The following is an 86023-nucleotide window of genomic DNA, read 5'->3' as shown; positions in this document are numbered from 1 at the left end:
GCTCAGGCCGCTGGCCGGGTCCGGGCGCAGCCCTTCCAAGCGCCCTTCCACCACCAGTACCTGCAGATGACCCGAGGACAGGTCCTGCTGCGGCAGGTAGGCACGGCTGGTGACCAGGCCGCGGCCCAGGTAATGGTCGGTGATGGCCTTGAGCAAGGCGTTGAGCTGGGTGACGCCCAGGCACTGGTCGATAAAGGGCTTGAGCAGGCTGTCGCGGTCGGCGGCGGACAGGCTGTCGGCGCCCTTGAGTTCGATGGTGTGGATGGTGAAGCAGCGGCTGTCGGTCGCCGGTTGCGCTTCACCGGGTTCGGCGGCCTTGCCGGGCAGGTTGCGCAGCTCTTCGAGGCGGCGCTGCTGCTCTTCGAGCAGACGGTCCTGGCGGTCGCGGATCAGGTCCTGGTCGCCGGGTGAAACGGCCCAGGCCGCAGGGCAGCACAGCAGGCTGACAAGCGCACAGAGGGCCGTTTTGCGCCCTGAAACTAGACGTCCCGCCATGACCAATCCCTGGTGAACAGTGCAAAGTGGCGGGCATACTATTTTGCCATCATATTGGCGTCAATTTGCCATCATCCGGTTTTTTGTAACACCGCTCTCCGTGTTGAATGAAACCATTGAGATAGAGCTATTGCGCTACAGAGAAAAATTTTTGCCCTGTCGCCGTGAACGATGTGGAGCTGCCGTGCAGCTCCACGACTTGGGCCTTACGGCATCACCGGCGGCACATACTGCAAGGTCGTGCCCAGCGCCCACAGCAACACCAGCACCAGCGGCACATGCACCAGCAACTGCACGAACGAGAAGCCGATCAGGTCGCGCGCCTTTAGCCCCAGCACCCCCAGCAGCGGCAGCATGTAGAACGGGTTGATCAGGTTCGGCAGCGCCTCGGCGGCGTTGTAGATCTGCACCGCCCAGCCCAGGTGGTACTGCAGGTCGTTGGCCACCAGCATCACGTAGGGCGCCTCGATGATCCATTTGCCGCCGCCGGACGGAATGAAGAAACCGAGCACCGCCGAGTACACGCCCATCAGCAGCGCATAGGTGTCATGGGTGGCGATCTGGGTGAAGAACACCGAGATATGGTGCGCCAGGGTCTGGGCGTCCGCGCCCTTGACCTGGGTGAGGATGGCGGCGATCGAGCCATACAGCGGGAACTGGATCAACACCCCGGTGGTGGTCGGCACGGCACGCGTCACCGCGTCGAGGAAGCTGCGCGGACGCCAGTGCAACAAGGCGCCGAGCATGATGAACAGCAGGTTGTAGGTGTTCAACCCGGAAATCGCGGTGATCGCAGGCTTGGTGGCGAACTCCTGGTACAGCCAGCCGGCGGCCAGGGCAACCAGCAGCAGGATCAGGATCGGGCTGTATTCCAGCCACTCGCCCGGGCGGGTGCGCTGTGGCGAAGGCGGCGCGCTGAAGCTCGGGTCGACGCCGCAGTCCTGGGCGCTGCGGGCGCTGTTCGGCCCGGGCGCGGTGGCATAGGCCACGACCAGCGAGACGACCACCAGCGCGGCAAGCATCACCCCGGACTGCCAGAGGAAGATGGTCTCGGTGAACGGGATCACCCCGGTGATCGACAGGATCGATGGCGGCAGGCTGGCCGGGTTGGCCTGCAGCTGCGCGGCCGACGACGACAGGCCCAGCGCCCACACCGCGCCCAGGCCCAGGTAGGCGGCGGCACCGGCGGCGCGGTAGTCCATCTTCAGGTCGCTGCGACGGGCCAGGGCGCGTACCAGCAGGCCGCCGAACACCAGCGACAGGCCCCAGTTGAGCAAGGAGGCGAGCATCGAGATCAGCGCCACCCAACATACCGCCGAGCGGCCGTTCTTCGGCAGGCGCGCCAGGCGGTCGATCAACCGGGCAGCGGGTGGCGAGCTGGCCACCACATAACCGCCGATGACCACGAAGGCCATCTGCATGGTGAACGGAATCAGGCTCCAGAAGCCGTCACCGAAGGCCTTGGCGGTGTCGGTGGGCTTGCCGCCCATGGCCAGGGCGCCGAGGGACACCAGCATCACCGCCAGGGCGGCGAACACCCAGGAGTCGGGGAACCAGCGTTCGGCCCAGTTGGAGCAGCGCAGGGCAAAGCGGGCGGAGCGGCTGTCTTGGATATCAGCGGCCACGATGTTTTCCTTTTTCTGATTTTTATAGGAATGAAACGGCGTCGCCCCATCGCGGGGCAAGCCCGCTCCCACGAGGGATGCGTGGTCCTTCGTGGGAGCGGGCTTGCCCCGCGATGGGGCGCTTGCAACGGTGCTGCTTAGAAAGTCATTTCCTGCACATCGTCCGGCACGATCAGCTTGCCGGCGGTCTTCTCGATGATTTCCTCGATGCTCACGCCCGGGGCGGTCTCGCGCAGGATGAAGGCGCCGTTTTCGATCTCAAGGTAGGCCAGGTCGGTCAGCACCTTGCGGATGCAGCCGGCGCCGGTCAGCGGCAGGCTGCACTTGGGCAGCAGCTTGGACTCGCCGTCCTTGGAGGCGTGGGTCATGGTGACGATGATGTTGTCGGCACCGGCCACCAGATCCATGGCGCCGCCCATGCCCTTGACCAGCTTGCCGGGGATCATCCACGAGGCGATGTTGCCCTCCACGTCCACCTCGAAGGCGCCGAGCACGGTGAGGTCGACATGGCCGCCACGGATCATGGCGAAGGATTGCGCCGAATCGAAGATCGACGCACCACGGCGGGCGGTGACCGTCTGCTTGCCGGCGTTGATCATGTCGGCGTCGATCGTGGCTTCGGTGGGGAACTCGCCCATGCCCAGCAGGCCGTTCTCCGACTGCAGCATCACTTCCATGCCGTCGGGCACGTAGTTGGCCACCAGGGTGGGGATGCCGATGCCGAGGTTGACGTAGTAGCCGTCCTTCAGTTCACGGGCGACGCGTTGCGCCATTTGTTCGCGGGTCAATGCCATGGTCAGGATCTCTTTGTTGTTCTTGAGGACGGCGCTCAGGCCTTGACGGTGCGCTTTTCGATGCGCTTCTCGAAGGTGCCGACGATGACCCGGTCGACATAGATGCCCGGGGTGTGGATCTCGCTGGGCAGCAGCACGCCGGGCTCGACGATCTCTTCGACCTCGACCACGGTGATCTTGCCGGCGGTGGCGGCCAGCGGGTTGAAGTTCTGCGCGGTGTTGCGGTACACCACGTTGCCGTAGTGGTCAGCCTTCCAGCCTTTGACAATGGCGAAGTCGCCGGTGATGGATTCTTCGAGGATGTATTTGCGGCCGTTGAACTCGCGTACTTCCTTGCCTTCGGCAACCGGGGTGCCGTAACCGGTGGCGGTGAAGAAGGCCGGGATGCCGGCGCCGCCGGCACGCATCTTCTCGGCCAGGGTGCCTTGCGGGGTGAGTTCCACTTCCAGTTCGCCGCTGAGCAGCTGGCGTTCGAACTCGGCGTTCTCGCCGACGTAGGAGGCGATCATCTTGCGGATCTGCCGGTCCTCGAGCAGCACGCCCAGGCCGAAGCCGTCGACGCCGCAGTTGTTGGACACCACGGTCAGGCCCTTGACGCCGCGGCGCTTGATCTCGGCGATGAGGTTCTCGGGGATGCCGCACAGGCCAAAGCCGCCGGCCAGCACGGTCATGTCGTCGGTCAGGCCCGCCAGGGCCTCTTCATAAGTTGCTACACGCTTGTCCAGTCCGGCCATGCTCATTCGCCTTTTGTAGTTGTTGGAACCGTACGGTCATCTTCACTGTAGTCGACTGATTTGTTAATTTTGTTTTCGTCATCGATTGATAATTTTTACAAAACAAAAGGCCACTCCTCATGAACGTCAAGCAGCTGCGCGCCTTCGTCACCGTGGCCAAGTACCAGAGCTTCGCCCAGGCCGGCGAGCATCTGCACGTCTCGCAACCGGCCCTGAGCCTGACCATCAAGGCCTTGGAGGACAACCTGGGCGGCGCCCTGCTCACCCGCACCACCCGCAGCGTCAGCCTGACTCCCGAGGGCGAGGTGCTGCTGCCCCTGGCCCGGCGCCTGCTGGCCGACTGGGACGACACCGAGGAGATGCTGCGACAGCGTTTTACCCTGCAGCTGGGGCGGGTCTCGGTGGCGGCCATGCCGGCCTTCGCCGGCAACCTGCTGCCGCAGTCGCTGAAGGTGTTCCGCCAGCGCTACCCCAAGGTCAACGTCACCGTGCACGACGTGATCAACGAGCAGGTGCTGGAACTGGTACGCCACCGTCGCGTCGAACTGGGCATCGGCTTCGAGCCTGAAAGCAGCGAGGCGCTGCGCTTTCACCCGCTGTACATGGACCGCTTCGTCGCCGTGGTACCGGCCGACTCGCCCCTTGCCCACCAGCCTCAGGTGCGTTGGCAGGAGCTGCTGGCCGAGGATTTCATCGCCCTGCAACGGCCTTCGGCGGTGCGCCTGCTGCTTGAGCAGCACCTGGCCGCCAACCATGGCAAGCTGGCGGTGGCCTTCGAAAGCCACCAACTGTCGACCATCGGTCGCATGGTCGCCAGCGGCCTGGGCGTCAGCGCGGTACCGGCGCTGTGCATCGGGCAGATGCAGGAGCTCGGCGCCCGTTGCGTGCCGTTGGTCCAACCGACCGTGGAGCGGCGCATCGGCGTGATCGCCCTGGGCGATCACAAACTGTCCAAGGCCGCCGAGGCGCTGCTCGATGTGCTGCTGACCCATACCCATCCACAGGAGGTGACATGCGTTACGTGAATCTGGCGGGTTCCCGCGTTCCGGCCATCGGCCAGGGTACCTGGTACATGGGCGAAGACCCGGCCCGCAGGGCCGCCGAGGTGGCGGCGCTGCAACAGGGTATCGAGCTGGGCCTGGGCCTGATCGACACTGCTGAAATGTACGCCGAGGGCGGCGCCGAGCAGGTGGTCGGCCAGGCCATCGCCGGGCGTCGCGACCAGGTGTTCCTGGTCAGCAAGGTCTACCCGCACAATGCCAGCCGACGCGCTGTGCCGGCCGCCTGCGAGCGCAGCCTCCGGCGCCTGGGCACCGACTGCATCGACCTGTACCTGCTGCACTGGCGCGGCCAGTATCCGCTGGAGGAGACCGTCGAAGCGTTCGAGCGCCTGGTCGAGCAAGGCAAGATCCGTCGCTGGGGCGTGTCCAACTTCGACCTTGACGACCTGCGCGAGCTCGACAACTCCGCCTGCGCCACCAACCAGGTGCTGTACAACCCAGCCGAGCGCGGCATCGAGTTCGACCTGCTGCCGTGGAGCCGCCAGCAGGGCTTGCCGACCATGGCCTACTGCCCGCTGGCCCAGGCCGGGCGCCTGCTGCGCCATCCGGTGATGACGCAGGTCGCTGAGCGCCACGGTGCTACGCCGGCCCAGGTGAGCCTGGCCTGGGTGACGCGGGGTGAAGGGGTAATCGCGATTCCCAAGGCGGTCAATCCAGAGCATGTGCGCCTGAATGCGGCGGCGGCCGACCTGGTGCTTGCCGAAGAAGACCTGCAAGACATCGAGCAGGCATTCCCCGCTCCGACACGCAAGCAGCGCCTGGCGATGGTCTGAGTTGCCTGCACGAGGGGCCGCGCCGCGGCCCTATCGTAGGCAAGCCGGCTCCCACACCGACCGTGCCACCTTCAAGCCAAGTGCCAATGACTAGTGGAAGTCCCGGCTGCGCACATCCAGCCCCTGCAACAGGGGGCTGATGTCCTCGAGACGCCGGGCGATCAGGTGCCGTACCCCGCTCTCCTGCTCCAGGCGCCCGCTCACCTTGAGCAACTTCGAACCCACCAGTGCCCGCCGCTGGCGCTCGGCCAGGTCGCGCCAGACCACCACATTGACCATCCCGTGCTCATCCTCGAGGGTGACGAAGGTCACACCGCTGGCGGTCTGCGGGCGCTGGCGCCCGACCACGATGCCGGCCACGGCGACAGTGTCGCCATGCTCGACCCCCGCCAGCTCCGTCGAGCTGCGACAGCCCAGTGCCCGCAAGCGTGAACGCAGCAGGGTCAAAGGATGCGGCCCGAGGGTGGTGCCCAGGGTGCCGTAGTCAGCGGCCAGGTCCTCGGCGACACTCGGCACCGGCAACGCCACCGCCTGCTCGGACACCGGCTCGAGCCCGGCGAACAACGGCAACTGCGATTGCACCGCCGCCACCTGCCAACGTGCCTGGTGACGGTCACCGACCAGCCCGCGCAACGCCCCGGCATCCGCCAGGCGCGCACGGGCACGAGCATCGAGCCCGGCGCGCAGGCACAGGTCCTCGACGTCGCGCCACGGGCGCTGTGCCCGCGCCTGTGCCAGGCGGCAGGCATCGCCTTCACCAAAGCCACGGATCTGGCGCAACCCCAGGCGGATGGCCAACGCCCCCTCGCCCACGGCCTCCAGGGTGCAGTCCCAGTCGCTGTGGAACACATCCACCGGGCGCACCTCGATCCCTTGGCGGCGGGCCTCCTGCAACAACTGGTCGGGACTGTAGAAGCCCATCGGCCAGCTGTTGACCAGTGCGCAGGTGAAGATCGCCGGCTCATGGCACTTGAGCCAACTGCTGGCATAGCACAGCAGGGCGAAACTGGCGGCGTGGGACTCGGGGAAACCGTAGCTGCCAAAGCCCTTGATCTGCTCGAAGATGCGCTCGGCAAAGGCCAGTTCGTAGCCATTGCGCAGCATGCCCGCGATCAGCCGCTCGCGGTGCGGCTCCAGCCCGCCATGGCGCTTCCAGGCGGCCATGCTGCGGCGCAGCTGGTCGGCCTCGCCCGGGCTGTAGTCGGCGGCGACCATGGCCAGCTCCATCACCTGCTCCTGGAACAACGGCACCCCCAGAGTGCGCTCGAAGACGGCCTGGAGTTTTTCCGATGGATAGGTGACCGGCTCCTGCTTGAGCCGGCGCCGCAGGTACGGGTGGACCATGTCGCCCTGGATCGGCCCGGGACGGACGATGGCCACCTCGATCACCAGGTCGTAGAACTTCACCGGCTTGAGCCGGGGCAGCATGGCCATTTGTGCCCGCGACTCGATCTGGAACACACCCATGGTCTCGGCGCGGCCGATCATGGCGTAGGTGGCCGGGTCCTCCTTGGGCAGGGTCGCCAGCGTGTACTCGCGTCCCCGGTGCCGGGTGATCAGGTCGAAGCAGCGGCGCAGCGCGCTGAGCATGCCCAGCGCCAGCACATCGACCTTGAGCAGGCCGACCATGTCCAGGTCATCCTTGTCCCACTGGATCACCGTGCGCTCGGCCATTGCCGCGTTCTCCACCGGCACCAACCGGTCCAGCGGCTGCTCGGAGATGACGAAACCACCGGGATGCTGCGACAGGTGCCGGGGAAAGCCGATCAGTTCCCCCGCCAGCACCAGGATGCGCCGCAGCGAGGGACTGTGCGCATCAAAGCCGGCCTCGGCCAGGCGCCCGGCATCGGGAATGCGATCGCTCCAGCGTCCGCAGCACTTGGCCAGGGCATCCACCTGGTCAGCTGGCAGGCCAAGCACCCGGGCCACATCGCGCACCGCGCCGGCGGCATGGTAGCTGCTGACCACCGCAGTGAGTGCCGCCCGGTGTCGGCCGTAACGGCGGAACACGTACTGGATCACCTCTTCGCGGCGATCATGCTCGAAGTCCACGTCGATGTCCGGCGGCTCGTTGCGCTCGCGGGAGAGGAAGCGCTCGAACAAAAGGCGGTGCTCCATGGGGTCGAGCTCGGTGATGCCGAGCACGAAACACACCACCGAGTTGGCCGCCGAACCGCGCCCCTGGCAGAGGATACGCTGGCGGCGGGCGAAGGCGACGATGTCGTGGACAGTCAGGAAGTAACTCTCGTAGCCCAGCTCCTCGATCAATGCCAGCTCCCGTTCCAGCACCGTGCGCACCTTGTCGCTCGGGCCCTGGGGCCAGCGTTCGGGCAGGCCGCGCCGGCACAGTTCGCGCAACCAGCTGGCCGGGGTCTGCCCTGCGGGCACCAGTTCCCGTGGATACTGGTAGTTCAGCTGGGACAGGTCGAAGGTGCAGCGCCCGGCAATCCGCAGGGTCGGCGCGAGCAGATCGTCCGGGTACAGTTCGCGCAACTGGTCGAGCGAGCGCAGGTGACGCTCGCCGTTGGCGAACAGGAAACGTCCCGCCTCGGCGACCGCGCACTGTTCGCGGATGGCGGTCATGCAGTCCTGCAGCGCACGCCGCCCGCGCACATGCATGTGCACATCGCCGCAGGCCACCAGCGGGATCTCCAGCCGAGTCCCAAGCGCGCGCAGCTGTGCCAGACGCCGGGTGTCGTCGGCCCCGCGATGCAGGTGCACCGCCAGCCACAGGCGCTCGCCGAACAGCGGCCGCAACCAGGCCGCGTCGCCGTCGTCGGGCTCAGCCACCCACAGCGCCAGCAAGCCCTGGTGATGGGCCTCGAGGTCCTCGACGAGCAACTGGTAGCTGCCCTTCTCCGAGCGCCGCCGGGCGCGGGTGATCAGCGCGCAGAGATTCTGGTAACCGACAAGGTCTTCCACCAGCAGCACCAGCTTCGGCCCCTGGTGCACCCGCACCTCGCTGCCGACGATCAGCTTCAACTGATGCTGCTTCGCCGCCTGCCAGGCCCGGACAATCCCCGCCAGCGTGCATTCGTCGGTGATCGCCAGGGCCTGGTAGCCCTGCTCGCGAGCGCGGCGAAACAGTTCGTCGGCACTGGAAGCACCGCGCTGGAAACTGAAGTTCGACAGACAGTGCAGTTCCGCATACGCCGGACCGTTCATGCGAACCAGCCCTGCAACCACAGTGGCCCCGGGGCCGCCAGGTCGCGGAAGGCCCAGCCGCACAGGCCATCGCGGGTCTCGATGCGGTAGTAGTCACGGCGCACGTCGCCACCGTCCCACCAACCGGACTCGATGCGTTCGGCGGCCCCCAGCAGTTGCAGGCCGGCCTCGCTCAAGAGCTGGGGCGTGGGCAGCAGCCAACCGGGACGACGACCAGGGGCCATCACCCGTTGGCCTTCGGCGCCCTGATCCACGCCTTGCCAGGCGCGCTCGGGGCGATGGTCGGCTTCGGCGCGCAGCCCCCTGACCGCCTCGTCACCGAGCCGCGCCCGCAGCCGTTCACGCAACTGCTCCCAGGGCTGGACCTGCTGTGCGCGCGGGTCGAACAGCGCCTGGCGTTGAGGCACGAAGGGCGGCAGGTCGGCGGCCAGCAGGCGCAGGTTGCGCACCGGCGCCGGGATACGCAGCGGCTCCAAGCGGCCACGGGCCAGCTCGAACAGCAGCGAAGCGTCGCGCTCGGCGGCCAGCAGGCCGACCTTGAGCACGGTGTCCGCGCCTTGGGCGTGCTCCAGGTGCAACTCGAAACGCTGCACGCCGCAGTCGCGCCCGGCGAGGAAGGCCGCCAGGTCACTGATGAGGCGACGCAAGGGGAACAGCAGCGCCTGATGCGACTCGACATCGAAGTTCAGTTCCAGCCGCGCCTCGAAACGATCGGGCGGCTGGTAGAAGTCCAGCCCCAGGTTGCGCAGGCCGAGCAACTGGTCCAGGTGCAGTTGCACCTGGGCGCTGAAGCGCCTGGCCAAGGCATCGCGCGGCAGCGCCAGCACCTGCTCGAGCCGGTGCAGCCCCATGCGGGCGAAGGCCTCGACTGCGTCGACCGGCAGGCCGACACGGTTGACGGGCATCTCCAGCAAGGCGGCGCGGGTCGCCTGCGGGCAGGTCAGCGCCAGGCCGTCATGGCCGTTGGCGAGCATCCTCGCCGCCACCGGGTTGCTGGCCACGACAATGCGCTGGCGCAGCCCCAGCGCCGCCAGTTCCTGGCGCAAGCGCGCCTCGAACAGCGGCCAGGGGCCGAACAGTTGCAGGCTCGAGCCCACCTCCAGCAGCAACGCACGGGGATAGTAAAGACTGACTTGGGCGCTGAAACGGTAGGCCCAGGCCGCCAGCAACTGCTGCAACTGCTCGATACGCGCCGGCTCGACCTCGACGCAGGTGAAACCGTCGGCCAGGGCGCGGGCGGCGGTCAGCGTCTGCCCTGCGCGCAGCCCCAGCTCACTGGCCGCCGGGTTGACCGCCCGCAGCACACGGCGCTGGGGCGGACCGCCCAGCAGCACCAGCGGCGCCTCGGGGTCGTCGCGTTCGCGCAGGACGGTGTCCAGCGCCAGCTGTGGCAACAGGATGCAGGCCCAGAGCATGGCGCATTACTCCCGCCCCGGGCAGGCGATGGGCGTGACCGGCGCCAGGCCGCCCCGGCACTTGAGCACGCGCCACTGCGCCGGACGCAGGTCGAGGGCAATGCGCAGGGCGGCGGGCGAAGGGTTCAGCGCGGCCTGGTGCGGGCGACAGGCGAACGCCAGCGCATCGCCGGTCTCCGCAGCCACCTGCAGGCGCCGCAGGGCACGGTCGTCGGCACGCTCTGGCCAGCACAGCACGGCGGCGCAACTGCCCGAGCGCAGGCACTGCTCGGCGGCCCACAAGGCATCGATCGCCTCGGCGTCGACCTGTACCAGCCAGCGCAGGTCCACCCCGGCGGCCTGCCAGGCCGGCGCATAGGGGATGAACGGCGGCGCCACCAGCACCACCCGCTGCCCCTCGCCCGTCAGCCGGGCTAGCGTCGGCCAGAGCAGCTGCAGTTCGCCGCAACCGGGGCTGGCCAGCAGCAGTTCGCTCAGCGCCGCCGCCGGCCAGCCGCCTTCCGGCAGGCGCTGGTCGAGGCCGGCATGCCCGGTGGGCTGCAGGCCCTGCGGACGTGCCTGGGCCTGCCGCCCGCGCCATACCTGGCGCTGGTCGAGCAAACGGTCGAGGTCGACCACGGCGCCCATCAGTCACGCCTCAGCAGGCCGCAGAACACGCCTTCGATGAAGAATTCGTGCCCTGGGGTCACGTCGATGGGGGCATAGGCCGGGTTGCGGGGCAGCAGGCGATAGCCATCACGGGTGCGCTGCAGGCGCTTGATGGTGACTTCGCCGTCGAGCCGGGCGACCACGATCTGCCCGTCACGGGCCTCGCCCTGCTGGCGAATGCCGACCAGGTCACCGTCGAAGATGCCGTCGTCGACCATCGAGTCGCCACGCACCTTGAGCAGGTAGTCGGGGGTGCGCCGGAACAGGCTGGGGTCGAGCAGGAGTTGCTCGTGGATGTCGAGGTCGGGGCCGATCGGCGCACCGGCGGCGACCTGGCCAAGCACCGGCACCTCGAGGATCTCGGGCCGGCGCAGGGGCTCGGCCAGGCGGATGCCACGCGCCTGGTTGGGCGTGACGTCGATGAACCCGGCCTGGCTCAGGGCGGTGATGTGCTTGCGCGCCACGCTGCGCGAGGCGAAACCGAAGCGCTCGGCGATATCGGCCAGCGACGGTGGCTGACCTTGATCAGTGATGCGCTCGCGGATGAACGCGAGGATGGCGCGGCGTTTGGGGGATAAAGTGTCCATGGAGCACATTTGTACTCTTTTTTCATAACACTGAACAGCTCCCTTCGTCGCCGGCCCTCCCCACCCTGCCTCAGTAGCGAATGGACAGGGCGATCGCCTCGCTCGGCGTCTGGTGTTTTTCCAGCAGCCCCAGCACGTCCTTCTTCAACTGCTCCTGCCTGTCGATCAGCGCCAGGTCGCGGAACTTGTAGTCCAGGTCGGCATAGCTTTCCGATACGCCGGCATTGAGGTGGTTCTTGCCGAAGGTGTGCACGATGTGCTTTGACTTCCAGATGTCGTACTGGCTGAACACCTGGTCCCGCGGCAGGTGCCTGGCAACCGAGAACGGCACCCGGGTCAGCAGGCAGTAGTTCATCTTGTACTTGTGGAACTGGTAGTGCTCCAGGGAGTGGACGAACGACACGTACCAGATATAGGTGGCGATCACTTCGATGTTGAAGTCCCTGTCGCCGGACTGGCACGGCAGGTTGACGTAACGGCACAGCTCGGCAACCCAGTTGTTGATGTAGGGCTCGGAGCCGTCACGCAGCAGGTCGTCGTAGCTGGCCGAGACGAACTTCAGCACCGCCGCGTAGTAGTCGCGGTACTGGGCATTGAGCGCGTGCTGGCCATTGAGGTACTGGTCGAACGGGATGGCGAACCTGATCTCGAATTTCTGGGTCAGCGCCTGGTCTTCGGTCTCGCGCTTGTTGTACATGTTCAGGGCGTTTTCATAACCGACCTTGTAGAAGGTCTGCGCCGAGTAGTAGCCGATGCAGCTATAGAGGAACTTGTCGGCGATGCCGGTGGTTTCGCGCAGCGACAGCGGCGACTCCTTGAACTGGTGATTGAGCATCAGGATATAGGCGGTGTGCGGGTCCATCAGTTTATGGAAGTTGCAATCCTTGGGCACCAGGTTGAACAGGAACGCCGCGCCCATTTCGGCGAAGAACAGATGGTGGTGCAGGTGCGCGCCAAGGATGAAGAACACCATGGTGTTGGACATGAAGTACACCTTGGCCAGGTCCCAGTCCGGCTCGCCCGGGCCGACGCTGAAGCCGTCGCGCAGGGTGATGCGCATGCTGTCGGCGGCAAAATCCTCGGCGATGGCGATGCTGGCCACGTCGAACACCGAGCTGGACAGGCGGATCTCCCGAGTGAAGTCACGCATGTCGAAGGTCGACACGCCATCGACCGTCTGCAGGTAGTGGGTGATCTGCGACGACATCAGGAACACCCGCAGGTCCTCGTCCGAGATGGCCGTCGGCTGTGGGAACTGACCCAGCGGTACCTTGTAGTAGTCGCGGTTGGCCTTGATGATCGACTGGATGTAGTTGTGGTAGACCTTGTCCTTTCTCCAGCGGTAGACCAGCTCGGCGGGCAGCTTCTTGGGGATGTAGCCCATGTGGTAGTCGGTGCCCGGGATCGGCGTGCTTTCCATCGAGATGGAATCGCGGTTGTAGTGGCGATAGCCGAAGTAACGAGGCAGCAGCCATTTCAGCTGAACCCACTTCCAGGCCAGGAAGCTGGTGCCGAGATTGACCGCGTACAACGCCAGCAGCAGCGGTACGAACTTCACGTAGTACAGGCCCACGTACACATGCTTCAACGGCTCGGCGCGGGTCTTGCTCATCAGTATGATCACGGGGCTGACGGTGATGAAAAACGCCAGCAGGATGACTTCCAGCATGCTTCAAACTCCTTGTTCGATCGCTTTGTTCTTGTTGCGGCTTGCGCCGTAGCTGTACAGGCAGGCGCCTGTAAAAATCACGTTGACGATGCTCCAGGCGAGCGCCGCGTCAGGGCTGTACCAGCCCGTCAGGTCGAAGGCCGGCAGGTTCATCAGGGGTGTGTCGCCGGCCAGCGTGCGCACGAACAGGTAGAAACCGAAGGTGTAGGCACGGGCCTGGAAGTACAGGTCCGAGCGGCGCAGCAGCAAGGCGTAGGCCACCGGCGCCAGCAACAGCGGCAGGGCGTAGCCGAAGGTGGTGATCCGCGCCGAGTACAGGAAACACAGGTTCCAGGTGGTGTAGAGGTAGGGCCAGTAGGCCGGGACATGCACCACGAAATCACTGTGTCGCCCGGAAACCTCCCAATGCTTGCGCGAGTACGGCAGGCAGACGATCAGCCCCACGGCGGCGGCGATGTTGAGGATGTTGCCGGTCTGCCAGTCGATCACAGAGGCCTCGATGATGTTCAGCACGATCACCAGGTAGATCAGCTTGTAGATGAAGCCTTCGATCCTTGGCTTGTAGCGGGCATAGGCCAGGAAACACATGGGCAGCAGCACGCTGATGGTCTTGATGCGCATGAACAGGTTGGCGTTGGGCACCAGCAGCGCCGGCAGCGACAGCACGAAGAAGGTCAGGCCCACCAGGCGGTAGCGCCTGAACAGCTCGGCGACCAGCAGGAAGGCGGCGAAGAAGGCCAGCATCAACAGCAATGTGTTCGGCATGAGGGGTTTCCCTACTCGTTCATGGATCGATGTGCGGCGTGAACGCCGGGCACGGCAAAGCCTGCCGCGCACGCCCGGGCCAGAGGCCGGGGACGGTGGAGCAATGGACAGGCGTTGCAGGTATCAGGTGGCTGGCAAGAGGGCCGCAATGCGGCCTGGCTCAGGCCTTGCCGAGGACGTGGGCTTCAGCTTCCAGCCATTTCCTCACGGCTTCGGGCATCGCCGCGGTGGTGGGCTGCACCTTGAGCTTCTCGGCGATCACCGCGTTGGCGACCAGGCCCTTGCGGCCAACCCAGGCGCCTTTGGAGTAGCCAGTCACGACCACGTCGCCTGCGCTGTTGAAGAAGCTGTACTGGAAGTAAGTCCAGTTCTCGTCGAGGCAGCAGATGCTGAATTCAGCTGTGTACTTCTCGAACATTGAAAGTTGCTTCTTGTAGACGACCAAGTTGCCGCCGAGCATCGGCTTCCAGCCCAACTTGAAGGCTGGAATGAGGATTTTCGCGCGCAGACAAAGTTCCAGCATGAACAAATCGGCGATGGTCATGTAACGGCCATTGTTCATGTGCTTGTTGATGTCGATATCGTTCGGCCAGACCCGCAACGTGCGGTGCAGCGTGTCGGTCAGGGCCATGGGCGGCTTGAAGAAACCACGCAGAACAGCCAGCAACAGGCGGATGTAAAGGTTCATCCGGTTATCCCTCCCTAGGATTTTTTATTATCGTTCCCTGTTCAACCAACCGTTGATTAATCGGTTGGCTGCAAGCGGCGCATTGCAGGCCTGCTTGTTTGCCTCTCAGCGGTGGCGAAACTAACAGCTTTCACCGGGAGCAACCAGAGGCCAACACCTTAATTACTCTAAAAACGCCAACTGAATAACCGGTCACGTTCGGACTTTATATTCAATTGATGCTGAAACGTTTGTTCTTTTATTGGAAAACTATTCGTCGCGGTGCTCCGCTAGTCCATGTGCTTGCACAATGCCTGGCGTAATGCCTCGGGCACTGCAACCGGCTGCTTGCTCTCAGGGCAGACGCACACCTGGGTCATGCTGGCGCGAAAGCAGACTTCGCCACCGGCGCCGCGCGCCTCGACGGCAAAACTGAACGAAGTGGTACCCGGCTCGCCACTGCTGACCTGCACGCTGATCAGATCATCCCAAGCCATGGGGGCCAGGAACTCGATGGACAGGGCCCGCGCCGGCGGCATCACGCCCATGGCGAACAACCTGCGCAGGCCTTCGCCGTCCAGGCAGTGGGAGAGAAACTCGTGGACCGCCTCGATGACGAAATAGGAGATACGCGGTGTATAGACGATCCCGGCGGGGTCGCAGTCGCCGAACAGGATCTTGCGGGTGGTGACAAAAGGCATGGCGTTGGGTGCTCCGTGCTAGGAATGCCTGGCAGGCCATACTAACGCACACGGTAAAACGGCTGGCACCTTGACTTACCCCCGCACTGCCCGCCAAGTACATTTTCCAACCCTGATCCCTTATGATGCTGAATGGTTTCTCCAGCCTCAGGATGCCCAATGCTGACCGCCCTGCTGTTCGACCTCGATGGGACCCTCACCGATACCGACACCTTGCACCTGCAAGCCTTCCGCAAGCTGCTGTTCGACCATGACGGTCGCGAGCTGACGCAGGAGCAGTTCAACACTCAGGTCAGCGGCCGCGCCAACGGCCTGTTGTTCGCCGAACTGTTCCCAAAGGCCGATGCCGCCAGCCGCCAGGCCTTGGCCGAGCGCAAGGAAGCACTGTTCCGTGAGCTGTCACCGACACTGGCGCCGATGCCCGGCCTGCTGCGCCTGCTGGACCACGCCGAACGACAGGGAATCGGCATGTGCGTGGTGACCAACGCGCCGCGCCTGAACGCCGAACACATGCTCGGGGCCATGAGCCTGGGCGCACGTTTCGAGCATGTGCTGGTAGCGGACGAACTGGCCCGCCCCAAGCCCGATCCCCTGCCCTACCTCACCGGGCTGCAGCGCCTGGGAGCCAAGGCCGGGCAGGCGCTGGCGTTCGAGGATTCGCTGCCGGGGGTCAAGGCCGCCGTCGATGCCGGAATCTTCACCGTGGGGCTGGCGACCACCCAGCCTGCCGAACGGCTGATGGAGGCTGGGGCTAGCCTGGTGATCGAGACGTATGATGATCCGCGGTTGTGGGATCTGATCGAACGGATGCAGCGACAGTGTGATTGATCGGAAAATCCCTCATATCACGACCTTGCTCCAACGCCCCGCCAGGAATAGGTAGTCGACCCAGAACACCTGGTGCAGCAGGACGATCCCCCAGAACACCACCTGGTAGGAGACCTTCCGGGTCTTGTGCCGAAACAGCTGCTGCGCCACCAGCGCGCCCGGCCAGCCGCCCAGCAGCTCACTGGCGTGCAGCACCTTCTCGGGGGTACGCCAAGCCTGGCTGCGGGCTTGCTGTTTGTCCTGCCAGTACAACAACAGGCTGACCAGGCTCGCCGCCAGGTACATTGCCAAGGGCAGCCATGTTCGGCCGCCCAGGCCCATCTGCACACCGCCGAACACCGGCAACAGGCATAGCCCCACCAGCATCAGCACTTTCAGGCGTAAATGCCGTATGCCCGCCTCGCCCGTGGGCACGCTCTGCCTGCGCGCCATGTCAGCCGTGCGCCGTCGACCAGTCGACCCAGCCGAATTCCCAGGTCGCCAGGATCAGCAGGCCGAAGGCGATCCGGTACCAGGCAAACACCGCATAGCTGTGGTTGGCGATGAACTTGAGCAGCCCGCGCACAGCGATCATGGCGAAAATGAACGACACCACGAAACCGAGCGCGAACACCGGCAAGTCACCCGGCTGGAACAACTCACGGTACTTGTACCCCGAATACACTGCCGCACCGACCATGGTGGGCATCGCCAGGAAGAACGAGAACTCGGTGGCTGCCTTGCGCGACAGGCCGAACAACAGGCCACCGATAATGGTCGAGCCCGACCGAGAGGTGCCGGGGATCATTGCCAGGCACTGGACGAAACCGATCTTCAGCGCATGGCTCCAGCGCATCTCGTCGACATGGTCGACCTCCACGCGGTGCTGGCGACGCTCGGCCCACAGCATGATCACCCCGCCCACCACCAGCGCGGCGGCGACGGTAACGGGGTTGAACAGGTACTCGTGGATCAGGTCGGCGAACAGCACGCCCAACACCACCGCCGGGAAGAACGCGATCAGCAGGTTGGCGGTGAAGCGCCGCGCCGGCCCCTGCGTGGGCAGGCCCAGTACCACGTCGAGGATCTTGCGCCGGAACTCCCACACCACCGCCAGGATGGCCCCCAGCTGAATGATGATGTTGAACGCCATGGCGCGTTCGCCGCCAAAGCCGATCACGTCGGCAACGATGATCTGGTGCCCGGTGCTCGAAATGGGCAGGAACTCCGTCAGCCCCTCGACCACGCCCAAGATGATTGCCTGCAAGGCACTCCAAAAATCCATCCTTCCCCCAAGTGCGACGCTGCGCATGGCAGGCCGCTTGTTTTGATTGACTCAATGATGCCGCACGCGGCGCGTGCTTTTTACAGTGACTGTAGCTGCCAAGGCCAGCTGAAAAACGCGGTTGCCTAAAGGTTTCATCTGACGCGGCCGAAATCCTAGCAGAGCCTGTGTTTCAAGGCTTGCGTTAGCTGCTACACGGGATGTCAAGAAAGACTCATTAGCCGTTGGTCGAGTGGGGGCTGGCGGCAAAGCATGCTTGGATGCCCTGGATAAAAAGAACAAAGACTGGAGTAACGCATCATGAAGACCCTGAGGTCGATGTCGATCAGCCGCCGCCTGTGGCTGATCCTGCTGGTGGCCGTGGCCATGCTGCTGGTGCTGGGCCTGCTGATGCTGCGCCAGCTCCACGGCGACCTGTACCAGGCCAAGGCCGAAAAGACCCGCCACGTGGTGCAGACCGCCGCCGGCATCCTGACGTATTACCAGGGCCTGGAGGCCGCCGGCACGCTCACCCGCGAAGCCGCGCAGCAACAAGCCCTGCAAGTGGTGCGCGGCCTGCGCTACGACCAGAACGACTATTTCTGGATCAACGACCTGCAACCGAAGATGATCATGCACCCGGCCAACCCCAAGCTCGATGGCCAGGACCTCTCGGCCATCCGCGACCCGGATGGCTTTGCCGTGTTCAACGAAATGGTCGCCCTGGCCCGCAGCCAGGGCGCGGGGCCGGTCGACTATCGCTGGCCCAAACCGGGCGCCAGCGAACCGGTGGAGAAAACGTCCTATATCCAGTTGTTCAAGCCCTGGGGCTGGATCATCGGCTCGGGGGTGTACATCGACGACGTGCAGGCCGAGTTCGCCCGCCAGCTGCGTGACGCCTCGCTGTTGGGCCTGGGCATTGCCCTGCTGATGGCCCTGCTGGTGATGCTGATCGCCCGCAGCATCGCCCGTCCGCTGCAGGAAGCCGTGCAGGCCATGGGCAACATCGCCAGCGGCGAAAGCGACCTGACCCGACGCCTGGACACCCATGGGCGTGATGAAATCACTCACCTGGGCGAGCACTTCAACCGCTTCAACGGCAAGTTGCAGGGCGTAATCGGCCAGTTGCAGGGCGCCGCCCATGCCCTGGCCGAGTCGGCCGGCCATGTCGGCGACAACGCAGGCGCGGCCCAGGCCCGCAGCACCCAGCAATCGCTGCAAATGGACCAGGTGGCCACCGCCATCAACGAGGTTTCCTACGCTGTGCACGACGTGGCCAAGCACGCCGAACAGGCCTCCAGCGAGATGCGCAACGCCCAGACCCAGGTCGGCCACGGCCAGCAGGCGATCCACGGCAGCCTGCAGCAGATCGACCGACTCTCGGCGACCATCGAGCAGGCGGTGCAGGTAATCCGCGAACTGGCCAGCCACAGTACGAAGATCGGAGGTGTTCTCGAGGTGATCCGCTCGATCGCCGAACAGACCAACCTGCTGGCGCTCAACGCCGCCATCGAGGCCGCTCGCGCCGGTGAACAGGGCCGTGGTTTCGCCGTGGTCGCCGACGAGGTGCGCCTGCTGGCCCAGCGCACCGCCCAGTCGACCGCCGAGATCCAGACCATGATCGAGCATCTGCAAGGGCAGTCGGAGGCCGCGGTACGAGCCATCGACACCAGCAGCGAAGCTTCGCGCCAGACCGTTGAGCAGGCCCGCGAGGCCGGCAGCAGCCTGGATGCCATCAGCCAGGCGCTGGGCAACCTGGGCGCGCTCAACGCCTCGATCGCCAGCGCCACCCTGCAGCAGTCCCATGTGGTCGAGGAAATCAACCGCAACGTCACCGAAACAGCCGACCTATCGCAGCAGACCGCCGAGGCGGCGCGCCAGTCCAGCGACGCCGGGGTGGCCCTGGCGCGGCTGAGCGAAGAGCTGGAGCAACTGTTGCGCCAGTTCAGGGTCTAGCGGCGGCAAGCGGCGGGCTGATACGTCCGCCCGCTGCTTGAAGCGTCCCGCTCGAAGCGGTTAGCATCCCGCCTTTCCCCGCCCAAGGATCGCCGATGTCCGGCCTCGAACTCTTCGCCGCCGCGCTCGGCGTCATCGCCGTCTGGCTCACCGTCAAGCAGAACCCCTGGTGCTGGCCGATCGGCCTGGTGATGGTGGTGCTGTACAGCTGGATCTTCTACGAGGTGAAACTGTACTCGGACATGCTCCTGCAACTGGTCTACGCGGTGCTGCAGCTGTACGGCTGGTGGCAGTGGACCCGGCCGGACCGCATCGAGGACGCCCGCCAGGTGACCCGCCTGGCACCCGCGCCAATGCTCAAAGGCCTGGCGGCCGGCCTGCTGGCCAGCCTGCTGCTGGGCGCGGGCATGGCGCACTGGACCGACGCCGCCCAGCCCTGGCTGGACGCCGCCCTCACAGGTTTCAGCCTGGTGGCGCAGCTGTGGATGGCGCAGAAGCGTCTGCAATGCTGGGCGTTGTGGGTGGTGGTGGACGTGATCTTCGTTGGCCTGTTCCTGTACAAGGGCCTGTACCTCACCGCCGCGCTCTATGCCCTGTTCACCCTGATCGCCGTGCGCGGCTGGCTGGAGTGGCGCCGCGATCCGGCGCTGGCGGCGGCATGAAGGTCCTGGTGCTGTGCGGCCCGGAGTCCAGCGGCAAGAGCTGGCTGAGCGGCGAGATCCAGGCGCATTTCGGCGGCGTGCTGGTGGGGGAATATGTCCGCCACTTCATGGACTGTGAGCAACGTGACACCTGCTACGCCGACATCCCCGCCATCGCCCGCGGTCAGCTGGCTTGGGAAGACCAGGGCCGAGAGCAAGCGCCGGAACTGCTGATTCTCGATACTCACCTGCTCAGCAACATCCTCTGGAGCCGGGCACTGTTTGGCGACTGCCCGGCCTGGATCGAGGAGGCACTGAAGACGCGCCACTACGACCTGCACCTGCTGCTACGCCCCGAAGGCGTCGAATGGGTCGGTGATGGACAACGCTGCCAACCACGACTGGAAGAACGCCAGGCGTTTTTCGACGACAGCCTGGCCTGGTTGCAAGGTCACCGGCAGAATCTACAGGTCATCGACGGTGACTGGCCGCAACGTAGCGCCAAGGTGCTGAGCTCGGTGCAACGCTTGCTTGACGGAAAAGCACCGGTTTTCCCCACTGAATGTTAAGCCGCTGATACACATCGAACGGCCATAGCCCCCGGATTTGCGCGTAATCCCACCGTTTCGGGGGCAGTGTCACACCGTTGATACACCTGCGGCGAATTCCCCTCGAAGCCCAGTATTGCAGGGTTTGACCCTCTCCTCACCCGAGATCTGTCTCAGCCCTGATACAACAATTCTCTGACGCACCAGCACTTCCCACCCAAGATCCTGATTCTTAAGCAATAACCAAAACCGGCACAGCTTCTGCTCTTCTTCTGGCAACGCGGCCCCTGGCCCAAACGCCGAAGAAGGAATTGCCATCGTGGGGAAACCAGAAAAAGGCAAGATCTGTCACCTCCTGCTGCTTGGCTGCGCTTTGGGATCCAGCTTCAGCCTGCCCGCCCAGGCAGACAACGGCATCGTCGTCATCACTCGCGAGGTGCAGACCCGCAGTGCGATCCGCGCGCCCATGATCCCCGACCCGAATCCAGTCACCGTCAACACTAACCCGTCCGCGCACATTCTCAGGCAGACCAGTGAGCTGAGCGATGGCGACTTCGCCGGCATCACCAGCGGTGCAGGGATCAACTCGCTGATCACCCAGCAGACCAATACCATCGGCGCCAACATCGGCAACCAGACCCAGTTGCCCAACATCGCCGGCGGACGTGGCTCGGGCTCGGGCGGCAACGGTATCGCCAACATGGTCAATTCGAACGTCCAGCAAGGCCTGGGCGCGCTGAAAGTGCTCGGCGGAGGCCAATGACATGAGGCATTCGCTGCTGATTCTGGCCACGCTGTGCAGTGCTTCGGCCTTCGCCCAATCCCCCGTGACCAACACCGCCACTATCGACAGTTCCGGCGCGCAATACCAAGGCAACCTGGGCGTCAACCAGGCGGCCGGCGACCAGCAACAGCAGGTCAATGCACGGGCCATCGCCATTGGCCACGATGCCAACGCCAGCACACAGATCCGTCAGCGCCTGCGCACTCACGTCGACCCTGCGCTGGATGCGCAGTCCAGCATTCAGGGCACGGCGTTCAGTCACGGCAATGGCATCCTCGGTGTCAACCAGAGCGCCGGCGCCAGCAACCAGCAAGCCAACGCACTGCGCATCAGCGTCAGTGCCCAACCGCAAAGCATCGACGACAGCGTCCTTCTGCAACAGAACGTGGCGCTGGTCAACAGCTCGGATCCAACTGCCCAGACTCCCGGCCATCGCCAGGTCAGCACCAGCGACCAGGCATTCACCGGTAGCCGTGGCGTGGTGCAGTTGAATCAGAGTGCAGGGGTGGGAAACCGAACGGCCAACACCCTGAGCATCCGGGTCGCGGATTGACCCAAACAGGTAACAACAACACTTAACCTAAAATAAAGTACGGAGAACCACCATGAAACCCTCGATGGCACTCAAGCCTCTGGTTTTCGCAATTGCTGCGATCATGGCTGTGGCTGTACAAGCTGGGCAGAATGATCCGCGTGGCCATGGACACAATAATGGCCACGGCCACAACAACGGTCATCACACCCCTCCTCCTACCAAGATCCCGGTGTATGCAACCGCCAATGCCTGGGACAAGCAAAGCAGCACCAACAACCTCATCAACAATGAAGGCACCGTGAACGAAGCCGAAATGAGCAGCTCGGCTTCCGGCACCAGCGGCAACGTCGGTGTCAACGTGGCAGCCGGCGCCGGCAACCAGCAGGACAACGCCGCCGCCATCGCCAATGCCGGTGCCGACTCGAGCCTGGACAACAGCTTCGTGTTCGGCTCCGCCTCGGCCACCGCCGACGTGCGTCAGTACAGCAACAACAACAAGGTCAACAACTACGGTGTCACCAACTCCGGCGTCATGAGCGGCTCGGGCAACAACGGCAGCGGCAACATGGGCATCAACATTGCCGGTGGCGACCTGAACCAGCAGAAAAACACCATGGCCATTGCCAACTCCAATGCGCCCCTGGGTAACGCCACCGCCACCGCCTCCGCCGACCAGAACGGCCCTGGCCTGGTCGTGAACAACCAAGCCGATCGCACCTACCGGGTCGATACGCTCACCTTCACCACCACGAAAAGTGGCAGCGCCTCCCACAACAAGGACTCCAGCTACAGCAAGGAAGGCAGCTCCTCGTCGAGCTGGGAGGCCGCCGGTGCCAACAGCTGGAGCGCCAGTGGCTCGAAGAGCTCGAACGCCAGCGGTTCGCGGAGCCATGAGTCGAGCTCCTCGGCCAGTGGTTCTCTGAGCGCTTCGCTGGATGCCTCGGCAAGCGGCAGTGTGACCCACTCCACCGACTATGGCCGCCACGAGCGCAGCCGCACCGACTCGTTCGATGCGTCGCTGAACGCCTCGATCGACGCTTCGTATGACAAGTCGCACGAGAAGTCTTCCAGCTCCTCGTTCGAGAAGGCTTACGACTCTTCGTTCGAGAAGGCCTACGACTCTTCGTACGAAAAATCGGGTAGCAATGCCTCCGAGTACGCCAAATCCGGCTCGAAGAGCTTCAGCGAGTCCAGCTCGTACGACCTGAGCAACACCGTGTCCTTCCAGGTGCTGACGCCTACTGGCTGGGCCAACCCTGTAACCAACACCGCCACCCTGAGTGGCTCGGTGAATGGCGGCAGCGGCAACCTCGGTGTCAACGTGGCAGCCGGTGTGGGCAACCAGCAGAGCAACTCGCTGGCCATCTCCAACACCTCGTTCTGACAGCTGTGACCTTGAGGCCCCCTTCGGGGGGCCTTTCCTCAACAGGATCGGGGGGGCACGACCATGCGTATGATCGCCTTGGCGTTTTTGCTGTGCATGGCCAGTTACAGCGAAGCGGCGCAGATGCCGCTTTCGGTTTTGCCGGGGGGCGCGGTGATCTACAAGCCCATCCAGAGCATTCGCGAGCGCAAGTTCGCCGACCTGGTGCAACAGAAGACCGATTTCAGTTGCGGCGCCGCGGCGCTGGCAACCATCCTGCGCCAGGCCTACTGGCTGGACGTGGACGAACACACGATCATCGAGGGCATGCTGGCCCACGCCGACCAGGAACTGGTCAAGGTCCAGGGTTTCTCGATGCTCGACATGAAACGCTACGTGGAAAGCCTCGGCATGCGTGCCCGCGGCTACCGGGTCGCCGCCGACACCCTGAGCAGCGTGCGCATCCCCGTGGTGGTGCTGATGGACATCCGTGGCTACAAGCACTTCGTGGTCCTGCAGCGGGTCGACAAGGGCTGGGTCTACATCGGCGACCCGGTGCTCGGCCACAAACGCTACAAGGTCGAAGACTTCCTCAAGGGCTGGAACGGCATCATCTTCGCCGTGATCGGCCAGGGCTACGACAAGACCAATGCCTTGCTCGACCCGCCCCTGCCACTGAGCGCCAAGGATCGCATCAATTCCTTCACCCCGGTCAAGGACGCCGAACTGATGGACTTCGGCTTCATTCGCAGCGACTTCTTCTAACGATAATCGAGCGCAACGCGTCGGGAGCATCCCATGAAGACTGCAGCCTGGCTTCCCCTGATCTGCCTGGCCACCGCCTTGCCCATCCAGGCAGAGACGTTCAAGCCCATTGAACTGAAGGATCAGGAGTTGGCGAACCTGCGCGGTCGCTATGTGTTGCCAGGGCGCATCATCAGCTTCGGCGTGGTGATGACCAGCACTTGGCAGAACGCCAACGGCGATGTCATCGGCGCCAGGACCTCGATGCAGGTGCAACAGTCGACCATCAAGCCGCAGTTCTATGTGTCCATGATCGACGAGAAAGGCAGCGGTTCGTCCAGCGCCAAGGGCACCGGCACCATTACCGGTGGCGCAGGCCTGGACACCACCGTCGGCGTAACCCAGGTCGTGCGCGCGGCCGGGGACAACAACACGGCCAACAACAACGTCGACATCAGCGTCACCAAGGCCAACCAGGTGCCCGAAACGCCGCAGCAAGGCCAACTGCTTGCCGCCGGTTCCACACTGGTCGGCAGCAACGCTGCCGGCTCCCTGAGCGTCTCTGCGAGCGGAACGGGCGTGCAGCTGAACGTGGTGGCCAACAACAACCAGGGCAGCACCCTGCAGCAGATCGCCCAAGGCGGCTTGATGCAAAACGCCACGCTGCTCGGCAGCGGCAACCAGGTCAGCAACCTCACCTCGCTCAACGTCGTGCTGCGCGACCATGTGCCCGCCGCCGCGCTGAACGGCAATCTTGACCAGCTCAAAGGTCTTCGCGCACTCGGATACTGATCTACGCTCAGTCTCATCGTATGTAGTCAGAAGGGACGGCTAACCCATGCAACGATCGTTGACGTTCAGAGCTGTAGTTTGTTTGAGTACATTGGCCCCTGCGACAATGCTTTACGCAGCTCCGGACCCTCAGGTCGAGGCACTGAAGCAAGAACTGCGCGAGCTGAAACAACGTTACGAAGCCCAGCAGAATGCCTTGATGGTGCTTGAGCAGCGCGTCCGTCAAGTCGAGGAAACCCCGGCGGCACCCCCGCCCAAGCGACTCACCAAGTCACCCTCGACACCGGCCAAAGGCGCGCAGACCGTGGCTTCCGGTGCTCCGGGGAGCAGTGGCAGCTCCTACGGCCAGTCGCTCAAGGATGATTCGGAACCTGCGCAAAGCGTTTCCAACCTGTATGACGAGGCCAGTGGATTCTTCGGTGGCGGCAAGTTCAGCGTCGAGACCGGGATTACCTACACGCACTACGATACCCGTGCGCTGACGCTCAATGGTTTCCTCGCCCTCGACTCGATCTTCCTCGGCAACATCAACCTCGACCGGATCAAGGCGGACAACTGGACCCTGGACCTGACCGCCCGCTACAACGTGGATCAACGCTGGCAGTTCGATATTAACGTACCCATCGTTTATCGCGAATCGACCTATTCCTCCGGCGGCGCCGGTGGTGCCGGGCCGGTCACCTCCGATGCAACGGTCACCCGCGACCCGACCATCGGCGACGTCAACGTTGGCGTGGCCTACAAGTTCCTCGACGAGTCGGAGAACCTGCCCGACGCAGTCGTCACCCTGCGGGTCAAAGCCCCTACCGGCAAGGACCCCTATGGCATCAAGCTGGTCGAAGACCCTACCAACAACAACCTGTCGGTGCCCGAGAGCCTGCCGACCGGCAACGGCGTCTGGGCGATCACGCCGGGTATCTCGCTGGTCAAGACCTTCGACCCGGCCGTGCTGTTCGCCAGCCTGTCCTACACCTACAACATGCAGGATTCGTTCAGCGACATCAGCCCCCAGGTCAACAGCAAGGTCAAAGGTGACGTGAAACTGGGTGACTCCTGGCAGATCGGCGGCGGTATCGCCTTTGCCCTGAACGAACGGATGAGCATGTCGTTCTCGGTCACCGACCAGTTTGCCCGCAAGAGCAAGATCAAGCCCGATGGCGGCGACTGGCAGTCGATCACCAACAGCGACTACAACGCCGCCAACTTCAACGTCGGCCTGACCTTCGCCGCCACCGACAACCTGACCATCGTCCCCAACCTGTCCATCGGACTGACCGAGGATGCACCGGACTTTTCGTTCAGCCTGAAATTCCCCTACTACTTCTGAGCCACCAACCGGGCCCGATCCAGGGCCCGGGATTTGGTTACCGGTTTTGTAGCGTCCAACTTTCCCGGCATCGGCCTGTTATCATCGCGCACAGTTTTGTGACGACTTAATGGCAATAAGGAAAGTTTCGTGAACAACCTGCTCGGTCACCCTCGCGCCCGCCTTGCCACGCTGGCAATCCTGGTGCTGGTGATTCCGCTGACCGCGCGCACCCTGCTGGGCTGGTCCAACCCCTTCGGCTACCTATCGGACCTCGCCATCGGCAGCCTGCTTTTGCTGCTTGCCCATCGTCGCTCCTGGTGGCTGGCCTTGCCGCTGCTGTTGGCCTGGGGTGGCCTGTGGGTGGCATCCGCCGAGCTGGTCAGTGCCGTCGGCCGATTGCCCACGGTCGACGACCTGGCCTATCTGGTCGACCCGCAGTTCATGGAGAACTCCACCGCCGGCGCCCTCGCCCATGCCTGGCTGCCTGCCCTGCTGGTCGCAGGCCTTGGCATATGGCTGACGAGCGTATGGCGGTCGCCTGCCGGCGCACCCTTGCCACGGTGTCTCTGGGCCGTGCCTGTGGCGCTGTTCGGCCTGCACTGGGGCGGCCAGCAACTGGCGCCCTCGGACGCCGACCAGTGGCGACAGTACGGCCTCACCCACCAGGCGCTGTCGGCAGCAATGGGCAAGTTACAGCATCAGGCCCTGCGTGGCATGGGCCATGTGCCGGCTGTCACGGCGCTGTCCAGCGCCGGCCTGACCCAATCCGACCTCAATGGCGCCAAGCTGCTCGACGCCCCGGGCAAGGCGCGCAACCTGCTGATCATCACCGTCGAGGGCATCCCCGGCGCCTACCTGCGCCCCAACCGCGAGGCACTCGGCAGCCGCTTCCAACAGGAGCTGATGCCGCGGCTCAGCCAGTGGGCCGAGCGCGGCATGAACACCCCTGACTATGTGCTGCACACCCACCAGACCATTCGCGGGCTCTACGCGATGCTCTGCGGCGACTACGACAAGCTGGCCAACGGCACGCCCAAGGGCGTCGAACTGCTGACCCAGCAGCAGCGCAACCAGGCGTGCCTGCCGGCCCAACTGCGCGAGGCCGGCTTCGCCACCCATTACCTGCAGGGCGCTGGGCTGCGCTTCATGGCCAAGGACCGAATCATGCCGCATATCGGCTTCGACGCGGTGCATGGCCAAGAGTGGTTCGCCAACGACAACTACCTGGAATTCCCCTGGGGCAAGGACGACCGCGCCTTTTTCGAAGGCGCGCTCGACTATGTCGGCGAGCTGCGCAAGCAACCACAACCCTGGATGCTCACCCTGCTCACGGTCGGCACTCACCAGCCCTACTCGGCGCCTGATGCCTATCTGCAACGCTTCGATACGCCCAAGCAGGCCGCAGTGGCCTACCTTGACGATGCACTGGGTGGCTTCCTCGACAGCCTCGAGAAACAGGGCGTGCTGCAAGACACCCTGGTGATCGTCACCTCGGACGAGTCGCACGGCATCGATGGCGTGCGCCTGGCCTCGGCCTGGGGCTTCAACCTCACACTGGCGCCGGAGCAGGCCCAGCTACCCAGGCTCAAGCAGGGCACCTACGGCCACATTGACCTGAGCACCTCCCTGCTCGACTATTTCGCCCTGCCGATTCCGGCAGCCCTGGGCGGACGCTCGCTGTACCGCGACTACGACAGCGGCCGCGAGATGATCTCCTACACCAACGGCATGCTGCGCTACCACGACGGCCAGGGCACCCTCAGCGAGTGCGACTTCCAGCAACGCTGTCGGCGCTATGCCAGCAGTGGATTCATTGCGGACCAGGCCCAGTTCCTTGGCCGTGGCGAGGACAGCCTAGGGCCGCAACTCAATCTGCTGGCCGCCAACCTCGACCAGTCGCTGCTGCAGACCCCGCTCAACCTGCGCTACCAGTTCGGTGGGCCCTCGCCCATCGCCTTGGCTGAGCGCATCAAGGATGACTGGGCGGACAACCTGATCGGCGCGCAATACCTGGAGATGCCCGAGGGGTCGCGTACCCGTGTGCGACTGAAGGTACGTGCGCTGGATCCCCGGCATGCGGCGTATATCCGCCTCAAGGCCAAGGAGCTGGAGCAGGACGTGCAGCTCGGGCTGCCCGAAGAGATCCGCGTGACGGCTGATGAACCGTTGGAAATGGCGTTCGACTTCGACAACCCAACCGTGCGCAAGGCGTTTTCCTTCCATCTGCTGGGGTATGGCGGGGGCGAGGTGGAAGTCAGCGATTTCAGCGTGATTACCGCGCTGCCAGATGAGCCGGAGATGGTGGAAGAGTTGGCTGACGGGCATCTTGCCCAGTCGAGCTGAGGTCAGCTAGCGAATCTGGTGCTTGTGCAACAGCCGATAGAACGTTGGCCTGGAAACGCCCAACACCTTGGCCGCGATGCTCAGGTTGTCGCTGTGCCGGTTCAGCACATCGCACAGCGCCTGGCGCTCGGCCCGATGCTTGTAGTCCTCCAGCGTGCCCAGCGGCTGGTCCTGCTCCTGCAGCTCCTGCAGGCCCAGGTCCTGCGCCTCGATCTGCCGGCCCTCGGCCAGCACCAGGCCGCGGCGCACCCGGTTGGCCAGCTCACGAACATTGCCGGGCCAATCGTGGCGCCCCATGGCCGCCAAGGCGCCCTCGCTGAACGAGCGCGGCCGGCGCCCCGTCTCGGCGCTGTAGAACTGGGAAAAATGGCTCGCCAGCATCGACAGGTCGCCATGCCGGTCACGTAGCGGCGCGGTCACCACCTGCAGGACATTGAGCCGGTAGTACAGGTCCTCGCGAAAGCGTGCCAGCGCAATGGCCTTCTCCAAGTCCACGTGCGTCGCCGCCAATACCCTGACGTCCACCGCGATGGGCTGATTGCCCCCTACCCGCTCGATGTGCTTCTCCTGTAGAAATCGCAGGAGATTGGCCTGCAACTCCAACGGCAGGTCACCGATCTCATCAAGGAACAGGGTGCCACCATTGGCCGCCTCGATACGCCCCACCTTGCGCTGGTGCGCCCCGGTGAACGCGCCTTTTTCATGGCCGAACAACTCGGACTGGATCAGGTGCTCGGGGATGGCGCCGCAGTTGATGGCGATGAACGGTTTGTCGCGCCGTTGCGATTGTCGATGCAAGGTACGCGCCACTAACTCCTTACCCGTGCCGCTTTCACCCCGGATCAACACCGGCGATTCGGTCGGCGCCAGCTTGCCCAGCAACTTGCGCAGCTCACGGATCGGACGGCTCTCTCCAAGCAGTTCGTGTTCGGGCTCGTCCACCCGCACCGTGCCCTTGCCGCGCAGCCGCGCCATGCCGAAGGCGCGGCCCAGGGTAACCTGCACTCGCGAGACGTCGAACGGCAGGGTGTGGAAATCGAAAAACCACTCGCAGACGAAATCGCCGACATTCTGCAGGCGCAATTCTTCGGCGCTGAGCACGGCGATCCATTCGGTGTTGCTGCGCTTGATCAGGTCCTTGACCGCCTCGGGGTGCAACAGGTGCGAGGCTTGCAGTCGTACCAGGCCCACATCGCAGGGCTGCTCCATCGCAGCCTCGAGCGTGCAACTTCGCACATCCCAGCCGACGCTGCGCAGGCCCGGCAAGAGGCGGTGGCAATCATCGCAGGGGTCGACGATCAGCAAGCGGCGCAGGGATGCGGTATCGGGCATGACCTTTCCTTGGCGCCAGATTTTGGTTTTTTAACTATAAACAGTCAGTTGCGACGCCCGAATTAACAGTAGCAATGAACTTGACGCTCCCCACTACCGTTGGTCAGCCCGGTAAGAACTGCGCATGCCACGCCGGGAATTTTCCAACTCGATTACCGTCTTAGGCGCGATGGACAGGCAGGGAAACATCGCCGATTTAAAAAATTTTCAACGGTCATGTGACTTGAACCCTGACCTGGAGCATCAGTACGAATAACCCCGCGCTGTACACTTTTGTGGAATAACACCGCGGCACTTTATTTCGCTGTTTGGGACCATGAGAGAGACCGAACCATGAACGCCCCGCTCCGTGTCAACGAAGCACTGCTGATCGCCGACCACGCCTTCGAACCCTTCCAGTGCGTAGCCTGGGATGCCCCTAACGGTACTGGTGAACTGAGCCTGGCAGTGATCGACCGGACCAGCACCCGTATCGGCAGCAAGCAAGTGTCCTCGCGCGTCTATTCCGACCCCGCGCAATGGGCCAGCCTGATCGAGGAAGTGCGCGCCGAACTGTCCGGCAAAGGTTACGACCTGCAACCCTGGTCGATGCCGAAGTAAAAGAGCACGGTACTGCAAGTGCGTGGCCAGCACGCACTTGTGCAAGTTTCCCCACATTCGGGGATAACTTGGTCAATTGCGACATCCTGTCGCAGTTACATCCTTATTTGATCACCGCGAACTGCTCGATATGCCGATAGTCGGCCTGCAGTTGTTCGGCAAGTTGGCGTGCCCGGCCAATGCGCACCGCCGCTGTTTCCATATCCACCAGCAATGTGCTGCAAGGTAGCGGTTGCAACGCCGCACCCTGTTGCAGGCGGCCATCGGTCAACACCAGGCAGCGCTGGGTTTCATGGGGAAAGCGCTTGCGCCGGGCCAACAACCACTGACGTGCCTCCTCCAGTGCCGCCGGCAACGGTGTACCACCGCCCGCCCCCAGCGCCTGCAACCAGGGCTGTAACGCCGCCGAGGCTTTCAGGCCATGGCGTTGCCATTGCGGTCGGTTGCCACTGGCTGTCAGCAAGGCCAGCCGTGCACGCTGACGGTAGGCCTCATCGAACAACCCGGCCAGCAGCCCCTTGGCCTGGGCCAGTGCCTGATTGCGCCGGGTCGACGCCGAGGCATCGACGATCACCAGCCACAATTCCGGCGCCTGGGCTTGGCGCTGCTGCCAACACAGGTCGCGGCGCTGGCGTGGCCGGCCCTTGAGCAAAGTCGCCAACCAGGCGATACGCCCGCTATCGCTGGTGCGCGGGCGGCCCCGGGAAGACCCCGTCAAATGGCCGACGCGAGGCCTGGCATCCGCCACCCGATCATGGCGCGAGCGGATGCTCAGGGCTTTTTTGCCCAGTTCGGCACCTCGCGCCGAGCCCCCGTGGCCACCGGCTGGGCAGGCAATGCCCCCCAGTCGCCCTGACCGCCCGGCGCCTCCTGCGCACTCGCCTGCCCGCCAGCCGAAGTGGCCTGGGGTGGCGGCGCCTCGGTGCGGCGCCGATGACGCAGGGCAAACTCGGCAACCGCCTGCACATCCACCTCCTCGATCACCGCGTTACCCCGCCAGGCGGCATGGGCCCGCGCTGCGCGCAACCAGACCAGGTCGGCGCGCAGGCCGTCCACGCCAGCGGCGAAGCAGCGTTCGGTAATCCAGGCCAGGGCCTGGTCGTCCAGGGCGATCGATGCCAAGCGCTCACGCGCCGACCGACAGCGCTCGCGCAACGCCGCCTGCTGCTCGGCCCACAGTTCGCAGAACGCCTGCGGATCGCTGTCGAAGGCCAGCCGGCGCCGAATGATCTGCTGACGCGCCTGCGGCGCTGGCAAACCTTCCAGGGCCACGTTGAGGCCAAAACGGTCGAGCAACTGCGGACGCAGCTCGCCCTCCTCCGGGTTCATGGTGCCGATCAGCACGAAGCGGGCGGCATGCCGATGGGAAATGCCGTCGCGCTCGATGCGGTTGGTGCCGCTGGCGGCCACATCCAGCAGCAGGTCCACCAAGGGATCGGGCAACAGGTTGACTTCATCGACGTACAACACCCCACCGTCAGCATGGGCCAGCACGCCCGGCGAGAACCGTGCCTGGCCCTGGCCGAGGGCGGCATCCAGGTCGAGGGTGCCAACCAGGCGCTCCTCGGTGGCTCCCAGCGGCAGGGTCACGAACGGACCGTCGCCAAGCAGATCGGCCAAGCCCCGGGCCAGGGTGCTCTTGGCCATGCCACGCGGGCCTTCGATCAGCACGCCGCCGATCTTCGGGTCGATGGCGGTCAGGCACAGGGCCAGCTTGAGGTCGTCGGCGCCAACCACGGCGGCCAGGGGGAATTGCACGGGTTCACTCATGTTCAGCTGTCTTCCTCGCCGGCGAGCAACTGCTGCTCGAGGCTTTCACGATAGTCGCCCGGCTCCTGCCACAACCCGCGCTGCTGGGCTTCCAGCAGGCGTTCGGTGAGGTCGCGCAGGGCTTCGGGGTTGTGCTCGCGCATGAAATCGCGGGTGGTCGGGTCGAGCACATAGGCATCGGCCAGCCCTTGGTAATGATGATCGTCGATCAGGTGGGTGGTGGCGTCGAAGGCGAACAGGTTGTCGACCGTGGCCGCCAGCTCGAACGCGCCTTTATAGCCATGACGCTTGGCACCGTCGATCCACTTGGGGTTGAGCGCCCGGGCACGGATCACCCGGTTGAGTTCTTCCTTGAGGGTACGCACCCGGGGCCGGTCGGCCTGGCTGTGGTCGCCGTGGTAACTGGCCCGCGAGGTGCCGGCCAGGGTTTCGGCAGCCGCCAGCATGCCGCCCTGGAACTGGTAGTAATCATTGGAGTCGAGCAGGTCGTGCTCGTGGTTGTCCTGGTTCTGCAGCACCGCCTGGACCTGGGCCAGGCGCTGGACGAACGCGGCGCGTGCCGGGGTGCCTTCGTCAGCGACGCCGTAGGCGTAGCCACCATGGTTGAGGTAGACCTCGGCCAGATCGTCGCGGCTGTGCCACAGGCGACCATCGATAGCGTTCTGCACACCCGCCCCGTAGGCGCCAGGCTTGGCACCAAACACCCGCCAACCGGCCTGTCGCGCCGCCTGCTCGGCCTCGACTCCGGCCTTGAGCAGCGCTTGGCGCTCGGCGCGCACCCGCGCGGCCAGTGGATTCTGGTCGTCCGGTTCGTCCAGCGCCGCCACCGCCTGCACGGCGGCGTCGAACAGGCGGATCAGGTTGCCGAAGGCATCGCGGAAAAAGCCCGATACCCGCAGCGTCACGTCCACCCGCGGCCGGTCGAGCAGGCTCAGCGGCAGGATCTCGAAGTCATCGACCCGTTGGCTGCCGGTGGCCCACACCGGGCGCACGCCCATCAGCGCCATGGCCTGGGCGATATCGTCGCCGCCGGTGCGCATGGTCGCCGTGCCCCACACCGACAGGCCCAACTGACGCAGGTGATCGCCGTGATCCTGCAGATGGCGCTCAAGGATCAGGTTGGCCGAGGCGAACCCCAGGCGCCAGGCCGTGGCGGTGGGCAGGTTGCGCACATCGACGGTATAGAAGTTGCGCCCGGTGGGCAGCACGTCCAGGCGGCCGCGGCTGGGCGCGCCGCTGGGCCCGGCCGGGACGAAACGCCCGGCCAGGGCCGCCAGCAGGCCATCGATCTCGGCGCCGCCGCAGGCATCGAGGTCGGGCGCGACCTGCTCGATGAGCGTGCGCAGCACCGCGCGCACCGCCTCCCATTGCGCCTCGTCCGGCAGCGCCACCGTGCCCATCTGGGCCTGCTCGATCAATGACAACGCCAGCAACTCCAGGCGCTCGCGAGTATCGCCACAGGTTCGCCAGAGGCTGGCGTCGAGTTGCGTCAGCAGGTCCGGGCGCGGCCCTTCCCAGGCCTGCCCCAGGTCGCAATCCAGCGGATCGAAGCCCAGCGCCAACGCCTTGGCCAGCTCGCGGATCAGGCTGGCGTTACCGCCCCTGCCATCGCCCCGCGCCACCCGCAGCAACGCCAGCAGCGTATCGCTGCGCAAACGCCCCTGCGGCGACTGGCCGAACACGTGCAGGCCGTCGCGGATCTGCGATTCCTTCAGGTCGCACAGGTAGGTGTCCAGCCGCGGCAGCCAGACCGCCGCGTCCTCCATCTGGCCTTCGAGCTGCAGTTCGCGGTCGATATGGTGGGTCTTGACCAGTTCGAGGATGTCACGTTGCAGCTCGCGGGCACGGCGTGGGTCGAGCAACTGCGCCTCGTAGTATTCATCGGCCAGTTGCTCCAGGTGGCGCAGCGGGCCGTAGGTCTCGGCACGGGTCAACGGCGGCATCAGGTGGTCGATGATGACCGCCTGGGTGCGGCGCTTGGCCTGGGCGCCCTCGCCCGGGTCGTTGACGATGAATGGGTAGATGTTGGGCAACGGGCCGAGCAAGGCATCCGGCCAGCACTCGGCGGACAGGCCCACGCCCTTGCCCGGCAGCCATTCCAGGTTGCCATGCTTGCCCACATGAATCACCGCGTCGGCGGCATAGCCGTTGCGCAGCCAGAAGTGAAACGCCAGGTAGCCATGGGGCGGCACCAGGTCCGGGTCGTGGTATACGGCGCTGTGGTCCACCTGGTAGCCCCGCGCCGGCTGGATGCCGACGAAGGTCAGGCCGTAGCGCAGGCCGGCGACCATCATGCGCCCACTGCGGAACATCGGGTCCTGCTCGGGCGGCCCCCAGCGCTCCAGCACGGCGCGTTGATTGGTCTCGGGCAAGGCGGCAAAGGCGCGCTGGTAATCGGCCAGGGCCAGGCTCTGGGCGCAGGGGCGCTGGTCGAGATGGTCGAGGTCGTTGGTGACCCCGCCGAGCAACTGGTGAATCAGCTCAGTGCCGGTTTCAGGCAGGCCAGCCACTGGGTAACCCTGCGCCTGCAGGGCCTCAAGGATATTGAGCGCCGCGCCCGGCGTGTCCAGGCCGACGCCATTGCCGATGCGCCCGTCGCGGGTCGGGTAGTTGGCCAGCACCAGGGCCACGCGCTTTTCCTGGTTGTCCAGGCGCGCCAGGGTCACCCAGCGCCGTGCCAGTTCGGCGACGAAGTCCATGCGTTCGGGGTGGGCCCGGTAGCAGACCACATCGGACTGGCTGCGCTCGCTGCGCCAGGCCAGGTCCTTGAAACTCACCGGCCGGGTGATGATACGCCCGTCCAGTTCCGGCAAGGCGATGTGCATCGCCAGGTCGCGGGCGCCCAGGCCCTGCTCGCTCTGCTCCCAGCCAGGTTGGTTGTCCTGGGCGCAGATCGCCTGCAGCACCGGCACATCGCGGCGCAGCGGACGCAGGTTGGGTTGCTCGGGGCTGGACAGGGCGAAGCCTGTGGTGTTGATCACCACCTCGGCCTGCACCTCGTCGAGCCAGGCCTCGACCTGGTCCAGGCAGGCGCGTTCCTTTAGGCTGGCCACGGCAATGGGCAATGGATTCAGCCCGCAGGCCTGCAGGCGCTGGCAGAACACATCGATGAACGCCGTGTTGGCCGCCTGCAGGTGCGAACGGTAGAACAGCAACGGCGCCACCGGATGCTCCGGATTCCACTCGGCGTACCAGTCCTCCAGGCGCGCCGTGGCCTTGGCCGGGTGATAGACCGCCGTGCGCGGCAAGGGCTGCGGCTCATCCCACGGGTAATCACAACCCAGCCATTGGCTGGCCAGGCAGTTGAACAGGTTAACGGCGTTGGCCTTGCCGCCCTGGCGCAGGAAGTGCCAGAGGCGCTCGGCCTGTTCGCCGCGGACCGTGCCCAGGTCGGTAAGCTCAGGATCGGGGCGGTCGTCGCCGGGCACCAGGATCAGCTCGACCCCACGCCCCGCCAGTTCGACCAGTTGCTCGACACCATAGCGCCAGTAGCCGACGCCGCCATGCAGCGACACCAGGATCACCTTGGCATGGCGCAGCACCTGGTCGACATACAGGTCGACCGAGGCATGGTTCTGCACCTGCATCGGGTTGGCCAGGCGCACGCTGGGGAAGTGCGCCGGCAGCTGCTCGGCGGTTTCGGCGAGCAGCGCCAGGTGTGAATCACCGCTGCAGAGGATCACCAGGTCGGCGGGGGTCTGGCCGAGGTCGGCGATGCTGTCGTCCGGCACGAAGCCGCCGGGTTGGGTCCGCAGCAGGTGCATGGATCAGGCGCCCAGGGCCTGGCGCAGGCGCGCTTCCAGCTGTGCGGCGTCCAGCGCCTGGCCGATCAGCACCAGGCGGGTGATCCGTGGTTCATCGCTACGCCAGGCGCGGTCGAAATGCTTGTCGAAGCGGGTGCCCACCCCCTGGATCAGCAGACGCATCGGCTTGCCGGGAATCGCGGCGAAACCCTTGGCGCGCAGGATGCCGAACTCGGTGACCAACTGGGTCAGGGCGTCGAGCAGCAGGCTCTCGTCGGACTCGGGCAGATCGATGGAGATCGAGTCGAAGGCGTCGTGGTCATGGTCGTCATGGTCATCGCCGTCGTGATGCGAGTCGTGATGGGTACGGCGACCATCGATATGCACCTCGGACTCGGCGCCCACGCCCAGCAGCACTTCCAGCGGCAGACGGCCACTGCTGGCCTCGATCACCTTGACCGCCGGCGGCAGCTCCTCGGCCACCTCGGCACGGACCTTGGCCAGGCCCTCGGCGTCGATCAGGTCGGCCTTGTTCAGCACCACCAGGTCGGCACTGGCCAGCTGGTCGGCGAACAGCTCGTGCAGCGGCGACTCGTGGTCGAGGTTGGGGTCGAGCTTGCGTTGGGCATCGACCTGCTCCGGGTAGGCGGCAAAGGTGCCGGCGGCCACGGCCGGGCTGTCGACCACGGTGATCACCGCGTCGACGGTGCAGGCGTTGCGGATTTCCGGCCATTGAAAGGCCTGTACCAGCGGTTTGGGCAAGGCCAGGCCGCTGGTCTCGATAAGGATGTGGTCGAGGTCGCCGCGACGGGCCACCAGCTCGCGCATCACCGGGAAGAACTCTTCCTGCACGGTGCAGCACAGACAACCGTTGGCCAGCTCATAGACGCGGCCGTTGGCCTCTTCCTCGGTGCAGCCGATGCTGCACTGCTTGAGGATCTCGCCGTCGATGCCCAGCTCGCCGAATTCGTTGACGATCACCGCGATGCGGCGGCCCTGGGCGTTGTCGAGCATATGGCGCAGCAAGGTGGTCTTGCCCGAGCCGAGGAAGCCGGTAACGATGGTGACGGGAAGCTTGGCCAGTGTTTTCATGTCGCGATGCCCTTGGCAGCAATGGCGCGGGCATGCAGGACGACAGCCACGGCCCTGCCGGCCTGGCGCGTTCGCCACCGGATCACCCCGCCCGGTTGAAAGTCGAAAACGTCACGAGGCAGGTCTCCTGGCTCGCACCGCTGCGGCTCGCTGGCCGGTGGGCCGGCGCCTTCCCGCGCGCCTGCGCAGTGGCTGTGCCGAACCCTTCAGTGCTTACAGTTGCGGGGGCAGCCGCGGCTTGTACCGCGTTCCCGTCTTAGCTCGGGCCAACGCCCGAGAACCTCGCAGCGGCAAGGCTACGCAGTGCCTGCCTGGCGGTCAACCGCCATGGCGATTGACGCGGGCCCGGCCCCGTGATTTGCTAGCGCATTGCGTTCAGGTGCCCCCGACGGGGGTGAAACGGGAAACCGGTGCGTCGCGCCTCCATTGCTAAGGAGCCGACAAGGCCGGTGCTGCCCCCGCAACGGTAAGCGAGAGAAGCGTCCGAACCACTGTGCCAACAGTAAGGCATGGGAAGGTGACGCCCCACGGAGTCCTGCTCCACCTCGCCAGCCCGGAGACCGGCCTGACACGTGCTCACAGTACACCCCGCGGTGGGCGGGCGTCGTCGTATCACCTGGGCCAATCGTGCCCGGGGTCGTCGCGCATGTCCGTTGCCACAACAAAAGCAGCAGAGGAACGCGTCATGCCCATCACCAGCGCCAAACACAGTATCGCCACCCCCGTCAGCCTCAGCCAGCGACTGATCGTCGCGGTCGGCGCCAGCCTGCTGGGCCTGTGCCTGGTGTACTTCGCCGGTTTCTCGCACATCGAGGCAGTGCACAACGCTGCCCACGATACCCGCCACAGCGCCGCCTTCCCTTGCCACTGAGTAAACCCGCATGATTACGCGCATCGCCCGTACCGCGGGCTTCAGCGGCCTGCTCGCGGCCCTGCTGCTGACCCTGCTGCAAAGCTTCTGGGTCACCCCACTGATTCTCCAGGCGGAAACCTACGAGTCCGCCGCCCCGGTCGCCGAACACCATGAGCACGGCGACGCCACCGCGCCCCACGAGCATGAGCACAGCGCCGAAGCCTGGTCGCCGGAAGACGGCTGGCAGCGCGTGCTGTCCACCACCGGTGGCAACCTGGTGGTCGCCGTCGGTTTCGCCCTGATCCTGGTCGCTCTCTACGGCCTGCGTGAACCGAACCGCGTGGCCACCGGCGCGCTGTGGGGCCTGGCCGGCTTTGCCGTGTTCTGCCTGGCGCCGACCCTTGGCCTGCCACCGGAACTGCCCGGCACCGCCGCCGCCGACCTCGGTCAGCGCCAGACCTGGTGGATCGGCACCGCAGCGGCCACCGCCGCCGGCCTGGCGTTGTTGGTGTTCGCCCGGCACTGGCTGCTCAAGGCGCTGGGTGCCGCTCTGCTGGTGATCCCGCACCTGATCGGCGCGCCACAGCCGGCCGTGCATGAAAGCCTTGCGCCGCAAGCCCTCGAGACCCAGTTCAAGATCGCTTCCTGGCTGACCAACGCCGCGTTCTGGCTGGCCCTGGGCCTGCTCAGCGCCTGGCTGTACCGTCGCTCCAGCCAGGCCTGATGCGCGATCTGCCTGCTCAGCCGGCGTTGTACGCCGGCTTTGGCTGTCGCCGCGGCTGCCCGGTCGAGACCCTGGCGGTATTGCTGCGCCAGACCCTCACCCGCAACGCCCTGCCCCTCTCGGCCCTGCGCGGCATTGCCAGCATCGAGCCCAAGGCCCGCGAGCCCGGCCTGCTGGCACTGGCCGAGCGCCTAGGGCTGCCGTACATCTGTTTCGATGCCGCGCATCTACTGGTTTTCGAAGCGCAGCTCAGCCAGCGTTCGCCCACGGCGTACGCGCAGACAGGCTGCTGGGGCGTCGCCGAAAGCGCCGCACTGGCCCTGGCCGGCGATAACGGCCGCCTGCACGTGCCGAGGCAGGTCCTCGGCAGCGCTACCCTGGCCCTGGCCATCGGCGGATAATCCGCCACTCTTCTATACAAGGAACCCCCATGACGGTCTATTTCATCGGCGCCGGCCCCGGCGATCCCGAGCTGATCACGGTCAAGGGCCAGCGCCTGATCCGCCAGTGCCCAGTGATCGTCTATGCCGGCTCCCTGGTCCCCGCCGCCGTGCTGGAAGGTCACCAGGCGCACACGGTAATCAACAGCGCCGAACTGCACCTGGAGCAGATCGTCGAGGCGATGCGCCAGGCTCACGCCAACGGCGAGGACGTGGCGCGCGTGCACAGCGGCGACCCCAGCCTTTATGGCGCCATCGGCGAACAGATCCGCCACTTGCGCGAACTGGATATCGACTACCAGATCGTCCCCGGCGTCACCGCCACCGCCGCCAGTGCCGCGCTGCTCGGCTGCGAGCTGACCTTGCCCGATGTGGCGCAGACCGTGATCCTCACCCGCTTTGGCGACCGTTCGCCAATGCCGGCCGGTGAGCAACTGGCCGACCTGGCCCGCCACGGCAGTACCCTGGCCATCCATCTGGGGGTGCGCCACCTGGCCCGCATCGTCCAGGAGCTGCTGCCACACTATGGCGTCGACTGCCCGATAGCGGTGGTCCATCGCGCCACCTGGCCGGACCAGGACTGGGTCAAGGGCACGCTGGCCGATATCTGCGAGCGCGTTGCCGCCAAGGATTTTCGGCGTACCGCGCTGATCCTGGTCGGTCATGTGCTGGGAGACGCGCCATTCGCCGACTCGGCCCTGTACCGCGCTGGTCACGCCCACCTTTACCGTCCAGGCACGTGAAGCGATTGCCGACCGGGGCGCGGCGTAGCACACTGGGTTTTCCAACTGGAAGGAAACCAAGACCATGCTCGAATTGCGCCCCAACTGCGAATGCTGCGACGCCGACCTGCCGGCCGAAAGCCCAGATGCGCTGATCTGCTCGTTCGAGTGCACCTTCTGCCGAGCCTGCAACGACCGGCACTTCCACCACCGCTGCCCGAACTGCGGCGGCCAGCTGGTTGCCCGCCCCTCCCGCGCCGGCAAGGTGCTGGACAACAATCCCGCCTCGACACAGCGTGTGCACAAGCCGCACGCGCCCTGCGCCTGAACCTCGTTTGTAGGACTTTTCTACAGGTTTGTGCAGGTTTTTCAACACACCTATACTCGCCTATTACCAAGGCTCCTGAATATCCGTAAGGTGCGCGCTGCCCAGCAAGTCCGCTGCTCAGCGCCTTTGATCATAGGCTGGAAGCGAGCTGCACTTTGACAGGAGCTACCTGAATGACATCCGTGCTGTTGGTCGATGACCACCACATTGTTCGACTCGCCGTACGCATGCTGCTCGAACGCGAACGCTTCACCGTCGTGGGGGAAACCGGTAAAGGCAAGGAGGCTGCTCGCCTGGCCGAGCAGACCAAGGCGGACGTGGTCATCCTCGACATCGGCCTGCCGGACCTCGACGGCATGGAGGTGATCAAGCGGCTCAAGCTGATCGACCCACCGCCCCGGATCATGGCCCTCACCGGCCAGCCCGCCGACCTCTACGTGCGGCGCTGCATGGACGCTGGCATCTCGGCCTTCGTCAACAAGGACGAAGACCTCGATGCCCTGGTCTTCGCCCTCAAGGCACTGGTCAAGGGTTACTCGACCTTCCCGCAGATGGCGGTCAACAGCAACACCCTGGAAAGCGAGACCGAGCGCCTGGCACTGCTGTCCAACCGGGAAATGGAAGTGCTGCGCCGGCTCAGCGCCGGCCAGAGCAACAAGCTGATCGGCGAGCAGATGAACCTCAGCGCCAAGACCATCAGCACCTACCGCGGCCGGATCATGGAGAAGCTCAAGGTCGAGTCGCTGGTCGAAATGGTGGACCTCGCCAAACGCAACAACGTGGCCTGAACCATGACTAAGGGGGCATCACTGTGCCTGCTGCTGGTCGCGTTGCTGTCGCCATCCGCACTGAGCGAGGTGCACAGCGAGCCCCGCCACCTGCTTGCCCGTGCCCTGAGCGCGGCGCCACCGCTGGCGTTGGCAGCGACCGACCGACAGTGGCTGAACCAACGCAAGCGCCTGGTGCTGGGCAGCTCGCGCCCGGACTATCCACCCTTCGACATCAACATCAGCCAGGCTGACTACGAAGGCCTCAGCGCCGACTATGCCGGCCTGATCGGCGAACAGCTCGGGCTACCCATCGAGGTGCGACGCTATGCCAGCCGCGCCCAGGCACTCGATGCCTTGCGTGCCGGCGAGATCGACCTGCTGGGCAGCTCCAATGCCTTCGAGGCCAACGATGCTGACCTTACGCTGAGCCTGCCCTATGCCGACGACTTGCCGGTTATCGTGTCCCGGCAGAACCGAAGCCTGCGCGTAGAGGACAAGCTTGAGGGTCTGCGCCTGGCCATGGTCGACCATTACCTGCCCATTCGCACAGTGCAGCAACTCTACCCCCACGCTCAGCTCAGCCTCTACCGCTCCACGCTCGCCGGTGTGACCGCGGTGGCGCTGGGGCAAGCCGATGTCTACCTGGGTGATGCCATCAGCGCCGACTACGTGATCGCCAAGGGCTTCCAGGAAAGGGTCAAGGTCGATCATTTCGTTCAGATGCCGGCCAGCACTTTTGCGTTTGCCCTGGCTCGAGACAACCCGCGCTTGCTGCAACTGGTCGACCTCGCCCTCGGCCGCATCTCCGACAGCGAACGGCTGAACATCCTTCGGCGCTGGACGGGCGGCAGCACCAGCTTCCTGCTCGACCGCCGCCTCGACGCCCTGACCCACGAAGAACGCGAGTGGATCGCCCGGCACCGGCAGGTCAAGGTGATGATCAACACCACCCTCGCCCCCCTGAGTTTCACCGACGCCCAGCAGCAAGCACGGGGGATCGCCCTGGATTTGCTGGAGCGCATCGGCCTGCGCACCGGCCTGCAATTCCAGATCGTCGAGTCGGAGTCATTCGAGGACATGGTCGAGCAAGTCGCCCAAGGCAAGGTGGACATGATCGGTGCTATCGGCTACGGCGTGCATCGTGCCCAACGCCTGCGCTACACACGCCCCTACATGATCAGCCCGCGAGTGCTGGTCACCCGCCAGAATGCACCGCCACTAGACACCAAGCAGCCGCTGCAGGGGTTGCGCGTGGCACTGCTGCGCGGCTCGCCATTGCTCGACGACCTGGAACGCCAGGTCGTCGGCCTGCGTACCGTGGAGGTCGAAAATCCCTTGCAGCTCATGGAGGCGGTGGCCAACGGCGATGCCGACGTCGCCATCAACTCGCACGTCAATGCCGCCTACTTCATCAACCAGGCTTTCAGTGGTCGCCTCAAAATCGCCGGGTTACTGGGCGATGAACCCGCCCTGGCGACCTTCGCCGTCAGCCCCGCGCTGCCACAACTGCAGGCGATCCTCGACAAGGCGTTGCTGAGTATCCCACCTGATGAGCTGGAGCAACTGGTCAATCGCTGGCGCACCAACGCAGTGGCCAGTGACAGCCCCTGGCGCAATTACCGCACACTGGCGCTGCAGGTCCTGGTGCTGGCCACGCTGCTGCTGGCCGGCGTGGTGTTCTGGAAAAGCTACCTGCGTAAACTGATCCAGCAACGCAGCGAGGCCCAGCGTGCCCTGCAAGAACAGCTTACGCTCAGCCGCGGGCTGCTCGAACAGCTGCGTCAGGCCAAGGACGACGCCGAGCAGGCCAGCCGGGCAAAAAGCACCTTTTTGGCGGTCATGAGCCATGAGATCCGCACACCGATGAACGCCGTCATCGGGCTGCTCGAAATGGCCCTGGAGGACAGCCGCCACGGCCACAGCGACCGCCAGGCGCTGGAGGCGGCCCACGATTCAGCGATCGGCCTGCTCGAACTGATCGGCGATGTACTGGACATCTCACGCATCGAGGCCGGCCACATGACCTTGCAACCGGTGGCCACCGACCTGGTCGAGATCGTGCGCACCACCCTGAGGGTCTTCGAAGGCAACGCCCGTCTCAAGGGGCTCAACCTGCGTGCTGTACTGCCCGATACCTGCGCCTGGGCGCTTGCCGACCCGTTGCGCCTCAAGCAGGTACTGTCGAACCTGCTGAGCAATGCGATCAAGTTTACCGACCAGGGCCAGGTCGATGTGTCATTGGTGGTGACCCCGCTCGACGGCGACCTGCAGCACGTCACGCTGCAGATCAAGGACAGCGGTGTAGGCATCAGCTCCAGCGACCAGACACGGCTGTTCACCACCTTCTCCCAGGTCGATGGCCGCCAGGCGCGCCAAGGCGCAGGGCTGGGACTGGTGATCAGCCGCGAGCTGTGCGAGCTCATGGGCGGCGAGCTGCGCTTGCACAGCATCGAAGGCCTGGGGACCCAGGTCGATGTCCACCTCACCCTGCCCGCTGCCGAACCCGCCACCCGGGAGTCGCTCGACCGCGCCTCGATCGAAACCGGCAGCGGCCCCCTGCGCGTCCTGGTGGTCGACGATTATCCGGCCAACCTGCTGCTACTCGACAAGCAACTGCGTTCGCTGGGCCACCAGGTGACTCTCGCCGATCACGGCAAGACGGCGCTGGCACTCTGGCAAGTCGGTCGTTTCGACGTGGTGATCACCGATTGCAGCATGCCGGTCATGGATGGCCATACGCTGGCCCGCAGCATCCGTGCCGAGGAACGCGAGGCTCGATCACCGGCCTGTCGCATCATCGGCGTCACCGCCAACGCCCAGGCCGAAGAGCGTCAACGCTGCCTGGACAGCGGCATGGACGAATGCCTGTTCAAACCGATCGGCCTGCAGGCGCTCAGGGCATGCCTGCCACTGGCCACCACCCTGCCCGATCAGGTCGACATGATGCCACGGCCCAGCGGCTTCGACCTGGCCGAACTGCGCCACCTCACCCAGGACGACACTCAGTTGACCCGACGCCTGCTGGAACAACTGGCGCAAAGCAGTGCCGAGGACCTGCAGGCATTGCATGCGCTCGGCGCAGATCCGTCACCCGAGGCCCTGGTGCCCGTTGTCCATCGGGTCAAAGGTGGCGCGAAAATGCTCAAGGTCAGAGGTGTCAGACAGGACTGCGAAGCCTTGGAGCAAGCCATCGCCCTAGGCCTGCCCGTGGATCAATTACTCGCCCGGTTGCGGGCGAGCCTGCAAGGCCTGGAGCTGGAGCTTCGCCAGAGCCTCAGTGCAATTGAAGGGTCGAACTGATCTGACTGATGGCGTCCACCACGTGCCGTGATCCCTGCTGGATCTCCATGATCACCGTGCCGGCCTCGTTGGCCAGCTCCACGCCCAACCCCGTGCGGGTCAGGCTCGACTGCATGCTGGCCACCGCGGTCAGTGACAGGTCGTGATTCTGCCGCACCACCTCGACGATCTCCAGGGTCGCCTTACTGGTGCGCGCCGCCAGGTTGCGTACTTCGTCGGCGACCACGGCGAAGCCTCGGCCATGCTCGCCGGCCCGGGCCGCCTCGATAGCGGCGTTGAGCGCCAGCAGGTTGGTCTGGTCGGCGATGCCGCGGATAGTGAGGACGATCTGCCCGATCACCTCGGACTGCTTGCTCACCGCATCGATGGTACGGGCGGCGTCGTTCAACTCGGAGGAAATCTGCTCGATCACCTCCACCGCCTGCTGCACCACCTGGGTGCCCTTGCGCGCGCAGGCGTCGGTCTGCATCGAACTGGCATGGGCAGCATCGGCGGCGGTCTGCTGGGTGCTGATCTGCCGGGTGATGTCGCTGGCGAACTTCACCACCTTGTACAACCGGCCCTTGTTGTCGAAGATCGGGTTGTAGGACGCCTCCAGGTACACGGTCTGGCCCTGCTTGTTGATGCGTTCGAAGCGGTGCGAGTGGTACTCGCCGCGGTTGAGCGAGGCCCAGAAGTCGCGGTACTCGGCCGACTCGCGCTCATGGGGCAGGCAGAACAGCCCATGGTGGCGCCCGACTACTTCCTCCAGGCGATAGCCCATGGTATCGAGGAAATTCTGGTTGGCCTTGATTACCCGCCCGGCCGGGGTGAACTCGATTACCGCCATGGAGCGGCCGATGGCCTTGAGCAGGCTTTCGCTCTCATGCTCCTCGATCACATGGCGGGTGATGTCGGAGGCCACCTTGATCACGCTGGTGACCTGCTGGCGCTCGTCGATCACCGGCATGTAGCTCGCCTCCAGCCATACTTCGCGGCCCGCCTTGTCCAGGCGCTCGAAGGTACCGCTGATGGCCTTGCCCTGACCCAGCTCACGCCAGAGTTGCTGATACTCGGCACTCTTGGCGTAGGTCGGGTCACAGAAGATCCGGTGGTGCTTGCCACGTATCTCATCGGCACTGTAGCCCATGGTCTTGCAGAAGTGCTCGTTCGCTTCGAGGATCGTGCCATCCGGCGCGAACTCGATCATCGCCATGGAACGGCTGATCGCCGCCAGCTTCGCCTCCATGCCCGCCAGGGCTTGCCGGGCGCGCTGGATTTCGACCAGATCGGACTTGCGATGGTATTCGAACATGGGCCGGGGCTCCTGTATCCACGGGATGTCCTGAGCATAGATCGGCCCAAGCACCATGCAAGCGATCTGATATCACTTTTGGATTATGCATTTGTACCGTCTGTCTGCCCGAGGCCTCAACACCTACCAGTCGAGCCCGGGCGACCTCCTCCGGCCGAGCCATGCGTCCAAGCGAAGTGTCTTGCCATAGTGATTCAGCGCGGCCTTGAGCCAGGGCAGCGCCGCCGTCACCATACCGACCGTGCCCAGCAGGTCGGTTTCGAAGCCCTGGCGCCATAGCGGCACAACGCCTGCAGGCGCCGGTGATGCGGCGCATGGCGACACGGGCAATGCGCTTGCTGTTCGACCTGGTGACGTGCCGACACACCACGAGGCTCAGCGATCTCCGGTTGAAAGTCTGCGAACCAATCCACCCGGTGCAGGCGGCCCTTCTATAATCCCCAGGTACCCGCAGCGCGATGCTGCCCCTTCAGAGGGATACACATGAAGATCGTGGTCACCAGCATCTTCGTCGACGATCAGGCCAGGGCCCATGCCTTCTACCACCATGTCCTGGGTTTCGAACCCAAGCACGATATCCCCATGGGCAAGCACCGCTGGCTCACACTCACCTCCCCCAACGACCCCAACGGCGTCGAGCTGCTGCTCGAACCCGACGCCCATCCCGCGGCAAAAATCTACAAGGCCGCGCTCAAGCAGGACGGCATTCCCGCCACCTCCTTCGGCGTGCGCGATATCCAGGCCGAGTATGAGCGGCTGTGCAAGGCCGGCGTGCAGTTCACCCAGCCGCCCACGGCCATGGGCCCGGTCACCGTGGCCGTGTTCGACGACACCTGCGGCAACCTGATCCAGATCGCCCAGCGGCATTAGCCGGCAGGCCCGCACCTTATACTCGCGTGGTTTTCCACGTGGACTGCTACATTGCTGAACTAACCCGGCGCAGCCAGAACAAGGACAACCCATGCGCTTCGAATTCAGCGAAGTACTCAACGACCTGATCGACTATTTCCTGCTCGGCGATATCCAGTTGCTCGAACAGTTCAAGGAAGACCACGACCTGCCCGACGACCTCGCCCGCGCCTTCACCCGCGGCGACAGTGGCGACCTGGCGGTGGCGCAGGGGGTAATCCTGCCCCTGGCCGGAATCGACAACCTGCCCTACCGCATCCTGTTCACCCTCGACGAGCCCACGCCGGCACTGCTGGAGCCCGGCAGTCGCCTCAAACATCGGCGCGCAGGGTATGTGCTGCGGATCGAGAACCGTGCGCTGATGCTGTTCACCTGGCGCATCCTGCAGCACTTCACCAACAAGGCCTTGGGCGACCTGCTGGCACGCTACCAGGAGCCGGGGCGACCGATCATCGAGCTGGACAACGGCTGGTACACGGTGGAAGTACTGGCGGGTGCCGTGGTGCGCGATGGATTGTATGAACCGGCGTTCGAGTTCGTGCTCAAGAAGGCGTATGCCAAACCGCAGACCTCGGCGGTGGATGTCGGGTACCGGTATACCTTGCGTGGATACTTCGACTGACCGACAAGCCCGCTCCGCGTATGCGGGGAGCGGGCCAGCAGGCAGTCAGGTGTGGTTGATGTCGCGATCCTTGGTCTCCGGCAGGAAGAAGATCCCCAGCACCGCCGTCATCACCGCGATCACGATCGGGTACCACAGCCCGTAGTAGATATCCCCGGTCGCCGCGACCATGGCGAAAGCCACCGTTGGCAGGAAACCGCCGAACCAGCCGTTACCGATGTGGTACGGCAGCGACATGGAGGTGTAGCGGATCCGCGCCGGGAACAGCTCCACCAGCCAGGCGGCGATCGGGCCATAGACCATGGTCACGTAGATCACCAGGATGCTCAGCAGCAGCAACACCATCGGGTAGTGGATCTTCGCCGGGTCGGCCTTCTCGGGGTAGCCGGCCTCCTTCAGGGCCGCCGTCAGGGTGGCGGTGAAGGCATCGCTTTGGGTCTTCAGGTCAGCCGCGGCCAGGCTGCTGCCCTCGAAACTCGGAATCACCCGCTCACCGATGCGGATCTGCGCCACGCTGCCGGGCTCGGCCTTCTCGTTCTCGTACGGGATCGCCCGCTTGGCCAGCAGGCTCTTGGCGATATCGCAGGAGCTGGTGAACCGGGCCTTGCCCACCGGATCGAACTGGAACGCGCACTGCCCGGGGTCGGCCACCACCACCACCGGGTTCTGCTCCTGGGCGACGAACACGTCCGGGTTGCCGTACTCGGTCAACGCCTTGAAGATCGGGAAGTAGGTCAGCGCGGCGATGATGCAGCCAGCCATGATGATCTTCTTGCGCCCGATGCGGTCGGACAGACTGCCGAAGACAATGAAGAACGGCGTGCCGATCAGCAGCGAGCCGGCAATCAGCAGGTTGGCGGTCTGCGGGTCGATCTTCAGGGTCTGCAGCAGGAAGAACAGCGCGTAGAACTGCCCGGTGTACCACACCACCGCCTGCCCGGCGGTACCGCCGAGCAACGCCATGATCACCACCTTCAGGTTGTCCCAGCGGGCGAACGACTCGGTCAGCGGCGCCTTCGACGCCTTGCCTTCGGCCTTCATCTTCATGAACACCGGCGACTCGTTGAGCTGCAGGCGGATGTACACCGAGATCGCCAGCAGCAGGATCGACAGCAGGAACGGGATGCGCCAGCCCCAGGCCTCGAACGCCTCGGTGCCCATGGCAGTGCGGCAGGCCAGGATCACCAGCAGCGACAGGAACAGCCCGAGGGTCGCGGTGGTCTGGATCCACGCGGTGAAGAAGCCGCGCTTGCCCTTGGGTGCATGTTCCGCCACATAGGTGGCGGCGCCGCCGTACTCGCCGCCCAGCGCCAAGCCCTGCAACAGGCGCAGGGTGATGAGGATCACCGGCGCGGCCACGCCGATGGTCGCGTAGCTGGGCAACAGCCCCACCACGGCAGTGGACAGGCCCATGATCACGATGGTGATGAGGAAGGTGTACTTGCGCCCGATCATGTCGCCCAGGCGGCCAAACACGATGGCGCCGAACGGCCGCACGGCAAAGCCGGCGGCGAAGGCGAGCAAGGCGAAGATGAACGAGGTGGTTTCGTTGACCCCGGCGAAGAAGTGCTTGGCGATGATCGCCGCCAGTGATCCGTAGAGGTAGAAGTCGTACCATTCGAACACGGTACCAAGGGAAGAGGCAAAGATGACTTTGCGCTCCTCCCGGGTGATGCCACGTTGGGGCGCGCTACTGCCCGTGGATGCGCTGTCAAGGACCGCCATGGGTCGCCTCCGTCTGGTTGGGGTAGACCGGAGTGCTCCATCAGATCCCAAAGCACGCACCCAGGCCCAAGGGCATTACAGGCTGCGCGAAACACGACGAGGCATCGGCCCCGAATCGCGGCAAGTCACTTCAAGCATAATCGGCCTTTGAACGATATCCACTCGCATGAGTGTTTATGGACCAATACGGATAGGAAGCCTGGGATGAACGAACGACAGGACAGCGCTTGGCGAGGTCGACTCTGGCTGGCCGATGACCACTGCCTGTTGCTCGGCACGCCGGGCCGAACCAGCGTCCACGCCCATTATGCCCATCAGGTGCTGCTGTCCCTCGAGGGCGAGCTGTGCGTAGAAATCGCCGGCGAAAAGCGCTGCGGCCGTTCGCTGGCCATCGAGTCGCTGCAGCCCCACGCCATCCCCGAGCGTCAGGCGCCCTGCATCACTCTGTTTGCCGAGCCCCTGGCGTTTACCCTGGAAACTTTGCTCGACGTCTGCCAACAGGCGCCCCGTGATATCCCCGGTCTCGCCCAGGCGTTGCGTCAGGCGCCGCGCCGCCCATTGGACCCGCGTCTGGCACGATCCCTTGCGCGGATCCGGGCGTTGGACGAGCAGCGCCTGCCAGCCACGGCACTGGCTCAGGAAGCCGCACTGTCGATCAGCCAACTGGAGCGCCTGTTCAGCGGCAGCCTCGGCCTGTCGGTACGACGCCTGGTGCTGTGGCAGCGTCTGCGCCAAGCCCTGCGCCAGGCGCTGGCCGGTGCCTCCCTGACCGAGGCGGCCATGGCCGCGGGCTTTGCCGACTCGGCGCACCTCTCCCGCAGCCTGCGTCAGCAGTTCGGTATTCGCGCCAGCGACGCCCTGCGCCACCTGCGTTCAGACGCGCTGATCTAGGGCCTGGCGCAGGCCGCGTGGCAGCGGCGCTGGCGGCTGCGCCGTGGCCGCCGGTCGAAACGGCTCACACAGCTGTGCCAGGTAGGTTTGCGGGTAGTCCGGGCGATCGCCGATACCCATGTCGTCATCGGCCAGCCCATAGTCCGGCAGGTGCAGCGCGGTCCCCAGCAGGCGATCCCACAGCGGGAAGAACAGGGCGAAATTGACGTCGCCCAGCCTGCCGTACTTCAGGTGGTGCAGCCGGTGCACGGGCGCCCAGGCGAACAGATGGCGCAGGCCACCGATGCGCATGTCGACATTGCTGTGCTGCAGCAGCAACTGCACCGAGATACTGAACGCCAGCAGCGCCGCGACATCCTGTGGCAAACCCAGCAGCAACAATGGCACCACACCGCCCAGGGCCTCGGCCAACTGGTGCAGCGGATGCTTCATCAGGCCATTGAAACCGTACAGCCGGGTCACGCTGTGATGCACCGCGTGCAGGCGCCAGAGTAACGCGCTGCGGTGGCTGGCGTAGTGCACAAGGGTGATGCCCAGGTCGGCCAGTGGCAGCGCCAGGAGCAATTGCCACATTACCGGCCAGTGGCTGGGCCACAGGCTGCTGGCCGGCAGCCAGCCGGCAAACAGAGGAATGACGGCGATACTGGCGACATTGAGCGTTTCGTTGACCAGCGCGTGCAGGCCATCGCGTCCGCCCTCCCCGCCGGCCTCGCTCCAGGCGGGCTTGTAGGGGTACAGCGCTTCGCAGGTGAATGACAGCAAGATGGCAACGCCGAGCAGGGGCAACAGCCAGAGGATGTCGGCACCGAGGTTGATCAGCCATACGGCGGTGGCGATGAACCCGAGGAAAAAGCATGGGGCATAGAGGATGCGCATGGAAGGCTCCGAACATGGATGGAGCCCCAGTGTTGCCCGGCAACTGAATCAGGCGCTTGAACGAACGGCGCATCCGCTGCCTCAGGCCAGCAGGCAGCCTGCGATCATTCGCCTTTTCGCGTCGCCAACTGACGGCGCATCTCGTCATTGGCGCCCTGGGCCTGCGCCAGTATCGCTCGCAAGCCCTGCACCTGGGCGTCACGCTGCTGCAGTTGCTCGTCCAGCAACCGGCTCTGGGCCGTTGCCTGGCGCTGCTCGGCGAGCAGGCGCTCATTGTCGCGGTGCAGGCGGGTCACCTCGTCCTGACGAGCGATGGCCCCCTGTTGCAAGGTCTGCAATTGCCCCTGCAACTGTCGCACCTGGGTCTCGTTCCGGCGTTGCTCCTGCTGGCGCTGTTCGAGGCTGGCGCGCAGTTGCTCGTCCTTGTCTGCCAAGCGCGCTTGCAATTCGCCCTGGGACTGGCTCAGACCAGCACTGCGCAGTTGTTCGGTTTGCAGGCTGGCCTGGCAGGAGACCAGGCGTTCTGACTCGGCGTGCAGCGCACCACTCAAGCGCTCCACCTGGCGCAACGCGTTGGCCAGGTCACGCTGAGCCAGTTGCAACTCAGCCTGCATCGCCGCGCAACGGGCCTCTGCGGCGGCCTCAGCGGCGTCGATGCGCGCCTGTCCTTCCTCCTGCAATTGCGCCGCCAGTCGCTCGACCAATCGCCCCAGGGGCTCACTTAGCGCCGCCGTGCTGCCTAGCATTTGCGCCGGCTGGCGATCAAGCTCTTTCAGGTAGCGGTGAATGGTGGTCTTGGACCCGGTATTACCCAGTTCGATACGTACCGCATCGATACTAGGGTGTTCACCCCGGGCCATCAGCGCTTGCCGCGCTTGGTAAACAGATGCCTTGTCGATGCCTATACGCGCCATTGCTCACTCCACCGTTACATACCATGGAATGTACCATGTAATTTCGGTGAATACTGCCTGCTCCACAGTGCCTTTTCAAGCGCGTCGATAGCAATCCGCTTGGATACCCAGCCCTCATAGATGAGATCTATCACCTCATCCAGCCTATCGATTTGACCGCGTCAAATTGCCTCAGCTAACGTGCCGCCCGCTTCGCAGCTCCCCCCCCTGCTGCCAAACCCCGACCCGCGGCCTGAGCCACCGTCCTTGCGTTCGAGTTGTTGATAATGTCTGTGAATACCCCCTCCCGGATCACCGAGCTGGTCATAGAAGCCGGCACCCGCAAAGCCCATCTGCCCACCCGCGCCACCCTGATCCTCGGATTCCTGGCCGGGGCATTTATTTCCCTGGGCTTCCTGCTGGCAATCCACGTCAGCACCATGATCCCCACGCCATGGGCCTCGTTCGGCACCCTGCTGGGCGCCGCGGTGTTCCCCATCGGCCTGATCCTGGTGATCCTGGCCGGAGGTGAACTGCTCACCGGCAACATGATGAGCCTGCCCCTGGCGATGTTTGCCGGGCGTATCCGCCTGTGGGCGGTCGCGCGCAACTGGGCCCTGGTGACCCTGGCGAACTTGCTGGGCGCGCTGTTCGTCGCCTATTGCTTCGGTCATCTGCTCGGGCTGACCGAGGGAGCGTACCTGGGCAAGACCCTGGCGGGCGCGACCAGCAAGGTCAGCGCCGACTTCCTTCACGCCTTCGTCTCCGGCATCGGCTGCAACTGGCTGGTGTGCCTGGCGGTGTGGCTTTCGTACGCCAGCCGTGAAATGAGCGGCAAGATCCTCGGCATCTGGTTCCCGATCATGGCCTTCGTCGCCATCGGTTTCCAGCACGTGGTGGCCAACATGTTCCTGATCCCGGCGGCAATCTTTGCCGGTTACCTGAGCTGGGGACAGTTGCTGGAAAACCTGGCGGCGGTATTCCTGGGCAACGCCGTAGGTGGCGCGATCTTTGTCGGCCTGGCCTACTACGTCTCGTTTGGTGTACCGGCGCAGGAACAGGGCGCGCTGCAGTAACCGACTTCAGCCCTCGTGGCGCCGGCGAAGCGCTGCACGGCCTGGCGACGGATGACTCAGCTGTCCTGGCCCAGCACGTAGCGGTCGAAGTGCTGGATATGCTCATCGAGGTTGTCCTCGAGCATCATCCGGTACTGCTCGCAGAAGTACTTCAGCAGTTCCTCCCGCGCAGCGGCCATTTCCTGTGCGGACTTGAAGCTGCGCGCGGTCATCCAGGCATTGAAGCGACTGGCGGCGAAGGTCAGCGAAGCGCTGACCTTGCCAAGATCCTCAAGCTTTTCGATCTGCTGGTTGGCCAGTTCGATATGCGCGTCGGCGCGGTCGTAGAAAGCCTGGTCGGTGGCTTGTGCCATGGAGATCTACCTATTGGAAAGGTTGAATTCAGGCCGTCTTGGCCTGAACGGTGAACAGGCTGGCACCCAGCGTCATGAACGAGACGCCGAACAGGCGATTCATCAAGCGCGCGCGGCTTGGCGCGGCCAGCTGGTTTTTCAAGGCCTGGGCCAGGGTGACGTAGAAAGCGTGGGACAGCATCGAGCACAGGGCGAAGGTGACTACCAACAGGGCGAGCTGGCCCTCGGCGCCGTGGCCGGTGCGCATGAACTGCGGCAGGAAAGCGGCGAAGAACAGGATCGCTTTCGGATTGGTCAGCGCCACCGTCACGCCATTGAACAGCAGCCGGCGATTGCTGGCGATACCCTTGGCCGGCTGCTCCAGCTGGTCGAAGGCGCTGCTGCGGCTCTTCCACTGCTTGATGCCCAGGTAGATCAGGTAGCTCGCGCCCAGCACCTTGAGCAGCAGGAAGGCCGTGGCCGATGACTGCAGCAGCACCCCAAGGCCGGCACTGGTGGCGGTTGAGACCACCAGCAGGCCGAAGGCGTTGCCAAATGAACCGAGCATCGCCCGCCTCGGTCCGTGGGACAACGAATTGGACAGGGCCATGATGACCCCGGGTCCTGGCGACAGGGTCACCAGCATCGAGACAACGACAAAACCGAACCAATCGTGAAGCGACATCCTTGTACATCCCCGGACCGATAGCGTGAGGCGGCGACTGTAACAGGATGCTGCGCCCAGCGGAAAGGCGAAGGACAGGTGTTTCGTGTGTCAGCTCAAGGCTGGGGATCGGCCCGTGGCGTCCCCGCCCCGCTGTTGCGCATCAATGCTACAGGCCACGAAATCCTCCTGACGCAACACCACCAGCGCCACCAGCGACGCCACGCCGGTGCCCACGTAGAAATACCACGGCGCGGTGATATCTCCGGTCACCTTGATCAGCCAGGTGGAGATCAGCGGCGCGCTGCCGCCGAATACCGCCACCGGAATGTTGTAGGCCATGGCGATGCCGGTGGAACGGATGCGCGTCGGCAGCAGCTCGCTCATCAGCGCGTAGGTCGACGAAGCGTACAGCCCGAACAAGATCGCCACCGCCATCAACGGCCAGAACAAGGTGGCCGGGGTGGCGCCGGGCGCGGTCTTGAAGAACCAGTACATGGCCAGGGTCGCCAGTGTACCGATCACCATCAGGAATGGCTTGCGCCCGTAGCGGTCGGTAAAGGCGCCGCCGAATGGCATCACCAGCGCCGCCGACAGGCTGGCGACGAACACGTAGAGCAAGGTGGTGCCGCTGTCGAACTTCAAGGTGTTGGACATGTAGGTCGAGGCGAAGGTCAGCACCAGGTAGAAGATCGAGCTGTGCAGGGTGATGATGAAGAACACCAGGGCGATCGAGCGCTTCCACTGCCACACCTCGCGCAGCGGCGCCTTGGAAGTCTGCCCGGCTTCCACCAGGGCGAGGAACTCCGGGCTGTCCTCGAGCTTGAGGCGAATGTACAGCGAAATGAAACCCAGGGGGCCGGCAATCAGGAACGGAATCCGCCAACCCCAGTCCTGCATCAGTTCGGCGCCCAGCGCCCAGGTCATGCCATTGGCCACGGCGCCGCCCAGCAGCAGGCCAAGCACCGCGGTGACCATCAGCCAGCAGGTGGCGAAGCCGCGGCGACCAGGGCCGGCGTACTCGGAGATGAAGCTGGTGATGGTGCCGATCTCCCCCCCGGCGGAAAAACCCTGCACGCAGCGGATCAGCACCAGGATCACCGGTGCGGCGATGCCGATGCTGGCGTAAGTCGGCAGCAGACCGAGCAGGAAGGTAGAGCCGGCCATCATCACCAGCACCGTGATCAGCGTGCGGCGGCGGCCGATCTTGTCCGCCAGCGGACCGAAGAACAACCCGCCCAGCGGGCGGATGAAGAAGCTCAGGGCGAAGGCCGCGAAGCTCGCCAGCAGGCTGCTGGTGGGGTCGTCGGAGACGAAGAAGGCCTTGCCGATATACAAGGCCAGGAAGCCGTAGACGCCGTAGTCGTACCACTCGATCAAGTGGCCGGTGGTGGCGCCGATAAAGGCGCGGCGCCGCTGGCGCTGGGTGTTGCCGGGTGACATGCCCATGTCGGGAACTCCTGTCGTGGTGCTTTCCATGAAAAGTGGCGGGTCAGTGGCGGGCGAACGCCCCGTCGGGCTCCTGCAGCCACTGGCGTACCTGGGTCTTGAGAATCTTGCCGTAGCTGTTCTTCGGCAGCTCGGCGCAGAACAGGTACTTCTTCGGCTTCTTGAACGAGGCCATGCGCGCCAGGAACCACTGGTTGAGCGCCTGGGCATCAAGGCTGCCTGGCGTGCGCGGCACGACGAAGGCTACCACCGACTCGCCCCATTCGGCGTCAGCCTCGCCCACCACGCAGGCCTCGAACACCTCGGGGTGCTGGACCAGCACTTCCTCGACTTCGCGCGGGTAGATGTTGCTGCCACCGGAGATGATCACGTCCTTGCTGCGGTCGGTCAGGGTCAGGTAACCGCGCTCGTCGAGGTAACCGATGTCGCCGGTACGCAGCCAGCCGTCCACCAGGGTCGCCTGGGTGGCCTGCGGATTGTCCCAGTACCCCTGCATCACCACCGGCCCACGCACGCTGATCTCGCCGGGTTCGCCGGCCGCCTGCGGCTGGCCGGCGCCATCCACCACACGCACCTCGACACATGACTGCGCCCGCCCCACCGAAGCGGCGATGGCGGGCCAGCCTGCTTGCGCGCGGTCGGCGATAATCTCACGCGACAGCGCGCTGATGGTCATCGGGCATTCGCCCTGGCCGTAGATCTGCACCAGCCGCGGGCCGAAAGTGTCCAGGGCCTCGGTGAGGTCGGCCAGGTACATCGGGCCCCCGCCATAGACGATGGTCTTGATACCCCCGCCGTCATAGCCCTGCTGGCGGGCCTGCTCGACCATGCGCTTGACCATGGTCGGCGCGGCGAACAGGCTGACCTGCCCCAGCGTCTGCGCCAAGCCGAACAGCTCGGCGGCCTGGAACCCCCGGGACAACGGCACCACGTGCCGGGCGCCGCAACGCACGTGGATGAAGTTGTACAACCCGGCGCCATGGGACATTGGCGCAGCGTAGACCACGGCATCGCCGGCGCTCACCGGGTCGACATCCAGCGGGTAGCACAGCGACATGGCGATCAGGTTGCCATGGGACAGCATCACACCCTTCGACCGCCCCGTGGTGCCGGAGGTATAGAACAGCCAGGCCAGGTCGCTGTCCTGGCGCGGATGCGGCTGCGCCAGTTCATCGTTGTCGAGCGCGCCGGGCGCAGCCAGGGCAGGCACGGCGAGCTCACGGCAACCGTCCGGCAGGGGCGCGCCGGCGAAGACCTCGCCCTCGTCGGTATGGATCAGGCGCGCTCCGGCGTTACCGACGATCCAAACCGCTTCCAGGGCATGCAGCTTGCTGTTGATCGGCACCGCCACCGCCCCGCTCCACCAGATGGCGTAGAGCAGTTCCAGGTAGGCGCAGCTGTTCTTCAACAGCAGCGCCACCCGGTCGCCCGGTTCGATGCCATGGGCGTGACGCAGCTCCAGCGCCCGCGCCCGAACCCGGGCGGCGAACGTCCGGTAGTCGGCGACCTGGCGCGCCCCCTCGAACAGCGCCGGGCGCTCGGGCCAGCGCTGGGCCGCATCCTGCAGCCAATGAGCGATGTTCATCCTCAGACCCTGACGGCTTGCAGCACGCTGGCATAGTTGGCCACCGCCATGCCGCCCATGTTGAACAGCAAGCCGAACTCGGCGTTGGGCACGCCCAGGCCGATGGGCTTGCCGGTCAACTGGGCGAAGCCCAGGGCATGCATCGACACCCCGGTGGCGCCCACCGGATGGCCCTTGGCCTTGAGCCCGCCGGACAGGTTCACCGGCAGCCGTCCACCCTGGCGCACGATGCCGTCGTCCAGCGCTCGGTGCCCTTCGCCCCTTGGCGCCAGGCCCATGGCTTCGTAGATCAGCAGTTCGGCGATGGTGAAGCAGTCGTGCACCTCGGCGAAGCTAAGGTCGTTCAGGGTCACCCCTGCCTCGCGCAGCGCCCCGTGGATCGCCCGTTGCGGCCCCTCGAAGGCCAGCATGTCGCGGCGCGACAGTGGCAGGAAGTCGTTGACCTGGACCATCGAGCGGATCGCCACCTGGCGCCGCATCGACCGGGCACGCTCGGGCGAGGCCAGGATGATCGCCGCCGCGCCGTCGCTGATCAGCGAGCAATCGGTCAGGCGCAGGGGCGCGGCGATCAGCGGATTGCTGGGTGACACCTGGTTGCAGTGTTCGAAGTCCATCACCCGGTGCATCTGCGCCAACGGGTTGCCCATGGCATTGGCGTGGTTCTTCACGGCGATGGCGGCCATCGACGCCAGCGGGCTGTGGTAGCGCTCGGTGTACTGCTGCGCCACCTGGCCGAACAGCTGGGCGAAGCTCAGCCCGGCTTCCGCCAGGGCGTTCTGGTAGCCGGCACCGGCCAGGGCCCGGGTGACCTCGACCGTGCTGTTGCCGGTCATCTTCTCCGCGCCGACCACCAGCACCAGGTCGGCGGCGCCGCTGCGAATTGCGTTGATCCCGGCCTGGATCGCCGCCGAACCTGAAGCGCAGGCGTTCTCGCAGCGGGTGGCGGGCTTGAAGCGCAGTTGCGGATCGGCCTGCAGCATCAGCGAGGCCGGGAAGCCGTCGGCCACCAGGCCCGAGTTGAAGTGGCCGAGGAACAGCGCGTCGATCTCGGCGGCGTCGATGGCCGCATCCTGCAGGGCATCGCGGGTGACCTGGACGATCAGGTCCTCGAGGTTCAGGCCATCCAGGCGGCCGAAGGGACTGTGCGCGGCGGCAACGATGGAGATGGAATCGTGGAGCATGGTGGTTTTCTTCTGTCCTTGAAGCGGGTATTGCATACAATGTGGCAGTACCCGATTCCCACGCTAGTTGGGGCAACTACGTACGCGAGTAAGTAGTGAGCCGTACGGGACATGCCCCCAAGCACCGAGGCAGGAAGCCTGATGACCGTACCCACCCACGCCTCCCCGGACCTGGAACGCCTGGCGTTCCAGGTTTCACCCGCGCCACAGCTGATCACCGGCCACCGACGCATGCTCGACTGCAACGAGGCCTTCGCCCGGCTGTTCGGCTATACCCGCGAAGAACTGCGCGGGCATCTGACCTTGCTGCTCTATCCCTCCCACGCCGACTACCAGAGCATCGGCGAACGCAGCGAGCACTGGCTGCGCAACGGGCTGGGCGCTTTCTATTCCGACGAACGCTTCATGCAGCACCGCAACGGCGAGGTGTTCTGGGCCAGGGCCCAGGGCTTCACGCTGACGGTGGACGATCCGTTCAAGCTGATGATCTGGCATTTCGAACGGCTCGACCGACAGCCGGCGCCGACGGTGCAACTGACACCACGGGAGCGTGAGATCTCGCTGCATATTGTCAACGGGCTGACCTGCAAGGAAGTGGCGCGGCAGCTGGGGATATCGCATCGGACGGTGGAAGTGCATCGGGCACGGTTGATGAAGAAGTTGCAGGCCAAGAACAGCGCGGAGTTGGTTTCGAAGATCATCTTCATCAGCTGATCAAGGGCCAGGAACCAGCTTGTGCTTCACAGCAGCCACTGGAGCTGCGTTGCAGCCCCAGCTATTGCAATCCCTTCACCACACCGAGACAATGCGAGCAATTACCATTTACATCATGGACCTCGCCCTATGTCGACGCTCGACCGCTCGGCGCTTCACCAGCTATACAGCGAAAACAACGGCTGGCTGAAAAGCTGGTTGCGCGCGCGCCTGGGCAATGCCGCCGATGCGTCCGACCTGGCCCACGACACCTTCCTGCGGGTCATGACCGCCCGCAACCAGACGCCCATCCGCGAGCCGCGCAGCTACCTCAGCGCCATCGCCCGCGCGCTGCTGATCGACAAGGTTCGTCGCCGCGCCATCGAGCAGGCCTACCTGCAGGCCCTCGCCCTGCGCCCGGAGCTGGTCGAAGTGTCGCCGGAGATTCGCCTGTCGATTATCGAGATGCTGGTAGCGGTCGATGCACTGCTCGACGAACTCGGTCCCAGGACCCGCGACATCTTCCTCGCGGTGCAACTGGAGGGGCTGACCTATGCGGCGGTCGCCGAACGCTTCGACGTCTCGGTGACCACGGTGAAGAACCATCTGATCCGGGCCATGACCCGCTGCCTGCTGGTGGTCGACAATTGAGCGCCGAACAGTGGACCTGAAGACCCTCGAGGCCGCCGCGACCTGGTACGTGCAACTCAATGACGGTGCTGGCGACACAGCACGGATCCAGGCCTGGCGCGATTGGCTGGCGGCAAGCCCTGCGCATGCCGAAGCCTGGTCGCGGGTGGAGAAACTCCAACGCCAGTGGTCAACGGTGCCGCGCCAGGCTGCGCTGGCAGGCCTGGGCGCGGCTCAGGCGCAACGCCGCGAAGTGCTCAAGGTACTGGGACTGCTGCTGGCGGTCGGTGGCGGTACCTGGTTGGCCAGCGAACAGGTGCAGTATCGCGCCCTGCTCGCTCAGCAGCGCACCGGCAGCGGAGAGCGGCGCTCACTGCGCCTGGACGACGGTTCGCAACTGGAGCTGAACGTCGACACCGCACTTGACGTGCACTTCGACGCCCACGTGCGGGCGATCCAGTTGTATCGCGGCGAGATCCTTATCAGTACCGCCCGTGACGCCGCCCGCCGCCCGTTCATCGTGCACACCGACAACGGCAGCGTGCGGGCGCTAGGCACGCAGTTCAATGTGCGCCAAACAGCGCAGCAGACACAGGTCGGAGTGTTGCAGTCCGCCGTCGAGATACGCCCGCAACGCCACCCCGACCAAGTGTTGCGCCTGGACGCCGGCCAGCAGGCCGGATTTGATCGCGACGTGATCGGCCGTACCCAGCCCCTGCCCGCTGATTCCGCGGCCTGGGTCCAGGGTATGCTCAGCGTCAACGACTGGCGCCTGGGGGATTTCATCGCCGAACTGGGCCGCTACCGCCCTGGCCTACTGCGTTGCGCGCCGTCCATCCAAGGCATGCGTATCTCCGGCTCATTCGCCATCGACGACACCGATATCGCCCTGGCGAACCTGCCCAAATCCCTGCCAGTGAAGGTGCGCTACCTGAGCCGCTACTGGGTCAGCGTGGAGCCTGCCTGAGCCCTGCACGAAAAAAAGTTTTCCGCAATCTTGCTGATTTCGATTCTCGTCCGTCCATGACACAAGCCGCGACGACAGCGACTTTCCGCCATGACACGCAAGGATCACCCAATGCCCGCTCCCCACCCCACCGCCCGCCTGCGCCTGGCCGTCCGCCGGTTCGCCTTTGGCCTGTCCCTCGCCAGCGTGCCCTGCGCGCTGCTCGCGCCGGCCCATGCCATGGCCAGCAGCCAGAACACCTACCATATCGCCGCCGGCCCCCTGGGCAATGCGATCACCCAGTTCGGCGTGCAGGCGGGGGTAACCATCTCGTTCGACACCGAGCAGACCCGCCACCTCAGCACCGCCGGGCTCGACGGCAGCTACAGCGTCGAGGCAGGCCTGCTGCGCCTGCTCGCCAGCAGCGGGCTGCAAGCCCAGCGCCAGGGCAACGGCGGCTATGTGCTGGTCCCGGCCGACAACGGAACGGCGATGGAACTGGGCCCGTTGACCATTGACGCCAATCGCCTCGATGCCACCAGCGAGGGCACCCAGTCCTACGCCGCGCGCGCGGTGACCATCGGCAAAGGCGTGCACAGCCTCAAGGAGACGCCGCAGTCGGTAACCGTCATGACCCGCAAGATGCTCGACGACCAGAACCTCAACACCCTCGAGCAGGTGCTGGACAAGACCCCTGGCATCACCGTCTACGACTCGCCCATGGGCGGCAAGTACTTCTACTCCCGTGGCTTCAACCTCGACGGCCAGTACCAGTACGACGGCGTGCCGCTGGATGTGGGCGGCAACTATGTGCAGGCCAACAGCTTCTCCAGCGACATGGCCTTCTACGACCGGGTCGAGATCCTCAAGGGCGCGGCCGGCATGATGAAGGGCTCCGGCTCCTCCGCCGGCGGCGTCAACTTCGTGCGCAAGCGCGGCCAGGACAAGGCCCACACCACGCTAACCTTGTCCGCCGGCACCTGGGACAACTACCGTGGCCAGGTGGACGTGGGCGGCCCGCTCAACGAATCGGGCACCGTGCGCGGCCGCGCCGTGGCCACCCTGCAGGATCGCCAGTACTTCTACGACAACGCCAAGCGCCAGGATCAGGTGCTGTACGGCGCCCTGGACTGGGACGTGACGCCCGACACCACCCTGGGCGTGGGCCTTGCCTATGAAGACGTCGACGCCTCGCCCTGCTACCACGGCCTGCCCCGCTACGCCGACGGCAGCGACCTGAAGCTGTCGCGCTCCACCTGCCTGGGCGCCAGCTGGAACGACCAGCAAAGCCAGCGCACCACCGGCTTCGCCGACCTCAAGCATCGTTTCAACGACGACTGGACGCTGAACTTTGCCTCGGTCTACACCCACAACAACCAGAACATCGAGTACGGCTACGCCGAGGGCGCGGTGCCGGTGGGCGCCGGCAGCGCCGGGATCCGCCGCTATGCCGGGCGGTTCGACTACGACCAGGATGACTACGGCTTCGATAGCTACCTCGACGGCAAGTTCGAGGCGTTCGGCCTCGAGCACGAGCTGATCGTCGGCGCCAACGCCAGCCGCCAGCAGACCCACGATTACTTCGCGCTGATGGGCCTGAGCGGTACCCAGAACCCGTTCGATCCGTCCCCGGCCTTCCCCCATCCGTCCAAGGACGCGTTCCTGAGCGCTCCCAGCCGCGGCGGTAGCGTCCCCACCGACTCCACCACCACCCAGTACGGCACCTACGCCACCCTGCGCCTGAAGCTGGCCGAGCCAGTGACACTGGTGCTCGGTACGCGGGTGAGCTGGTACCGCAACAAGAGCGATTCCTACACCCAGGCCTGGGACTACTGGGTACACAACCGCAGCCAGGAAAACGGCCAGGTCACGCCCTTCGCCGCCGTGCTCTACGACCTCAACGATGAGTGGACCGTCTACGCCAGCTACGCCGACATCTTCCAGCCGCAGAGCAATCTGGTGAATGCCCAGGGCCAGGCCCTGCAGCCCAAGACCGGCGCCAACTACGAGCTGGGTATCAAAGGGGAGCTGTTCGGCGGTGCACTGAACACCGCCTTCAACCTGTTCCGCACGGTCGAGGAGCACCGCGCCGAAACCGACTTCGCCGACACCTGTCTGGGCTCGGGCGACCAGTACTGCTACACCGACAGCGGCAAGGTCCGCGCCCAGGGCTTCGAGGCCGAGGTCAGCGGCTCGCCCATCGAACGCCTGCAGTTGCTGGCGGGCTACACCTACACCCAGACCAAGTACCTGAACACCATCAACCAGACCGACCCGACCGAGCTGACTTTCAGCTCCAGCTTCATCCCGCGGCACATGCTCAAGGTCTGGGGTGACTACCAGCTGGACGGCGCGCTCGAGCGCTGGACCGTCGGCGCCGGGGTTTCCAGCCAGAGCGACAACTTCCGCCGCCAGGGCAACCTGAGCATCGAGCAGGCGGGTTACACCCTGTGGAGCGGCCGCGTGCAGTACCGCCTCGACGAGCACTGGAGCCTGGCGCTGAACGGCAACAACCTGCTGGACAAGCGTTATTACTCGACCGTGGGGGCTACTGGCTGGGGTAACTACTATGGTGAGCCGCGCAACTTCATGGTGACGCTCAAGGGGAGTTTCTGATGGGGGCAGGATCGGCGTTGTAAGCGTCGGGTCTTTCAGGGTGTTCGCCGCAAGCCTTGCAGCGAACACCTGGAGGCCTTCACTCGGTCAATAGCCCCCGCAGCCAAAGACCTTGAGAGGGCTGCACGCCGACCACTCATTGTCCGCGCTCCGCCCCCGGTTCGAGGAAAGCCGCAACAGCGCTGGCAAATCGCTCCGGTTGATCGAGCATGACGAAATGAAAACTGTCATCGATGCGGGTGAAATGGATATCAGGTGTCGAGGCATAGGCCCGACGGAACGTTGCATCGACGCTGGATGCAGGCACACCGTAAAAAGCGTCGTAGGCATACACGACTTCGACCGGCGCGCTGATGCGACCGAGTTCGGGACGCAGATCGGTGATCATCAATTCATATACGGCGTCCGCCACAGTCTTGCGATCGGAGCTGATCCCCGCAGAAACCAGCCCTGGTCTGACCGCCTCGGTCTTGGCGAGTCGGGCGATGGATGCCTTCTGCATCGCTTCACTCTGCTCCGGCGATGCCGCCAACAGCGAACTGCGCATTGCTGCAGCCTGCACGGTAGCAGTTTCGCTGGTGGCCAAAGGGTCAATCAGCAACGTATAGAACGGCAACGCATCGACGATCATCAAGCGCCCAACCTGATCGGGATGACAAGCCCCCAGCATCAATGCAACCTCTCCCCCCAGCGAATGCCCGATGATCACGGGGGCCTCGATATGCTGGGTGCGGATGTAATCAGCAATTGCCTCGGCCACTGGAGCGAGCACTTTCCCTTCGCTATCGGTCACCGCAGGCGAACCGGCAAAGCCTGCGAGCTGCACGAGGTGAAGGCGGTGGTCCTGGCGTAACCGAGTCGCCAGGTCAGACCATACCTCACGAGACGATGCCAGTCCCGGAATCAGGATCACATCCCTGCCCTCGCCTTCGACCTGGACCGAGATACGCTGCTGATCAGTGGGTAATGGAGACGATGGCTGGCCGGGTGACGCCGATAGCGACACCGACATCAACGACAAGGTGGTCCCGACTGCCGCGAGGATCATTGCGATACGCATCGGACTCCCCTCTCCAGACGATGTGCTGCTTGATTCATGGCCACTCCTTTGACTGATGAGAGCTAGGCACTATACGGACTTGTCGCCACGATAGAAGGCGTTGAGGGCACTCGAGCATGCTCTGGGTCGGCGCGGCTGCCCACCCAGACCACCGGCCTCTGTTTCACACCTTCTTCAATATCCCCATATGCGCATCATCCATCAAGGCCTTGGCCATATCGCTCAGGTAATGCGATGCCCAGACCAGCACCGGTTCGTTGTCCATCACACCAATGAAGGAAGCCCGGCGGGCGCTGTCGAGCAGCACGGAAGCCTGCTCCATGGCGTGGCTTGCGCAGTTGCCGGGCTCGACGCGGAACAGACGCATACCTTTGGTGGCGCCTTCCAGGCAGGTGCAGCTGCCGACGGTCCAGCCGAGCTGGCCGTGGTCTGCTGGGGTTTCGTTGTCCATTTGCGAAATCCTCTCTCGTAGAACAAACCGTGACTCATTGATTTAGCTAACCCCTGAGCGGCCTTGTGTCGCGAAAGGGCTGCGCAGCGGCCCCGGCAATTTTGATTGCGGCGCGGAACCTGGGGCCTGTGGCAGCTCTATCAGTGCAATGTGTATGACAGCGGTCGCGCACTCATCTGGAGCTGGGCCAGTGCCGACTCCAGCAGCGTGCGGGTGGCATCAAGCTCGTGCATCATCGTCAGCATCACCAAAGTGGCCGGTGATTTGGGCAGGTGGCTGAACGACTGATGGGCGACGGCCAGCGCGCACATGACGTACTCGGTGGCTTGGACGAGGGTATCTTCAAGGAGATGAGGGGATTGAGCGGACGGGGGTGGATCCGGGACGATCTTGAGCATGATGAAATTCTCTAGTTGCGCTGATCGGACCGCAGCCCATCGCTTGCAGGCGATAGGGTGGCGGCTACGTACGGGCCTGCAAGACCGGGGCAACTAGAGTAAGCCCGGCTGACCCGAAGGCCACCCGTACGCAGCCACCATAACGCACTGCCAGTGGCTTGAGACCAATGGCAATGGGTGGCGCTGATCTAGTTGTCCCGCTCAGGCTTGCAGACCCGGCCGCTACTTTTTGCAGCGACCCAGCGAGACTAGACCTCTGTTGGAAGGCGTAAAAGCGGCTAAAGCATGCTTCGGAAACGGACTACTCGAAATAGGGAAAATCTGATTAATCCCTGTAGGACGCGACGCGGGGTCTCTCCCCTGCCCCTCTACCCAGCCGTGCCGTTGGGCGTGGGGCTGTTCGTGACGCGGCGTCGGTTCACGGAGGTGGGCTGAAGCCCAGGTCAAGCTCTTGCAGGAGATCGCCGTGCCCTATGGGCTACGCAGTCGTGCAGGAAACAACGTTACAAGCATTACCAACGTGGAAGCGGGCTTGCCCCGCGATGCGGCGTATGGCACCGGCATTGCCGGTGATCGCGGGGCCAGCCCGCTCCCACGCAGCCCAACAACCAGATTGCATTGAGAACAGCGCCTTGGGTCAATGTCCACTTCGGATCGATCAGGCAGCCCCCTTCGCCTGCTGTTCCAGATGTACCTGCAACGTCGGATCGATCCCCAACGCACTGGCCAATTCATCAAGGTAGGCCCGCTCCGCATCCTGCTGGTCATCCACCAGCATCACACTGGCCAGGTACATTTCCGCAGCCATGCCCGGGTCCTGGGCCGACTGCGCCACTTCGGCAGCATCGAGGGGTTTGCTGACTTCCTCATCCAGCCACTGCTGCAGTTGCGGGTCGCTGGTGTGACGTTTGATTTCGGCGTAGATCAACTGTTCTTCCTGCGGGTCGATGCGACCGTCAGCCTTGGCTGCCGCAATCAGCGCACGCAAGATCGCATGGCTGTGATCCTCGGCCTCGGGGCCAGACAATTGATCCACGGTACGCACCGCCTGTTGCGGCGCGGCCGCCTGGCTACGTTGCCAGCTTTGATAAGCCTGGAACGCCATCATGCCCAATGACGCCAGAGCTGCGTAATTGACGCCGCCAGCAGAGCGTCCCTGAGTGGAAGCGCCAGCGTTGCCACCGCTGCCACCCAAAATGCCGCCCAGTAAACCACCAAGGCCACCACTGCCACCTGCGGTACTGCCGCCGCCAAGCAGCCCTCCCAACAAGCCGCCCAAACCGCCCAGGCCATCTTGCGCTGACATACCGCCGCGCCCTTGTTGCGCTTGCGAACCCTGCCCGGCCCGAAGCAACTGCTCCAGTAGATCACTCGTGTTCATGGCACCGCCCTCGGTCGGTAGTCGTCGCCCAGACAAGCAACGATAGCCCCCGCAAGGCGAACCGCCATTACCGTCTGGCCGACGGGTAAGCGGGGGCTTTCCGAGTGCAGCGAAATAGCACGAACGCTCCCTTCGATTTGAACCGGAAGCAGGAGCTGGACCGCCTCTATTGCGGTAGTTTCGCGATCACCTTGATCTCGAAATCGAAGCCGGACAACCAGGTCACGCCAAGAGCGGTCACCGTAGGATAAGGCGCTTCGCCCCAATACTCGGCCGCCACTTCCCAGATGGTTTCAAACTTCGAGTCGGGATCGACCATGAAGATGGTCGTATCAACCACATCCTCGAAACTACTGCCGGCCTCGGCCAGGATCGCGTTGAGGTTGGCGAAGGCCAGGCGAACCTGCTCAGCGAGGTCAGGCTCGGCCGAGCCGTCCTTACGGCTGCCGACCTGACCGGATACGAACAGAAACCCGTTGGAGCGAATCGCCGGCGAGTAGCGGTGCAGCTCGTACAAAGCATGGCGATCGGGTGGAAAAACGACATCACGTTTACTGGACATTGCCTACCTCGTTCTGGGTCATCGCGGCCCGGTGTTTACGGTGAGACCACTATAAAAAGGCCACCTACCTGGATAAACGGGCAGTTCTGGCCAGGACTGTTTGTATACTCCAAACAATCCAGGTGCGAACGAGGCGTGGAATGGACCGATTCGATGCAATGCAGGCGTTTGCCCGAGTGGTGGAAACCGGCAGTTTCACCAAGGCGGCCGCCACCCTGCACATGAGCAAGACCACCGTGACGCAGCTCATTCAGCAGCTGGAAGCGAGGCTGCGCGTGCGCCTGCTCAACCGCACCACACGCAAGGTCAATGTCACCGCCGATGGCGCGGCCTACTACGAACGCGTGGTTCGGCTACTGATCGACATGGACGACGCCGAGACCAGCTTGTCCAGCGCGTCCACGACACCACGCGGACGGCTGCGGGTGGATGTCCCCAGCCCGCTGGCGCGAATGCTGCTCATACCCGCCTTGCCGGAATTCTTTGCACGTTATCCGGAAATCCAGCTGACCGTGGGCGTGAGCGATCGCATCGTCGACATCATTGGTGAAAACATCGACTGCGTGGTACGTGGCGGCGAGATCACCGATCAGTCCCTGGTGGCAAGGCATGTGGGCGATTTGAAACTCGGTATCTATACCACGCCCGGGTACTTGCAGCGCTTCGGGACACCGGCACACCCGCGTGAGTTAGCGGAAGGCCAGCACAAAACCATCGGCTTTCTCTGGTTTCGAACAGGCAAAACCTTGCCCTACGTGATGCAGCGAGCTGAGGAGCGCATAGAGGTCCAGCCCCGTCCGCAACTGACGGTCGATGACGGCAATGCGTACCTTGCCGCCGGTCTGGCTGGCTTGGGGATGCTCTGGCTGCCGCAGTACATGGCCAAACCGCACCTTAACAGTGGGGAGCTACTGCCGCTATTTGAAGACTGGCATATGTCGCCAATGCCGATGTACCTGGCTTTCCCGCCGAATCGCCATGTCAGCGCCAAGGTTCGGGTATTTATCGACTGGATAATCGAATTGATGGCCGAGCATGCGCCAGTGATTGGCTGAAACAGATGCAAGGCCGCTGCACCGAATTTCCGCTGTTGCCCGTTTCTGACAGTGCGGCAGAGGCCAACTATGGGTCGTTAGCGGCATTTCGTGACCGGCCGCTTCCGACCCATAGCAGTCCTTGGCGCAGGCCGGTTAACGATACATGGCTGACTTGTAAAGGTGCAGCAAACGGCGAGTAGACTGCCAGCAGCCAATCGATCTGCACGTTACTCTCCAATCAGGTCTAGTCACTGAACTCCCACTTAAGTATTGGGAGATGCCGGAGCTCGCCACATACTGGACGCGGTACATCGCGCACATGCTGTGCACCGAGCAGCTCGTAGAAGCCCCGTGCCGATGGGTCCGATTCCACCGCTAGCGTATTCACGCCCAGTCCACGCGCCACAGCCAGAGCATGCCCCACCAGGCGCCGTCCGTAACCGCTTCCCATCGACTGTGGGTCGACCCAGCAATGCTCCAACTGCCAGCCATCCTCGCCGCTCTCAAGCCCATAAAAGCCCAGTAGTTGGCCACCCGCTGCGACCAGCACTGCGTAGTGGAAGGTCATTTGCTCGGGGCGGAAAGTCAGCGCTGCCTGCCATGCCTTCATCCAAGTCTCGGGGTATCCCCAATGGGCCTTGCTGCGCTGAGCCAAAGCACTGAGTGCCTGCGCATCAGACCCGCGGGATGGGCGAAGGATCGGTGTGTCGTCCTCCAGCAGAGCTCGCCCCGCCGGGTCAGAGGCCAGCAGGCTGTACTGGTGCAGGCTGAGGAAGCGCCCGTTCTTGTATTCCACATCCCGCAGGGTTCCCTCAAACACGAAGCCGACCCGCTCCAGCAAACGAATACTGGCGGGGTTCTCCGGCTCAACATCTGCGTGAATGCGATGTACGCCGAGGGTGCCCAGGGCGAAGCGGAGGATGGTGGGCAGGCAGTCTTGCATCAGCCCTCGGCCCCAGTGTTCCGGCATCAGCCAATAGCCGATATCCAAGCTACGATCGGAGTGTGACCAATCGTTGAAACCACAAGCGCCTATCAGTTCGTCCCGTCCCGGGAAGGTAATGCCCCACCAAATGCCCCGGTGCTCTTCCAGCAGAGCGTCATACCAGCGCATCTGCTCGTCCGTCGCTTCGAGGCTGTCGTAAGACACGCCGTAGTGGGCAACAACCTGCGGGTTAGAAAGCCCGGCAAAAATCGCCTCGGCGTCATTGCGATTAATCCGCCGCAGCGTGCAACTGGGCAGGAAGAACTCGGGAAACTCGATAGCAAGGTCCATCATAAAAAATCCGCAGGGCTGGGTCAGTGCAAAAATGGTCGCAGCAAAGGGCGCGGGAGTAAAAGGACAGTCAGGAAGCTATTAGGCGGAACAGTCCAATAAAGAGTAATTGAGTGATTACTGGCAGGGGGGGTAGCCAGTTGGTGCTATTGGTCACCGGCGGCTATGGGTCGATAGCTGCCACTCGCAAGTGACCACAGTCGACCCAAAGCGGCCCCACTGCCTTTCGTCATACTTGACTATGTGTTCTAGCCTTTCGTGAGGTCATAAGCGTTTGGCACATAGTCGCCACTTCTGGGATGGCCGCAGCCAGCGTGGACAATACTTGATGCATTTCCTGAGCATCTGGAAATGGATATACATCCAGGCTCATGGCAATCCTAAGCTTGCGCGGATCTTGCTGTTCTCTGAGCCACGTCTCGACCTCACGCGTCATTGCCGAACCGTTATCGTTTGTTTGCCAAGCCAACAAATTGAAAAGTTCGGCCACCAGCTCTTCGGGCACTGTTCGGGGTATTTCTGCGAAGAGACGATTGGCTAGGTCAAGCTCGCCAAATACGCTTACCACGTCATGCACCGCGTCAAACGCCTGGGTGTATTCGGCTACGTTGCGCTCGATTTTAATGATGTCGAGCGCTTGTTTTAGCGATGGGTGCATATAGTCATTCCATGGTGTTGCAGGAGTGTTTGACTATGCGGCCATGCAGACCCAAGGCATCGTCAGCGCGTTGAGCAGCGGTGTCGCAACGTCTCACACCTTAGAGGCAAGCGTTCAGGCCGAAAAGAATTATCTTATTACCTTTTTCAAGCGACCGCTTCTGGCCGACTTCTGCCTGTTCCCACCGTCTGCTCTGGGTCGAAAGCAGCCAGACACGGATAACTGCTCTCGTCCCAGAGCTGCCCTTGGCGGAGCACAGATAACAGCCAGCAGCGGTCGACACAAACCAGCCCGGTACAGATAATCAACGTCTCACAGGGATGCCCGGGAACGAATGTCATGGACTGTCTTTCGACGCTTATCACTGACCGGCTGGTTCTCACCCCCCTTCAGTTAGAGGATTCACCCATCATTCAGGAGCTGTTCCCCTGCTGGGAGGTGGTTCGCTATCTGGATCGTCGTGTCCCATGGCCGTATCCAGAAGACGGGGCGCTGATCTATGTCCGAGATATCGCCCTGCCTGCAATGGCAGCAGGTCGTGAATGGCACTGGATGATCCGCATGCGCGACGATGCTAGCTGCACCCTGGGTAGCATCAGTTTGTATGATCAGCCTGGAAACAACAGGGGCTTCTGGCTCGCACCACAGTGGTGGGGAAAGGGCTACATGCGCGAGGCATGCCGGATTATCAATGCCTATTGGTTCGAGACACTGTCGCGTCCGGTCATGCAGGTTCCCAAAGCTGTTGCCAATGACGCATCTCGCAAGGTCTCGACACATGAGGGTATGCGCTTGATAGACGTGCGGGCAGGAGATTTCGTATCTGGACGGATGGAGGTCGAAATATGGGAGATGACTCGTGCTGACTGGTTAGAAAGATCGACTGCCAGTCGCTAGTGCTTTACGTCAGAGGTTGAAGCGCGGGCAGCCGCCCCCGCACCGAAGTGCGGCGTTGGCTTGCCATTTTGGCTTTTCAGGAAGGGAACAGCTTGCTCAGACAGCTGAACTTTTTCTTATAGGAACGTCGGGCTTGCAACGCCTCTTCCAGCGTCACCGCAACGAAGCGGGCCTTCTGGTTGGGTTGCATCTGGCCGACCAGGTCGAGGTCGGCGCTGATCACCGTGCCGATCATCGCGTAGCCGCCACCGGACACCGCATCGCGGTGCAGGATGATGGGCTCGAGCCCTGCCGGCACCTGGATCGAGCCGATCGGGTAGCAGCTGTCGACAATGTTCGAAGGATCGGAGCCGGCGCCGAACGGCTGCTCGCGAGGCTGGAAGCTCAGCGGGCTGCCACCCTTGAAGCGATAGCCGATGCGATCTGCCTCCGAACCGACGGTCCAGGCTTCGGCAAAAAAGCTGTCCGCCGCCGCCAGGGTCAGGCGGTCGTAGTACAGCCCCGGCACCACCCGCAGGGTGATCTCCCCTCCCAGCGACTGACGCAACGCCATGGGCAGACTCGCCCCGGCACGCCCCTTGCCGCTGGCGGTGCCGATCGGCAGTTCATCACCCATCACCAGCCTGCGCCCCTGAAAGCCACCCAGCGCCCCCAGTGCGTAGGTGGAACGACTGCCGAGCACCACCGGCACATCGATACCGCCGGCCACCGCCAGATAAGCCCGCGCGCCAGCCTTGGGGAAGTCGAAACGCAGCACTTGTCCGGCCTTCACTTCGAAGGCGGTGTCCAAGTGCATGTCCACGCCATCGACCTTCGGCGTCATCTGCGCACCACATACCGCTACCAGGGCGTCCTGCTGAAATTCCAGCTCCGGCCCCAGCAAGGTGCATTCCAGCGCCGCCGAATTGGCCGGGTTGCCCACCAACTGGTTGGCCGCGCTCAGGGCGTACTGGTCCAGCGCCCCGGAAGGCGGGATACCCAGGTGGTAGTAGCCTTCGCGGCCGAGGTCCTGCACCGAGGTGGCCAGACCGGGTTTGAGCACCTTGATCATGCCAGCACCTCCTGCAGCGACTTGGGATAACCGATCGGGTCGGCGAGGAACGCATCGAGCGAGAACTCCACTGGACGGATGCGCAGATCAAAACGCCCGGCTTCGACCTCGGCCACGGCGTGGTCATAGGCATCGCGGTCCATTGGCTTGAACTGCACGATGTCGCCGGGGCGGAAGAACACCATGTGTTCCTTCAGGTACGCCAGGTTCTGCTGCGGGTCGTAGATCGGTGCCGGAGTGACGCCAAACATCTGGTAGCCACCGGCGCCACGTACCGAGTAAATGCAACCGAAGCAGCCGCCATGGCCCAGGGTCTGTTTCGGTGTGTCGGTGCGGGGTCGCAGGTACTTGGGCACCTGCAATTGCCGTTCGCGCTCGACCATCTGGAACATGAACGGCAGGCCCGCCACGAAGCCCACCATCGAAACGAACCACGGCGCGCCACTGTGGGCGGCGATGAACGCCTCGACGTCGGCCAAGCCATTGATGCGCGCAGCGTACTCCAGGTCCGTGGCATTCGGGTCCTGGTGGCGGTCGCGAAAGCGCATCAGGGTTTCGTGGGTCCAGGGATCGTTGTAGAGCACCGGGATCTCGATGATCCGGGTGTGCAGGGTGCGCTCGGCCACGGCCTGGGCCTCGGCCCCCTTCACTGCTTCAAGCAGATCTGCCGGCGCGATGCGATCCGGGTCAAAGCGGATCTGGAACGAGGCGTTGGCCAAGCACACGTCGAGCACGCCATCGAGGGCCAGACGCTCCACCGCGCGGGTGACCGCCATGCCCTTGAAGAAGGCCTCAAGGGACATGCTGTCGCTGACTTCGGCAAACAGATGTTCGTCGGCGCCAAAGCTGTAGCGAATCGGACTGCTCATGCTGCACCTCCGCTGCGGCGCTCGGCCAGCCAGGTTTCCAACGTGCCGGTGTGGAAATCGGCGGTGTGCAACCAGGGTTGCTCCAGCAGTTCGCCGTGCAACGACAAGGTGCTGGCCATGCCGGTAAGCGTGGTCTGCTCGACCGCCAGTCGCGCGCGGGCCAGGGCTTCGGCGCGGTCACGGCCATGAACAATCAGCTTGGCCAGCAGCGAGTCATAGTAGGGCGGCACCCGGTAGCCTTCATACAGATGACTGTCGACCCGCACGCCCTCGCCTTGTGGCCAGTTCAGCGCTTGCACAAGCCCTGGGCTTGGGAAGAAATCCCGTGCGGGGTCTTCGGCGTTCAGGCGCATCTGCAGGGCCGCGCCGTTGATTGCGATATCGCTCTGCTTGAGTCCCAGTGGCTCGCCACCGGCAATGCGCAGCATGGCCTGGACCAGATCGATACCGGTGATCAGCTCGCTGACCGGGTGTTCTACCTGGATCCGTGTGTTCATCTCGATGAAGAAAAACTCGCCGGTGGCGTCATCGTACAGATACTCAAGGGTGCCGGCGCCCTTGTATCCCAGCGCCTCGGTCAGGCGCACGGCGCTCGCGCACAGAGACTCGCGCTGCTGGGCATCGAGGATCGGTGACGGCGCTTCTTCGAAGATCTTCTGGCGGCGGCGTTGCAGCGAACATTCGCGCTCGAACAGGTGCACCGCCTGCTTGCCGTCGCCCAGCACCTGCACTTCGATATGCCGGGCCTTGCCGATGAAGCGCTCCAGATACACCGCGCCATTGCCAAAGGCGGCCTGGGCTTCGCGCTGGGAACGGGGGAATTCTTCGCGCAACTGTTGCGGGTTTTCCGCCAGACGAATGCCGCGTCCACCGCCTCCGGCCGAGGCCTTGATCAGCAGCGGGAAACCGACGGATCTGGCGGCCTCGAGCGCCGACTCCACATCGAACAGTTCATCGGCAGAACCGGGCACCACCGGCACGCCCGCCGCTTGCGCGGTGCGCCGGGCTTCGGCCTTGTCACCCATGCGGCGGATGGTCTCGGGGCTTGGGCCGACGAAAATCGCGCCAGCGGCGAGTACCGCTTCGGCGAATTCGGCGTTTTCCGAAAGAAAGCCATAACCGGGGTGCACCGCAGTGGCCCCGGTGGCCTTCAGGGCACCGAGCAAGGCCTCGACATTGAGGTAGCTCTTGTCAGCGCGGGCCGGGCCAAGGATGTGTACTTCGTCGGCCATGCGCGCGGCCTGGGAATCGACGTCTGCTTCGCTGCACGCTGCCACGGTTGGAATCCCGAGCGCTTTCGCGGCACGGATGATCCGCACGGCGATCTCGCCACGGTTGGCGATCAGCAGTTTACCAATGCCTTGAGTCATGGTTGTGCCCTCACGCATCTTCGAGTGTCGCGATGACCTGACCCGGCTCCACCGGATCACCGTCTTCGACCAGAAATGCGTCCAGACGCCCTGCCGTACCCGCGGTCAGTTCGGAAAACTGCTTCATGACCTCGATCAGGCCAATCACCGTGTCGGCACTGACGTTGGCACCGGCCTCGACGTAGTTCGGCGATTCCGGGGTGGCTTTGCGGTAGAAAGTTCCCGGCAATGGGGTGATGACGGTGTGCTGCGCCATGTCTGTTCCTCTTGGAATAGTTGTAGAAAGGCAGGCAAAAAATCTGTGTATCGAGCAAACCCTGGCGTCTGTGCGCCAGGTGTCTTCGGTGGCGTTATCGCGGTGCGCGCACCTCGATCCCCGCGCCATCGAGCGCTTTGCGGGTGGCCTCGACCAGAGCCAGGGCTCCGGGTGTATCGCTGTGCAAGCAGATGGAGTCGAACTCGATCGCCAGGTCTTCACCTTCCACCGTGCGCACCACGCCCTCCTGACAGGCACGCAGGACCCGCGCAGCGACCTGCGCGGGGTCGTAGGCACGCACATTGCGGGTGAAGACGATGGAGCCGCTGATGTCGTATTCGCGGTCGGCATAGAACTCGCGGATCACGGGCTGGCCGAGCTCAGTGGCGATACGCCAGATCGTCGAGTCGGGCATGCAATACAGCAGCAGTTCAGGCTCCAGGCGCTGCAGGTTTTCCACCAGCAAGCGCGCCGCTTCTTCGTCCCGGGCCAGGTGCATGTACAGCGCACCGTGCGGTTTGATGTGCTGCAGGGCCACGCCTTGCGCTCGGGCGAGCTCACGCAGGGCCCCCAGCTGGTACAGCATGTCGTCCACCAGCTCCTGGGCCGATGCATGGATGTGGCGGCGGCCGAACCCGACCAGGTCGCGAAAGCCCGGATGGGCACCGACGGCCACGCACAGGCGCTTGGCCTGCTCGACCGTGCGGCGCATGGTGCCGGGGTCGCCGGCATGGAAACCGGTGGCGATGTTGGCCGAGCTGATGAAGCCCATCAGTTCGTTGTCGACCCCGTCGCCGATCGTCCACGGACCGAAGCCTTCGCCCATGTCCGAATTGAAATCTACTGCCTGCATGACACGTGCTCCTGACGCTTGTGACTTCATGCAGAGCACGTTAAGTTCCAGCCACCCCCTTGGGAAGATCTATTATCTGAGGGGGCATCTTCTGAAAATCAGATACCTCATCAAGCGGAGTGTTCATGTCACTGACCCTGCGCCAGGTTCGCTACTTCGTCGCCACGGCCGAGATCGGGCAAATCTCCCAAGCTGCGATTCATCTGAATATTTCCCAGTCGGCGGTGACCACTGCAATCAAGGAACTGGAGGGCATGCTCGGCACGCTACTGTTCCAGCGCTCGGCCCAGGGCATGAGCCTGACCGATGCCGGACGGCACTTTCTCAATCGGGCCTACGTGATCTTGCGCAGCGTCGAGGACGCCCTCAACAGCCCACTGCCGGACGTTCGCGCCACCGGCCTGTTGCGGGTAGCGGCCAGTTACACGGTGATCGGTTACTTCCTGCCCCATCACCTGCAACGCCTGGAACACTGGCACCCGGACGTGGCCATCGAAGTGCACGAACGGGAGCGCCAGGCCATCGAGCAAGGCCTGCTCGAAGGCGAATTCGACATGGCGGTGGTGCTGACCTCGAACCTGACCCACCCGGACATCGTCTCGAAAACCCTGTTCAATTCCGAGCGCCGGCTGTGGCTGCCCAGCCATCACCCGCTGTGCGAGCGCTCGGCCGTGAGCCTTGCCGACGTCACACAGGAGCCGTTCATCCTGCTTACCGTCGACGAAGCCGAACAAAGCGCCATGCGCTACTGGGAACATGCCCAGCAGCAGCCCAACGTGCGAATCCGCACCAGCTCTGTGGAGGCAGTGCGCAGCATGGTGGCCAACGGCAGCGGCGTGGCGATCCTCTCCGACCTGGTACATCGCCCCTGGTCGCTGGAAGGTAAACGCATCGAAACGGTGACCATCACCGACAAGGTCACCCCCATGAGCGTCGGCCTGGCCTGGCATCGCGAGCGGGAATTCAGCCCGGCGATGCACGCGTTCCACCATTACTTCCACGATGCATTCCTGGCGCCGCAACAACTTTCCGCACGGCGTTGAAAGCAAGCAAATGCCCCTCATCCATCAGGCCAATCATGCCCCGCGCCCTCCTGCATTCTTGTCGCTACCCAATTAATCCCATATGATACTAAGTCTCATTTGCACCAATTTCGTGACAGCTCATGGCATCTATCGATACCGCTCAGCTCACTGCTCTTTACCAACAGCAACACCGCTGGTTGCGTAGTTGGCTGTATCGGCAATTGAGCTGCTCACACCGCGCCGCTGATTTGATGCAGGACACCTTCATGCGCCTGTTGGCCAGCAACGAGGCGCTTGAGATCCGCCAGCCTCGGCCTTTCCTGGCCAAGGTGGCACGCAGTGTCCTGTCCAACCACTACCGCCGCGCACGCCTGGAAAAAGCCTATCTGGATGCGCTCCAGACCGAAGACAAAAGCGTGCTGCCGGACCTGGCGACCCAACTGATTATTTTCGAGACGCTGGTTCGACTCGACGAAGCGCTGTGCGAACTGGATGTCGCCGTCAAAAAGGCTTTTCTCTGGTCACAACTCGATGGGCTCAGCCACGCAGATATTGCCGAGCGACTGGGTATTTCAATCGCTACCGTCAAGCGCCATATCATCAAGGCGGGTGCGCGATGCATGCTGGTGACGGAAGCACTGTAATGACTATCACCGCAAACGCCTTTGGCCGAGAATCCTCGCTATCGCCAAAAATGTGTGAGGAGGCGATGGAGTGGTGGCTCGATATGCAGGAGGCCAATTTCGATTCACCCGCACAGGCCGCATTCATGGCGTGGCGTAGTGAACACCCCTTGCATGAACTGGCCTGGGAAAAAGCCTTGGAGTTGGGGGCGCAGCTCGATTCATTGCGCACCCAAGGCGATCCAGACCTCGCCCGACAGGCCCTGTTGCTTCCCTCCCAGGAAGGGCTGAGCAGGCGTCGGGCAATAAAGGGCCTGGCCTTGCTGTTGGCTGCAGGTACCGGTGCCTGGCTGAGTCGAGACAGCGAGTTGATGTCGCGCATGAGTGCCGACTACACCACGGGCGTGGGCGAGCGCCGACGTGTTGCGCTGGCCTCGGATCTGTCGCTTGAACTCAATACCCGTAGCGCAATAAATGCTCGCACGGCTGACCAGCGCTGGCACCTTCGATTACTCAGCGGCGAGGTCCTGATCAACACCGCCTTGAACCCGGCGCTGTTTATCGAAACCGCACAGGTTCGGGCGCAGGCGTCCTCGGCGCGTTTCACAATGCGGCAGTTTGACAATGGCTCAACCCAGCTGGCGATCTATCATGGCTCGCTTGAAATAAGCCCGACCCAAGTCAACCTCTGGACCACTCTGCAAGCCGGGCAGCTGGCGCGTTTCGGGCCGTTCGGGATACTCGATCAGGGGGCAATGCAAGCATCCTCTCCCGCCTGGGCCGAAGGCATGATCGTCGCCAACGGCCAACCGCTCAAGGCGTTTCTCGACGAACTTGGCCGGTATCGCCATGGGCATCTTGGGTGCGACGCCGCCCTGGCCAACCTGCGCGTATGGGGCACCTACCCGCTGGCAGACAGCGATCGAATCATCGATGCCGTCGCCCACACACTGAAACTGGATGTACAGCGTTTCACTCGCCTGTGGGTCAACTTGCGTCCCCTGCCCGCTAACGTTTGAAATTTTTTCGTCCTCGATGAGCCGTTTTGATTTCTGGCGAGACTCATAGGCCATACATCAAAAATCATCGGGAAACTTCACATGCACCACCGCAGTTTTTCCTCGTACTCCGTTACCTCGCTCGCCACTACCCTGGGTTGCACCGCAGCGGTTCTGCTCGCCACCTCATCGCCAGCCTGGGCAGCCACCGATAGCCGCGTGCAGCACTACGAGATTGCCCCGGCGCCACTGGGCGCTGCGCTCAATCAGCTGGGCCAGCAAGCCCATTTGTTGTTGTCGTTCCCCAATGAGTTGATTGCCGGGCAAAACAGCCCTGGCTTGAGTGGCGATTACACGGTCGACGGTGCCTTACAGGCGCTACTTGAGGGCAGCCAACTCCTTGCGGTTCGCCAGCCGGATGGGCGATACACCCTCCAGCGTGCACCGGCCTCTGCCGTCCTGGAGCTTCAGAGCATTTCCATTTCGGGCAAGGCTCCCGGGTCGACTACAGAAGGCACTGGGCTCTATACCACCTATTCATCCAGCAGCTCGACCCGCTTGAACCTGACCCCCAAGGAAACCCCGCAGTCGCTGACCGTCATGACCCGCCAGCGCCTGGATGACCAGCGCCTGACCAATCTCAGCGATACCCTCGATGCCACACCGGGCATCATCGTGCTGCGCGACGGACAGGGTGCCGAATCCGACGGTTACTTCTCCCGGGGCTTCGAGATCCAGAACTTTGAAATCGATGGCGTGCCCACCGTCAAGCGCATGGACAATTACACCCAGAGCATGGCGATGTACGACCGTGTGGAGGTGGTACGCGGTGCTACCGGCCTGATCAGCGGCCTGGGCAGCCCTTCAGCGACGATCAACCTGATCCGCAAGCGTCCGACCGCCGAGGCTCAGGCCAGCGTCAGCGCTGAAGCCGGCAGCTGGGACCGCTACGGTACCGGCTTTGATGTGTCTGGCCCGCTGACCGAAACCGACAACGTACGCGGTCGCCTGGTCGCCGACTTCAAGACCGAGCAGTCCTGGATCGACCGCTACAAGCAGGACTCGCAACTGATCTACGGCATTACCGAGTTCGACCTGACCGAGGACACCCTGTTGACCATGGGCTTCAGTTATCAACGCACAGACGTCGACTCGCCCATGCGCTCCGGACTGCCGACCCGTTTCACCGACGGCTCTCGCAGCAACCTCAAACGCTCGCTCAATTCGGCACAGACCTGGTCCTACAACGACCATGAACAAACCAGCTTTTTCACCTCGATCGAACAGCAGTTTGCCAATGGCTGGAGCGGGAAGATCGAACTGACCCACTCCGAAAACAAGTTTGACGAAGTCTTCAACTACGTCAACGGCAGCCTCAACCCGGACGGAAGTGGCACCACGCAGTTGCCAGTGCGCTTCTCCGGTGTTCCCCGCCAGAACAACATCGATGCCTACCTGACCGGCCCATTCGATCTGTTGGGTCGCGAGCACGAGCTGATCGCCGGCGTGACCTTGTCCAACTATTACGAGAATGTGCCAAGCTACGGCGGCTGGAAATACGACTATTCCGGCTCCCCGGCCGGCGCAATCGACAACCTGCTGAACTGGAACGGCGCCTCGGTGAAACCGCAATTCGACGTCACGGGCAAGTCCACTGTCGACGAAACCCAATACGCCGCCTACCTCGCCACGCGCCTGCACGCCACCGACGATCTCAGTATCTTGCTGGGTAGCCGCGTGATCGACTGGCATCGCGAGATCGAGGATAAACCCTACAACGCTGAACACACCAAGACCAAGGAATCGGAAACCGGCGTCTACATTCCCTATGCTGGCGTGGTGTATGACGTCAACGATACGTGGTCGCTGTATGCCAGCTATACGAAAATCTTCAACCCTCAGTCGTCCTGGGTTCGCGACATCAACAACAAGCCACTGGATCCGATGGAAGGCACCGGCTATGAAGTCGGTGTCAAGGGCAGCCACTTCGACGGCAAGCTGAACTCCAGCATCGCGCTGTTCAAGATCGAGCAGGACAACCTGGCGATCTGGATCGATACCCCAGGCGGCAATACCTACAAGTCGGAACAGGGCACCACCACCAAGGGCGCTGAATTCACCCTGGACGGAGAGCTGGCCGAAGGCTGGCAGGCCTCCGCCGGTTATGCCTATGCGGTGAGCACCGACGCTGACGACCAGCGTATCGTTACCACCCTGCCCCGCCACAGTCTGAAGACCTTCACCAGCTATCGCCTGCCGGGCATTCTGGACAAGGTCACCCTCGGCGGTGGTGTGAACTGGCAGAGCAAGACCGGTGCCGACCTGCACACCTTCACCCAGGGCAGCTACGCCGTCACCAACCTCCTGGCTCGCTACGACTTCAACCAGCACCTGAGTGCGTCAGTCAACCTGAACAACGTGTTCGACCGCGAATACCTCAGCTATGCCGGCGACCACGGTATGTACGGTGCTCCAAGGAACATCATGACGGGTATCAAGTACACCTTCTGACGTTCGCACGCGCCGTGCTGAAGCAGGGCCATCGGTTTCAATCCAGCGCAGCCCTTGAACCACACCATGACGAAGCAGTAGCGTCAGCATCACCTGGAGAAAATACGCCTGGGTCGATAGCGGTCAGATGCAACCGACAGTTTTCGCCCCATGGCTGCCTTTGGTGAAGAGCAGCCATAGGCCGTAATCGGCAGCATGGCGAGCGTCATGGCATGGGCGTGGGCGTGGGCGTGGCCCAGCCTATTGCCTGAGGGGGGTGTTTCAATGGGTCAAGTAACCATTGACGTAGCGCACTGTCTTTTCCAAAGCTCGCGCCATGTCCGGATGTGTCAACTGATACTTCAGTTCCAGTTGCCGGCTATGACGCATGTCAAAGCGTTGCGTCTGAATAAAGTTCAATGACTCGGCGCTGATCGCGAATCGGGACGCCAGTCCGGGAATTGCCAAAAGCCATCTCAGCAACCCTATCGCTACATGGCGACGGGGTGCCTTTATATTCAGCGTTTTGGCTATCTGCCCCAGCATCTCCTGCAAGTTCGGTGTGTGTTCATAGAGCGCCAGGACCTGCTGGTTGGCCATCGAGGGGTCGAACGCCGCGCAAGTTATCATGGTCACCAGGTAATCGACGCTGACTAAGGGCAACCAGTGCCTGGTGGAGCCGGGGACAGCCTTGAACCGGCCTTGTGCCAGATTTCGAATGAGTTCGGCCAAAGGTTGTCCTTCGACAATGTGTCCACTCTCGCTGTGGCCACACACCGTAGCCGGGTGAACGATTGTGTAATCCGCGCCCACCTCCTGCATGTAACGGATGACCGCAAAATGGGCCTCGAGCTTGCTGCCTTCGTAGCCACCTGCACGGGCGTAGACGGAGGGCCAGTTCGTGTTTTCAGGGCGCTCATTGTCTACCCCGATACTGGCCAGGTGGCAAAGGTTTTGCAGCATGAAGCCACCCACCATCAGCAAGCGGATGCGCTGGCTCGCCGCAAGCCTGGCGACTCGCAGCGCCCCTTGCACATTGACTTCGCGGGCGCGCTCCATTGTCAGCCCCCAGGAAAATTGCGCCGCGAGGTGGAAGGCCACAGAGGCCGACGACACGCGCTGCTTGTCTGCCTCGCTGAGCCCAAGCCCCTCTCTGCTGATATCGCCCTCAACGGCATGGATACAGGCAGGGTTACCACCCAGTCGGCTTACCTGCTCCCTGAGGCGCTCGAGGTTTGCAGGGGTGCGCATAAGCACCCAGACCTTGTGCCCTGTCGCAGTAAGACGAGCCAGTAAATGCTGACCGATAAACCCACTGCCGCCTGTGACGAAACATTCCGCGCTCATGCCTGAATCCTTGTTTGGATGATGGGGGGCAGGCTAAGGTGTAGAGTCTGCTCTACAGTCAAGGAATTTTTACTGTGAACATTGGAGAGTTGGAGCGCCGTAGTGGAGTTGGCCGCCATGCATTGCGCTATTACGAACAACTCGGGCTTATCGTGGCCCATCGACAAGCCAACAACTATCGCAGCTACAGCGATCAGGCCGTTGTTGACCTGGCCTTCATTCAGAGTGCCCAGAGCGTGGGCTTTTCGCTCGCCGAGATTGGCGACATTCTTGCTGCCAAGCGGGGTAATACGATCAATTGCGCGCAAGGCGCGGCCTTGGTGGCCAGCAAGATGGCCGAAATTCAGACGAAGATCACCACCTTGCAAGCCACGTATGTTTTTCTGGAAGCAGAGCGTGTGAAGCTTGAAACCAGTGCCATTGCCCTCGGGCAAACTATTCCTCACCTTCCTGTACAGGGGCATGGCGCAACGCATCCTGAGTAAAACCCTGCCGAGGGTAAGCACTGAAATGAGCCTTCACGTGCTCACCTACAACCTCAAGCGAATGATGAGCATCTTCGGCATCTCAGGGCTGCTTGAGGCGATCAGGGCGTAAACCCCGCTTGAGTCAACGAATCGCCCTCATCACCGTCTGATGCCCACCTCAAGCAACGCCGTGATGATAAACGGCCCCTTCTTCTCCAGATACTCAGCCATCCCCCCGGTATTGGTGGCCTCCAGCTCGATCTTGAGGTCTTGATATCGCTGGCGCAGGGAGGCATCGTTCCGGAGCAGATCCCTGAAGGTCAGCATCTGGATGATTGAAGGGTGACCACATCTGCAGATGTGGACCTTGTGGGTGCGCACCTCGCCAATATTGCGGCGATAGAAGTGGTGCCCTTCGGACAGGTCACTGCCGCGTACATACCCCAAGCTAAGCAACACCTCGTCTCGGGCTGCTGCATTGCAATGCTCTGAAACCTCGATCAGCACATCGATCTCGGGCTTGGCGGCGAGTTGCGGGACAGCCGTGCTGCCCACATGGTGCATGGCGATAAGCTCATCACCGAATGCCGAGACGAGCAGCATTTTGTCCGCCTCGTACCGTTGTGGCCATTCAGGGTTGTAGGTCGTGATCTTGCTGGTCAGCGCCATGGGCCATCCTTGCGCAGGTTAAAACGTTCTGACACGCCTTCACGGCAGGCGCCTGCCGCCACGAGATCTAATAACCTTGCGCAGCCTGATCAGCCTGTGCCCAGACTCGCGAGAAATACCTCGGTATCCCGGTTGGACCGCAGGCAGACCACGCGAAATCCCGACGGGACTGTCGCCACGAATCGCTTGATTGCCTCCCGGGACGAGGTTTTCGTCCGCCACATGAAGCCGAGAAACTCCGGCAAGTTGGCCAGCAGTTCCGGGCAGTCGTCCGGCAGGTCGGGCCGGGATCGGCCGCGGTTCAGCATCGTTCTGAGGAACACGCGCCAGAATCGAAGCGGCGCCGAGCGATCGATCCATATCAGCATGTCAGCGCGGGCCAGCCGATTGTTCCATGTGGTCGAGTGCCCACCTTCGAAAATCCAGCGCTCACGGGCCTCGACCTCATGGCAAAGACGCGTCTTCTCGTCCCGGCTGCGTTCGACCCACCCTGGCTGCCAGTGAATCGTGTCGATATGCACGACCGGCAAGCCCGTGCGCTCACCGAGCTTGCGCGCCAAGGTACTTTTCCCAGAACCTGGCTGGCCAATGATCATCACCCGTTGCATTGAAGCGCCCTGCCGGCTGGATTATGGGCGCGCGATTTTACGGCAATGGCCGACATGGTCAACTGCAAGCACACTCTCGAAGCCGTTTGGACGCAGGTCCCGTATTCTGTTCCCTGCCGCTCTCACGGAGCTTATGGCAGACGTTTAAGCCCGCACTGATACCTGGCACCTGCAAGGCTTGCTTCAAACGCTTCGAGCCCTGCGTATATCTTCTGCAGCCCAGTGATTTGCCCCAGCACTTCGCGTTTCTTGTCGGCAATGGCCTTGCCCGCCAAGTCCCACGGCAAATCAGCACCCTGATGCCTCAGCAGAATGGCCTGCAGTTCTTTCAGTTTGAAACCCAACTGCTGCGCGCATTTGATGAACGTCAGCAACTCGACACTCTGCTGATTGTAAACGCGGTACTGCCCTTGGCGCTTGGGCGGTGGCAGCAGGCCAATCGCTTCGTAGTGGCGGATGGTCTTGACCGTGGTGCCCGACAGTTGGGCGGCTTTGCCGATATACATGAATGTCCTTTTCATCAGGGAGCGGGGCATCATTGCATGGCGCCAGCGGTTCGGGAACCACGTAGCCGCAGGTCAGCTGGCGATGCCTCGTGCCTGTTCGAGCCAGGCTCCACGCCGCAGCGCGCTGGAGCCGAGCAGTGGCCCGAACATCAGGGTACGCAGCGTTCTGATACCGCAGAACTGCAACGTGGTCTTGCGCACTTGGTGAAGGCCAGGCATGCGATACACCCAGCGGTAGTACCACGGCGGTGTATCCATCGTCACCAGCAGATGCGCTGTACGACCCTTGAGCAGTTGCTCGGGGAAAGCCTTGCCTGCCCTATACTGAAACGCGAAACCGGGCAGGAACACGCGGTCGAAAAAGCCTTTCATCAGTGCAGGGATACCGCCCCACCAAATGGGGTAGATAAAGACTAGGTGCTCGGCCCAGGTGATGTCGGCCTGGGCCCTGAGCAGATCGGGTTCCAGTGGCTGCGCTTGCCGGTAGCCGCTGCGGAGTACCGGGTCAAAGCTCAAGGCATCAAGCCGTAACACCCTGACATCATGGCCGGCACTTCTGGCCGCCTCGACATAGCTCTCGGTCAGCGCTGCGCAGAAACTCTCGCTTGACGGGTGCCCCAGCACCACCAGTACTCGTTTGCTCATCATCACTTCATCCTGAACATGAAGCGTGCAGGGTAAAGCCTGACCATAACGGGAGAGTCAACTGCTCAGGCTGCTCTGGGGCCGTTTCAGTGCGCGGCATCCAGCGGCCAAAGCTAGAAATCCTGCCGTTGGTGAATGGCAGCTATGGCTCGAAAACGACCGCTCGTGAGCTCCCGCTTCCGACTCAAGGCGCACATCGATCCAAGGCCATATAGTGAGTACCGGCCTCATCGCCTGCATCGTCAACTCAGATCCAGACGTCATTCACCGCAGTTCGCTCCCCTCCTTCATGACCGGTATTCAGAACGCCTCGCGGCTCGATCATCATCAGTTTCGTTTCCGCCTGGGCCGCTGTTCTGTGCGCTCCACCACGCGGCACGACATACAGCTCACCCGGCCGCACATACACGCTGCCCTCTGGCAGATCGATACGCAAGGTGCCTGCAAGCACCAGGAACGCTTCATCCGTCTCCGGGTGCGAGTGCCAGATGAATTCCCCTTCAATGCGCACGACCTTGAATTGGTAGTCGTTCATTTCCGCGACCACCCTTGGGCTCCACTGCTGCTCGATCAGTAAGGCCTCGCTGGCGCGATAGAGGCGCGGGTCGCTGGACAGCCCGCCGGCAATGAACGGCAACGGTTCGCCGCCGAGCACGCTCTGGATCAGCGAAGGATCGATGTAGGCCATCCGGTAGCGAAAGCCGATATCCGTGCCGGCCATGCCGTCATGGAGTTCGTCCGGGTGCAGCACCAGGGTGTTGCCCGGCACGCCGTGGCACAGCGCCCCTTTGTAGTGAAAGCTCTGCACGCCGGCAAGGGTACGGCCTATCGAGTAGGTATCGTGCCGATGGGGGTCGTAGCCATGGCCGCCAAACCACGCCTCAATACGCTCCACGCTGCCAGGCGTGGCACTGCGTATGACCCAATCAGCGCAGGACGGGCTTGCTTTTCGTTCCATGGATAAGCTTGCTGCTAGTGCGCAATGGTGGATGAGGATGGCCCATCCTATTTGAGATTTACGCGGACACCCAATCCATTTCCGCTGAATGTCCGCTGTGGGTCGATAGCATACCCAGGCGCAACCAACGGTCGGCCAGTCATTGGCCCACCCAACGCCTTTGTTGCCTGCATTTCCTGGAGCAGGTCGGCCGGAAGCAGTGTCCCAGCGAGCAGACGCTCCAGGAAAAGGGCAGCCTGCGAAACAGGGCCGATCAGCAATCCGTGGTAGACCCAGCCTGGGTCGTAGTTCAACGAATGGCCCAGATAATCCCCATTCAGATCTGCGCGTTGGGTTGCCAAGCGAACCGCGAGATACCGAGTGGAGTCAGGACTTGCTGCCTGATCGCCTCTTCAAGCGGCAGGCCTGTTGCACGTTCGATAAGCCTGCCGACCAGCAGGTAGCCCACATCCGAATAGCGCCACCCCGCTCCAGGGTCATAGCGAAGCCGAGCGCCATCCAGTCGCTGCATCACCTCGTCCACGGACCACGCGGGCTCATGATTGGCAACCGCCGCGTGGTACTCGGGACGCTCGCCATAATCCGCGAGGCCCGCTTCGTGACGCAGTAGCTGACGCAAGGTGTACGTGGTTTCAGGAAGCGCAGCATCCAGGGCGAGTCGTCGGCGTAATGAATCGACCGTTGGATAACGTGGAAATCAGCATCGAATACTCAAGCAGTCATGACAGGCCAGTAAGCAAGCGCAGAGGCAAGAACATACCCCATTCCGGCGATGCCAGCCGTCAGTCGGCCTCGGGACAATTACTGGATGGCGTATACCAGGGCACCGCAGAATCGATGTAAACGTGCTTTTGCTTGCGTGGCTGGAACGGTGTATCAAGTGTACCCAGCGCGATCGAGATCCAGCCGGCGAACTCACCTTCGGTTCGTGACCAGAACAACGTCGAGCCACACGCCCCGCAGAACTCGCGTAACACTGTCTGCGAAGAGGCGTAGGCCTTGATGCTGTCGGCCCCGCGAAGTAGGCGAAGTGCGCTGCGCGGCACGCTGCCATATGACGCGAATGCAGCCCCGTGCCCTTTGCGGCACTGGCTGCAGTGACAATGACTCACGGCCTTGGGTGGCGTGAGCAGCTCGTAGCTGACCGCTGCGCACAGGCAGCTTCCTTGGTATGCCTCTGTCATATGCCCTTCTGTGCAGGTGAAAAACTTTGAGAGGGATGGCCAAACGGGAAGTGTCAGATTTTTTGTGTGCGGGCCGGTAACGGCCTGCCGTCAGGCAGGCCCTGACTTTCACCAGGTCGGCCTGATGAACCGATCTCCGTACA

General features: G+C 63.7%; 82 protein-coding genes, 4 pseudogenes and 2 riboswitches. Of the genes and pseudogenes, 37 read left to right on the top strand and 49 right to left on the bottom strand.

The features are described from left to right. From AC25MA_RS23085 to AC25MA_RS23070, 4 genes are all read right to left on the bottom strand, one after another. On the bottom strand, nucleotides 1-495 hold a 495-nt coding region (locus tag AC25MA_RS23085; RefSeq protein WP_486972407.1), incomplete at its 3' end, for a POTRA domain-containing protein. Nucleotides 496-701: 206 nt separating this feature from the next. After that, nucleotides 702-2120, bottom strand: coding sequence for a short-chain fatty acid transporter (locus AC25MA_RS23080; RefSeq protein ID WP_062360297.1), 1419 nt, complete (start codon nucleotides 2118-2120; stop codon nucleotides 702-704). Between the two features lie 137 nt (nucleotides 2121-2257). After that, nucleotides 2258-2914, bottom strand: a complete 657-nt coding sequence (locus AC25MA_RS23075) for a CoA transferase subunit B (protein WP_028691538.1) — start codon at nucleotides 2912-2914, stop codon at nucleotides 2258-2260. A gap of 35 nt (nucleotides 2915-2949) precedes the next feature. After that, nucleotides 2950-3648, bottom strand: coding sequence for a CoA transferase subunit A (locus AC25MA_RS23070; protein WP_023632552.1), 699 nt, complete (start codon nucleotides 3646-3648; stop codon nucleotides 2950-2952). A 119-nt stretch (nucleotides 3649-3767) separates the two neighbouring features. Here AC25MA_RS23070 and AC25MA_RS23065 point away from each other — a divergent pair, with 119 nt between their 5' ends. Beyond that, nucleotides 3768-4673 (top strand): LysR family transcriptional regulator, encoded by a 906-nt coding sequence (locus AC25MA_RS23065; protein ID WP_197865896.1) that lies wholly within the window; start codon nucleotides 3768-3770, stop codon nucleotides 4671-4673. Further along, nucleotides 4661-5482: an aldo/keto reductase gene (locus AC25MA_RS23060; RefSeq protein ID WP_069016619.1), complete on the top strand. Its 822-nt coding sequence runs from the start codon at nucleotides 4661-4663 to the stop codon at nucleotides 5480-5482. Before AC25MA_RS23065 ends, AC25MA_RS23060 begins: the two co-directional genes overlap by 13 nt. A 90-nt stretch (nucleotides 5483-5572) precedes the next feature. Here AC25MA_RS23060 and AC25MA_RS23055 read toward each other — a convergent pair whose 3' ends face one another. The 8 genes from AC25MA_RS23055 to AC25MA_RS23020 form a co-directional block, all read right to left on the bottom strand. Further along, nucleotides 5573-8647 (bottom strand): error-prone DNA polymerase, encoded by a 3075-nt coding sequence (locus AC25MA_RS23055; protein ID WP_028691542.1) that lies wholly within the window; start codon nucleotides 8645-8647, stop codon nucleotides 5573-5575. Continuing rightward, nucleotides 8644-10062, bottom strand: a complete 1419-nt coding sequence (locus AC25MA_RS23050) for a Y-family DNA polymerase (RefSeq protein WP_088853038.1) — start codon at nucleotides 10060-10062, stop codon at nucleotides 8644-8646. Before AC25MA_RS23050 ends, AC25MA_RS23055 begins: the two co-directional genes overlap by 4 nt. 6 nt (nucleotides 10063-10068) lie before the next feature. Beyond that, complete coding sequence (gene imuA / locus AC25MA_RS23045) at nucleotides 10069-10689, bottom strand: translesion DNA synthesis-associated protein ImuA (RefSeq protein ID WP_028691544.1); 621 nt, start codon at nucleotides 10687-10689, stop codon at nucleotides 10069-10071. After that, nucleotides 10689-11297, bottom strand: coding sequence for a transcriptional repressor LexA (lexA, locus tag AC25MA_RS23040; protein ID WP_081791599.1), 609 nt, complete (start codon nucleotides 11295-11297; stop codon nucleotides 10689-10691). The genes imuA and lexA overlap by 1 nt, the downstream gene beginning before the upstream one ends. 70 nt (nucleotides 11298-11367) lie before the next feature. Further along, on the bottom strand, nucleotides 11368-12966 hold the full coding sequence (locus AC25MA_RS23035) for a hypothetical protein (RefSeq protein ID WP_213882974.1): 1599 nt from the start codon (nucleotides 12964-12966) through the stop codon (nucleotides 11368-11370). A gap of 3 nt (nucleotides 12967-12969) precedes the next feature. Beyond that, complete coding sequence (locus tag AC25MA_RS23030; protein ID WP_280063910.1) at nucleotides 12970-13731, bottom strand: hypothetical protein; 762 nt, start codon at nucleotides 13729-13731, stop codon at nucleotides 12970-12972. Between the two features lie 160 nt (nucleotides 13732-13891). Next, a complete protein-coding gene (locus AC25MA_RS23025) occupies nucleotides 13892-14362 on the bottom strand; it encodes a thioesterase family protein (protein ID WP_213882972.1) in 471 nt (156 codons plus the stop codon). A gap of 326 nt (nucleotides 14363-14688) precedes the next feature. After that, entirely contained in the window at nucleotides 14689-15099 is a 411-nt protein-coding gene (locus AC25MA_RS23020; RefSeq protein ID WP_486972406.1) for an acyl-CoA thioesterase, read from the bottom strand. A 159-nt stretch (nucleotides 15100-15258) separates the two neighbouring features. Here AC25MA_RS23020 and AC25MA_RS23015 point away from each other — a divergent pair, with 159 nt between their 5' ends. After that, the gene (locus AC25MA_RS23015; protein ID WP_280063911.1) at nucleotides 15259-15927 is read left to right on the top strand and encodes an HAD family hydrolase; all 669 of its coding nucleotides are present in this window, start codon (nucleotides 15259-15261) and stop codon (nucleotides 15925-15927) included. 12 nt (nucleotides 15928-15939) lie between these two features. On the opposite strand, the gene AC25MA_RS23010 is transcribed toward AC25MA_RS23015, so the two are convergent. Both AC25MA_RS23010 and AC25MA_RS23005 read right to left on the bottom strand, forming a co-directional pair. Beyond that, a complete protein-coding gene (locus tag AC25MA_RS23010; protein WP_236247986.1) occupies nucleotides 15940-16359 on the bottom strand; it encodes a DUF1294 domain-containing protein in 420 nt (139 codons plus the stop codon). A gap of 1 nt (nucleotide 16360) precedes the next feature. After that, nucleotides 16361-17191: an undecaprenyl-diphosphate phosphatase gene (locus tag AC25MA_RS23005; protein WP_028691551.1), complete on the bottom strand. Its 831-nt coding sequence runs from the start codon at nucleotides 17189-17191 to the stop codon at nucleotides 16361-16363. 300 nt (nucleotides 17192-17491) lie between these two features. Between AC25MA_RS23005 and AC25MA_RS23000 the strand changes: the two are divergent. The 11 genes and pseudogenes from AC25MA_RS23000 to AC25MA_RS22950 all read left to right on the top strand — a co-directional run. Continuing rightward, nucleotides 17492-18253, top strand: a pseudogene (locus tag AC25MA_RS23000) (cache domain-containing protein); the annotation flags it as partial. Between the two features lie 138 nt (nucleotides 18254-18391). Then, nucleotides 18392-19126 (top strand): methyl-accepting chemotaxis protein, encoded by a 735-nt coding sequence (locus tag AC25MA_RS22995; protein ID WP_371877800.1) that lies wholly within the window; start codon nucleotides 18392-18394, stop codon nucleotides 19124-19126. Nucleotides 19127-19221: 95 nt separating this feature from the next. Continuing rightward, nucleotides 19222-19788: a nicotinamide riboside transporter PnuC gene (gene pnuC, locus AC25MA_RS22990; protein WP_028691553.1), complete on the top strand. Its 567-nt coding sequence runs from the start codon at nucleotides 19222-19224 to the stop codon at nucleotides 19786-19788. Next, nucleotides 19785-20336, top strand: coding sequence for an AAA family ATPase (locus AC25MA_RS22985; protein ID WP_486972405.1), 552 nt, complete (start codon nucleotides 19785-19787; stop codon nucleotides 20334-20336). The genes pnuC and AC25MA_RS22985 overlap by 4 nt, the downstream gene beginning before the upstream one ends. Before the next feature lie 298 nt (nucleotides 20337-20634). Next, nucleotides 20635-21078 carry a hypothetical protein gene (locus AC25MA_RS22980; protein WP_186595817.1) on the top strand — a complete coding sequence of 148 codons (444 nt, stop codon included), beginning with the start codon at nucleotides 20635-20637 and terminating at the stop codon, nucleotides 21076-21078. A 1-nt stretch (nucleotide 21079) separates the two neighbouring features. Continuing rightward, nucleotides 21080-21652 carry a hypothetical protein gene (locus AC25MA_RS22975; protein WP_062360313.1) on the top strand — a complete coding sequence of 191 codons (573 nt, stop codon included), beginning with the start codon at nucleotides 21080-21082 and terminating at the stop codon, nucleotides 21650-21652. A gap of 52 nt (nucleotides 21653-21704) precedes the next feature. After that, nucleotides 21705-23018: a heme utilization protein gene (locus AC25MA_RS22970; RefSeq protein ID WP_486972404.1), complete on the top strand. Its 1314-nt coding sequence runs from the start codon at nucleotides 21705-21707 to the stop codon at nucleotides 23016-23018. A gap of 63 nt (nucleotides 23019-23081) precedes the next feature. Further along, nucleotides 23082-23762 (top strand): C39 family peptidase, encoded by a 681-nt coding sequence (locus AC25MA_RS22965; RefSeq protein ID WP_062360316.1) that lies wholly within the window; start codon nucleotides 23082-23084, stop codon nucleotides 23760-23762. A 33-nt stretch (nucleotides 23763-23795) separates the two neighbouring features. Next, nucleotides 23796-24533 carry a hypothetical protein gene (locus AC25MA_RS22960; protein ID WP_463402398.1) on the top strand — a complete coding sequence of 246 codons (738 nt, stop codon included), beginning with the start codon at nucleotides 23796-23798 and terminating at the stop codon, nucleotides 24531-24533. A 46-nt stretch (nucleotides 24534-24579) separates the two neighbouring features. Next, nucleotides 24580-25860, top strand: coding sequence for a hypothetical protein (locus tag AC25MA_RS22955; RefSeq protein ID WP_486972403.1), 1281 nt, complete (start codon nucleotides 24580-24582; stop codon nucleotides 25858-25860). A 129-nt stretch (nucleotides 25861-25989) separates the two neighbouring features. Continuing rightward, entirely contained in the window at nucleotides 25990-28185 is a 2196-nt protein-coding gene (locus tag AC25MA_RS22950) for an LTA synthase family protein (protein WP_486972402.1), read from the top strand. Between the two features lie 6 nt (nucleotides 28186-28191). Here the strand turns inward: AC25MA_RS22950 and AC25MA_RS22945 are convergent, their stop codons facing one another. Beyond that, nucleotides 28192-29517, bottom strand: a complete 1326-nt coding sequence (locus AC25MA_RS22945; protein ID WP_062574247.1) for a sigma-54 dependent transcriptional regulator — start codon at nucleotides 29515-29517, stop codon at nucleotides 28192-28194. Nucleotides 29518-29850: 333 nt separating this feature from the next. Here AC25MA_RS22945 and AC25MA_RS22940 point away from each other — a divergent pair, with 333 nt between their 5' ends. Beyond that, a complete protein-coding gene (locus tag AC25MA_RS22940) occupies nucleotides 29851-30117 on the top strand; it encodes a hypothetical protein (protein ID WP_028690802.1) in 267 nt (88 codons plus the stop codon). 103 nt (nucleotides 30118-30220) lie between these two features. Here the strand turns inward: AC25MA_RS22940 and AC25MA_RS22935 are convergent, their stop codons facing one another. From AC25MA_RS22935 to cobW, 4 genes are all read right to left on the bottom strand, one after another. Continuing rightward, nucleotides 30221-30787 (bottom strand): vWA domain-containing protein, encoded by a 567-nt coding sequence (locus AC25MA_RS22935; RefSeq protein ID WP_088853077.1) that lies wholly within the window; start codon nucleotides 30785-30787, stop codon nucleotides 30221-30223. A 101-nt stretch (nucleotides 30788-30888) separates the two neighbouring features. After that, the gene (locus AC25MA_RS22930) at nucleotides 30889-31887 is read right to left on the bottom strand and encodes a magnesium chelatase ATPase subunit I (protein ID WP_088853048.1); all 999 of its coding nucleotides are present in this window, start codon (nucleotides 31885-31887) and stop codon (nucleotides 30889-30891) included. Nucleotides 31888-31889: 2 nt separating this feature from the next. Beyond that, nucleotides 31890-35651 (bottom strand): cobaltochelatase subunit CobN, encoded by a 3762-nt coding sequence (cobN, locus tag AC25MA_RS22925; protein ID WP_213882968.1) that lies wholly within the window; start codon nucleotides 35649-35651, stop codon nucleotides 31890-31892. Nucleotides 35652-35654: 3 nt separating this feature from the next. After that, nucleotides 35655-36722, bottom strand: a complete 1068-nt coding sequence (cobW, locus tag AC25MA_RS22920; RefSeq protein ID WP_028690798.1) for a cobalamin biosynthesis protein CobW — start codon at nucleotides 36720-36722, stop codon at nucleotides 35655-35657. 100 nt (nucleotides 36723-36822) lie between these two features. Beyond that, a riboswitch (cobalamin riboswitch) is annotated at nucleotides 36823-37022 on the bottom strand. A 61-nt stretch (nucleotides 37023-37083) separates the two neighbouring features. Next, nucleotides 37084-37305, top strand: a riboswitch (cobalamin riboswitch). 102 nt (nucleotides 37306-37407) lie between these two features. On the opposite strand from cobW, the gene AC25MA_RS22915 reads away from it, so the two are divergent. The 7 genes from AC25MA_RS22915 to AC25MA_RS22885 all read left to right on the top strand — a co-directional run bounded on the left by AC25MA_RS22915 (nucleotide 37408) and on the right by AC25MA_RS22885 (nucleotide 43859). Beyond that, complete coding sequence (locus AC25MA_RS22915; RefSeq protein ID WP_028690797.1) at nucleotides 37408-37593, top strand: CbtB domain-containing protein; 186 nt, start codon at nucleotides 37408-37410, stop codon at nucleotides 37591-37593. Nucleotides 37594-37603: 10 nt separating this feature from the next. Beyond that, entirely contained in the window at nucleotides 37604-38299 is a 696-nt protein-coding gene (locus tag AC25MA_RS22910; RefSeq protein WP_062360322.1) for a CbtA family protein, read from the top strand. After that, the gene (locus AC25MA_RS22905; protein ID WP_062360324.1) at nucleotides 38299-38700 is read left to right on the top strand and encodes a cobalamin biosynthesis protein; all 402 of its coding nucleotides are present in this window, start codon (nucleotides 38299-38301) and stop codon (nucleotides 38698-38700) included. The genes AC25MA_RS22910 and AC25MA_RS22905 overlap by 1 nt, the downstream gene beginning before the upstream one ends. Before the next feature lie 29 nt (nucleotides 38701-38729). Further along, complete coding sequence (cobM, locus tag AC25MA_RS22900) at nucleotides 38730-39482, top strand: precorrin-4 C(11)-methyltransferase (protein WP_028690794.1); 753 nt, start codon at nucleotides 38730-38732, stop codon at nucleotides 39480-39482. A 64-nt stretch (nucleotides 39483-39546) separates the two neighbouring features. Next, the gene (locus AC25MA_RS22895) at nucleotides 39547-39789 is read left to right on the top strand and encodes a DUF1272 domain-containing protein (protein ID WP_028690793.1); all 243 of its coding nucleotides are present in this window, start codon (nucleotides 39547-39549) and stop codon (nucleotides 39787-39789) included. 173 nt (nucleotides 39790-39962) lie between these two features. Then, nucleotides 39963-40577 carry a response regulator transcription factor gene (locus AC25MA_RS22890; protein WP_028690792.1) on the top strand — a complete coding sequence of 205 codons (615 nt, stop codon included), beginning with the start codon at nucleotides 39963-39965 and terminating at the stop codon, nucleotides 40575-40577. 3 nt (nucleotides 40578-40580) lie between these two features. Next, a complete protein-coding gene (locus tag AC25MA_RS22885; RefSeq protein WP_486972401.1) occupies nucleotides 40581-43859 on the top strand; it encodes a transporter substrate-binding domain-containing protein in 3279 nt (1092 codons plus the stop codon). Here AC25MA_RS22885 and AC25MA_RS22880 read toward each other — a convergent pair. Together AC25MA_RS22880 and AC25MA_RS22875 are read right to left on the bottom strand one after the other, a co-directional pair. Beyond that, a pseudogene (locus AC25MA_RS22880) lies at nucleotides 43834-44256 on the bottom strand (methyl-accepting chemotaxis protein); the annotation flags it as partial. The gene AC25MA_RS22885 and the pseudogene AC25MA_RS22880 overlap by 26 nt on opposite strands. A gap of 114 nt (nucleotides 44257-44370) precedes the next feature. Continuing rightward, nucleotides 44371-45087, bottom strand: a pseudogene (locus tag AC25MA_RS22875) (PAS domain-containing protein); the annotation flags it as partial. A 549-nt stretch (nucleotides 45088-45636) separates the two neighbouring features. Here AC25MA_RS22875 and AC25MA_RS22870 point away from each other — a divergent pair. Together AC25MA_RS22870 and AC25MA_RS22865 are read left to right on the top strand one after the other, a co-directional pair. Then, complete coding sequence (locus AC25MA_RS22870; protein ID WP_186595799.1) at nucleotides 45637-46023, top strand: VOC family protein; 387 nt, start codon at nucleotides 45637-45639, stop codon at nucleotides 46021-46023. 91 nt (nucleotides 46024-46114) lie between these two features. Further along, on the top strand, nucleotides 46115-46684 hold the full coding sequence (locus AC25MA_RS22865; RefSeq protein ID WP_028690788.1) for a hypothetical protein: 570 nt from the start codon (nucleotides 46115-46117) through the stop codon (nucleotides 46682-46684). A gap of 45 nt (nucleotides 46685-46729) precedes the next feature. Here the strand turns inward: AC25MA_RS22865 and AC25MA_RS22860 are convergent, their stop codons facing one another. Next, a complete protein-coding gene (locus AC25MA_RS22860; protein ID WP_028690787.1) occupies nucleotides 46730-48409 on the bottom strand; it encodes an MFS transporter in 1680 nt (559 codons plus the stop codon). Nucleotides 48410-48613: 204 nt separating this feature from the next. Between AC25MA_RS22860 and AC25MA_RS22855 the strand changes: the two genes are divergently transcribed. Then, on the top strand, nucleotides 48614-49300 hold the full coding sequence (locus tag AC25MA_RS22855) for a helix-turn-helix domain-containing protein (protein WP_062360329.1): 687 nt from the start codon (nucleotides 48614-48616) through the stop codon (nucleotides 49298-49300). On the opposite strand, the gene AC25MA_RS22850 is transcribed toward AC25MA_RS22855, so the two are convergent. Next, a complete protein-coding gene (locus AC25MA_RS22850) occupies nucleotides 49283-50176 on the bottom strand; it encodes a sterol desaturase family protein (protein ID WP_028690785.1) in 894 nt (297 codons plus the stop codon). The genes AC25MA_RS22855 and AC25MA_RS22850 overlap by 18 nt on opposite strands. A gap of 104 nt (nucleotides 50177-50280) precedes the next feature. After that, the gene (locus AC25MA_RS22845; RefSeq protein ID WP_486972400.1) at nucleotides 50281-51090 is read right to left on the bottom strand and encodes a DNA-binding protein; all 810 of its coding nucleotides are present in this window, start codon (nucleotides 51088-51090) and stop codon (nucleotides 50281-50283) included. A gap of 266 nt (nucleotides 51091-51356) precedes the next feature. Between AC25MA_RS22845 and AC25MA_RS22840 the strand changes: the two genes are divergently transcribed. Then, on the top strand, nucleotides 51357-52145 hold the full coding sequence (locus tag AC25MA_RS22840) for a formate/nitrite transporter family protein (protein WP_028690784.1): 789 nt from the start codon (nucleotides 51357-51359) through the stop codon (nucleotides 52143-52145). Nucleotides 52146-52201: 56 nt separating this feature from the next. Here the strand turns inward: AC25MA_RS22840 and AC25MA_RS22835 are convergent, their stop codons facing one another. From AC25MA_RS22835 to AC25MA_RS22815, 5 genes are all read right to left on the bottom strand, one after another. Beyond that, the gene (locus tag AC25MA_RS22835) at nucleotides 52202-52498 is read right to left on the bottom strand and encodes a DUF3144 domain-containing protein (protein ID WP_028690783.1); all 297 of its coding nucleotides are present in this window, start codon (nucleotides 52496-52498) and stop codon (nucleotides 52202-52204) included. A gap of 28 nt (nucleotides 52499-52526) precedes the next feature. Next, entirely contained in the window at nucleotides 52527-53162 is a 636-nt protein-coding gene (locus AC25MA_RS22830; RefSeq protein WP_062360332.1) for a LysE family translocator, read from the bottom strand. Between the two features lie 90 nt (nucleotides 53163-53252). Continuing rightward, nucleotides 53253-54590, bottom strand: coding sequence for an MFS transporter (locus tag AC25MA_RS22825; protein WP_051555681.1), 1338 nt, complete (start codon nucleotides 54588-54590; stop codon nucleotides 53253-53255). Nucleotides 54591-54633: 43 nt separating this feature from the next. After that, on the bottom strand, nucleotides 54634-56175 hold the full coding sequence (locus tag AC25MA_RS22820; RefSeq protein WP_062360334.1) for a class I adenylate-forming enzyme family protein: 1542 nt from the start codon (nucleotides 56173-56175) through the stop codon (nucleotides 54634-54636). A gap of 2 nt (nucleotides 56176-56177) precedes the next feature. Further along, nucleotides 56178-57356 carry an acetyl-CoA acetyltransferase gene (locus tag AC25MA_RS22815; RefSeq protein ID WP_069016596.1) on the bottom strand — a complete coding sequence of 393 codons (1179 nt, stop codon included), beginning with the start codon at nucleotides 57354-57356 and terminating at the stop codon, nucleotides 56178-56180. A gap of 141 nt (nucleotides 57357-57497) precedes the next feature. On the opposite strand from AC25MA_RS22815, the gene AC25MA_RS22810 reads away from it, so the two are divergent. The 4 genes from AC25MA_RS22810 to AC25MA_RS22795 all read left to right on the top strand — a co-directional run bounded on the left by AC25MA_RS22810 (nucleotide 57498) and on the right by AC25MA_RS22795 (nucleotide 62241). Beyond that, the gene (locus AC25MA_RS22810; protein ID WP_028690779.1) at nucleotides 57498-58070 is read left to right on the top strand and encodes a LuxR C-terminal-related transcriptional regulator; all 573 of its coding nucleotides are present in this window, start codon (nucleotides 57498-57500) and stop codon (nucleotides 58068-58070) included. 129 nt (nucleotides 58071-58199) lie between these two features. Further along, nucleotides 58200-58700, top strand: coding sequence for a sigma-70 family RNA polymerase sigma factor (locus tag AC25MA_RS22805; protein WP_028690778.1), 501 nt, complete (start codon nucleotides 58200-58202; stop codon nucleotides 58698-58700). A gap of 10 nt (nucleotides 58701-58710) precedes the next feature. Further along, nucleotides 58711-59646: a FecR domain-containing protein gene (locus AC25MA_RS22800; protein ID WP_182323924.1), complete on the top strand. Its 936-nt coding sequence runs from the start codon at nucleotides 58711-58713 to the stop codon at nucleotides 59644-59646. A gap of 111 nt (nucleotides 59647-59757) precedes the next feature. Beyond that, nucleotides 59758-62241 (top strand): TonB-dependent siderophore receptor, encoded by a 2484-nt coding sequence (locus AC25MA_RS22795; RefSeq protein WP_486972399.1) that lies wholly within the window; start codon nucleotides 59758-59760, stop codon nucleotides 62239-62241. A gap of 136 nt (nucleotides 62242-62377) precedes the next feature. Here the strand turns inward: AC25MA_RS22795 and AC25MA_RS22790 are convergent, their stop codons facing one another. The 5 genes from AC25MA_RS22790 to AC25MA_RS22770 all read right to left on the bottom strand — a co-directional run bounded on the left by AC25MA_RS22790 (nucleotide 62378) and on the right by AC25MA_RS22770 (nucleotide 66093). After that, nucleotides 62378-63301, bottom strand: coding sequence for an alpha/beta fold hydrolase (locus AC25MA_RS22790; protein ID WP_486972398.1), 924 nt, complete (start codon nucleotides 63299-63301; stop codon nucleotides 62378-62380). 163 nt (nucleotides 63302-63464) lie between these two features. After that, complete coding sequence (locus tag AC25MA_RS22785) at nucleotides 63465-63752, bottom strand: DUF3077 domain-containing protein (RefSeq protein WP_088853057.1); 288 nt, start codon at nucleotides 63750-63752, stop codon at nucleotides 63465-63467. Nucleotides 63753-63892: 140 nt separating this feature from the next. Then, complete coding sequence (locus AC25MA_RS22780; protein ID WP_069016591.1) at nucleotides 63893-64150, bottom strand: hypothetical protein; 258 nt, start codon at nucleotides 64148-64150, stop codon at nucleotides 63893-63895. A 658-nt stretch (nucleotides 64151-64808) separates the two neighbouring features. Further along, nucleotides 64809-65531: a tellurite resistance TerB family protein gene (locus AC25MA_RS22775; RefSeq protein WP_207851435.1), complete on the bottom strand. Its 723-nt coding sequence runs from the start codon at nucleotides 65529-65531 to the stop codon at nucleotides 64809-64811. 166 nt (nucleotides 65532-65697) lie between these two features. Beyond that, a complete protein-coding gene (locus AC25MA_RS22770) occupies nucleotides 65698-66093 on the bottom strand; it encodes a RidA family protein (RefSeq protein WP_062360352.1) in 396 nt (131 codons plus the stop codon). A gap of 140 nt (nucleotides 66094-66233) precedes the next feature. On the opposite strand from AC25MA_RS22770, the gene AC25MA_RS22765 reads away from it, so the two are divergent. After that, the gene (locus tag AC25MA_RS22765; protein ID WP_182323930.1) at nucleotides 66234-67148 is read left to right on the top strand and encodes a LysR family transcriptional regulator; all 915 of its coding nucleotides are present in this window, start codon (nucleotides 66234-66236) and stop codon (nucleotides 67146-67148) included. Between the two features lie 226 nt (nucleotides 67149-67374). Here AC25MA_RS22765 and AC25MA_RS22760 read toward each other — a convergent pair whose 3' ends face one another. Together AC25MA_RS22760 and AC25MA_RS22755 are read right to left on the bottom strand one after the other, a co-directional pair. Next, a complete protein-coding gene (locus AC25MA_RS22760) occupies nucleotides 67375-68409 on the bottom strand; it encodes a GNAT family N-acetyltransferase (RefSeq protein WP_028690769.1) in 1035 nt (344 codons plus the stop codon). Nucleotides 68410-68635: 226 nt separating this feature from the next. Further along, nucleotides 68636-69064 carry a hypothetical protein gene (locus AC25MA_RS22755; protein WP_028690768.1) on the bottom strand — a complete coding sequence of 143 codons (429 nt, stop codon included), beginning with the start codon at nucleotides 69062-69064 and terminating at the stop codon, nucleotides 68636-68638. Between the two features lie 339 nt (nucleotides 69065-69403). On the opposite strand from AC25MA_RS22755, the gene AC25MA_RS22750 reads away from it, so the two are divergent. Then, nucleotides 69404-69961 (top strand): GNAT family N-acetyltransferase, encoded by a 558-nt coding sequence (locus AC25MA_RS22750; RefSeq protein ID WP_028690767.1) that lies wholly within the window; start codon nucleotides 69404-69406, stop codon nucleotides 69959-69961. A 76-nt stretch (nucleotides 69962-70037) separates the two neighbouring features. On the opposite strand, the gene AC25MA_RS22745 is transcribed toward AC25MA_RS22750, so the two are convergent. The 5 genes from AC25MA_RS22745 to AC25MA_RS22725 form a co-directional block, all read right to left on the bottom strand. Further along, entirely contained in the window at nucleotides 70038-71012 is a 975-nt protein-coding gene (locus tag AC25MA_RS22745; RefSeq protein WP_197865914.1) for a 5-oxoprolinase subunit C family protein, read from the bottom strand. Continuing rightward, a complete protein-coding gene (locus tag AC25MA_RS22740) occupies nucleotides 71009-71881 on the bottom strand; it encodes a 5-oxoprolinase subunit B family protein (RefSeq protein WP_207851437.1) in 873 nt (290 codons plus the stop codon). Before AC25MA_RS22740 ends, AC25MA_RS22745 begins: the two co-directional genes overlap by 4 nt. After that, nucleotides 71878-73251 carry an acetyl-CoA carboxylase biotin carboxylase subunit gene (locus AC25MA_RS22735; protein ID WP_028690764.1) on the bottom strand — a complete coding sequence of 458 codons (1374 nt, stop codon included), beginning with the start codon at nucleotides 73249-73251 and terminating at the stop codon, nucleotides 71878-71880. The genes AC25MA_RS22740 and AC25MA_RS22735 overlap by 4 nt, the downstream gene beginning before the upstream one ends. A gap of 10 nt (nucleotides 73252-73261) precedes the next feature. Beyond that, entirely contained in the window at nucleotides 73262-73507 is a 246-nt protein-coding gene (locus AC25MA_RS22730) for an acetyl-CoA carboxylase (protein WP_023629552.1), read from the bottom strand. 94 nt (nucleotides 73508-73601) lie between these two features. Continuing rightward, complete coding sequence (locus tag AC25MA_RS22725) at nucleotides 73602-74360, bottom strand: 5-oxoprolinase subunit PxpA (protein ID WP_062360362.1); 759 nt, start codon at nucleotides 74358-74360, stop codon at nucleotides 73602-73604. A 125-nt stretch (nucleotides 74361-74485) separates the two neighbouring features. Between AC25MA_RS22725 and AC25MA_RS22720 the strand changes: the two genes are divergently transcribed. The 4 genes from AC25MA_RS22720 to AC25MA_RS22705 all read left to right on the top strand — a co-directional run bounded on the left by AC25MA_RS22720 (nucleotide 74486) and on the right by AC25MA_RS22705 (nucleotide 79517). Beyond that, the gene (locus AC25MA_RS22720; RefSeq protein WP_028690762.1) at nucleotides 74486-75403 is read left to right on the top strand and encodes a LysR family transcriptional regulator; all 918 of its coding nucleotides are present in this window, start codon (nucleotides 74486-74488) and stop codon (nucleotides 75401-75403) included. A gap of 122 nt (nucleotides 75404-75525) precedes the next feature. After that, nucleotides 75526-76029 carry a sigma-70 family RNA polymerase sigma factor gene (locus tag AC25MA_RS22715; protein WP_062360365.1) on the top strand — a complete coding sequence of 168 codons (504 nt, stop codon included), beginning with the start codon at nucleotides 75526-75528 and terminating at the stop codon, nucleotides 76027-76029. Continuing rightward, nucleotides 76029-77027, top strand: coding sequence for a FecR domain-containing protein (locus AC25MA_RS22710; protein ID WP_486972397.1), 999 nt, complete (start codon nucleotides 76029-76031; stop codon nucleotides 77025-77027). The genes AC25MA_RS22715 and AC25MA_RS22710 overlap by 1 nt, the downstream gene beginning before the upstream one ends. A gap of 81 nt (nucleotides 77028-77108) precedes the next feature. After that, nucleotides 77109-79517: a TonB-dependent siderophore receptor gene (locus AC25MA_RS22705; protein WP_486972396.1), complete on the top strand. Its 2409-nt coding sequence runs from the start codon at nucleotides 77109-77111 to the stop codon at nucleotides 79515-79517. Between the two features lie 261 nt (nucleotides 79518-79778). On the opposite strand, the gene AC25MA_RS22700 is transcribed toward AC25MA_RS22705, so the two are convergent. Further along, on the bottom strand, nucleotides 79779-80843 hold the full coding sequence (locus tag AC25MA_RS22700; RefSeq protein ID WP_062360369.1) for an SDR family oxidoreductase: 1065 nt from the start codon (nucleotides 80841-80843) through the stop codon (nucleotides 79779-79781). A 74-nt stretch (nucleotides 80844-80917) separates the two neighbouring features. Between AC25MA_RS22700 and AC25MA_RS22695 the strand changes: the two genes are divergently transcribed. Further along, nucleotides 80918-81328, top strand: coding sequence for a MerR family transcriptional regulator (locus AC25MA_RS22695; RefSeq protein WP_486972395.1), 411 nt, complete (start codon nucleotides 80918-80920; stop codon nucleotides 81326-81328). Nucleotides 81329-81469: 141 nt separating this feature from the next. Here AC25MA_RS22695 and AC25MA_RS22690 read toward each other — a convergent pair whose 3' ends face one another. The 7 genes and pseudogenes from AC25MA_RS22690 to AC25MA_RS22660 form a co-directional block, all read right to left on the bottom strand. Then, nucleotides 81470-81979, bottom strand: a complete 510-nt coding sequence (locus AC25MA_RS22690) for a GrpB family protein (RefSeq protein WP_486972394.1) — start codon at nucleotides 81977-81979, stop codon at nucleotides 81470-81472. Between the two features lie 89 nt (nucleotides 81980-82068). Beyond that, a complete protein-coding gene (locus tag AC25MA_RS22685; RefSeq protein ID WP_028690756.1) occupies nucleotides 82069-82587 on the bottom strand; it encodes an AAA family ATPase in 519 nt (172 codons plus the stop codon). Between the two features lie 131 nt (nucleotides 82588-82718). Then, nucleotides 82719-83093, bottom strand: a complete 375-nt coding sequence (locus tag AC25MA_RS22680) for a MerR family transcriptional regulator (protein WP_207851441.1) — start codon at nucleotides 83091-83093, stop codon at nucleotides 82719-82721. 72 nt (nucleotides 83094-83165) lie between these two features. After that, a complete protein-coding gene (locus tag AC25MA_RS22675; RefSeq protein ID WP_036986114.1) occupies nucleotides 83166-83741 on the bottom strand; it encodes an NAD(P)H-dependent oxidoreductase in 576 nt (191 codons plus the stop codon). Nucleotides 83742-83985: 244 nt separating this feature from the next. Next, nucleotides 83986-84696 carry an AraC family ligand binding domain-containing protein gene (locus AC25MA_RS22670; RefSeq protein ID WP_182323944.1) on the bottom strand — a complete coding sequence of 237 codons (711 nt, stop codon included), beginning with the start codon at nucleotides 84694-84696 and terminating at the stop codon, nucleotides 83986-83988. A gap of 104 nt (nucleotides 84697-84800) precedes the next feature. After that, nucleotides 84801-85354: pseudogene (locus AC25MA_RS22665) on the bottom strand (serine hydrolase domain-containing protein); the annotation flags it as partial. 124 nt (nucleotides 85355-85478) lie between these two features. Beyond that, nucleotides 85479-85880 (bottom strand): GFA family protein, encoded by a 402-nt coding sequence (locus AC25MA_RS22660; RefSeq protein ID WP_081791567.1) that lies wholly within the window; start codon nucleotides 85878-85880, stop codon nucleotides 85479-85481. Nucleotides 85881-86023 lie beyond the last annotated feature (143 nt).

The organism is Pseudomonas sp. P65(2024), assembly GCF_057480955.1.
This window is presented reverse-complemented; position numbering and strand designations above follow the sequence as displayed.

Bases quoted from the DNA above. Each gene is read 5' to 3' on its own strand.
- AC25MA_RS22855 (WP_062360329.1), top strand. From the start codon at position 48,614: ATGAACGAACGACAGGACAGCGCTTGGCGAGGTCGACTCTGGCTGGCC.
- AC25MA_RS22670 (WP_182323944.1), bottom strand. From the start codon at position 84,696: ATGGAACGAAAAGCAAGCCCGTCCTGCGCTGATTGGGTCATACGCAGT.
- AC25MA_RS22700 (WP_062360369.1), bottom strand. From the start codon at position 80,843: ATGAGCGCGGAATGTTTCGTCACAGGCGGCAGTGGGTTTATCGGTCAG.
- AC25MA_RS22965 (WP_062360316.1), top strand. From the start codon at position 23,082: ATGCGTATGATCGCCTTGGCGTTTTTGCTGTGCATGGCCAGTTACAGC.
- AC25MA_RS22675 (WP_036986114.1), bottom strand. From the start codon at position 83,741: ATGATGAGCAAACGAGTACTGGTGGTGCTGGGGCACCCGTCAAGCGAG.
- AC25MA_RS22890 (WP_028690792.1), top strand. From the start codon at position 39,963: ATGACATCCGTGCTGTTGGTCGATGACCACCACATTGTTCGACTCGCC.
- AC25MA_RS22745 (WP_197865914.1), bottom strand. From the start codon at position 71,012: ATGATCAAGGTGCTCAAACCCGGTCTGGCCACCTCGGTGCAGGACCTC.
- AC25MA_RS22945 (WP_062574247.1), bottom strand. From the start codon at position 29,517: ATGCCCGATACCGCATCCCTGCGCCGCTTGCTGATCGTCGACCCCTGC.
- AC25MA_RS22730 (WP_023629552.1), bottom strand. From the start codon at position 73,507: ATGGCGCAGCACACCGTCATCACCCCATTGCCGGGAACTTTCTACCGC.
- cobW (WP_028690798.1), bottom strand. From the start codon at position 36,722: ATGAAAACACTGGCCAAGCTTCCCGTCACCATCGTTACCGGCTTCCTC.
- AC25MA_RS22820 (WP_062360334.1), bottom strand. From the start codon at position 56,175: ATGAACATCGCTCATTGGCTGCAGGATGCGGCCCAGCGCTGGCCCGAG.
- AC25MA_RS22970 (WP_486972404.1), top strand. From the start codon at position 21,705: ATGAAACCCTCGATGGCACTCAAGCCTCTGGTTTTCGCAATTGCTGCG.
- AC25MA_RS22715 (WP_062360365.1), top strand. From the start codon at position 75,526: ATGGCATCTATCGATACCGCTCAGCTCACTGCTCTTTACCAACAGCAA.
- AC25MA_RS22805 (WP_028690778.1), top strand. From the start codon at position 58,200: ATGTCGACGCTCGACCGCTCGGCGCTTCACCAGCTATACAGCGAAAAC.
- AC25MA_RS22770 (WP_062360352.1), bottom strand. From the start codon at position 66,093: ATGTCCAGTAAACGTGATGTCGTTTTTCCACCCGATCGCCATGCTTTG.
- cobM (WP_028690794.1), top strand. From the start codon at position 38,730: ATGACGGTCTATTTCATCGGCGCCGGCCCCGGCGATCCCGAGCTGATC.
- AC25MA_RS22915 (WP_028690797.1), top strand. From the start codon at position 37,408: ATGCCCATCACCAGCGCCAAACACAGTATCGCCACCCCCGTCAGCCTC.
- AC25MA_RS22960 (WP_463402398.1), top strand. From the start codon at position 23,796: ATGAAGACTGCAGCCTGGCTTCCCCTGATCTGCCTGGCCACCGCCTTG.
- AC25MA_RS23010 (WP_236247986.1), bottom strand. From the start codon at position 16,359: ATGGCGCGCAGGCAGAGCGTGCCCACGGGCGAGGCGGGCATACGGCAT.
- AC25MA_RS22870 (WP_186595799.1), top strand. From the start codon at position 45,637: ATGAAGATCGTGGTCACCAGCATCTTCGTCGACGATCAGGCCAGGGCC.
- AC25MA_RS22690 (WP_486972394.1), bottom strand. From the start codon at position 81,979: ATGGCGCTGACCAGCAAGATCACGACCTACAACCCTGAATGGCCACAA.
- AC25MA_RS22860 (WP_028690787.1), bottom strand. From the start codon at position 48,409: ATGGCGGTCCTTGACAGCGCATCCACGGGCAGTAGCGCGCCCCAACGT.
- AC25MA_RS22795 (WP_486972399.1), top strand. From the start codon at position 59,758: ATGCCCGCTCCCCACCCCACCGCCCGCCTGCGCCTGGCCGTCCGCCGG.
- AC25MA_RS23050 (WP_088853038.1), bottom strand. From the start codon at position 10,062: ATGCTCTGGGCCTGCATCCTGTTGCCACAGCTGGCGCTGGACACCGTC.
- AC25MA_RS23015 (WP_280063911.1), top strand. From the start codon at position 15,259: ATGCTGACCGCCCTGCTGTTCGACCTCGATGGGACCCTCACCGATACC.
- imuA (WP_028691544.1), bottom strand. From the start codon at position 10,689: ATGGGCGCCGTGGTCGACCTCGACCGTTTGCTCGACCAGCGCCAGGTA.
- pnuC (WP_028691553.1), top strand. From the start codon at position 19,222: ATGTCCGGCCTCGAACTCTTCGCCGCCGCGCTCGGCGTCATCGCCGTC.
- AC25MA_RS23035 (WP_213882974.1), bottom strand. From the start codon at position 12,966: ATGCTGGAAGTCATCCTGCTGGCGTTTTTCATCACCGTCAGCCCCGTG.
- AC25MA_RS22845 (WP_486972400.1), bottom strand. From the start codon at position 51,090: ATGGCGCGTATAGGCATCGACAAGGCATCTGTTTACCAAGCGCGGCAA.
- AC25MA_RS22710 (WP_486972397.1), top strand. From the start codon at position 76,029: ATGACTATCACCGCAAACGCCTTTGGCCGAGAATCCTCGCTATCGCCA.
- AC25MA_RS22810 (WP_028690779.1), top strand. From the start codon at position 57,498: ATGACCGTACCCACCCACGCCTCCCCGGACCTGGAACGCCTGGCGTTC.
- AC25MA_RS23055 (WP_028691542.1), bottom strand. From the start codon at position 8,647: ATGAACGGTCCGGCGTATGCGGAACTGCACTGTCTGTCGAACTTCAGT.
- AC25MA_RS22680 (WP_207851441.1), bottom strand. From the start codon at position 83,093: ATGTATATCGGCAAAGCCGCCCAACTGTCGGGCACCACGGTCAAGACC.
- AC25MA_RS22775 (WP_207851435.1), bottom strand. From the start codon at position 65,531: ATGAACACGAGTGATCTACTGGAGCAGTTGCTTCGGGCCGGGCAGGGT.
- AC25MA_RS22790 (WP_486972398.1), bottom strand. From the start codon at position 63,301: ATGCGTATCGCAATGATCCTCGCGGCAGTCGGGACCACCTTGTCGTTG.
- AC25MA_RS22850 (WP_028690785.1), bottom strand. From the start codon at position 50,176: ATGCGCATCCTCTATGCCCCATGCTTTTTCCTCGGGTTCATCGCCACC.
- AC25MA_RS22685 (WP_028690756.1), bottom strand. From the start codon at position 82,587: ATGCAACGGGTGATGATCATTGGCCAGCCAGGTTCTGGGAAAAGTACC.
- AC25MA_RS22910 (WP_062360322.1), top strand. From the start codon at position 37,604: ATGATTACGCGCATCGCCCGTACCGCGGGCTTCAGCGGCCTGCTCGCG.
- AC25MA_RS23030 (WP_280063910.1), bottom strand. From the start codon at position 13,731: ATGCCGAACACATTGCTGTTGATGCTGGCCTTCTTCGCCGCCTTCCTG.
- AC25MA_RS22895 (WP_028690793.1), top strand. From the start codon at position 39,547: ATGCTCGAATTGCGCCCCAACTGCGAATGCTGCGACGCCGACCTGCCG.
- AC25MA_RS22905 (WP_062360324.1), top strand. From the start codon at position 38,299: ATGCGCGATCTGCCTGCTCAGCCGGCGTTGTACGCCGGCTTTGGCTGT.
- AC25MA_RS22995 (WP_371877800.1), top strand. From the start codon at position 18,392: ATGGACCAGGTGGCCACCGCCATCAACGAGGTTTCCTACGCTGTGCAC.
- AC25MA_RS22755 (WP_028690768.1), bottom strand. From the start codon at position 69,064: ATGCACCCATCGCTAAAACAAGCGCTCGACATCATTAAAATCGAGCGC.
- AC25MA_RS22740 (WP_207851437.1), bottom strand. From the start codon at position 71,881: ATGAGCAGTCCGATTCGCTACAGCTTTGGCGCCGACGAACATCTGTTT.
- AC25MA_RS22825 (WP_051555681.1), bottom strand. From the start codon at position 54,590: ATGGGCATGTCACCCGGCAACACCCAGCGCCAGCGGCGCCGCGCCTTT.
- AC25MA_RS22785 (WP_088853057.1), bottom strand. From the start codon at position 63,752: ATGGACAACGAAACCCCAGCAGACCACGGCCAGCTCGGCTGGACCGTC.
- AC25MA_RS22815 (WP_069016596.1), bottom strand. From the start codon at position 57,356: ATGCTCCACGATTCCATCTCCATCGTTGCCGCCGCGCACAGTCCCTTC.
- AC25MA_RS22780 (WP_069016591.1), bottom strand. From the start codon at position 64,150: ATGCTCAAGATCGTCCCGGATCCACCCCCGTCCGCTCAATCCCCTCAT.
- AC25MA_RS23060 (WP_069016619.1), top strand. From the start codon at position 4,661: ATGCGTTACGTGAATCTGGCGGGTTCCCGCGTTCCGGCCATCGGCCAG.
- AC25MA_RS23025 (WP_213882972.1), bottom strand. From the start codon at position 14,362: ATGGCCCTGACCGACACGCTGCACCGCACGTTGCGGGTCTGGCCGAAC.
- AC25MA_RS22705 (WP_486972396.1), top strand. From the start codon at position 77,109: ATGCACCACCGCAGTTTTTCCTCGTACTCCGTTACCTCGCTCGCCACT.
- AC25MA_RS22955 (WP_486972403.1), top strand. From the start codon at position 24,580: ATGCAACGATCGTTGACGTTCAGAGCTGTAGTTTGTTTGAGTACATTG.
- AC25MA_RS23020 (WP_486972406.1), bottom strand. From the start codon at position 15,099: ATGCCTTTTGTCACCACCCGCAAGATCCTGTTCGGCGACTGCGACCCC.
- AC25MA_RS23065 (WP_197865896.1), top strand. From the start codon at position 3,768: ATGAACGTCAAGCAGCTGCGCGCCTTCGTCACCGTGGCCAAGTACCAG.
- AC25MA_RS22720 (WP_028690762.1), top strand. From the start codon at position 74,486: ATGTCACTGACCCTGCGCCAGGTTCGCTACTTCGTCGCCACGGCCGAG.
- lexA (WP_081791599.1), bottom strand. From the start codon at position 11,297: ATGGACACTTTATCCCCCAAACGCCGCGCCATCCTCGCGTTCATCCGC.
- AC25MA_RS22975 (WP_062360313.1), top strand. From the start codon at position 21,080: ATGAGGCATTCGCTGCTGATTCTGGCCACGCTGTGCAGTGCTTCGGCC.
- AC25MA_RS22725 (WP_062360362.1), bottom strand. From the start codon at position 74,360: ATGCAGGCAGTAGATTTCAATTCGGACATGGGCGAAGGCTTCGGTCCG.
- AC25MA_RS23075 (WP_028691538.1), bottom strand. From the start codon at position 2,914: ATGGCATTGACCCGCGAACAAATGGCGCAACGCGTCGCCCGTGAACTG.
- AC25MA_RS22985 (WP_486972405.1), top strand. From the start codon at position 19,785: ATGAAGGTCCTGGTGCTGTGCGGCCCGGAGTCCAGCGGCAAGAGCTGG.
- AC25MA_RS22940 (WP_028690802.1), top strand. From the start codon at position 29,851: ATGAACGCCCCGCTCCGTGTCAACGAAGCACTGCTGATCGCCGACCAC.
- AC25MA_RS22885 (WP_486972401.1), top strand. From the start codon at position 40,581: ATGACTAAGGGGGCATCACTGTGCCTGCTGCTGGTCGCGTTGCTGTCG.
- AC25MA_RS22765 (WP_182323930.1), top strand. From the start codon at position 66,234: ATGGACCGATTCGATGCAATGCAGGCGTTTGCCCGAGTGGTGGAAACC.
- AC25MA_RS22865 (WP_028690788.1), top strand. From the start codon at position 46,115: ATGCGCTTCGAATTCAGCGAAGTACTCAACGACCTGATCGACTATTTC.
- AC25MA_RS23070 (WP_023632552.1), bottom strand. From the start codon at position 3,648: ATGGCCGGACTGGACAAGCGTGTAGCAACTTATGAAGAGGCCCTGGCG.
- cobN (WP_213882968.1), bottom strand. From the start codon at position 35,651: ATGCACCTGCTGCGGACCCAACCCGGCGGCTTCGTGCCGGACGACAGC.
- AC25MA_RS22660 (WP_081791567.1), bottom strand. From the start codon at position 85,880: ATGACAGAGGCATACCAAGGAAGCTGCCTGTGCGCAGCGGTCAGCTAC.
- AC25MA_RS22930 (WP_088853048.1), bottom strand. From the start codon at position 31,887: ATGAGTGAACCCGTGCAATTCCCCCTGGCCGCCGTGGTTGGCGCCGAC.
- AC25MA_RS22840 (WP_028690784.1), top strand. From the start codon at position 51,357: ATGTCTGTGAATACCCCCTCCCGGATCACCGAGCTGGTCATAGAAGCC.
- AC25MA_RS22750 (WP_028690767.1), top strand. From the start codon at position 69,404: ATGGACTGTCTTTCGACGCTTATCACTGACCGGCTGGTTCTCACCCCC.
- AC25MA_RS22735 (WP_028690764.1), bottom strand. From the start codon at position 73,251: ATGACTCAAGGCATTGGTAAACTGCTGATCGCCAACCGTGGCGAGATC.
- AC25MA_RS22830 (WP_062360332.1), bottom strand. From the start codon at position 53,162: ATGTCGCTTCACGATTGGTTCGGTTTTGTCGTTGTCTCGATGCTGGTG.
- AC25MA_RS22760 (WP_028690769.1), bottom strand. From the start codon at position 68,409: ATGATGGACCTTGCTATCGAGTTTCCCGAGTTCTTCCTGCCCAGTTGC.
- AC25MA_RS23005 (WP_028691551.1), bottom strand. From the start codon at position 17,191: ATGGATTTTTGGAGTGCCTTGCAGGCAATCATCTTGGGCGTGGTCGAG.
- AC25MA_RS22835 (WP_028690783.1), bottom strand. From the start codon at position 52,498: ATGGCACAAGCCACCGACCAGGCTTTCTACGACCGCGCCGACGCGCAT.